At 70.7% G+C, this 115,343-nt stretch carries 91 protein-coding genes, 3 tRNA genes and 2 pseudogenes (2 of these 96 only partly in view); 39 read left to right on the plus strand and 57 right to left on the minus strand.

The genetic code is table 11. The features are described from left to right. The 7 genes from ACWGIH_RS03185 to ehuB form a co-directional block, all read right to left on the minus strand. Positions 1-1,126: the 5' portion of a sensor histidine kinase gene (locus ACWGIH_RS03185; RefSeq protein WP_453444323.1), read on the minus strand. It extends 146 nt beyond the left edge of the window; the window shows 1,126 of its 1,272 coding nt (coding positions 1-1,126); its start codon is at positions 1,124-1,126; the stop codon falls past the left edge of the window. A 136-nt stretch (positions 1,127-1,262) separates the two neighbouring features. Then, a tRNA-Lys gene (locus ACWGIH_RS03190) sits at positions 1,263-1,336 on the minus strand. A gap of 72 nt (positions 1,337-1,408) precedes the next feature. Continuing rightward, positions 1,409-2,167, minus strand: a complete 759-nt coding sequence (locus ACWGIH_RS03195; protein ID WP_453444324.1) for an IclR family transcriptional regulator — start codon at positions 2,165-2,167, stop codon at positions 1,409-1,411. Between the two features lie 187 nt (positions 2,168-2,354). Further along, positions 2,355-3,167: an ectoine/hydroxyectoine ABC transporter ATP-binding protein EhuA gene (ehuA, locus tag ACWGIH_RS03200; RefSeq protein ID WP_453444325.1), complete on the minus strand. Its 813-nt coding sequence runs from the start codon at positions 3,165-3,167 to the stop codon at positions 2,355-2,357. Beyond that, entirely contained in the window at positions 3,157-3,822 is a 666-nt protein-coding gene (gene ehuD, locus ACWGIH_RS03205; protein ID WP_453444326.1) for an ectoine/hydroxyectoine ABC transporter permease subunit EhuD, read from the minus strand. The genes ehuA and ehuD overlap by 11 nt, the downstream gene beginning before the upstream one ends. After that, positions 3,819-4,568: an ectoine/hydroxyectoine ABC transporter permease subunit EhuC gene (gene ehuC / locus ACWGIH_RS03210; RefSeq protein ID WP_453444328.1), complete on the minus strand. Its 750-nt coding sequence runs from the start codon at positions 4,566-4,568 to the stop codon at positions 3,819-3,821. The genes ehuD and ehuC overlap by 4 nt, the downstream gene beginning before the upstream one ends. Continuing rightward, positions 4,565-5,515 carry an ectoine/hydroxyectoine ABC transporter substrate-binding protein EhuB gene (gene ehuB / locus ACWGIH_RS03215; protein ID WP_453444329.1) on the minus strand — a complete coding sequence of 317 codons (951 nt, stop codon included), beginning with the start codon at positions 5,513-5,515 and terminating at the stop codon, positions 4,565-4,567. Before ehuB ends, ehuC begins: the two co-directional genes overlap by 4 nt. Before the next feature lie 97 nt (positions 5,516-5,612). Between ehuB and ACWGIH_RS03220 the strand changes: the two genes are divergently transcribed. Further along, positions 5,613-6,113, plus strand: coding sequence for a DUF3830 family protein (locus tag ACWGIH_RS03220; protein ID WP_363211366.1), 501 nt, complete (start codon positions 5,613-5,615; stop codon positions 6,111-6,113). Positions 6,114-6,137: 24 nt separating this feature from the next. On the opposite strand, the gene ACWGIH_RS03225 is transcribed toward ACWGIH_RS03220, so the two are convergent. Together ACWGIH_RS03225 and ACWGIH_RS03230 are read right to left on the minus strand one after the other, a co-directional pair. Beyond that, positions 6,138-7,541 (minus strand): amidase, encoded by a 1,404-nt coding sequence (locus ACWGIH_RS03225; RefSeq protein ID WP_453444331.1) that lies wholly within the window; start codon positions 7,539-7,541, stop codon positions 6,138-6,140. An 82-nt stretch (positions 7,542-7,623) separates the two neighbouring features. After that, positions 7,624-8,580 (minus strand): D-2-hydroxyacid dehydrogenase, encoded by a 957-nt coding sequence (locus ACWGIH_RS03230; protein ID WP_453444332.1) that lies wholly within the window; start codon positions 8,578-8,580, stop codon positions 7,624-7,626. 319 nt (positions 8,581-8,899) lie between these two features. Here ACWGIH_RS03230 and ACWGIH_RS03235 point away from each other — a divergent pair, with 319 nt between their 5' ends. The 3 genes from ACWGIH_RS03235 to ACWGIH_RS03245 all read left to right on the plus strand — a co-directional run bounded on the left by ACWGIH_RS03235 (position 8,900) and on the right by ACWGIH_RS03245 (position 11,793). Further along, complete coding sequence (locus ACWGIH_RS03235; RefSeq protein ID WP_453444334.1) at positions 8,900-9,736, plus strand: maleate cis-trans isomerase family protein; 837 nt, start codon at positions 8,900-8,902, stop codon at positions 9,734-9,736. Positions 9,737-9,748: 12 nt separating this feature from the next. Beyond that, the gene (locus ACWGIH_RS03240; protein WP_453444336.1) at positions 9,749-10,486 is read left to right on the plus strand and encodes a maleate cis-trans isomerase family protein; all 738 of its coding nucleotides are present in this window, start codon (positions 9,749-9,751) and stop codon (positions 10,484-10,486) included. Between the two features lie 209 nt (positions 10,487-10,695). Next, on the plus strand, positions 10,696-11,793 hold the full coding sequence (locus ACWGIH_RS03245) for an LLM class flavin-dependent oxidoreductase (RefSeq protein WP_453444337.1): 1,098 nt from the start codon (positions 10,696-10,698) through the stop codon (positions 11,791-11,793). Here ACWGIH_RS03245 and ACWGIH_RS03250 read toward each other — a convergent pair. Next, on the minus strand, positions 11,772-13,601 hold the full coding sequence (locus ACWGIH_RS03250) for a putative bifunctional diguanylate cyclase/phosphodiesterase (RefSeq protein ID WP_453444339.1): 1,830 nt from the start codon (positions 13,599-13,601) through the stop codon (positions 11,772-11,774). The two genes, ACWGIH_RS03245 and ACWGIH_RS03250, sit on opposite strands and share 22 nt — an antisense overlap. A 327-nt stretch (positions 13,602-13,928) precedes the next feature. Between ACWGIH_RS03250 and ACWGIH_RS03255 the strand changes: the two genes are divergently transcribed. Further along, on the plus strand, positions 13,929-15,209 hold the full coding sequence (locus tag ACWGIH_RS03255) for a M6 family metalloprotease domain-containing protein (RefSeq protein ID WP_453444341.1): 1,281 nt from the start codon (positions 13,929-13,931) through the stop codon (positions 15,207-15,209). Positions 15,210-15,283: 74 nt separating this feature from the next. On the opposite strand, the gene ACWGIH_RS03260 is transcribed toward ACWGIH_RS03255, so the two are convergent. From ACWGIH_RS03260 to ACWGIH_RS03290, 7 genes are all read right to left on the minus strand, one after another. After that, positions 15,284-15,357: transfer RNA gene (locus tag ACWGIH_RS03260), tRNA-Lys, on the minus strand. Further along, positions 15,348-15,980 carry a bifunctional DNA primase/polymerase gene (locus ACWGIH_RS03265; protein WP_453444342.1) on the minus strand — a complete coding sequence of 211 codons (633 nt, stop codon included), beginning with the start codon at positions 15,978-15,980 and terminating at the stop codon, positions 15,348-15,350. Before ACWGIH_RS03265 ends, ACWGIH_RS03260 begins: the two co-directional genes overlap by 10 nt. Positions 15,981-16,105: 125 nt before the next feature. Further along, on the minus strand, positions 16,106-16,471 hold the full coding sequence (locus ACWGIH_RS03270; protein WP_453444343.1) for a hypothetical protein: 366 nt from the start codon (positions 16,469-16,471) through the stop codon (positions 16,106-16,108). Positions 16,472-16,602: 131 nt separating this feature from the next. After that, positions 16,603-17,958 (minus strand): AAA domain-containing protein, encoded by a 1,356-nt coding sequence (locus ACWGIH_RS03275; protein ID WP_453444345.1) that lies wholly within the window; start codon positions 17,956-17,958, stop codon positions 16,603-16,605. After that, positions 17,955-19,550 (minus strand): hypothetical protein, encoded by a 1,596-nt coding sequence (locus ACWGIH_RS03280; RefSeq protein ID WP_453444346.1) that lies wholly within the window; start codon positions 19,548-19,550, stop codon positions 17,955-17,957. Before ACWGIH_RS03280 ends, ACWGIH_RS03275 begins: the two co-directional genes overlap by 4 nt. A 124-nt stretch (positions 19,551-19,674) precedes the next feature. Next, positions 19,675-20,829: a hypothetical protein gene (locus tag ACWGIH_RS03285; RefSeq protein ID WP_453444525.1), complete on the minus strand. Its 1,155-nt coding sequence runs from the start codon at positions 20,827-20,829 to the stop codon at positions 19,675-19,677. Beyond that, entirely contained in the window at positions 20,780-21,787 is a 1,008-nt protein-coding gene (locus tag ACWGIH_RS03290) for a phosphatase PAP2 family protein (protein ID WP_453444348.1), read from the minus strand. The genes ACWGIH_RS03285 and ACWGIH_RS03290 overlap by 50 nt, the downstream gene beginning before the upstream one ends. Before the next feature lie 259 nt (positions 21,788-22,046). Between ACWGIH_RS03290 and ACWGIH_RS03295 the strand changes: the two genes are divergently transcribed. Then, positions 22,047-22,640 (plus strand): histidine phosphatase family protein, encoded by a 594-nt coding sequence (locus ACWGIH_RS03295; RefSeq protein WP_453444349.1) that lies wholly within the window; start codon positions 22,047-22,049, stop codon positions 22,638-22,640. Positions 22,641-22,680: 40 nt separating this feature from the next. Here the strand turns inward: ACWGIH_RS03295 and ACWGIH_RS03300 are convergent, their stop codons facing one another. Next, entirely contained in the window at positions 22,681-24,126 is a 1,446-nt protein-coding gene (locus ACWGIH_RS03300; RefSeq protein ID WP_453444351.1) for a tetratricopeptide repeat protein, read from the minus strand. Between the two features lie 267 nt (positions 24,127-24,393). On the opposite strand from ACWGIH_RS03300, the gene ACWGIH_RS03305 reads away from it, so the two are divergent. Both ACWGIH_RS03305 and ACWGIH_RS03310 read left to right on the plus strand, forming a co-directional pair. Continuing rightward, a complete protein-coding gene (locus tag ACWGIH_RS03305; protein ID WP_453444353.1) occupies positions 24,394-24,897 on the plus strand; it encodes a hypothetical protein in 504 nt (167 codons plus the stop codon). Between the two features lie 66 nt (positions 24,898-24,963). Next, the gene (locus ACWGIH_RS03310; protein ID WP_453444354.1) at positions 24,964-25,824 is read left to right on the plus strand and encodes a spermidine synthase; all 861 of its coding nucleotides are present in this window, start codon (positions 24,964-24,966) and stop codon (positions 25,822-25,824) included. A gap of 14 nt (positions 25,825-25,838) precedes the next feature. Here ACWGIH_RS03310 and ACWGIH_RS03315 read toward each other — a convergent pair whose 3' ends face one another. Beyond that, the gene (locus ACWGIH_RS03315; RefSeq protein WP_453444356.1) at positions 25,839-26,378 is read right to left on the minus strand and encodes a hypothetical protein; all 540 of its coding nucleotides are present in this window, start codon (positions 26,376-26,378) and stop codon (positions 25,839-25,841) included. 78 nt (positions 26,379-26,456) lie between these two features. On the opposite strand from ACWGIH_RS03315, the gene ACWGIH_RS03320 reads away from it, so the two are divergent. The 3 genes and pseudogenes from ACWGIH_RS03320 to ACWGIH_RS03330 form a co-directional block, all read left to right on the plus strand. Continuing rightward, positions 26,457-27,146 (plus strand): response regulator transcription factor, encoded by a 690-nt coding sequence (locus ACWGIH_RS03320; RefSeq protein WP_453444357.1) that lies wholly within the window; start codon positions 26,457-26,459, stop codon positions 27,144-27,146. Beyond that, on the plus strand, positions 27,143-28,531 hold the full coding sequence (locus tag ACWGIH_RS03325) for a sensor histidine kinase (RefSeq protein WP_453444358.1): 1,389 nt from the start codon (positions 27,143-27,145) through the stop codon (positions 28,529-28,531). Before ACWGIH_RS03320 ends, ACWGIH_RS03325 begins: the two co-directional genes overlap by 4 nt. Positions 28,532-28,963: 432 nt before the next feature. Then, positions 28,964-29,908 (plus strand): annotated as a pseudogene (locus ACWGIH_RS03330) (chitinase); the annotation flags it as partial. Between the two features lie 86 nt (positions 29,909-29,994). Here ACWGIH_RS03330 and ACWGIH_RS03335 read toward each other — a convergent pair. The 7 genes from ACWGIH_RS03335 to ACWGIH_RS03365 form a co-directional block, all read right to left on the minus strand. Further along, positions 29,995-31,644: a bifunctional aspartate transaminase/aspartate 4-decarboxylase gene (locus ACWGIH_RS03335; RefSeq protein ID WP_453444360.1), complete on the minus strand. Its 1,650-nt coding sequence runs from the start codon at positions 31,642-31,644 to the stop codon at positions 29,995-29,997. Positions 31,645-31,674: 30 nt separating this feature from the next. After that, a complete protein-coding gene (gene aspT / locus ACWGIH_RS03340; RefSeq protein ID WP_453444362.1) occupies positions 31,675-33,378 on the minus strand; it encodes an aspartate-alanine antiporter in 1,704 nt (567 codons plus the stop codon). Positions 33,379-33,402: 24 nt separating this feature from the next. Then, positions 33,403-35,082 carry an aspartate-alanine antiporter gene (aspT, locus tag ACWGIH_RS03345; RefSeq protein ID WP_453444363.1) on the minus strand — a complete coding sequence of 560 codons (1,680 nt, stop codon included), beginning with the start codon at positions 35,080-35,082 and terminating at the stop codon, positions 33,403-33,405. Between the two features lie 104 nt (positions 35,083-35,186). Beyond that, positions 35,187-36,608, minus strand: coding sequence for a GH1 family beta-glucosidase (locus tag ACWGIH_RS03350; RefSeq protein WP_453444365.1), 1,422 nt, complete (start codon positions 36,606-36,608; stop codon positions 35,187-35,189). A 136-nt stretch (positions 36,609-36,744) separates the two neighbouring features. Continuing rightward, the gene (locus ACWGIH_RS03355) at positions 36,745-37,557 is read right to left on the minus strand and encodes a carbohydrate ABC transporter permease (RefSeq protein ID WP_363309594.1); all 813 of its coding nucleotides are present in this window, start codon (positions 37,555-37,557) and stop codon (positions 36,745-36,747) included. 131 nt (positions 37,558-37,688) lie between these two features. After that, on the minus strand, positions 37,689-38,693 hold the full coding sequence (locus tag ACWGIH_RS03360; RefSeq protein ID WP_453444367.1) for a carbohydrate ABC transporter permease: 1,005 nt from the start codon (positions 38,691-38,693) through the stop codon (positions 37,689-37,691). A gap of 5 nt (positions 38,694-38,698) precedes the next feature. Then, positions 38,699-40,012 carry an ABC transporter substrate-binding protein gene (locus ACWGIH_RS03365; protein WP_453444369.1) on the minus strand — a complete coding sequence of 438 codons (1,314 nt, stop codon included), beginning with the start codon at positions 40,010-40,012 and terminating at the stop codon, positions 38,699-38,701. A 314-nt stretch (positions 40,013-40,326) separates the two neighbouring features. Between ACWGIH_RS03365 and ACWGIH_RS03370 the strand changes: the two genes are divergently transcribed. Then, positions 40,327-41,382 (plus strand): LacI family DNA-binding transcriptional regulator, encoded by a 1,056-nt coding sequence (locus tag ACWGIH_RS03370; protein ID WP_453444370.1) that lies wholly within the window; start codon positions 40,327-40,329, stop codon positions 41,380-41,382. Between the two features lie 64 nt (positions 41,383-41,446). Here ACWGIH_RS03370 and ACWGIH_RS03375 read toward each other — a convergent pair. The 4 genes from ACWGIH_RS03375 to ACWGIH_RS03390 form a co-directional block, all read right to left on the minus strand. Next, positions 41,447-41,519 (minus strand) — tRNA-His (locus tag ACWGIH_RS03375). A gap of 111 nt (positions 41,520-41,630) precedes the next feature. After that, a complete protein-coding gene (gene orn / locus ACWGIH_RS03380; RefSeq protein ID WP_453444372.1) occupies positions 41,631-42,233 on the minus strand; it encodes an oligoribonuclease in 603 nt (200 codons plus the stop codon). 10 nt (positions 42,234-42,243) lie between these two features. Beyond that, positions 42,244-43,482, minus strand: coding sequence for a GlxA family transcriptional regulator (locus tag ACWGIH_RS03385; RefSeq protein WP_453444373.1), 1,239 nt, complete (start codon positions 43,480-43,482; stop codon positions 42,244-42,246). Between the two features lie 438 nt (positions 43,483-43,920). After that, entirely contained in the window at positions 43,921-44,220 is a 300-nt protein-coding gene (locus ACWGIH_RS03390) for a hypothetical protein (protein WP_453444375.1), read from the minus strand. A 568-nt stretch (positions 44,221-44,788) separates the two neighbouring features. On the opposite strand from ACWGIH_RS03390, the gene ACWGIH_RS03395 reads away from it, so the two are divergent. Further along, entirely contained in the window at positions 44,789-45,313 is a 525-nt protein-coding gene (locus tag ACWGIH_RS03395; RefSeq protein ID WP_361836208.1) for a universal stress protein, read from the plus strand. Positions 45,314-45,585: 272 nt separating this feature from the next. Here ACWGIH_RS03395 and glmS read toward each other — a convergent pair whose 3' ends face one another. From glmS to ACWGIH_RS03410, 3 genes are all read right to left on the minus strand, one after another. Further along, the gene (glmS, locus tag ACWGIH_RS03400) at positions 45,586-47,403 is read right to left on the minus strand and encodes a glutamine--fructose-6-phosphate transaminase (isomerizing) (protein ID WP_453444376.1); all 1,818 of its coding nucleotides are present in this window, start codon (positions 47,401-47,403) and stop codon (positions 45,586-45,588) included. A 10-nt stretch (positions 47,404-47,413) separates the two neighbouring features. Continuing rightward, positions 47,414-47,671, minus strand: a complete 258-nt coding sequence (locus tag ACWGIH_RS03405; protein ID WP_453444378.1) for a hypothetical protein — start codon at positions 47,669-47,671, stop codon at positions 47,414-47,416. 86 nt (positions 47,672-47,757) lie between these two features. Beyond that, the gene (locus tag ACWGIH_RS03410; RefSeq protein ID WP_453444380.1) at positions 47,758-48,648 is read right to left on the minus strand and encodes a DUF4429 domain-containing protein; all 891 of its coding nucleotides are present in this window, start codon (positions 48,646-48,648) and stop codon (positions 47,758-47,760) included. Between the two features lie 129 nt (positions 48,649-48,777). On the opposite strand from ACWGIH_RS03410, the gene ACWGIH_RS03415 reads away from it, so the two are divergent. Further along, positions 48,778-50,400 carry a beta-N-acetylhexosaminidase gene (locus tag ACWGIH_RS03415; protein WP_453444381.1) on the plus strand — a complete coding sequence of 541 codons (1,623 nt, stop codon included), beginning with the start codon at positions 48,778-48,780 and terminating at the stop codon, positions 50,398-50,400. Between the two features lie 84 nt (positions 50,401-50,484). On the opposite strand, the gene ACWGIH_RS03420 is transcribed toward ACWGIH_RS03415, so the two are convergent. The 9 genes from ACWGIH_RS03420 to ACWGIH_RS03460 form a co-directional block, all read right to left on the minus strand. Then, positions 50,485-52,251, minus strand: a complete 1,767-nt coding sequence (locus ACWGIH_RS03420) for an IucA/IucC family protein (protein ID WP_453444382.1) — start codon at positions 52,249-52,251, stop codon at positions 50,485-50,487. Further along, positions 52,248-52,823: a GNAT family N-acetyltransferase gene (locus ACWGIH_RS03425; RefSeq protein ID WP_453444383.1), complete on the minus strand. Its 576-nt coding sequence runs from the start codon at positions 52,821-52,823 to the stop codon at positions 52,248-52,250. The genes ACWGIH_RS03420 and ACWGIH_RS03425 overlap by 4 nt, the downstream gene beginning before the upstream one ends. Next, positions 52,820-54,112 (minus strand): lysine N(6)-hydroxylase/L-ornithine N(5)-oxygenase family protein, encoded by a 1,293-nt coding sequence (locus ACWGIH_RS03430; protein ID WP_453444385.1) that lies wholly within the window; start codon positions 54,110-54,112, stop codon positions 52,820-52,822. Before ACWGIH_RS03430 ends, ACWGIH_RS03425 begins: the two co-directional genes overlap by 4 nt. Then, entirely contained in the window at positions 54,096-55,544 is a 1,449-nt protein-coding gene (locus tag ACWGIH_RS03435) for a pyridoxal phosphate-dependent decarboxylase family protein (protein WP_453444386.1), read from the minus strand. The genes ACWGIH_RS03430 and ACWGIH_RS03435 overlap by 17 nt, the downstream gene beginning before the upstream one ends. Positions 55,545-55,767: 223 nt before the next feature. Then, positions 55,768-56,805 carry an ABC transporter substrate-binding protein gene (locus ACWGIH_RS03440; RefSeq protein ID WP_453444388.1) on the minus strand — a complete coding sequence of 346 codons (1,038 nt, stop codon included), beginning with the start codon at positions 56,803-56,805 and terminating at the stop codon, positions 55,768-55,770. Between the two features lie 126 nt (positions 56,806-56,931). Further along, entirely contained in the window at positions 56,932-58,086 is a 1,155-nt protein-coding gene (locus ACWGIH_RS03445) for an acyl-CoA dehydrogenase family protein (RefSeq protein ID WP_453444390.1), read from the minus strand. A 6-nt stretch (positions 58,087-58,092) separates the two neighbouring features. After that, the gene (locus ACWGIH_RS03450) at positions 58,093-59,034 is read right to left on the minus strand and encodes a hydroxymethylglutaryl-CoA lyase (protein ID WP_453444527.1); all 942 of its coding nucleotides are present in this window, start codon (positions 59,032-59,034) and stop codon (positions 58,093-58,095) included. A gap of 20 nt (positions 59,035-59,054) precedes the next feature. Beyond that, positions 59,055-61,001 (minus strand): ATP-binding protein, encoded by a 1,947-nt coding sequence (locus tag ACWGIH_RS03455; RefSeq protein WP_453444392.1) that lies wholly within the window; start codon positions 60,999-61,001, stop codon positions 59,055-59,057. 52 nt (positions 61,002-61,053) lie between these two features. After that, a complete protein-coding gene (locus ACWGIH_RS03460; RefSeq protein WP_453444393.1) occupies positions 61,054-62,670 on the minus strand; it encodes a carboxyl transferase domain-containing protein in 1,617 nt (538 codons plus the stop codon). Between the two features lie 87 nt (positions 62,671-62,757). On the opposite strand from ACWGIH_RS03460, the gene ACWGIH_RS03465 reads away from it, so the two are divergent. From ACWGIH_RS03465 to ACWGIH_RS03480, 4 genes are all read left to right on the plus strand, one after another. Beyond that, positions 62,758-63,348, plus strand: coding sequence for an SACE_7040 family transcriptional regulator (locus ACWGIH_RS03465; RefSeq protein ID WP_453444394.1), 591 nt, complete (start codon positions 62,758-62,760; stop codon positions 63,346-63,348). Positions 63,349-63,477: 129 nt separating this feature from the next. Next, on the plus strand, positions 63,478-64,635 hold the full coding sequence (locus tag ACWGIH_RS03470; RefSeq protein ID WP_453444395.1) for an acyl-CoA dehydrogenase family protein: 1,158 nt from the start codon (positions 63,478-63,480) through the stop codon (positions 64,633-64,635). A gap of 24 nt (positions 64,636-64,659) precedes the next feature. Then, positions 64,660-65,538 carry an acyl-CoA thioesterase gene (locus tag ACWGIH_RS03475; RefSeq protein ID WP_453444396.1) on the plus strand — a complete coding sequence of 293 codons (879 nt, stop codon included), beginning with the start codon at positions 64,660-64,662 and terminating at the stop codon, positions 65,536-65,538. A 52-nt stretch (positions 65,539-65,590) separates the two neighbouring features. Next, positions 65,591-66,580: a cation diffusion facilitator family transporter gene (locus ACWGIH_RS03480; RefSeq protein WP_453444397.1), complete on the plus strand. Its 990-nt coding sequence runs from the start codon at positions 65,591-65,593 to the stop codon at positions 66,578-66,580. Here ACWGIH_RS03480 and ACWGIH_RS03485 read toward each other — a convergent pair. Further along, positions 66,564-67,361, minus strand: a complete 798-nt coding sequence (locus ACWGIH_RS03485) for a phosphatase (RefSeq protein ID WP_453444398.1) — start codon at positions 67,359-67,361, stop codon at positions 66,564-66,566. The genes ACWGIH_RS03480 and ACWGIH_RS03485 overlap by 17 nt on opposite strands. Before the next feature lie 77 nt (positions 67,362-67,438). Next, positions 67,439-68,968, minus strand: a complete 1,530-nt coding sequence (locus ACWGIH_RS03490) for a PucR family transcriptional regulator (RefSeq protein ID WP_453444399.1) — start codon at positions 68,966-68,968, stop codon at positions 67,439-67,441. Positions 68,969-69,135: 167 nt separating this feature from the next. Here ACWGIH_RS03490 and ACWGIH_RS03495 point away from each other — a divergent pair, with 167 nt between their 5' ends. The 7 genes from ACWGIH_RS03495 (at position 69,136) to ACWGIH_RS03525 (ending at position 80,437) form a co-directional block, all read left to right on the plus strand. After that, positions 69,136-70,605: a sodium:solute symporter gene (locus ACWGIH_RS03495; protein ID WP_453444401.1), complete on the plus strand. Its 1,470-nt coding sequence runs from the start codon at positions 69,136-69,138 to the stop codon at positions 70,603-70,605. 86 nt (positions 70,606-70,691) lie between these two features. After that, positions 70,692-71,690 carry an agmatinase gene (gene speB, locus ACWGIH_RS03500; RefSeq protein WP_249589806.1) on the plus strand — a complete coding sequence of 333 codons (999 nt, stop codon included), beginning with the start codon at positions 70,692-70,694 and terminating at the stop codon, positions 71,688-71,690. Then, on the plus strand, positions 71,687-73,372 hold the full coding sequence (locus tag ACWGIH_RS03505; protein WP_453444402.1) for a thiamine pyrophosphate-binding protein: 1,686 nt from the start codon (positions 71,687-71,689) through the stop codon (positions 73,370-73,372). The genes speB and ACWGIH_RS03505 overlap by 4 nt, the downstream gene beginning before the upstream one ends. 197 nt (positions 73,373-73,569) lie before the next feature. Then, entirely contained in the window at positions 73,570-74,505 is a 936-nt protein-coding gene (locus ACWGIH_RS03510; protein ID WP_453444404.1) for a serine hydrolase, read from the plus strand. Between the two features lie 131 nt (positions 74,506-74,636). Continuing rightward, on the plus strand, positions 74,637-78,398 hold the full coding sequence (locus ACWGIH_RS03515; RefSeq protein ID WP_453444529.1) for an ABC transporter ATP-binding protein: 3,762 nt from the start codon (positions 74,637-74,639) through the stop codon (positions 78,396-78,398). Positions 78,399-78,494: 96 nt separating this feature from the next. Continuing rightward, positions 78,495-78,890, plus strand: a complete 396-nt coding sequence (locus tag ACWGIH_RS03520; RefSeq protein ID WP_453444406.1) for a hypothetical protein — start codon at positions 78,495-78,497, stop codon at positions 78,888-78,890. Between the two features lie 128 nt (positions 78,891-79,018). Further along, on the plus strand, positions 79,019-80,437 hold the full coding sequence (locus ACWGIH_RS03525; protein WP_453444407.1) for a S28 family serine protease: 1,419 nt from the start codon (positions 79,019-79,021) through the stop codon (positions 80,435-80,437). A gap of 55 nt (positions 80,438-80,492) precedes the next feature. Here ACWGIH_RS03525 and ACWGIH_RS03530 read toward each other — a convergent pair whose 3' ends face one another. From ACWGIH_RS03530 to ACWGIH_RS03540, 3 genes are all read right to left on the minus strand, one after another. After that, positions 80,493-81,113 carry a hypothetical protein gene (locus ACWGIH_RS03530; protein WP_453444408.1) on the minus strand — a complete coding sequence of 207 codons (621 nt, stop codon included), beginning with the start codon at positions 81,111-81,113 and terminating at the stop codon, positions 80,493-80,495. Between the two features lie 113 nt (positions 81,114-81,226). Further along, complete coding sequence (locus tag ACWGIH_RS03535) at positions 81,227-83,065, minus strand: glycoside hydrolase family 3 protein (protein WP_453444410.1); 1,839 nt, start codon at positions 83,063-83,065, stop codon at positions 81,227-81,229. A 374-nt stretch (positions 83,066-83,439) separates the two neighbouring features. Continuing rightward, complete coding sequence (locus ACWGIH_RS03540; RefSeq protein ID WP_453444412.1) at positions 83,440-84,360, minus strand: LysR family transcriptional regulator; 921 nt, start codon at positions 84,358-84,360, stop codon at positions 83,440-83,442. A 212-nt stretch (positions 84,361-84,572) separates the two neighbouring features. Between ACWGIH_RS03540 and ACWGIH_RS03545 the strand changes: the two genes are divergently transcribed. Next, a complete protein-coding gene (locus ACWGIH_RS03545) occupies positions 84,573-85,580 on the plus strand; it encodes an EamA family transporter (RefSeq protein WP_453444413.1) in 1,008 nt (335 codons plus the stop codon). Here ACWGIH_RS03545 and ACWGIH_RS03550 read toward each other — a convergent pair. From ACWGIH_RS03550 to ACWGIH_RS03560, 3 genes and pseudogenes are all read right to left on the minus strand, one after another. Next, positions 85,528-86,250: pseudogene (locus tag ACWGIH_RS03550) on the minus strand (sugar phosphate isomerase/epimerase family protein); the annotation flags it as partial. The gene ACWGIH_RS03545 and the pseudogene ACWGIH_RS03550 overlap by 53 nt on opposite strands. 10 nt (positions 86,251-86,260) lie before the next feature. Next, positions 86,261-87,208: a bifunctional helix-turn-helix transcriptional regulator/GNAT family N-acetyltransferase gene (locus ACWGIH_RS03555; RefSeq protein WP_453444415.1), complete on the minus strand. Its 948-nt coding sequence runs from the start codon at positions 87,206-87,208 to the stop codon at positions 86,261-86,263. 211 nt (positions 87,209-87,419) lie between these two features. After that, a complete protein-coding gene (locus ACWGIH_RS03560; protein ID WP_453444417.1) occupies positions 87,420-88,478 on the minus strand; it encodes a LacI family DNA-binding transcriptional regulator in 1,059 nt (352 codons plus the stop codon). A 121-nt stretch (positions 88,479-88,599) separates the two neighbouring features. On the opposite strand from ACWGIH_RS03560, the gene ACWGIH_RS03565 reads away from it, so the two are divergent. The 3 genes from ACWGIH_RS03565 to ACWGIH_RS03575 are packed head-to-tail and all read left to right on the plus strand — an operon-like array spanning position 88,600 to position 91,762. Next, positions 88,600-89,766 (plus strand): Gfo/Idh/MocA family protein, encoded by a 1,167-nt coding sequence (locus ACWGIH_RS03565; protein WP_453444418.1) that lies wholly within the window; start codon positions 88,600-88,602, stop codon positions 89,764-89,766. Continuing rightward, the gene (locus ACWGIH_RS03570; protein WP_453444420.1) at positions 89,763-90,920 is read left to right on the plus strand and encodes a dihydrodipicolinate synthase family protein; all 1,158 of its coding nucleotides are present in this window, start codon (positions 89,763-89,765) and stop codon (positions 90,918-90,920) included. Before ACWGIH_RS03565 ends, ACWGIH_RS03570 begins: the two co-directional genes overlap by 4 nt. Further along, positions 90,917-91,762, plus strand: coding sequence for a sugar phosphate isomerase/epimerase family protein (locus tag ACWGIH_RS03575; RefSeq protein ID WP_453444421.1), 846 nt, complete (start codon positions 90,917-90,919; stop codon positions 91,760-91,762). The genes ACWGIH_RS03570 and ACWGIH_RS03575 overlap by 4 nt, the downstream gene beginning before the upstream one ends. Before the next feature lie 38 nt (positions 91,763-91,800). Here the strand turns inward: ACWGIH_RS03575 and ACWGIH_RS03580 are convergent, their stop codons facing one another. Further along, a complete protein-coding gene (locus ACWGIH_RS03580; RefSeq protein WP_453444423.1) occupies positions 91,801-92,355 on the minus strand; it encodes a DUF937 domain-containing protein in 555 nt (184 codons plus the stop codon). Between the two features lie 292 nt (positions 92,356-92,647). Between ACWGIH_RS03580 and recD2 the strand changes: the two genes are divergently transcribed. Both recD2 and ACWGIH_RS03590 read left to right on the plus strand, forming a co-directional pair. After that, positions 92,648-94,909, plus strand: coding sequence for an SF1B family DNA helicase RecD2 (gene recD2 / locus ACWGIH_RS03585; protein WP_453444425.1), 2,262 nt, complete (start codon positions 92,648-92,650; stop codon positions 94,907-94,909). Between the two features lie 216 nt (positions 94,910-95,125). Next, a complete protein-coding gene (locus tag ACWGIH_RS03590) occupies positions 95,126-96,415 on the plus strand; it encodes a citrate synthase (RefSeq protein ID WP_453444427.1) in 1,290 nt (429 codons plus the stop codon). Between the two features lie 444 nt (positions 96,416-96,859). Here the strand turns inward: ACWGIH_RS03590 and ACWGIH_RS03595 are convergent, their stop codons facing one another. The 4 genes from ACWGIH_RS03595 to ACWGIH_RS03610 all read right to left on the minus strand — a co-directional run bounded on the left by ACWGIH_RS03595 (position 96,860) and on the right by ACWGIH_RS03610 (position 101,007). Beyond that, positions 96,860-99,097, minus strand: a complete 2,238-nt coding sequence (locus ACWGIH_RS03595; protein ID WP_453444428.1) for a heavy metal translocating P-type ATPase — start codon at positions 99,095-99,097, stop codon at positions 96,860-96,862. Between the two features lie 82 nt (positions 99,098-99,179). Then, complete coding sequence (locus ACWGIH_RS03600; protein WP_453444430.1) at positions 99,180-99,500, minus strand: heavy-metal-associated domain-containing protein; 321 nt, start codon at positions 99,498-99,500, stop codon at positions 99,180-99,182. A gap of 176 nt (positions 99,501-99,676) precedes the next feature. Then, entirely contained in the window at positions 99,677-99,874 is a 198-nt protein-coding gene (locus ACWGIH_RS03605) for a MarR family transcriptional regulator (RefSeq protein ID WP_451203820.1), read from the minus strand. A 233-nt stretch (positions 99,875-100,107) separates the two neighbouring features. Next, positions 100,108-101,007, minus strand: coding sequence for a sugar phosphate isomerase/epimerase family protein (locus tag ACWGIH_RS03610; RefSeq protein ID WP_453444432.1), 900 nt, complete (start codon positions 101,005-101,007; stop codon positions 100,108-100,110). 136 nt (positions 101,008-101,143) lie between these two features. On the opposite strand from ACWGIH_RS03610, the gene iolC reads away from it, so the two are divergent. The 8 genes from iolC to ACWGIH_RS03650 all read left to right on the plus strand — a co-directional run bounded on the left by iolC (position 101,144) and on the right by ACWGIH_RS03650 (position 112,851). Continuing rightward, entirely contained in the window at positions 101,144-102,124 is a 981-nt protein-coding gene (gene iolC / locus ACWGIH_RS03615; protein ID WP_453444434.1) for a 5-dehydro-2-deoxygluconokinase, read from the plus strand. Further along, entirely contained in the window at positions 102,117-102,998 is an 882-nt protein-coding gene (locus tag ACWGIH_RS03620; RefSeq protein WP_453444435.1) for a Cgl0159 family (beta/alpha)8-fold protein, read from the plus strand. Before iolC ends, ACWGIH_RS03620 begins: the two co-directional genes overlap by 8 nt. 9 nt (positions 102,999-103,007) lie before the next feature. After that, a complete protein-coding gene (gene iolB / locus ACWGIH_RS03625; protein ID WP_453444437.1) occupies positions 103,008-103,823 on the plus strand; it encodes a 5-deoxy-glucuronate isomerase in 816 nt (271 codons plus the stop codon). 36 nt (positions 103,824-103,859) lie between these two features. Next, positions 103,860-105,737 carry a 3D-(3,5/4)-trihydroxycyclohexane-1,2-dione acylhydrolase (decyclizing) gene (gene iolD, locus ACWGIH_RS03630; RefSeq protein ID WP_453444439.1) on the plus strand — a complete coding sequence of 626 codons (1,878 nt, stop codon included), beginning with the start codon at positions 103,860-103,862 and terminating at the stop codon, positions 105,735-105,737. Positions 105,738-105,761: 24 nt separating this feature from the next. Next, positions 105,762-107,264, plus strand: coding sequence for a CoA-acylating methylmalonate-semialdehyde dehydrogenase (gene mmsA / locus ACWGIH_RS03635; protein ID WP_453444440.1), 1,503 nt, complete (start codon positions 105,762-105,764; stop codon positions 107,262-107,264). Between the two features lie 125 nt (positions 107,265-107,389). After that, complete coding sequence (locus tag ACWGIH_RS03640) at positions 107,390-110,083, plus strand: alpha/beta fold hydrolase (RefSeq protein ID WP_453444442.1); 2,694 nt, start codon at positions 107,390-107,392, stop codon at positions 110,081-110,083. After that, complete coding sequence (locus ACWGIH_RS03645) at positions 110,080-110,955, plus strand: ABC transporter permease (protein ID WP_453444444.1); 876 nt, start codon at positions 110,080-110,082, stop codon at positions 110,953-110,955. Before ACWGIH_RS03640 ends, ACWGIH_RS03645 begins: the two co-directional genes overlap by 4 nt. 228 nt (positions 110,956-111,183) lie before the next feature. Next, the gene (locus ACWGIH_RS03650) at positions 111,184-112,851 is read left to right on the plus strand and encodes a YfbK domain-containing protein (protein ID WP_453444445.1); all 1,668 of its coding nucleotides are present in this window, start codon (positions 111,184-111,186) and stop codon (positions 112,849-112,851) included. Here ACWGIH_RS03650 and ACWGIH_RS03655 read toward each other — a convergent pair. Both ACWGIH_RS03655 and ACWGIH_RS03660 read right to left on the minus strand, forming a co-directional pair. Continuing rightward, complete coding sequence (locus tag ACWGIH_RS03655; protein WP_453444447.1) at positions 112,848-114,542, minus strand: hypothetical protein; 1,695 nt, start codon at positions 114,540-114,542, stop codon at positions 112,848-112,850. The two genes, ACWGIH_RS03650 and ACWGIH_RS03655, sit on opposite strands and share 4 nt — an antisense overlap. A gap of 411 nt (positions 114,543-114,953) precedes the next feature. Next, positions 114,954-115,343 carry the 3' end of an acyl-CoA dehydrogenase family protein gene (locus ACWGIH_RS03660; RefSeq protein WP_453444449.1) on the minus strand. It continues 858 nt past the right edge of the window, so 390 of the gene's 1,248 nt are visible here — the last part of the coding sequence; the start codon falls outside the window, past its right edge; the stop codon is at positions 114,954-114,956.

Here is a 115,343-nt window from a genome sequence, read left to right on the forward strand (position 1 = left end):
ATCCACCATCGGGCCCGTCCCCGGCATCGGCCGAGCCACCGCAGGCGGCGGCCCGTTCCCGGACGCCGACAAGTCCGTGCCCCGCGCCCTCCGAAGCGCCGAGCCCGCCCCCGTCGTCCTGGACGCACAACCCCAACTCGCTTTCGATCCAAGCAAGTTCTATGCGCACAGCGGTCGCTCCCGCGTGCTTCACGCAGTTGGTCAGGGCCTCCTGGACGATGCGGTACGCGGCCACCTCCACGTCGGGTGCCAGCGGGCGGGGCCGGCCGGTCTCGGTCAACTCGACGCGCAGGCCGGTGTGTTCCACCAGCTCGGCCAGCTCCGGGAGCGCCGCGAGCGTCGGCTGCGGGACGCGCGCGTCACCGGGGTCCGACGTCTCTCTCAGTACGCCCAGGATCCGGCGCAACTGCACCATCGCGTCGCGCCCCGCGCCCGCGATCGCATCGAACGCCCCCACCGCGCGGTCCGGGTCGCTGCGGACCACCACCGGTCCCGCCTCCGCCTGGACCACCATCAGGCTCACCGCGTGGGCGAGGATGTCGTGCATGTCGCGGGCGATCCTGGACCGCTCCTGGCCGACCGCACGCGCCGTCTCGGCGGCACGCTCCCGCTCCAGGCGCCTGGCACGCTCCTCCAGGGCCGCGGTGTACGCGCGCTGTACACGGGCGAAGGAACCGAGGGCGTACGCGCTGATGAGGCTGAGCAGGTGGAAGGGGTACTCGTACGGCTCGGCGTGTTCCTTGAAGGTCATCGTGACGGCGGCCCCCGCCAGCCACCCGGCGAGCATGACGCGCCGCTGCAGCGGTGTGCTCAGGACGGCCACGGTGTAGAGGGCGACCATGCCGCCGATGCACACGTCGGGCGGCGGCCGGTGGTACAGCGCCATGGCGGGCGTGAAGACGGAGATCACGCTCGCGCAGATCATGGGTGCGCGACGCCGCCAGATCAGCGGCAGCGCGGTGCCCGCGCCGAGCGCGAACCCGGCCGCGCTGAGCCGATCGCCGCCCTCGTCCGGGAAGAGGAACTGGAGCGAGACGGCGAAGAGCACCAGTGCGGCGAGCGCGGCGTCCACGACGTACGGGTGTGCGGTGCGCAGCCGGGACAGCGCGAGGAAGGAACGGGGCATGGGGCGGCTCCTCGGGGCAGGAGGGCCGTGCCAGTATCGCGGGGCCCTGAGGGCGCTGTCCTCACCGGTGCGAGGGATATGTCAGCGGCGGAACGAGAGAAGCCCCTCGCTTCCGCGAGGGGCTTCCTTCTGTCTGTGCGCCGCCAGGGACTCGAACCCCGGACCCGCTGATTAAGAGTCAGCTGCTCTAACCAACTGAGCTAGCGGCGCCTGCTGACTCAAAAATAATACCTGGTTCGGAAGGGTGCTCAGAACCGCCCGCGATCGACCGGGCGCCCGCCCCTAGATCGCCAGCGAGAGCAGCACCGGCGCCGCCCTGCGATTGAGCGTCCGGGCCGCGTCCCGCAGCCGGTGCGCGTGCTCCACGGGGAGGGAGAGCGCCAGGCAGCCGACCGCGGAGCCCGCGGTGATGGGGACGGCGGCGCAGACCGTGCCGACCGCGTACTCCTGGAGGTCGAGGACCGGAACCGTGGCGGGCTGGGCGGCGAGGCGGTTCAGGAGAACCCGTTCGTTCGTGATCGTCCGCGAGGTGAGGCGGGCCATCTTGTGGCGGGAGAGGTGGTCCCTGCGGCCGTTCAGGTCGAGCTGGGTCAGCAGGCTCTTGCCGACCGCGCTGGCGTGCGCGGAGGAGCGGAAGTCCACCCACTCGTTGACCTTGGGGGTGCGGGGGCCGTCAGCGAAGTCGGTGATCTTGATTTCGCCGTCCTCGTACCGGCTGATGTAGACGGCCGCGCCGATCGAGTCGCGCAGCTCGTCGAGGGTGTCCTTGAGCTTGTCCCGCAAGGCCTGCTCGCGGCGGTGGGCCGAACCGAGGCGGGCGAGGGACGCACCGGTGACGTACGCACCGTCGGCGACCTGCTTGACGTACGCCTCGCGGCGCAGCATCCGCAGGAGGGCGGCGAGCTGGGGCGCGGGCAGTTTGGTCTGGCGGGCGAGCTCGGCGTCGGTGACGCCGGCGTTGTGCCGGGCGACGATTTCGAGCACGCGCAGCGCGCTCTGCACCGAGTGCTGCGGCGTGGTCCGCTCGTGCTTCAGCGCCACGGCTTCCCCCTGCGTGCAACGGTTCCGGACAGCTGGGCTCCGTCCACGATAGCCGCCAAGAGCGGTATGGGGAGCGGCTGTTGGGGAGATTGGTGGCGCATTCCGGCACTCTCAGCAGGAACGCGCCACCCTGGCATATGCCAGCGTCATCACCCAAGGCCATGGCCTGCGCACTTGGCGTACGCGGTCACAGGACCGCGCTGAGGAACTCCCGGGTCCGCTCGTGTTCGGGCTCGGTGAAGATCTTCTCCGGCGTCCCGGACTCGATGACCCGGCCCGAGTCGAACATCAGGACCTGGTCGGAGATGTCACGGGCGAAGTTCATCTCGTGCGTCACACAGAGCATCGTGATGTCCGTGGTGTGCGCGATGTCCCGCAGGACGTCGAGCACACCCGCCACCAGCTCCGGGTCGAGTGCGGAGGTGACCTCGTCCAGGAGCAGCACCTGCGGGCGCATCGCCAGGGCGCGCGCGATGGCCACGCGCTGCTGCTGGCCGCCGGAGAGCTGGTTGGGGTACTTGTCGATGTGCTCGGTGAGTCCGACCAGTTCGAGCAGGCCGCGGGCGCGCTCCTCGGCCTCGTCCTTGGACAGGCCGAGCACCTGGACCGGCGCCTCGGTGATGTTCCGCAGGACCTTCATGTTCGGGAAGAGGTTGAACTGCTGGAAGACCATCCCGATGTTCTTGCGGACCTCGCGGATGTACTTCTCGCCCGCGGGCACGAGCTTGCCGTTCTTCTCCTCGTGGGTGAGGTAGCGCCCGCCGACCTTGATGGTGCCCTCCTCGGGCTTCATCAGGGTCATCAGCAGCCGCAGGATCGTGGTCTTGCCGGATCCGGAGGGGCCGATCAGCGTGACGTGCTTGCCCGAGTCCACGGAGAAGTCGAGCTCGTCCAGGACGGTGTTCGTGCCGAACCTCTTGGTGACCTTGTCGAAGCGGATCAGCTCGCTGCCGTCGACCGCCGGGTTGACCGTTTCCTTGGGGGTGGTTTCAGACGACAAGACGACGCTCCAGGGCTCGGAGGAGGAGGGAGGACGGGTAGGCGATGACGATGAAGGCGATGCCGACGACGGTCAGGGCCTCGGTGTACTGGAAGGTCTCCGCAGCCTGGAGCCGCGAGCGCTGCAGCAGCTCCAGGACGCCGATGCTGGCGAGCAGCGGGGTGTCCTTCAGCATCGCGATGACGTAGTTGCCGAGCGCGGGGATCACGCGGCGGATGGCCTGCGGCAGGATCACCGCGGTCCACGTGTGGCGATAGGGCAGGCTCAGCGCGGTGGCCGCCTCCCACTGGCCGACGGGTACGGCCTCGATGCCCGCGCGGTAGACCTGCGCGGTGTACGTCGAGTAGTGCAGGCCGATCGCGATGGTGCCGGTCGTCAGCGCGGAGAACTGGACGCCCCAGTCCGGCAGCACGAAGAAGAAGAAGAACAGCTGCACGAGCAGCGGGGTGTTGCGGATGAACTCGGTGACGATGCCGACCGGCCAGCGCACGAAGCGGCTCGGCGCGCGGAACAGCAGCGCCCACACCAGGCCGAGCGAGAACGAGATCAGCGAGCCGAGTGCCAGGACCTGCAGGGTGACCAGGACGCCGTCCCAGAAGTGCGGCATGAAGTCGGAGACCGCACCCCAGTCCCACTTGTCAGTTTCGTTGTTCATGCACCAACACCCCCGCCGGAGCCCTTTGGAATCTGTGAAGTCGCCGTCTGCTGGCGGAGATTGAGCTTGCCCATCAGGCCGCCCCGCGGCTCGGGCCTCTGTCCGATACCGGCCTTGGTCTTACGCTCCAGCGAGCGCATTCCCCGGGTCAGCAGGAACGCGATCACGAAGTAGATGACCAGGGTGATCGTGTAGATCTCGGCGCTCTCCGTGGTCGCCAGGCGCACCAGGTTGGCGGCGAAGGACACGTCGCCGATGCCGAGCAGCGAGACCAGGGCGGTGCCCTTGAGGAGCTCGATCAGCAGGTTCGAGAACGGCGGGATCATCTCCGGGATGGCCTGCGGCAGCAGGATCAACCGCATCCGCTGTGCCGGACTGAAGCTCAACGCGACCCCCGCCTCGCGCTGTGCCGGTGTCACCGAGTTGAGCGAGCCACGCACGATCTCGGCGCCGTACGCACCGTAGGAGAGTCCGAGTGCGAGCACGGCCGCCCACATCGGGACCAGCGCCCAGCCGACCAGCTGCGGCAGGACGAAGAAGATCCAGAACATCAGCACCAGCGATGAGGTGCCGCGGAAGACCTCGGTGTAGAACCCGGCGAGGAAGCGCACGGTGCGCAGCCGGTGGGTGCGGGCCATGCCGATGCCGAAGGCGACGACGGTCGCGAGGGCCGCGCTGTAGATCGTCAGCTGGATGGTGATCCAGATACCGGGCAGAACCCAGTGTTCCCACAGTCCCGCTGTCATTTGCACAGCTCCTCTGCGGTCAGCTCGGTCATCTCGTCCTTGGTGAAGCCGAACGGCTTCAGGATGCGGAAGAGCTCGCCGCTCTTCTTCATCTTGTGGATCTCCACGTTGAAGGCGTCGCGCAGCTTCGTGTCGGTGGGCCGGAAGGTGAAGCCTCCGCCGTCGATCTGCTCCTCGCCGTCGACGATGGGTGCGAAGGCCTCGGTGGCCTCCGCCTTCGTGCTCTTGCGGACCACTTCACGGCCGGTCAGGGCGGTGCCGGCGAAGAAGTCGATGCGACCGGACTCGACGGCGTTCATGCCCGCGACCGGGTCGGGGAAGATCGAGATGTCCCCCCGCTTGTAGCCCGCGGCGATGCCGTAGTCGATCTCCGCGTACGCGGGACCCGTGCCCATCTTCGCCTTGATCTTGAAGGCGTCCTGGTAGTTCTTGATCTTCTTCGGGTTGCCCTTGGGGACGATGAAGGAGTCCAGCATCTGGTATTCGGGGTCGGAGAAGATGACCTGCTGACAGCGGTCCTTGTTGATGTACATCCCGGCCGAGACCACGTCGAACTGCTGCGTGTTCAGGCCAGGGATGAGCGAGCCGAACTCGGTCGCCACCGGCTGCACCTTGGGGACACCCAGGCGCTCGAAAATCGTTTTCGCGAGCTTCACCGCCTCACCAGTGAAGGCCCCGTCCTCGTCGATGTACCCGTACGGCGCCTCACCCGCGATCCCGAGCCGTACGGTCCCCTGCGACTTCAGCCGCTCCAGCGTGTCCCCCGTGGGCACCTTGCTGCAGCCCGCGGCGCCGAGCGTCGCCACGGCACCGGCCGCGCCCGCGCCGAACAGGAGTGATCGTCGGCGGATCCCGATGTTCCTGGGTGCCGCACTCGGTCCCGGGCCGTCGGCGCGGGAACTCTCTGTCTCATTGCTCTCTGGGTTGTTCCAAAGTGGTGGAGCCATGGGCGCGCGGCTACCCGACTCGACGCGGAATATGCGGGCCAATTTCGGCCCCTGATGCAATCGTTGTGGTCTTGACCCAGGGAGGAGCATGGGACACATGGCAGACCGATTCATCGAAGTCTCCCTCGCCAAGCGGGGAGTTCAGTGCACGGCAAAGCTGCTCGACGACCGGGCCCCGTTGACCTGTGAGGCGGTGTGGGAGGCGCTTCCGCTCAGCGAGGACGTCTATCACGCGAAGTACGCCCGCAATGAGATCTACGCCCTCTTTCCGGCTTTCGCGGACCGCGAGCCGCCCCTGGAGAACCCGACAGTCACTCCCATTCCCGGCGACCTCTGCTATTTCTCGTTCAACGGGACACAGTTGGGCACGCAGGCCTATGGGTACGAACCGGCCGCGGACGTCAAGGCGGGCGCCACGGTCGTGGACCTCGCCCTCTTCTACGAACGCAACAACCTGCTGCTCAACGGCGACGTCGGCTGGGTCCCCGGCATCGTGTGGGGTCAGGTGGTGGACGGCCTCGACCGGATGGCCGAGGCCTGCAACGACCTGTGGCGCGCGGGCGCGCAGGGCGAGACGCTGAATTTCCGCAGAGCGTAGGCGCCCCGGCCCCCGTCCGTAGGTTCAGCCCAGAGCGGGCGGCGCGATCCCCGCGCCGCCCGCTTCGTACAACGCGTGCGCGGCCCGCAGGACGAGCGTGTCCGCGTGGCGCGCCCCCACGATCTGGACGCCGACGGGCAGTCCCTCCCGGTCCACCCCGCACGGGACGGTCGCGGCGGGCTGCTGCGTCAAGTTGAAGGGGTACGTGAAAGGGGTCCATCCGGTCCATCGGCGATGGCCGGAACCTTTCGGTACCTCAGCCCCCGCCTCGAACGCGGTGATCGGCAACGTCGGAGTGACCAGCAGGTCGTACGTCTGGTGGAAGCGGCCCATGCGACGGCCGAGCTCCATGCGTACGTCGACTGCGGCAAGGTAGTCGAGCGCGCTGTACCGGGCGCCCTGCGCACAGATCTCGCGCAGCCCCGGATCGAGCAACTCCCGCCGGTCGGGCGGCAGATGCTGCGTCACCCGCGCGGCGCCGCTGAACCACAGCGTGTGGAAGGCCTCCACCGGGTCCGTGAAGTCGGGATCCGTCTCCTCGACGTACGCACCCAGCGCGGCGAGGGACTCCACCGCCTGCCGCACCGCGGCGGCGACCGCGGGCCGCACCGCGACCTGACCGCCGAGCGAGGGCGAGTACGCGATGCGCAGGCCGCGTACGCCGCCTTCGATACCCGCGCTGAAGCTGTCCGCCACCGGACCGAGCTGCGACCAGTCACGGGGGTCGGGGCCGCTGATGACGTCCATCAGGAGCGCCGCGTCCGCCGCGTCCCGCGTCATGGGGCCGACGTGCGCGAGCGTGCCGAAGGCGGACGCGGGGTACAGCGGCACCCGTCCGTACGTCGGCTTCAGCGCGAAGATGCCGCAGAAGGCGCCCGGGATCCGCACCGACCCGCCGCCGTCCGTGCCCAGCGACAAGGGCGCCGCGCCCAGCGCGACGGCCGCCGCGCTGCCGCCGCTCGAACCGCCCGCGGTGCGCGAGGTGTCGTACGGGTTGCGCGTGATCCCGCTCTGCGGGCTGTCCGTGACGCCCTTCCAGCCGAACTCGGGTGTCGTCGTCTTCCCGATGAACACCGCGCCGTGCTCGCGCAGCCGCGCCACCGAGGGCGCGTCCTCGTCCCAGGCCCCGTCCGTACGCGTGGTCCTGGAGCCCCGCAGCGTCGGTCCGCCGCGCTGCAGCAGGATGTCCTTGACGGTGACCGGAACCCCGTCGAGGAGGCCCCGCGGCTCACCTCGCCGCCACCGCCCCGCACTCTCCTCGGCCTGTGCGAGGGCCTCCTCGCCGTCCACGCGCACGAAGGCGTTCACCGCGGGCTGCACTTCCTCGGCCCTGCGCAGCGTCGCCCGTGTCGCGTCGACCGGACTGAATTCGCCCTTGCGGTAGGCCTCGACGAGTTGTACCGCGGTGAGATCCGTGAGCTCGGTCATGCACGCTCCTCAGGGGGAGGGAAGTGGCTCGGGGTGAGGGAAGTCGCTCGGGGCGAGGGGTGGGGCGTGGCGCCGGGAGTGATCAATTCCCGGGTACATACCCGCGTTTCTTGTCCACCACGTTCGAGAGGGGCCGCCCGGCCGCCCACTCCTCGTACAACTCCACGAACTGCGTGCCCAGTTCATCGCGCCAGCCCACCGTGTCGCCGCTCATGTGCGGGGACACGATGAGCCCCGGCGCCGTCCACAGGGGGCTGTCCGCGGGCAGCGGCTCGTGCTCGAAGACGTCGAGCGCCGCGCCCGCGATCCACCGCTTCGACAGCGCGGCCGCGAGATCGTCCTCGACGACGAGCGCGCCGCGCCCGATGTTGATGAAGCGTGCCGACGGCTGCATCATCCCGAAGCGCCGCTCGTCGAACATGCCGCGCGTGTCGTCCGTGAGCGGCGCCGCGCACACCACCCAGTCGGCGCGCGCCATCAGCCGGTCGAGCTCGTCGGGACCGTGCACGCCGTTCCGCGCGCTGCGCCCCACCAGGGCGGTGATGATCCCGAGGCCCTTGAGCATCCGGACGATGGCGTGCCCGATCGGCCCCGATCCCACGACGCACGCGCGCGTACGCGCGACACGCTGGGTCTCGCGGTGCTGCCAGGTGCGTTCGTCCTGGAGCTGGAGGGTGCGCGGCAGGTCCTTGGCCATGGCGAGGACGAGGGCCGCCACGTACTCGGCGATGGGCTGGTCGAAGACGCCGCGGGCGTTGGTGACCAGCGTGTCGGACTCGGCGAGCTCCGGGCACATGAGGCGGTCCACGCCGGCGCTCGCGGTGTGCACCCAGCGCGGCCGCGGGCCCGCGCCCGGCCACGCGAGCCGTACCGCGTCCGAGAGGAAGTCCCACACCAGCAGCACGTCGGCGTGGGGGAGTTGCTCCGCCAGGGTGCCGGCGTCCGCGTGCAGGATGCGGGCGCGACCGGTGAGGCTGCCGAGACGGGGCGGCGGGGCGGGAGATGGGGCGTCAAGGACCAGAACGGTTGTTTCGGACATCGGATCAGGCGTTGATTCGGACATCGAGGAGAAACCGTTTCGCAATGAGAGTCCGCTTCCCTGGGATTCGTGTCGGCCAGAGCCGTCTGAGATGCGCGGATTGACCACGCTCGCACCTGAAACTACCTTCGTCAACAGAGGTGCTCTATCACAAGCACCCCACGACTGAGTACTCTCCGTACGAGGCCGTAGCACTCTCTGTAGCGCTTTCTTGGCGCCTTCTGCCCCGTCCCGACGTCCCGGCGCGTCGCCGGCTACGCATCTCCCGGCCCCCGGCCGGTCCCTCCATTGCACGCACGCACGAACTTGGGGCCTGCTCATGGACGTCTCCTTCCTCGGCGGACCACACCCTCAACGCGGTGTAGGTGTCGTCGCCCCTTTCGACTTCGCCCTCGACCGGGAGCTCTGGCGCTGGGTGCCGGACGAGGTCTCCCTGCATCTGACCCGCACTCCCTATGTGCCCGTCGAGGTAAGCCTTGACCTGGCACGACTCGTCAGCGAGCACGAAACGCTCGGCGAGGCGGTGCGCGCCCTGAGCGCCGCCGAACCCGAAGTCCTCGCGTACGCCTGCACGTCGGGCAGCTTCGTCGGCGGCATCGCGGGCGAGCGTGCGATGTGCGAGGCCATGCACCGCGAGGGCGCGGTCTCAGCCGTCACCACATCGGGCGCGCTGCTCGAGGCGCTCGAGGATCTGGGCGCGCGGCGCATCGCGCTCGTCACGCCCTACACCTGGTCGGTGACGCAGTCGCTCGAGGAGTATCTGGCCGAATCCGGTGTGTCCGTCACCGGTCGCGCCTATCTGGGCCTGACCCGGCACATCTGGAAGGTGCCGTACAAGGACGTGGCGGACATGGCGCGGCGGGCGGTGCTCGGCGGGGCCGACGCGCTCTTCATCAGCTGCACCAACCTCGCCACGTACGACGTCATCCCGCAGCTGGAGGCCGAGCTGCGGATGCCGGTGATCTCAGCGAACCAGGTGACGATGTGGTCCGCCCTGCGCCGTCTGGGTACCCATGCCGTAGGGCCCTACCAGGCACTGATCAATCCGAGCGCGAGGCCGGGCGCGGGTCCGGTCTCCGCGCCGGGCGAACTGCCAGGTGTACTGCCGCTCGATCCGGGTCAGGGTCTGCCCGAAGGACCACCAACGCTGCCTTGAAGGAGGCTGGAAGTGACCGCACTTGGTTTCCTCTATCCGGGTCACTCGGCTGAGGACGACTACCCCCGCATGGAGCAGATGCTGGGGAGCGATGTCCGGCTGCAGGTCGTCCACACCGACATCGGCGAGGACGCGCACCGGGTCGACGCTCTCCTGGAGATGGGGTCGCCGGAGCGACTCGCCGCCGGTGTCGAGGAGTTGCGCCTCTCCGGGGCGGAGGCGGTGGTGTGGGCCTGCACCAGCGCCAGCTTCGTCTTCGGCTGGGAGGGCGCGCACGACCAGGTCCGCGCCTTGGCCCGGTCGGCGGGTCTGCCGGCGTCCAGCACGTCCTTCGCGTTCGCCCACGCGGTACGTGAGGTGGGGGCGGGCAGGGTCGCTGTCGCGGCGACGTACCCCGAGGACGTGGCGGGGCTCTTCGCCTCGTTCCTGAAGGCGTCCGGCGTGGAGGTCGTGGCCACGCGGGGGAGCGGCATCATCACCGCGGCGGAGGTGGGCACGTGGGGCTGGGACGAGGTGAGAGCCATGGCCCACGCGGGCGACCACCCCGACGCGGAGGCGCTCCTCCTGCCCGACACGGCGCTGCACACGGCGGCGTACATCCACGACCTGGAGCGGGACCTCGGCAAACCGGTCCTGACGGCGAACCAGGTGACGGTCTGGGAGGCCCTGCGCCTTGCCACCCGCCGGGTGAACGCGCCGAGCCTCGGCGCCCTGTTCACGAAGGAGCCGGTGGTGCAGGTGAAGGGGTAGTGGCAGCGGTCGGGTGACCGGGTCGGTGGGCGGGGCGGAGGCGCCGCGAAGGGCGGACACGACCCGCCCGCCTGCCCGGGAGGCCCAGCCTCACCGGCCCGGAGGAACCCCGCCCCACCGGCCCCGGGAATAAAGCGGAGTCCACCTCCTGTTAGGTCTGCGAAGCAGTACGCACCGCACCAGCACGCGCAGCAGGAGGCAGGACCCCCGTGACAGTGGACCCGAGCGACGACATCCGCGGCGAGCGGCACGGCAGCGCGCCGGTACCCCTCTCCGTGCTTGACCTGGTGACCGTGGGGGCGGGCCGGACCGCCACCGACGCCCTGCGCAAGAGCGTGGAGATCGCCGAGCTGGCGGAGGGGCGCGGATACCACCGCTACTGGGTGGCCGAGCACCACTCCATGCCGGGAGTGGCCTCCTCGTCCCCGGCGGTCATCCTCGCCCACCTCGCCGCCCGCACCGAGCGCATCCGCCTGGGATCGGGTGGCGTCATGCTGCCCAACCACGCCCCCCTCGTCATCGCGGAGCAGTTCGGCACCCTGGAGGCCATGGCCCCCGGACGGATCGACCTGGGTCTGGGCCGCGCCCCGGGCACGGACGGCGCGACCGCCGCCGCGCTGCGCAGGACGGACCGGCTGAACGAAGGCGCCGACGACTTCCCGCAGCAGCTCGCCGAACTCACCCGCTTCCTGGACGACGACTTCCCCGACGGCCACCCGTACAGCCGCATCCACGCCGTCCCCGGCCCCGTCCAGGCCACCTCACCCGGCGGCGTCCAGTCCCCGCACCGCCCGCCCCTGTGGCTGCTCGGCTCCTCCGGGTTCAGTGCCCGCCTCGCCGGGGTCCTCGGCCTGCCCTTCGCCTTCGCGCACCACTTCTCCGCGCAGAACACCATCCCGGCGCTCGACCTCTACCGGGAGTCGTTCAAGCCGTCCGCGGTCCTCGACGCCCCGTACGCCCTGATCGGCGTATCGGCGCTCGCGACCGACGACGAGAAGGAGGCCCGGCGGCAGGTCATGGCCGCCGCGCTGAACATGGTCCGCCTCCGCACCGGGAAGCCGGGGCTCGTGCCGACCCCCGAGGAGGCCGAGGCGTACGAGTTCAACGAGATGGAGCGGGACTTCATCAACAGCTGGAACTCCAACGTCATCCACGGCACCGCCGACCAGGTCCGTACCGGCCTCGACGACCTCGCCAAGCGCACCGGCGCCGACGAGTTGATGATCACCGCCAACGCGCACAGCGGCGACGTGCGGCTGCGTTCGTACGAGTTGATCGCGGACGCCTACGGGCTGCCCGCGGCCTGACCGCCACAGCACGCCAGCAAGGCGGAGATACGATCCGGCGCCACCGGGCGGGAGTACAGCCACCCCTGCCCGGTGTCGCAGCCGATCCGCCGCAGCCGCGCCGCCTGCGACGTGGTCTCCACGCACTCCGCGGTGACGGTCAGGCCGAGCCGGTGCGCGAGTTGCACCAGGGCCTCGACGATCACCTCGTCCGCGGGGTTGATGTGCCCCTCGCCCGCGTCGGCGTCGTACTGGAAGCCGCGCACGAAGGAGCCGTCCAGTTTGAGGACGGACACCGGGAGCCGGCTCAGGTACGCCAGGTTCGAGTACCCGGTGCCGAAGTCGTCGATGGCGATCCGCACCCCCATGTCGCTGAGCGACTGGAGAGCCTGCAGCGGCCGGCCCGTCGAGCCCATCACCGCCGACTCGGTGAGCTCCAGCTGGAGCAGTTCGGGGGCGAGCCCCGTCTCGGCGAGGATCTCCGCGACATCGGCCACCAGATCCGAGTCCCACACCTGGCGCACCGCGACATTGACGCTCACGAAGACCGGCGGCCGCTCCGGGTGGTCCAGCTGCCACTGCCGGGCCTGACGGCACGCCGTCCGCAACACCCAGCGGCCCAGCTGCACGATCGAACCGTCCTCTTCGGCCAGTCCGATGAACCGATTCGGCGTGAGCAGCCCGAAGTGCGGGTGCTGCCACCGCACCAGCGCCTCGACCCCGCGCACACCGCCGTCCTCCAGGCGCACCAACGGCTGGTAGTCGAGCAGGAATTCACCGCGCTCGACCGCCGGGCGCAGTGAGCTCGACAGTGTCTGGCGGGTCATGCGGTGCGCGTTGCGCTCGGGGTCGAAGAGCGTCCAGCGTGCCTTGCCGTCCGACTTCGCCCAGTAGAGCGTCGTGTCGGCCGCCTGCATCAGGCAGGTCGTCGTGGTCCCCGCGGCGCGCCGCTCCACGACCCCGATCGACGCCGAGACGGAGAGCCGCTGGCCCGCCAGGTCGAAGGGTTCCTGCAGCGCCTTGAGCGCTGTCTCGGCGAGGTCGGCCAGCTGGTCCGTGCCCGTCGAGTCCTCCACGAGCAGGGCGAACTCGTCACCGCCGAGCCGCGCCACCAGGGGCGGCGCCGTTCTGCCCTGGCCCGCCTCGTCGGCGCACCGTGTGAGCCGCTCCGCGACGGCCGCGAGCAGCCGGTCGCCGACCCGGTGGCCGAGCGTGTCGTTGACCGCCTTGAATCCGTCGAGGTCCAGGTAGCAGAGGCCGATCCGGCCGGTGCCCGTGTCGTCGTACGCACCCGCTTCGAGCGCGCCGGCGAGCCGTTCGAAGAACAGGCTGCGGTTGGGCAGCCGGGTCACCGGGTCGTGCATCTGGAGATGGCGCAGCCGGGCCTGGAGCTCGCGGCGCGCGCTGATGTCGGTGGCGGCGAGCAGCACCGTACGCCCGCCGGGCATCGGCGAGACCGTGACCTGGACCCACAGCGAGTGCCCGTCGGGGTGTTTCAGGCGCCGGGTGCAGCGCAGCTTGGCCTGGCGGCCGCGGAGCACCTCGCGGTACGCGTGCCAGGTGCGCGCGTCCGACGCCAGGTCCACCAGATCGGCGGCCAGACGTCCCGCGAGCTCGTCCGGGGTCGCGCCGAGCAGCTCGGCGAGCGCGTCGTTGGCGTCGATGACGAGACCGTCGCCGTCCACGACGCCGAGAGCCAGCGGGGCGGCGGCGAAAGCGGCTCGGTGGTCGGGCCGCTGCCCCCGATGGCGACGCTCCGTGATGGGCGCCCTGGCGAGGTCGGGTGCTGTGACCGCTGTGGGCGCTTGGCCTTCAGACGTTCCGTTCACCACTTGCTCCCGCAGTGCAGTTGTTCGGCGAGGCCGGGCCCGCGCAGGAAAGTGTGCCGATCATAGGGGCTGGCCCGAGGGCGCATCCAGCCACAGAGCGGTGCCGCGTGGCGGTCACGCAGGGCATAGGACAGGCGCATGCCCGGCGCGGATGTGGCACCTGCCCGGCGACAGATCGTTTCTGCTCGCCCTTGTACTGCTTCCTTTACGCCTCCATCAGGCCGACGACAACTTGTGACGTTCCGTGAGCGCTCCGGGAGTGGCGCGTCACCCGGGTGGCCCAGACAAACAGGGCACATCAGAAAAAAGCTGCACAGGGTGGGTGGGATGCCCCGTAACCCGCACCCGGAGGTGGACGTGCCGCGTCAGCTACCCCCCTGGGGACTCACCCGTGGAGGGGGGAGACCCCGGTTGCGCAGCACGGCCGCCGTCCTCACGTCCCTGACCGCACTTGCCGCCACGGGGCTTGTCGCGGGCCCCGCGAGCGCCCGGACCTCGGCGGTCCCCTGTGCGCTGCAGCGCACACCGGCGCATCACTCGGAGGGCCTCGACACCTGGAACGGCGCCTATACGCGCCCCGACCGGGCGCTCGACGCCGTGATGATCTTCCTCTCCTTCCCCGACTCCCCGCCCCAGATCGCCACCGAGGACCTGACGGCCGACTATTTCCCCGCCACCAGCCAGTTCTTCGAGCGCGCCTCCTACGGCAAGTTCACGCTGCGCCCGCATCCGCGGCGCGAGTGGGTGGAGATGCCGGACGACTCCACCTCGTACGCCATACAGCGCGACTGGGACGCCTCCCGGCGCAGCGCCTATCTGCGGGACGCGGTGGCCGCGGCCGATCCGCACGTCGACTTCTCGCGGCACGACGTCGTCTACTTCGTCGCCGACCCGGACGCCCCGGGCGTCGACTCGGACGCGACGAAGGTCGTCAACTTCGACCGGCCGATGCGGGCCGACGGCGCCGACATCAAGCGCATCGTCACGGTCTTCGAGCGCCATCCGCCGGACCGCAACGTCCTCGCCCACGAGACCGGCCACGTCTTCGACCTGCCCGACCTCTACCACCGGCCGACGGACGGCGACGGCGACTGGGACACGCACGTCGGCGACTGGGACGTCATGGGCAGCCAGTTCGGGCTCTCCCCCGACCTCTTCGGCTGGCACAAGTGGAAGCTCGGCTGGCTGGACCGACGGCAGGTGGCGTGTGTGGAGGGCGAGGGCGGGCGGCTGACCCTGGAACCGCTGTCGACGCGGCCCACGCGCGGAGGCATCGGGGGCACCAAGCTGGCGGTCGTCCGCACGGGCCGGGGTAGCGCGATCGCCTTCGAGGCACGCGACGCGGCGGGCAACGACCGCGCCACGTGCAGCGAGGGGGTGCTGGTCTACCGCGTACGCAACGAGGCGCCGTCCGGCGGCGGGCCGGTCGAGGTGCTCGACGCCCACCCGGACTCGGAGGCGTGCTGGACCGACTCGGTGTATCCGCCGCTCGCGGACGCGCCGGTGGCGACGGGGGAGAGCTTCACGGTGCCGGACGAGGGCGTGCGCATCGAGGTGGAGGGGCGTACGGCGTCGGGGGCCTGGAACGTGAACGTGTCGGTGGGCTGAGTAGCGCCCCCACCGGGCGCCGAGCGGGGCATGAAAGAAGCCCCCCGCTTGCGCGAGGGGCTTCTTTCTGTCTGTGCGCCGCCAGGGACTCGAACCCCGGACCCGCTGATTAAGAGTCAGCTGCTCTAACCAACTGAGCTAGCGGCGCCTGCTGACGTCGTAGACCTTAGCACCCTGATCGCCGCCAGGAAAAATCGATATACGGACCGCGGAGCCGGCCGCCGCGCGCGCCGCGCGGACGCACGCCCAGAGCATGACCTCGGGCCCGGGGAGCCAGGGGTGACGTGCGTCGGGAGCCACCAGCCAGCGCGATTCGAGGTGCCCCGCAAGGCGGTCGGGGGACGCCGTGCCCCGCGTTTCCGGGGTGACCGGCGGGACCGTCACGGCGTCGCCCATGCCGTGGCAGAGGATGCCGGGCACGGCACGGCCCCACTCCTCCCACTCCAGGAGCGAGGGCAGCCGCTGGGCGGTCCCGGGGGCGGCGAAGAGCAGCACGCGGCCGCGGTGCGCGGCGACGGGGCCCGAGCCGGGGCCGTCTTCCCATAAACGGTCGAGCATCCGCCGGCCGAAGACCGCGGGGACGCTCACCACGTCGAAGACGGCGCCGCAGGGGAGGACGGCGGGGGCGGTGGGGCGGCTGCGCCAGTGGGCGAGCGCGCTGCGCGGATACGTTTCCGCGGAGGCGAGCCAGGCGGCTCCCTCGGCCGTGACGTCGGAGATGTCCTGGACACGGGCGGGGTCGGGGCCCGGGTGGAGACGTGTGCTGCTCATGGCAACTACATCTACCGGTGGTGAGCGTTCCATTTCTGAGAGTTGTCAGAAATGGGGACAGCGGCGGGTGCGGGGGAGTACCTTGCCCTCCTTGGCATATGCCCGTGATCCTTTCGGCGTCACCCTCAGGCCTCCGGGCCGCCGCCTCCCGGACCGGCCGCGCGCAACAGATCCCGGCCGAACTCGACCATCTTCTTCGCGTAGTCCTCGGTCCACTGGGCGCGCTCGGCGATCGCGGCGGGCGTCAGCCGGTCGAAGCGCCGGGGGTCGGCGAGCTGGGCCGCGGCGATGGCCTGGAACTCGACCGAGCGATCCGTGGCGGCACGGAAGGCGTGCGTCAGCTCGGTGGCGCGGGCCAGCAGCTCCCGGGGGTCCTCCATCGACTCCAGGTCGAAGAAGTGCTCCGGGTCGGCGGCGGCTTCCGCGGGCTCGAAGAGCAGGGGCGCGGGTCGAAGGCGCTGCTCGGTCCGGGGCCGCTCGGGCTCCGCCATGGTTCTCCTCCTCGTACGGTTTCCGGCCGTGGGGCCGTCTTCCATTCTCCCTTGCCGCGCAAGGGGGCCATAGGCCCTGCGGTCACGGCTGCCGCCATGCCACGGGGTGGGGTGTGGTGCCGGGGGCGTGTTCATGGGCGCCATGCCACGCGGTGTTCCGCGAGGCGGGCCAGTACCGCGTGGTTCGCCTCCCAGCCGTCCGGGAACTTCACCGTGACGCCCAGTTGGACCGGTTCCGTGGACGGGTGGTCGTCGAGCAGTTCGCTGACGCCCGCGCGGCAGATCACGATGCAGGCGTGGCGGTGGCGGGAGGTCAGGACGCAGAGGCGGCCCGTCTCCAGGTGGAACGCGGTGGCGTCCGGGCGGCCGGAGAGCGGGTGCAGGACCACCGTCACGTCGAACTCGCGGCCCTGCAGCCGGTTGGCCGTGTCCACCGTCACGTCCGCGACGCCGAGCTCCGCGAGGGCCGCGCGCACCGCCGCCGCCTGGTCCCGGTGGGCGGTGCCGACGGCGATGCGGTCTGCGGTGAGGGGTGTGGGGTCCGGGTCGCGCTCCGATGCCGCGGCGCCGCCGCGGTCCAGGAGGCGTCGGACCACCTGAGCCACCGCGCGTACCGCCTCGGGGTCGGTCCGCGGCGTGTTCCGCGCGGGCAGTTCGAGCAGGCCCCAGCCCGACTCGGCGGCCTCATCGATCACCCGGTCGGGGCCCGAACCGTCCGACGGCACACCGAAGCCGAGCTTCCGGTCGCCGTGGTCCGTGCCGCTGCGAAAGGGCGTGTACGGATAGAACGCGGCCGAGACCAGCGGGGCCGCCGACGCCGGGAGCCGCCAGGAGACCGGGAGGCGGTGCTGGGGCAGCTCGGGGTTGTGCGCCAGCAGCGTCGTCACCGCGCTCGCCGAAGGGTCGTACGCGAGACCGGCCCACTGCTCGGCGCCCACGATCGAGAACGGGTCGAGCTGCCCGGGGTCGCCCACGAACAGGGCCCGCTCGAAGAGCCCGGCCACCGCGAGCAGCGCGTCCGACCGCATTTGGTACGCCTCGTCCACGATCGCGTGCCGCCAGGGCTCCACATCCTTGACGTGCGCCCACTTCGCGGCGGTCGACACCACGACGTCGAGACCGGCGAGGTCGGCGGCCTTCGTGGACGTACGGACGAAGGACAGGTCGTCGAGCGCCTTGTCGTACGCGTCCGGGTCGCTGCTGTGCAGCCGGCCGACCGGCAGCTCCGGGTCCTTCTCGGCGAGGCGCAGGACCAGGTCGTCGACCTGCGCGTTCGTCTGCGCGATCACCATCAACGGGCGCCCCGCCGCAGCCAGTTCGCGGGCCGCGCGCACGACCAGGGTCGACTTGCCCGCGCCGGGCGGTGAGTCGACGACGACGCCGCGGTGCGCGCCGTGCAGCGTGTCGTGCAGGATCGCGTCCGTGGCGCGGCCGGCCGCCGCGCCGGGGTCGAAGGAGGCACGGTCGAAGGGGGCGGTCGGACTCACAGGGTGTCCTCCGGCGTCACGGGGTCAGGGCGCTCGGCGGCGTCGCCCGGCGGGCCGCCGTGGGTCCAGGGAGTCGCCTCGGGGTCGGGGAGCTTGGGTCCGCCGCGCTGCTCGTGCTCGAAGAGCGTCCAGCAGATCCGGTCGCCCTTCTCGGGCACGGAGCCGGGCTCGGGCTCCTTGCCGCGGCCCATCTTGTCGGTGATGCGCAGTACGACGGAAGCGGCGCCGCCCTCGGCCTCGTACGTCACGAACTCGGCCGACTGCGGCTTGCCCTGGAGCGAGCGGTACACCTTCGCGCGCTCGGCCAGGTGCGGGTCGTCGTCCGTGCGGACGGTGACCAGCGGGCGGGGGCTCGGGCGCTTGCTCTCGCTGTACGCCATGACCACCTCGGTCACCTCACCGGCGAACGCCTCGCCCGCGAGCCGGCGGCCCGCCATCACCAGGGGGTCGTCCAGCGCTTCCTGCGCTTCGAGCCTGGCCTGCTCGCGCTCGCGGGTCGCGAGCTTGTTCGCCGCCGTCACCGCGTCGTCGACGCGCGGCTGCGGGGGTTCGCCCGCCGTCACGCGGTCCCGGTGGCCGGTGAACGACCAGCGGTCGCGGGTCCAGCGGTCCGTGGCGTGCGGGGCCTCGGGAAGCGTGCAGAGCGCGTCGAGGCCGCGCCACACCGCGTCCCAGGTGGGGCGGGTCCTGCTCTCGATCAGGGAGCGGATCTCCCGCTCGGCGGCGGCCAGTTCGGCGAGGCGGGCGTCCGCCTGGATGCCGTCCTCCGCGGTGGCGAGGACGCCACGCGCGCGGTCGTACCGCTCGATGGCCGGGGCGAGCAGGCGGTTGTCGAACGCCGGGTCCGTGGCGGGGCCCGCGGGCGGGCAGAGCAGCTGGCCGTCCTTGTCCCGCGCCAGCTCGGCGCGGAGCGCGGCGTCGGCGCCCGAGGTGCCTTCCGGCGCCTCGATCCAGGCGAGCAGGGCGCCCAGATGCTGGTCCTCCAGGCTGGACTGGCCGGTGGCCCAGTGCCGGGAGAGCAGGTCCGTCATGGCGAGAAGGAGGGAGGAGCCCGGAACGCGGGCGCGCTCCCCGAAGTGGGTCAGCCAGCGGCCCAGGAGGGGGACGCGGGGCGGGGCGGGATACGGGGTCTCCGGGTCCTGCTCGGCGGTGCGGCGGAAGCGCGTGGAGCGGCCGATGAGCCGTACGAAGTCGATCCCCGCGCGGCTCGGGACGATCAACTGCGGTGCGTCTGAGCAGAGTTCGACCTCCACCTTGACGCGCTTGCCGGTCTCGGGGTCCGTCTCGCTGCGCTCCGCCGCTTCGACGTCGTCCGTGAACGAGTCGACGTACTCCAGGACGGTGTCTGCGAGTTGGGCCAGGAAGGTGAAGCGCAGGTCGCGGTCGCGGGGCTGGGGTACGACGAGGACGCGGGGCGAGGTGCGCTCCGTCCCGACGAGCGCGCCGAGCGGGGCGCCCGCCTCGCCGGCGGTGATGAGGGGGACGAGGACGAGGGGGCGCTGGGTGAGGTGGCGGTGTCGTACGGTCGCGCGTGGCTGGGCGCGGCCGGTGGTGACCGCCTCCAGACGGGCGAGGTTGTCGATCAACGACATACGGCTGTCCTCCCCTGCGGGTCGTGGGCGATGGTCCCGCCGCTCCGCGACGGATTCTCCCCACCCACCGGCCGGATCACGCCGCACCGGGCCGACAGCGAGGAGCTCGGGAAACCCCCTCGCCTCAGCACCTCTCGCTCCCTGCTGAAGCTTCGCCCGAGGGGGCCGCGGCGGACAGCGCTTCCGCCCTCAGTGCCGCCGCCCTCCGCAGCGCCGCCACCGTCGGGTCGTCCGGGTCGCCCGAGGCCCCGGTGGCCGCGGACAGTACGGCCCCGATGGTCGTCAGGCCGCCAAGCTCACCCCGCACCGACCTGCCCAGAGCCGTCACCACGCCCTGTGCGCGGGAGCGCTCGCGGCAGTGGAAGGCCAGTTCGCAGGCGGCCAGGCACTCGGGGGCGTACGTCGCGGGGACCGATTCGACCGCCGCCGTCAGGTCGGCAGGGGGACGGTTCACGTCGAAGGTGGTGCCCTCCGGGAGCGCGTCCGCGATGTCCTCGATGCGGGTCAGGCGCGCCAACTGGCGCCTGGTCACGGAGATCTGCTTGCGCACGTCGATCGCCGACGCCGTGGGGAGGTTCGAGAAGTCCTTGGGGCAGACCAGGAGCACGTGGTGGCGGATGCGGGGCGCGGGGTCCATGTGGGCCGCCACCCGCTCGAGCGCCAAGGCGTACACCGCGGACTGGCGGGCCGCCGCGCCCACCTTCGCGGCGTCCGCCGAGCCGTCGATCATCGGGAAGGACTTGATCTCGACGACCGTCCAGGTGCCGTCCGGATGGACCACCACCGCGTCCGGTTCGAGGAAGGCGGGCGTCCCCGCGACGTCGAGGGCCAGCATGGGGTGGTCCAGAAGGGTCCAGCCCTCCGTCGCCGTGGCCTCGCGCAGCGCGAGCGAGGTGCGGGCCGCGCGGCCTTCGGGACCCACCGCGGCGAGGTCGGGAACGGACGACTCACCCGGCACCGGCTCCGGGCCGCCCCCGAGCCTGCCGTGCACCAGACGCAGCAGCTCCGCGCCGCCGTCGGCCTTGACCTTCGCCTCGAAGGCGTTGCCCCGCATGAACGCGAACTGCGACTGGCCGAAGGGCGCCGGGGAGCCGAGAGACTGCGCCAGCGTCGCCTTGTTCACACCCGCGCCGTCCAGCAGCGCGCGCCGTCGGCAGCCCGGATTCGCGGCGAGGGCCGCGAGCGCGCGAGCGTCGAGCGGTGACGCGGGGACGTCCGGTCCGCGCAGCTCAGCGAGCCGCTGTCGGAGTGCTGTCCCCCGCTTCGGCGGGGCGGGCACTGGGCTCGGCGCCTGGCTCGGCAGGCCGCTTGCGCGGCCGGGGAATTCGCTCACCCACGGAAGTCTGGCACCCGGCACTGACAATTGAGGACTCCGGGGCGGACGAGACGGACGACGAGCCCGCGTGCGACGCCGGGCCCACCCCGCCCGCGACCCCCGCAGAAGGCCGCGCGGCATCGAACGGCAGTTTGATCCTGGCTTTTACGCGGTCCGCGACCCGCAGCACCGGCTGCGCGAGGAGCAGTCCGAGACCCATCACCGCGGCACCCGCGACCGCGTCGAGGAAGTAGTGGTTGGCGGTGCCCATCACGACGATCGTGGTGATCAGGGGGTAGGCCACCGCCGCCGTCTTGACCAGCGGCGAACGGCTCTGCCGCCACAGCACGACCCCGCACCACAGCGCCCATCCCACGTGCAGGCTGGGCATCGCCGCGTACTGGTTGGTCATGCCGCCGAGCCCGCGCGGCGCACTCGCCTCGCCGCCCCACCAGCCGAAGTCGCTGTACTGCGCCATGGTGTCGACGAAGCCGTACCCCTCGCTCAGCAGGCGGGGCGGGCAGGTCGGCAGGAGCGTGAAGCCGACCAGGCCGATCATGGTGGAGGTCATCAGCCACGCGCGCGCCGCGCGGTAGTGGACCGCGCGGCTGCGGAACAGCCAGACGAGGACCAAGGGCGTGACCAGGTAGTGCAGGGACGCGTACCAGAAGTCGGCGGGGACACCTATCCAGGAATGGTCGGTGAAGAGACGGTTCAGCGGGTGCTCGGCGTTGAGCCGCAGGAACTTCTCGACGCGCAGGATGCTCAGGCCGTTGTCGACCGCGCCCGCCACATCGCCGCGGGCCAGCAGGCGTCCCGCCGAGTACGCGGCGTACACCAGCACGATCAGCGGCAGCTCCGTCCACCAGCGGAGCCGAAGCCCGCTGATGCCCCCGGTGCCCGGAGCGTCAGTCTGCGGCATCCGGTAGGTCCCCCATCTGTCTTTGGTCATGCGGTGTTCAACGGCGCCTCACCTTACGGCGTACGCGAAAGGACGCTGAGCGGGTCCCCGGTCGTCTTAGACGCAGAGATCGACGAGCGGGTTGCTCCTCGCGGGCAGGAGTGATCGCGACATGGCACGTGAGTGATGATGGAGGGTACGGACAGCTGTCTGTCCACAGAATTCGCTCGATGACAGCTGATGGTCTCCACCGATGGCTGTCGGCTCGGAAAGGCTCGACATGGCACCGCGCATCCTGCTGGCCCGCCACGGACAGACGGAGTGGTCCCTCTCCGGGAAGCACACCGGCAGGACGGACGTCCCGCTCCTGGAAGAGGGCCGCAACGGCGCGAAGCTCCTGGGCGAGCGCCTGCACCGCGCCCCCTTCGACGGCCTCGAGGACGTCGAGGTGCGCACCAGCCCCCTCGCGCGTGCGCGCGAGACCTGCGAGATCGCCGGCTTCGGGGACCGCGCCACCACCTGGGACACGCTCATGGAGTGGGACTACGGCTCCTACGAGGGGATGACCCCGGCCGACATCCAGGGCGTGCGCCCCGGCTGGTTCATCTGGCGGGACGGCGTCCCCCGGGGCGAGACCCTGGAGCAGATCACCGCCCGCGCGGACGAGGTGGTGGCCTGGGCGCGCGGCGCGGACCGTGACGTCCTGGTCTTCGCGCACGGGCACATCCTGCGCTCGATCGGCGCGCGCTGGCTCGGCCTCGGCGTCGACTTCGCCGCCCGCATCCGCCTCAACCCGACCTCGATCTCCACCCTGGGCTGGGCCTACGGCGAACCGGCCATCGAGTCGTGGAACGACACCGGACACCTGGCGTAGCCACCGGAGACGTACGACCGTCCCGGACGCGTACGGCCGCCTACACGGCCCGCGGCAGCGATGCGTGCCGCTCCAGGAAGCCGCACACCCCCGAGGCCCGCCGGTGCGGAAGCAGCACCCGGGCCGTCGTGGCGAGCATCCCCTGGATACGCGACGACTGCACCTCGTCGAGCAGCCCGAGCACGCGCATGCCCGCCGTCGCGGCCTCGTCAGGACGGCCCGCGCGGGCCAGGTCGTCGGCGAGCTCCGCGGTGTAGAGGGCGATGTTGCGGGTGAACTGCGGGGTCTGCGCCGAGGCGATGCCCGCCGCGCGCCGTGCGTGCCGGGCCGCGCGCTCCCAGTCGCCGAGCGCCGACCAGCACTGCGCCTCGAGGACTTCCAGCTCGGCCGGTCCGTAGAAGGTCATCCACTCCGGGTCGGAGTCCGAGGGGCCCCGGTCGAACAGGGCGTGGGCGCGGACCAGCGACCGCTCGCAGCCGGACCGGTCCCCGAGCCCCGCCCAGCCGCCGGCCTCCCGCAGCGCGAGGAGCGAGAGCAGCCGCGGCGACGCGAGGTGCCGGGCGGCCCGCGTCGCCGCCTGGGCCGCCCGCACCGCCTCCCTGGGCCGCCCGGCATCGCGCGCGAGGAAGGCCGTGTTGCAGAAGGCGTGCGCCTCCAGGGCAGGGTCGCCGGCCATGCGGGCCGTCGCGAGCGCCTCCGCGTAGTGCGAGCGGGCGTCGTCGAAGCGGCCCGAGTCGTGCGCCAACCACCCCACGGAGATGGACAGTTCCCCCGCGCCCGTGTAGAGCCGGTCCGCCATCGGCTGGCGGGTCGTGCCCGCGTCAAGCAGGGCGTAGGCGGTCCGCAGCGGGGCGGACGCGCGTCGGTAGAGGCCGTCGGCGCCGTGCCGGTCGTCGAGCAGCCGGATCCTGCGCACGGCCTCCTCGACCGCGGTCGCCTCGGCCTCGCCCGACCGGCCGCCGCGCTGTGCGGTGGCCTGGGCCGGACTCGGGTCGGTGAGCCCGAAAGGGCCCAGAGAGGCGGCGGCCACCGTGGCCGTACCGCTCATGAATGCGCGACGCCGCACGTCGATCTCCTCGTGACTCTGGATCTCGTACGGGTCGCACTCGTGCAGTTCGGGGCCCAGCGGCCCGGACGGGGGAGACTCATACAGCTGGATCGTGGTGTGTGGTGCGGGCGCCCCGGACTTGGCGCGCGCCCCCCGCCCGCGCACTGTGGAGCGGGGCGCGAACCCCAGATCCGTCAGTGTCCGGCCGGGGAACATGTGCAGGAACACTCGCTCGTAGGCGTAGTTGGGACAGCGGATCTCGCCCGCCTCGACGCGTCCGATGTAACGGGCGTCGCAGCTGACTCGCTCACCGATGTCGCGGGCGGACCGCCGGATCAACGCGGCGAACTCGCCCGGAGAGCGCTGTCCGCGCAGCTGCCTGAAGCGAAGATTCGGTCGTGGGGACGGAGTTGACGATGCCATCGGTGACGACGCCATGGCCTGACCCTCTCGTACGGATCGTGCCGGATCGCGCCGAATCCTGCGGATTCGGCGATACTGCCCCTGTTCCGGCGGAGCACGAACGTACCCGCTGTCATGGGCCCGGCACGCGGAGTTTGGCTACAAACCGGATATCTCACCCGTGATCCGCCATGAAGTGCCATCCTTTGCGGCGGTATTGCGCCGTAGCTGTTGACGCCCTCCCGCGTTGAACCATGCGGAGAGGGAGCGACGCGGCTTCCGCCCGTGCGAGGAGGGGTCCCCTTGTCGGAGATCGGCTTGTCGGAGATCGGCGTGCAGAACGGCGAATCGCGGGCGTCGCTGACCACGGCACGGCACCTGCCGTCCCAGGAGCGCAGCGCACCACCACAGCAGGGCGCCAGGCCCCCCGAGGCCGCCGACTTCTGCGATCTCGTCACCGTGCCGGCCCGCCAGGGCCTCGAAGCGGTCGACATCCTGCGCCGCGGGGCGGGTGACGACGCGGTCGGCCCCGTCCTGCACGACGGGAGCTGCGACACCCTCGGCTTCCTGGTGCCCCCCGGCACCGCCGAGGGCTGGGACCTGCCGGGCAGCGCGTGTACGCAGACCTTCGGCCGCGGCATCCGCGCGCACGCCGAGCCGGCGCCCGTCCCCCCGCCGACCCCGGTCGCGGGCACCGGCTGGCTGCTGCCCCCCGACGAGACCGACCCGGTCACCGACCCCGCCGTGCTGCGCGAGGCACTCGGCAAGGCGGCGCGCACGATCGAAGCCGCCGACAACTGTCGCTGAGCCCCGGCAGAAGCGGTTCTCCAAGGTCATCGGGCCGCGCACGGCGCGTACGCCGATAATGGTCCGATGGCAAGGAACAGGCGGTCCCGGGAAGAGGCGCAAGCCGTCGTCGAGGAGGTGGACGGGGGGCTCGCCGAGCTCATGCCCGACCGGGACAGGCCGCGCGCGTGGACGCTGCTCGTGGACGGCGCCCCGCAGTCCCATGTCGACCTCGACGACCCGGCGTATCTCGACTTCGAGTACCAGCGCAGGCTCGGTCACGTCGCCGACCTGGTCGCGCCGCCCGGCAAGCCGATCCAGGCCCTGCACCTCGGTGGCGGCGCCTTCACCCTCGCCCGCTACATAGCCGCGACCCGCCCTCGCTCCACCCAGCAGGTCATCGAGCGCGACACGGCCCTCATCCAACTCGTGCGCCGCGAACTGCCCTTGGACCCGCAGGCCCGGGTCAGGGTGCGCGGCACCGACGCCCGCGAAGGGCTCGCGAAGATCGCGGACGGCTGGGCGGACCTCGTCATCGCCGACGTCTTCAGCGGCGCCCGCACCCCCGCCCACCTCACCAGCGCCGAGTTCCTCGGTGACGTACGCAGGGTCCTGAAGCCCGGCGGGTGCTACGCCGCGAATCTCGCCGACGGGCCGCCGCTCGCACATCTGCGCGGCCAGCTCGCCACCGCCGCCACGCTCTTCCCGGAACTCGCGCTCATCGCCGACCCCGCGGTCCTTCGCGGCAAGCGCTTCGGCAACGCGGTGCTCGTCGCCTCCGACCTGCCGCTGCCGATCACCGAGCTGACCCGGCGCAGCGCGGGGGACTCGCATCCGGCCCGGGTCGAGCACGGCAGGGCGCTCATCGACTTCAGCGGGGGAGCGGCGGCGGTCACGGACGTGAGCGCGGTGGCGTCACCGGCGCCGCCGCCCTCGGTGTTCCGCTGAACCGACCCGACCGGTCAGTACTCGTTGATCTCGACCGCCGGGGCGTGGTCGTGCCACGTGCAGAACACCGAGACCTTGTCGGCGCCCGACGTGAACTCCACCCGGATCCAGGTGTCCTGCTTCCACACCTGCACCGACCACCCCGCCGCCGGGGTGGCCGACACCAGCGTCGCGGAGTCCTTGCCGAGGTCGAAGACGACCCGGCCGCCCTCGGAGGAGTAGCTCTTCACGCTGCCCGGTGTGGCGGCGGGGGCGGAGGGGGTGCTCGGCTTGCTCGACCTGGTCTTCGACGGCTCGCTCGCGGGGGGTTTCGAGGATTTCGAGGACTTCTCGGGCTTCGTCGACTTCGAGGGCGACGGGGTCGGCGTCGGGTCCGGCCGGTGGGTGGAGGAGGAGAGCGGCTCGGCACGGTCGCCGTCGGCGGCCAGCGGCACGGCACGCGGCGGGTCGTAGGCGGTGCCCGCCATGACCGTGTGGACACCCCACCAGGAGAGCGTGACCGCCGCGCCCGTGGCGAGCGACCAAGCCATTGCGTGTATGAGTCCTCTGCGCATCGCGAGCCATACTGCACCACCGGGCCCCTCGGCGTCCCAGGAGGACCGGGGTCACTCATATGGCGTACGGTGCCGCCCATGGCAAGTGTGCTCGTCGTCGAGGATGACCAGTTCGTACGCTCCGCTCTCATCCGGCATCTGACCGAGGCCTCGCACACCGTGCGCAGCGTCGGTACGGCCCTCGAGGCGCTGCGTGAGGTGGCCCATCTGCGGTTCGACGTGGTGATCCTGGACCTCGGACTGCCCGATCTGGACGGTTCCGAAGCGCTGAAGATGCTGCGCGGGATCACCGACGTCCCCGTGATCATCGCCACCGCGCGCGACGACGAGACCGAGATCGTCAGGCTCCTGAACGACGGCGCCGACGACTACCTGACCAAGCCGTTCTCCGTCGAGCACCTCTCGGCGCGGATGGCCGCCGTCCTGCGCCGCTCGCGCGTCCCGGCGGGCGAGGCCCCGCCGAGCCGGGAGATACGCGTCGGCGGGCTCGCCATCGACCCGCTGCGCCGCCAGGCCGAGCTGGACGGGGCGCGCCTGGACCTGACCCGGCGCGAGTTCGACCTGCTCGCCTTCCTCGCGGGGCGGCCCGGTGTCGTCGTACCGCGCAAGGAGCTGCTCGCCGAGGTGTGGCAGCAGAGCTACGGGGACGACCAGACCATCGACGTACATCTGTCGTGGCTGCGCAGGAAGCTGGGCGAAACGGCCGCAAGGCCGCGTTATCTGCACACGCTGCGGGGCGTCGGCGTCAAGCTGGAGCCACCGCTGTGAGGTGGGCGCTCGTCAAGGTGTGCCTGGCCGTCACGACGATGGTCGTGGTCGCCTTCGCGGTACCGCTCGGCCTGGTCATCCAGGAGATGGCGCGGGACAGGGCCTTCTCGAACGCGGAGCGGCACGCGGCCGGCATGGGCCCCACGCTCTCCATCACCACCGACCGCGATCAGCTGACGAAGGCCGTCGCCACCTCCGAGGCGGGCGGCGAGGGCCGCATGGCCGTGCACGTACCGCCCATCGACAAGGCGCCCGCCCTGGAGATCGGCGACCGGCGGGCTGACGCGCACGCGGTGGAGACCACCCGCAAGGAGGGCCGGGCGCGGACCGCGACGGTCGACGGCGGCTTCGCGCTGCTCCAGCCGACGGCGCTGAGCTCCGGAGAGATCGCCGTGGTCGAGATCTTCGTGCCCGAGGGCGCGGTCAGCAATGGCGTGACCACGGCCTGGCTGGTCCTGGCGGGTGTCGGCGTCGCGCTGATCATCGGGTCCGTGGCGGTGGCCGACCGGCTCGGCGTACGCATGGTGCAGCCCGCCAAGCGGCTCGTGGGCGCCACGCAGTCCCTCGGGGAGGGGAAGCTGGGGGCGAGGGTCCCGGAGGAGGGGCCGACGGAGCTGCGCCTGGCCGCCGTGGCGTTCAACTCGATGGCCGACCAGGTGGTCCAACTCCTGGCGAACGAGCGGGAACTGGCGGCGGATCTGTCGCACCGGCTGCGTACCCCGCTGACGGTGCTTCGGCTCAACGCGGCCTCGCTGGGCGACGGTCCCGCGGCCGAGCAGACCCGGATCGCGGTGGAGAAGCTGGAGCGCGAGGTCGACACGATCATCCGCACCGCACGCGACGCCAAGCCGCAGACGGCGGCGGTCGGGCCCGGCGCGGGCTGCGACGCGTCCGAGGTGATCCAGGATCGCATGGCCTTCTGGTCGGCGCTCGCGGAGGACGAGGGGCGCGAGGTGCGGGTCGCGGGGGTGGAGCGGCCGGTGTGGATCCCGGTGGCGCGCCCCGAACTGGTCGCCTCCCTGGACGCGTTGCTCGGCAACGTCTTCCGGCACACGCGGGAGGGGGCGGCGTTCGCGGTGGACGTGCACAGCGGCGAGGACGCGGTGATCGTCCTGGTGTCGGACGCGGGGGCCGGGATCGCCGACCCCGAGGCCGCGCTGGCGCGGGGCGCGGGGTCGGGGGCCGATGGCTCGACGGGGCTCGGCCTGGACATCGTGCGGCAGTTGGCGGAGTCCACCGGTGGTGACGTCCGCATCGGGCGGTCCGTGCTGGGCGGGACCGAGGTCCGGATCTGGATTCAGCTGGACGGGCGCCGGCCGGTCGCCGGGGGGCGTGGGCACGGGGGTTCCGTACGTCGGCGTAAGCGTGCCCCGAGCGTCCGCTAGGCCCTGAACCGCCGTCTCGCGGCGGATATTTTCCCGCCCTCCCACCCGATCACCCCGCGTCCGACTGTGAACGGAGCGCAGGTAGTTTCCGTCCAGGGGCTGACTCCGGGTGTCGGGTGGGTGGGTGGGAGAAGATCCGCGCGAAGCGCGGGAAGGTGTCCGCGGCTCGCACCCGGGAGCACCCGGAGCCCACCATTAAACGCTTCCGATCGCTTCCTTAAGCGCACCCTAAGATCCAGTGCAGAGCCCAGATTGCCCGCTATGTCGCGCCCCCGCGGGGCTAAGTTGCTGACGCACCCCCACCCCCCGCACAGCTAAGGCAGGCAAGCGATGAGCAGCACGCATCGGCGCACGGTGAGCACCAAGTCCAAGGTCATAGGCGGCATCGTGGCCGCGGGCCTCGTCGGCGGCGGCGCTTTCCTCTTCTCCGGGACGGCCCTCGCTACCAAGGCGCCCGCGGAGAAGGCCCCCGCCAAGGCCGCCGCTCAGGCCAAGTTCGCCCCGTTCGTGGACACTTCGCTCGCTCCCGCGTACGACCTCGTCGACACCGCGGAGAAGACCGGCGTCAAGGAGTTCACTCTCGCCTTCATCACCTCCGGCGGCAGCTGCGAGCCCCTCTGGGGCGGCACCACCGGGCTCGCCGACGACAAGGTCGCCTCGCAGATCGAGGCCCTGCGGGCCAAGGGCGGCGACGTCCGCGTGTCCTTCGGTGGCGCGGCCGGCTCCGAACTGGGCCTCAAGTGCGACAGCGCCGACGAGCTCGCCAAGGCGTACGGCAAGGTCATCGACACGTACAAGCTGACCAAGGTCGACTTCGACATCGAGGGCGCGGCCCTTCCGGAGACCGCGGCCAACACCCGCCGTGCGCAGGCCATCGCGCAGCTGCAGAAGGACCACGAGGGCCTGGACGTCTCGTTCACGCTGCCCGTCATGCCCGAGGGGCTGACCCAGCCGGGCGTCGACCTCGTCGCCGACGCCAAGAAGAACGGCGTCAAGGTCTCCGCCGTCAACATCATGGCGATGGACTACGGGCCGTCCTACAGCGGCGACATGGGCCAGTACGCCATCGATGCGGCGACCGCCACGCAGAAGCAGATCAAGGGCGCCCTCGACCTGTCCGACGAGGCGGCCTGGAAGGCCGTCGCGGTCACCCCGATGATCGGCGTCAACGACGTCACCACCGAGATCTTCAAGGTCGACGACGCCACGGAGCTGGTGAAGTTCGCCGAGGAGAAGGGTCTCGGTTGGCTGGCCATGTGGTCCTCGACGCGCGACAAGGCTTGCGAGGGCGGCGCCAACAACGGTGCGCAGCCGACCTGTTCGTCGATCGAGCAGGAGCCGCTCGCCTTCACGAAGGCGTTCGCCGCCGACAAGTAGGACCGAAGCACCCGACCCCGCAGCTGCCACCCCCCCCACGGCGCCTCGACCGGCATCCCCCCACCCGGTCGGGGCGCCACTCGTGCTCAGGTCTTGCTCGCCTGCCACTCCGCCGCGTAGTCGTGGAAGATCGCCCGCAGGTGGTGGCCGATCTTCAGGTAGTCGAGGTCGTCCAGGTTCGCCAGGGACACCCGCACCGACCACTCGGGGCCCTCGAAGCCGCCCCCGTTCAGCAGGACGACGTGGGTCTGCTCGGCGAGCCGGAACAGCGGGTCGACCGGCTCGTAGTTCTTCTCCAGGAAGTCGGCGAAGTCCTTGCCGTGGACGCGTTCCGCCTCGGCGAGCAGATCGAGTTCGATGTAGTAGCCGGCCCGGTGCGGATCGTCCGAGATCTTCATCTCGGCTCCCTCAAGGAGGAGTTCGAGCCGCTGCTGCACGATCGCGCGGATGCGCCGCTTGTACGCCTGCCCCTCCTCCAGCATGTCGAAGAGGGAGAACAGGACCATGATCATCTGCTGCGGGAGTGAGAGCCCCGAGGTGTGGTTCAGCGCCACCTGGCGCGAGTCGGCGACCAGACGGTCGATGAACTTGATCTCCTCCGGATTCAGCGTCAGCGTCCCGTACCGCTTGGCGAGCCGGTCCTTCTCGGCCTGCGGCAGCGCCGCGATCAGCTCGTCGACGACGTTGTCGTCGTGCAGTCCGATGACCCCGAGCCGCCAGCCGGTGGCGCCGTAGTGCTTGGAGTACGAGTAGACGAGCAGCGTGTTGCGCGGCAGGTCGGCGGCGATGGAGCGGAAGCCCTCGACGAACGTCCCGTACACGTCGTCCGTCACGATCAGGAGGTTCGGGTTCGTCGTGGCGACGATTCCCTTGATCTGGTCCGCGACCCGCTGACTCAGCGCGAGCGAGGGCGGGTTGGAGGGATTGACCAGGCAGACCATCTTGATGTCGGGGTCGGCGAGCTTCGCGACCTCCTCCTCCGGATAGCGCCACTCCCGCACGCCCTCCTCGGCGAACATGCTGGCCTGGACGTACGTCACCTCGAACTCGTACGTGTCGAGCTCGGGAATCTCGACGTACGGCGTGAACACCGGCACCATCAGGGCGATCTTGTCGCCCTTGTGCAGGATGCCGTTCTTCATGAGCGAGTCGAAGATGTAGCACATCGCGGCCGTGCCGCCCTCGGTGGCGAAGAGCGAGAGGTTGTCGGCGGGCGGCCGCTTGTCGAACATCTCGTCGGCGAGATAGCCGCGCACGATCTGCTCCGCGTGCTTCAGCATCCGGTCCGGCACGGGGTAGTTGTCGCCGACCGAGCTGTCCGTCAGCTCGTGCACGAAGTCGTCCTTGTCGAAGCCGAACCGCTCGATGGCGTGCTCCACGCACTTCTGGAGCAGCTCGATGCCGGGCAGGTCCGGGTGCTGCCGCACGAAGGTGTCGAAGCGGGCGCCCGACCCCGCCTTCTCCGGCATGCCGCCGAGGTCGTCGGCCGTCCAGACGCGGCGGGACTCGGAGAGGGCGAAATAGCCGAGCGCGTAGAAGGCCTCGCGGGGGCTCGTGGCGATCCAGTTGGGATTGCCGCGTCCCGCGTTGAGCATCTGAACGCTGGAGGTCTCCTTCTGCCCCGGCTTGTCGGCCTGCACCGTCTGGGCGATCTCGATGAACTTGTCCTTCAGCTCGAACGGGCTGAGCTGGGCGAACGACTGGATTTCCGCGCGGGTGAAGGTGGTCTTGGGCACGGCTCGTTCCTCACGTGGGGGAGCGGGGGGTCAGTGGTGGAGCAGGACGATGACGGCGCCCCAGATGGTCAGGAGCACGTTGCCGACGGCGTACGGGATCGTGTAGCCGAGCGTCGGGATCTGGGACCGCGACGATTCGTTGATCGCGCCGATCGCCGCGGTGGTGGTCTGGCCGCCCGCGAGGACGCCCATCAGGATCGGGAAGCGGATCTTCTGGACGTAGTGGCCGAAGAGGAAGCCGACGATCAGCGGGATCACCGTGGCGATCGCACCGAACAGGAGCAGCCCCCAGCCCGCCGTCGACAGGCCGGAGGTGAAGCTGGGTCCGGCGTTGATGCCGACGACGGCGACGAAGAGGCAGAGCCCGAGGGTGTCCATGAACCACTGGGCACCGGGCGGGACATTGCCGTACGTCGGGTACTTGCCGCGGATCCACCCGAAGACGAGCCCCATGATCAGCGCGCCGCCCGACGTGGAGAGCGAGATCGGCACACCGCCCGCGGTGAGCGCCGGGATGCCGATGCAGCCGCCGAGGAAGATGCCGAGCCCCACCCAGATCATGTCGGTGGCGAAGGACGTCGGCACGGGCTTGCCGAGTTCCCTGCCCGCGGGGTCCACCAGGCGTTTGGGGCCGGTGAGGATCAGGGTGTCGCCACGCTCCAGCTGCGTGGTCAGGCGGTAGGGGAACTCGGCGCCGGAGCGGTACAGCTTGTCGACGTAGACCCCGACCATGAACGGTTCGCGCCGCAGGTCGCCGATGCTCTTGCCCAGTTGTTCCTTCTCGGAGACGACCACGTGCAATGACTCGGTCTGGTAGCCGAGGAGTTCGACGTCGTCGGTCTCGGCGCCGATGTGCGTACGGGGGTCGAACTCGACGAGGGAGCCGCGCAGCGCGCTCAGCGCGACGACGTCGCCCTCGTGCAAGGCGGTCCGCTGGTCATGGTCGAGGATGTTGCCCTCTCTGCGTACGCGGGTGATGTAGACCCGGCGGCCCAGCTCGCGCTGTTGGTTCTCGAAGTCCTCGATGGTGCGTCCCGCGAGGTCGGGGCGCTGGATGGTGTAGGCGCGCAGGACGACCTCGTAGTAGCCCTCGGCCAGGTCGGGGTTGTCGCCGGGGGCGTCCAACTCGCGTGCCAGGGCCGCCGATTCGGCTGCCAGGTCACGCCGGTAGAGCTTGGGCAGCACGTTGGCGAGCAGCATCGCGCAGAGGATCGTGCCGAGCGGATAGGTCACGGCGTACCCGATGGCGACCAGGTTCGACTCGCTCTTGACCTGCGCGGAGCTGAGCCCCGGCAGATTGGAGATCGCGTCGCCCGCGACACCGATGACGGCGGACTGGGTGAGCGCCCCGCCGAGCAGACCCGCCGAGAGTCCGGGCCCGTAGCCGAGCATCGCGGCGAAGGCCCAGCAGACGAGGAGGCCGGTCACGCAGACGACGACCGCGTTGAGGACCTGCGGAAGGCCGTCCTTCTTCAGGCCGCGGAAGAACTGCGGGCCGACCTTGTAGCCGAGGGCGAAGAGGAACATCGTGAAGAAGAGGTTCTTCACCGTCCCGTCGATCTCGACCTTGAACTGCGCCCCGAGCAGCAGCCCCGCGATGAGACAGCCGGTGACCGCGCCGAGGCCGATGGCCTTGTAGCGCAGCTTCCCGAAGAGGAAGCCGATCGCCACGGTGATGAAGACGAGCAGCTCGGGATGGGGCTGGAAGATGTTCCGGTTGAGGAAGTCGATCATTTTCTACCCTCCGGAAGCGCCGCTTCAGGCGCCGAGTACGCCGACGAGGATCGGCCCGGTCAGGGGGAGCAGGAAGTTCGAGAGGGCGTACGTGATCGTGTAGCCGAGCAGCGGGACCGAGCTCTGGGCCACTTGGGTGACGGAGGTGATCGCCGGGGTCGAGCACTGCTGACCCGCGATGGCGCCGATCAGGAGCGGTTTCTCGATCTTCAGGAGCTTGCGGCCCACGAAGAGCGAGATCGTCGCGGGCACGAGGACCATCGCGATCCCGGCGAACGGCAGCAGCGCCCCGTACTGCTTGAGCAGCGGCCAGGCCTGCGGCCCCGAGACGAGTCCCGTACAGGCGATGAAGATCGCCAGGCCCATGTCCTTGAGGGTGTTCGCGGCCTGCGGCGGGAACGCCCCGAAGGTCTGCTTGCGGGAGCGGAACCAGCCGAAGAGCAGCCCGGAGATCAGGCAGCCGCCGCCGGTGCCGAGCGACATGGGCACGTCGCCGAAGTGCACGACGACCTGGCCGAGCAGGGAGCCTGCCGCGATGCCGAGACCCAGATAGATGAAGTCGGTGGCGTCGTTCTTGACGACGGCGCCGATCCTCGCGGTCAGCTTGTTCAGGCCCGAGCGCGCGCCCACCAGGGTGAGCACGTCACCGCGGCGCACGGTGGTGGAGCCGGCCGCGGGCAGGTGCTGATCGCCGCGCAGTACGTCGGTGACGTACACGCCGTCCTTGATGAACTCCGGATGGGCGCGCTGGAGGTCGTCCACGCTCAGGCCGTCCGACGACTTCTCGGTGACGGCGACCTGGGCGGTGGCCAGCGGGGTGTCGACGCCGGGGATGCCGGGGGTCTCGGGGCCGATGAGGTGCCCGGACTCGATCACGTTGGCACGGCGGCCGACCACCAGGACCAGGTCGGAGAGGGTCAGCGCCAGGCCGGGGGCGGGCGTGAGCTGCTTGCTGCCGCGCTTGACGGCCTCGACGGTGCCCCGTCCGTCGAGCTCCGCCTCCAGGTCGCCCACGGTCCTGCCGTCGCCCGAGGTCACCAGGTAGGTGCGGCCGACCATGCCGGGCAGCGCCTGGCGCTCGTCGGACTCCAGGCCGCCGCCCGCGCCGCGCATCTTCTCCCACAGCTCGCGCGAGGCGTCCCGCAGGTTGATCCGCAGCATCATCGGCATGATCTGGCTGGTGTAGAGCACGATGGTGATCAGGCCGAAGAGGTAGCAGACCGTGTACGCGGTGGCGACGTGCCCCTGGTACTGGGTGATCTGGTCCGGGGTGAGGCCGTCCAGCTTGCCGATGGCCTCGGTCGCCGTGCCGACGACGGCCGACTCGGTGGCCGCGCCCGCCAGGATGCCCGACGCGGTGCCGACGTCCAGGTCGAAGGCCTTGGCGAGGCCGAGCGCGATGCCCAGGACGCAGACAAGCTCGATCCCGCAGAGCGCGAAGAAGCGCAGGCTCTCGCGGTTGAGGTTGGAGAAGAACTGAGGGCCCGCGAGATAGCCGAGGGCGAAGATGAAGAGCGCGAAGAAGATCGTCTTGACGTCGTCGGAGACGACGACCTTGGCCCAGGCGCCGAGCAGCAGCGAAACGATCAAGGTGCCGCAGATGCCGCCCAGCGTGATGGGACCGACGCGCACCTTGCCCACGAGGTAGCCGAGGGCGAGGCAGACGAACAGCGCCAGCTCGGGGTGGTCACGGAGTACGCCCATCGGCGCTCACCGTGCCTGTTCTCTTGCGTTATGTGGCATATCGGCAACTTAAGGAGCCGAGTGGCGCACTGCCACTCGGCCCCTCGGGCTCCCGGTCCCGCGGGTCAGCCCGCGACGTACTCCCGCGGCAGCTCACCGCTGGACGCGACACCCGCGTACCAGTGGGCGCTGGACTTGGGGGTGCGGGCCTGCGTCTCGTAGTCGACGTACACCGCGCCGAAGCGCTTGCTGTAGCCGTACGACCATTCGAAGTTGTCCAGCAGGGACCACAGGTAGTAGCCGCGGACGTCGGCGCCGTCCGTGATGGCGCGGCGTACGGCGGCCAGGTGCCCGTGCAGGTAGGCGATGCGCTCGGGGTCGTGGACGCGGCCCTCCGGGTCGGGCTTGTCGTCGTAGGCCGCGCCGTTCTCGGTGACGTACAGCGGCAGGCCGGGCGCCTCCCGGGTGTAGCGCATGATCAGGTCGTGCAGCCCCGTCGGGTCGATGGTCCAGCCCATCTCGGTGCGGTCGCCAGGGGTCTGGTGGAAGGCCACGTCGTCGGAGCCGGGCCACGGCGAGTGGTCGCTGGCGCCGTGTCCGTCGTTGCGCGCGTTCGCCGTGTCGTTCCGGGCGGCCGAGACCAGCGCGGGCGTGTAGTAGTTCAGGCCGAGCGCGTCCAGCGGCTGGTGGGCGGTGGCCAGGTCGCCGTCCTGCACGAAGGACCAGTCGGTGATCCTGGCCGTGTCCCGGAGCAGATCCGCGGGGTAGGCGCCGTGCAGCATCGGGCCGTGGAAGACGCCGTTGGCGAGGTTGTCGATGCGGCGGCGGGCGTCCTGGTCCTCCGGGCTGTCCGAAACCGCCCTGACCACCGAGGAGTTGAGGCTTACCGCCACCCGGGCGCGGGCCGGGAGCGCGGCACGCAGCGCCTGGGTGCCCAGGCCGTGCGCGAGGTTGAGGTGGTGCGCGGCCTGCAGCGCGGCCGCCGGGTCGGTGCGGCCGGGCGCGTGCACGCCGGAGCCGTAGCCGAGGAAGGCGCTGCACCACGGCTCGTTGAGCGTGATCCAGGACTCGACGCGGTCGCCGAGCGCCTCGGCGACGAAGCCCGCGTACTCGGCGAACCGGTAGGCGGTCTCGCGTGCCGGCCAGCCGCCCGCGTCCTCCAACTCCTGCGGCAGGTCCCAGTGGTAGAGGGTCAGGGCCGGCTTGATGCCCTTGGCGAGCAGCTCGTCGACGAGCCGCCGGTAGAAGTCGAGGCCGCGCTGGACGGCGGGGCCGCGTCCGGTGGGCTGCACCCGCGACCAGGACACGGAGAACCGGTAGGCGTTCAGACCGAGGTCCGCCATGAGCGCCACGTCGTCGCGGTAGCGGTGGTAGTGCTCGACGGCGACATCACCGGTGTCGCCGTCGACCGTTTTGCCGGGCGTGTGGCTGAAGGTGTCCCAGATGGAGGGGGTGCGGCCGTCTTCACGTACGGCGCCCTCGATCTGGTACGAGGACGTGGCGGCACCCCAGAGGAAGTCGGCCGGAAAGGCAAGGGATTCAGGCATGGAAGCGCTCCCATGGGAAGGGGAAAAGGGCAAGAGGGACAAGAGGGGAAGCGGACAAGAGAGATGGGCGGATGGCCAGGACCGAGGTGGCGGCGGCTCGGCCCTGGCGGGGGAGGACTCGGCGGGCGGTCGGGCCTCAGCCCTTGACGGCGCCCTGCATGATGCCGCTCACGATCTGCTTGCCGAAGAGGATGAACGCCAGGAGCAGCGGCAGGGTGCCGAGCAGAGCGCCCGCCATGATCACCGCCCGGTCCGGGATGTAGCCCGTACCGAGGGAGTTGAGCGCCACCTGCACGGTGGGGTTCGACTGGTTCAGCGCGATGATCGGCCAGAGGAAGTCGTTCCAGGCCATCACGAACGTGAGCAGGCCGAGCACCGCCATCGCGGGCCGTGCCGCGGGGAACACCACGTGCCAGATGATCCGCAGACTGCTCGCCCCGTCCATCCGCGCCGCCTCGATGAGCTCGCTCGGCAGCGCCTGCAGCAGGTACTGCCGCATGAAGAACACCCCGAAGGCGCTCACGAACGTCGGCAGGATCACCGCCTGCAGCTGATTGGTCCACTGCAGGTCGGCGACCCACAGATAGAGCGGTACGACACTCAGCTGCGGCGGCACCATCATCGTGCCGATCGTCAGGAGGAGCAGCAGCCCGCTGAACTTGAACTTCAGCTTGGCGAAGGCGAATCCGGCGATCGTGGAGAACAGGACGGTGCCGATGGTGATGCTGCCCGCCACGATCGTGGTGTTCAGCATCGCGTCGCCCAGGCTCGCCTCGGTCCAGGCCCGCTCCAGGTTCTTGAAGAGGTTCCCGCCGAACCACAGGGGCGGCGGTGTCTGGGCGAGCCGCCCGCTCGTACGGGACGCCGCGATCGCCGTCCAGATCAGCGGGGCCAGCGAAACGGCCGTGAACAGCGTGAGCACGACGTAGGTCCACGGGCCCGCGTGCATCGTGCGCCCGGCCTTGAGCCCCAGCGAACGGCCCGACTTCGGGCGCGGCGCGGGAGCGGACTTCGGGCTCGTGATCACGTCGGTCGGCGGGTCCGACGCGAGGTCCGTCGTCGGGCCCGAGGTGCGGGACTTCATTGGGCCTTCCTCAGACGTCGGGCGATCAGCAGATTGACCGCGGCGATGAGCAGCAGGATCGCGAGCATCAGCCAGGCGACGGCCGAGGCCCGGCCCAGATGGCCGTTGATCCAGCCCTGGTCGTACAGATAGAGACCAAGCGTCTGGAACTGGTGGTCCGCGCCGCCCTTGGACCCGGCCGTGCCGCCGAACAGCAGCGGCTCACCGAAGAGCTGGGTCGCCCCGATGGTCGAGACGACCACCGTGAACAGGATCGTCGGACGCAGCATCGGGATCGTCACGTGCCGGAACTGCTGCCAGCGCGAGGCACCGTCCAGCGACGCCGACTCGTACAGGTCGTGCGGCACGGCCTGCATCGCCGCCAGATAGATGAGCGCGTTGTAGCCGGTCCACCGCCAGATGACGATCGACGACACCGCGAACTGCGAACCCCACGACGACTCACGCCAGTTGACGGGGTCGATGCCGACGGACCCGATGATCCAGTTGACCATGCCGCCGTCCCACGCGAACAGCAGCGTGAAGACCAGCGAGGCGCTCGCCACCGACGTGGCGTACGGAGCGAGCATCGCGACGCGCCACAGGGTGGAGCCGCGCAGCTTGTAGTTGAGCAGGTGCGCGATGCCGAGCGCGACGGCGAGCTGGGGGACCGTGGCGATGACGCCGATGGTGAAGGTGTTGCCGAGCGCGTTCCAGAAGTACTCGCTCTGCAGCAGGTTGCTGTAGTTCTCCAGGCCGATCCAGGTGCTGCCGTCGAGGTCGGTGAGCGACAGGCGGTGCAGCGAGGCCCACCCGGTGTAGAGCAGCGGGAACAGCCCGAAGGCACCGAAGAAGAGGAAGAAGGGGGCGACGAAGACGTACGGCGACGCCTTTATGTCCCAGCGGTACAGGCGACTGCGCCACGAGGACGTGGGGGAGGACGTGCGCCTCCCGGACGCGGCCGGGGCCGCGCCCCCCTCTTCGGGGGACGCGGTCTCGGCGTACTCAGCGGTCTCGGACATGCGCGTCACTGTCCCAGAACATCCTTGATCTCCTTCTGCGCGGCCTCCCAGCCCTCAGCCGGAGACTTGCCCTGTTGCTCCACCTGGAGCACACCGATGTCCGTGATGGACTGGCCGATCTGGGCGTCCTTCAGGCCGTAGATGGCCGAAGGGGTGTTCTTCGCGATGTCGGCGAAGATCTCCGTGATGGGCGCGTCACTGAAGTACGCCTTGGTCGCCGGGGACGGCTTCAGCGTGTCGTACGCCGACGGGGTGGAGGGGAAGCTGGCCTGCTTGGCGAAGACCTTGGCGAGCTGCTCGGGCTGCGTCAGCCAGACGGCGAGCTCGGTCGCCTCCTTCTTGTGCTTGCCCGCGCTCGGCACGCCGAGGAAGGTGCCGCCCCAGTTGCCGTCGGTGGGCGCCTTGGCCATGTCCCACTGGCCCTTGCCCTCCGGTCCTGTCTTCTCCTGGATGTAGCCGGCCATCCACGCGGGGCAGGCGACGGTGGCGAACTTGGCGTTGGCGAAGCCCTGGTCCCACGTCGGGTCGAACTGCTTGAGCTTGGACGACATGTCGCCCTTCGCGACCTTCATCGCCGCGTCCCAGGCGTCCTTGCGGCCCTGGCTCTTCTCGTAGATCTCCTTGCCGCTCTTGTCGTAGTACCGCTCGGTGGCACCGGCGAAGACCGCGTTGTAGACACTGGAGGCGGAGTCGACGAACTTGGTCTCGCCGGGGGCCTTCTTCATGTACTTCTCGCCGAGCGCGACGTACTTGTCCCAGTCGCCGGCCCACTCCTTGGCGAGCTCCTCGCGGTCGGTGGGCAGACCGGCCTTCTTGAAGAGGTCCTTGCGGTAACACAGCGCCGTCGGGCCGATGTCGACGCCGAGGCCGACCGTCTTGCCGTCCTCGGTGGTGGCCTGCTTCCACTTCCAGTCGAGGTAGGTGGACTTGTCGACGCCCTCGGCCTTGCTCAGGTCCTCGAACTTGGCGCCCTGGGTCTGTACGACCTCGGTGATGTTGCTGACCTCGATGGCGGCGACGTCATTCACGCCGGCGCCCGACTGGAGCTGGGTGAGCAGCTTCGGATAGTAGGCGTCGTTCCGCTCGATGACGTTCTCTTTGATCTTGATGTTCGGGTGCGACTTCTCGTACTCCTCGTAGAGACCGGCCTGCTTGAGGCCCAGCACACCGAACGTGCCCACATTGAGCGTGACCTTGCCGTCGCCGCCCTCCGCGCTGCTGTCGTCATCGCTGGAACAACCGGCCAGCAGGCTGCCGGCCAGCGCGGTCACGGCCGCGAAGGCCACCAGCCGACCGGGTCGGCGGGAACTCGTTCGCATTACGTCCTCCTGTTGCCTGACGTGCCGACCCCCCGGCCAACTGCACTTCTTGCCCCGTTGCTTGACTCTTCGGCTCGGGCGGGGAACGTGCGGGATGTGTACGTGTCAGGTACTGTGGGAGCGCTCCCACAAGTGATGAGTTGAAGAGTCGTGGCTGGGAGCGGGGGTGTCAAGGGACCGGACATAGAGATATGTCTTCAGTTATCGGGCTGTTACGAGGAGGCCCGCGCGGACGGTCCATCCGATCGGCGAAGATCAGGCTGTTACATTCCTCTACATTCCTCGCCCGGGGGAAGTGCGACGGGAGGCGGACAATGCCAGCTCACGGACCGCGCGGCCGCAGCGGCGGACGACCGACCCTCGAGGAGGTCGCCGCGAGGGCGGGAGTGGGCCGCGGGACGGTCTCCCGGGTGATCAACGGCTCGCCGCGGGTGAGCGAGGCGACCCGGACGGCCGTCGAGGCCGCCGTCGCCGAACTGGGTTACGTACCGAACACGGCGGCCCGCGCCCTGGCCGCCAACCGCACCGACGCCATCGCCCTGGTCGTGCCCGAGCCCGAGACCCGCTTCTTCGCCGAGCCGTACTTCTCCGACGTCCTGCGCGGGGTCGGCGCGGAGCTCGGCGAGACGGAGATGCAGCTCCTCCTGATCTTCGCCGGGAACGACCGCAGGCGCCAACGCCTGGCCCAGTACCTCGCGGCCCACCGCGTCGACGGCGTCCTGCTCGTCTCGGTGCACGCCGACGACCCGCTGCCGGACCTCCTGGCCCAGCTGGAGATCCCCGCGGTGATCAGCGGCCGCCGCTCGGCCGACGAGCAGCTGCCCTCGGTCGACTCGGACAACTTCGCCGGGGCCCACTGTGCGGTCGAGCACCTCCTGTCGCGCGGCCGCACACGGATAGCCACCATCACGGGCCGCCTGGACGTCTACGGCGCCCAGCGCCGTCTGGACGGCTACCGCGCGGCGCTGTCGGACGCGGGCCGGCCCGTGGACGAGCGGCTGATCGCGCCGGGCGACTTCACGGAGGAGGGCGGCCGCAGGGCGATGACGGAGCTGCTCGCGGCCTTCCCGGACGTGGACGCGGTGTTCGCGGGCTCCGACGTGATGGCGGCCGGCGCCCGCCAGGTCCTGCGCGAGGCCGGGCGCCGGATACCCGACGACGTGGCGCTGGTCGGCTTCGACGACTCGGCGATCGCCCGCCACATGGACCCGCCCCTGACGAGCGTGCGCCAGCCGATCGAGGAGATGGGCCGCGCGATGATCGATCTCCTGCTCGCCGAGATCGCCGACGACCGCCCGGCATCGGCCCGCCGCCTGGAGCACCGCCAGCTGGTCCTGCCCACGGAACTCGTGGAGCGGGCGTCGTCCTGAGCGCCCCGGGCGAGGAACGAAGAAGGCCCGGTCCGCTTTCGCGGACCGGGCCTTGATCATTCAGGGTGAGTGACGGGACTTGAACCCGCGGCCACCTGGACCACAACCAGGTGCTCTACCAACTGAGCTACACCCACCATGTCCGGTCGTTCTGCGTTCTTCTGACCGGCCGAGAAAAAGTGTACAGGGTCCGAAGGGGTGCTCGCGCACGCGTTTTCCGGACCCCGTACGAGGGGCGGTCGCGGAGGTTACTCCGCGGGCAGCACATGCTTGGCCGCGATCGTTTTCGCGGTGTCCGAGTCCGGTCCGGGCTGCGGAACGAAGATCGCCTCGCGGTAGTAACGCAGCTCGGCGATGGACTCGCGGATGTCGGCGAGTGCCCGGTGGTTGCCGTTCTTGTCCGGGCTGTTGAAGTAGGCCCGGGGGTACCACCGCCGGGCGAGCTCCTTGATGGAGGACACGTCGACGATGCGGTAGTGGAGGAACTCCTCAAGCGTCCGCATGTCACGCAGCAGGAAACCGCGGTCGGTGCCGACCGAGTTGCCGCAGAGCGGCGCCTTCCGCGGCTCCTTGACGTGCTCACGTACGTACGTCAGAACCTGCTCCTCGGCGTCGGCCAGGGTCGTGCCCGAGGCCAGTTCGTCGAGGAGCCCCGAGGTGGTGTGCATCTTGCGCACCACCTCGGGCATGGTCTCCAGCGCCGCGTCCGGCGGGCGGATCACGATGTCCACACCTTCGCCGAGCACGTTCAGTTCCGAGTCGGTGACCAGTGCGGCCACCTCGATAAGTGCGTCATCCGTCAACGAGAGCCCGGTCATCTCGCAGTCGATCCACACCATGCGATCGTTCATGCGTCTTACCCTACGGCGCGCTCCTCTGGCCGGGCAGTGGCGGACGTCCTGGCGCGTACACATCCGAGTTCGGCTTTCCCGGCTCCGCGGTCAGCGAGGCCGACGGGCCGATGGCACTCGCGGCCGCCGTACGCCGTGTCTGCGAGGGCACGGGTCCCGTGCCCTCCGCGTTCACCGTCGCCGTGGCGGGCACGGACGCCGCCGATTCGAGCAGTGCCCGCTCACCCCCCTGCGGCCTGCGGGCGCGGTAAGCGGCCCGGTAGGCGGCCGGCGACGAGCCGAGCTGGCGCCGGAAGTGGCCGCGCAGGGCCACGGGCGAGCGGAAGCCGCAGCGGCCCGCGACCTCGTCGACGGAGTAGTCGGAGGTCTCGAGCAGCCGCTGTGCCTGCAGCACGCGCTGAGTGATCAGCCACTGCAGGGGAGCGCTCCCGGTCAGCGAGCGGAACCTGCGGTCGAAGGTCCGCCTGCTCATGTACGCGCGCGCGGCCAGGGTCTCCACGTCGAACTGCTCGTGGAGATGTTCCAGGGCCCAGGCGACGACCTCGGCGAGCGGGTCGGCGCCGATCTCCTCAGGTAAAGACCTGTCGAGATAGCGCTCCTGGCCGCCGGCCCGGCGCGGAGGCACGACGAGCCTGCGGGCGAGCGCGCCCGCCGCCTCGTTGCCATGATCCGTGCGCACGATGTGCAGGCACAGATCAATTCCGGCCGCTGTCCCCGCGCTGGTGAGCACGTCGCCGTCGTCGACGAAGAGCTCACGCGGATCCACATGGACGGACGGATACCGCTTGGCCAGCGTCGGTGCGTACATCCAGTGCGTGGTCGCCGGACGGCCGTCGAGCAGACCGGCCGCGGCGAGCACGAACGCCCCGGTGCAAAGCCCCACGATGCGGGCGCCCTCTTCGTGCGCGCGGCGCAGCGCGTCGAGTGCCTCCGGCGGTGGCGGTGATGTGATCGACCGCCAGGCCGGCACCACGACGGTGCCCGCACGCCCTATCGCCTCCAGGCCATGGGGCGCGGTGAGTTCGAGCCCTCCGGTCGTACGCAGCGGTCCCTCTTCACCGGCGCAGACCAGCAGCCGGTAGCGGGGAACCCCGGCGTCCTGCCGGTCGATCCCGAACACGGAGAGCGGTATGGAACTCTCGAAGATGGGGCCACCGCTGAACAGCAGCACCGCGACAATCTCCCTGCGGCGGCGTCCGGAGAGTTTCCGCGACGCGGCTTCTTGCACGGCAGTGGAGTCGTGGCTCATGGTGCTAAGCCCCCCTCGGTCGTCGCGGCTCCCTGTTCTTGGCGTGCTCTGTCTCTGCGTGTCCTGCGTTCTCGGCGCTCTTGGCGTTCCTGTCGGACCTGTCGCTCCTGCACGTTTCCCCTCGGTCCTCCACCAGTCCCCCGCCGTAATACAGTCATGATCGAATCTACTGCGTCCCGTGCTGCCGGGGTGACCAGTTAAGGACCCGGCACTATGTCGACATGGCAACTTGGCGTGAAGCAGTCGATCACGAAGCGTTGCACTCACGGGCGTTGCTGGGAAGTGCGCCTCAGCTCCGTGGCCGGTCCCCGTAGGGTTCAGGCGCCCTCCACATGCCTTTCAGCCCTGGTGGGACCGGGGTTGAGTACCCCTTCGGCCAAGGAATGCATGGCCATAGGAAGTTGGCTGAAAAGTTACGGGTAGGTGCGCGTGAATCGGTCAGTCCACCGGCGCTGACCCACCAGCATGCCGACCGCCCCTGTGCGCCCCCGCGGCCGTCCGTCCGTGCCGCCCGCGGCGCTCCTGGCCCTGCTCCTCGACCAGCCGCGCCGCCCCCCGCTCGGACTGTCGCAGAAGCAGCCGGCAGACGCCCGTCACGGCCAGCAGCCCGAGGGCCGAACCCGCGGCTCCCGCCAGCGAGGTCCCGTACCCCACGAGGACGACGGGAACCAGGAAGCAGCTGAAGGCCGCCCAGCGCACGACATCGCTCGCGGAGTCCTGCAGGGGGGTAGGGGGCATCTCCTCGGCGCGTGGCGCGGGGACGCCCCCGCGCGGGCGTTCACGCGCCCCCTCGGGTGGGCGCCGGTGGCCCTGCGTCGTCACGCGTGAGGGTGTCGTGGCTCGTGAGGTCGTCGTGACTCGTGAGGACACTGGCGGCGGTCCAGGCACGGCGGGCTCCCTGTGGCGGTGGGGTACCGAGGTTCAACGCGTGGTCACGCGGCCGGTCACTGGCGTGAACCGGGTGGCCGACGACAGCCCCACGAGTGGGTGCGCAAACCGCCTGTACGGGGCAGCAACCATTGCCATACGGGCGACGCTCATGCATGCTCCGGTGAACGCCGTGAGGCTCCCGCAGGGCCGGTAGCAAGCTCTGGGCAGGAGAGGAGTGTCGCCGTACCCTTGGGGGTATGGGGTTGGGAAGATGATTCCCGGACACAGCTCCGGTGGTCGCCGCTCCACCCAGTCCCTGCCCGATCCTGTCCGCACTTGCCCGATCTGCTCCATACTGCTCTTTACCGACCACACTGCGCCGTACGACCCGAACAGAGCCGACCCTCCCACAGAGGACTCCTTCGCCGAGACACCCATGGCCGGTCACGAATTCTCCGAACCAGCGGACCGCAAGCGGCAGGTCGCCGATCCCACGGCGACCCCCCAGGCGGCGGAACAACCACGTCATTCCTGCGATCCGGCCTTCCGGCACGGAGTCGTCGTCGGATTCGACGGCTCGACCTCCAGTGAGCGCGCTCTCTCGTACGCGATCGGGATGGCCCATCGCTCGGGCTCGGGCCTGATCATCGTGCACGTCGCCAACCGGCTCCCCACCACGGTGTGGGCGGGCTGCGAGCCACCGGTCTTCGTCGACGTCCCCGATCACCGCACCGAAGTGCTCGGTCTGGAACTCGCCTGTGCGGACTATCTGGCCGAGGTGCCGTGGATCCTGGTCGAGCGCGGCGGCGACATCTGCCACGAGCTCGAAGAGGTCGGCCGGGAGTACTCCGCGGACGCCATCGTCGTCGGATCGACGCACGGGATCGTGGGGCGCATCTTCGGCTCGGTCGCGGGCCGGCTCGCGCGCCGTGCGCAACGCCCCGTCGTGGTCATTCCGTAACGGCCCTCCGTCCCAGGTGGGATGAGGGTGGCGAGGCGTCAACTTCCCTTGTGTGTAGATAAATCTACTCGTGCGTAGAGGTGCTTTGTGTCCTTGTGAAGGGTACGTACAGGGGCACGACCACCTGCCGACCGGGCAGTGACGGCTTCCGGCCAAGGCAGGCGCGGGTCGGGGGAATGGGCGCCCCTGGCCCCTGAAGAACGACCCCTCGCACGCTTGGTGGCACGCGCGAGGGGTCGTTCATTTCCGGATGTCCGATGTCCGTGGCGGGACTACTCGACCGTGACCGACTTGGCCAGGTTGCGCGGCTTGTCGATGTCGCGGCCCAGGGCCAACGCCGTGTGGTAGGCGAGGAGTTGGAGCGGGATGCCCATCAGGATCGGGTCGAGCTCGTCCTCGTTCTTCGGGACGAGGATGGTCTGGTCGGCCTTCTCCTGCTCCTGGTGCGCGACCGCGAGGATCTTGCCGCTGCGGGCCTTGATCTCCTCCAGGGCGGCGCGGTTCTTCTCCAGGAGGTCGTCGTCCGGGACGATCGCGACCGTGGGGAGCGCGGGCTCGATGAGCGCGAGGGGGCCGTGCTTGAGCTCGGAGGCGGGGTAGGCCTCGGCGTGGATGTACGAGACCTCCTTGAGCTTGAGGGAGGCCTCGCGGGCGACGGGGTAGCCCCGTACGCGCCCGATGAAGAGCATCGAACGGGCGTCCGCGTACTGCTTGGCGATCTTCTTGATCTCCTCTTCCTGCTTGAGGATCTCCGAGATCTGGCCGGGCAGCTTGCGCAGGCCCTCGATGATCCGCTTGCCGTCGGAGACCGACAGGTCACGGATGCGGCCCAGGTGCAGGGCGAGCAGGCCGAAGGCGACCGTGGTGTTGGTGAAGCACTTGGTGGAGACGACGCAGACCTCCGGGCCCGCGTGGACGTAGACGCCCGCGTCGGCCTCACGGGCGATCGCGGAGCCGACGACGTTCACGACGCCGAGGACGCGGGCGCCCTTGCGCTTCAGCTCCTGGACGGCGGCCAGCACGTCGTAGGTCTCGCCGGACTGGGAGACCGCGATGTAGAGGGTGTCGGGGTCCACGACCGCGTTGCGGTAGCGGAACTCGGACGCGGGCTCCGCGTCGGCGGGGATGCGGGCCAGCTCCTCGATCATCTGGGCGCCGATCATGCCCGCGTGGTACGAGGTGCCGCAGCCGAGGATCTTGACGCGGCGCACCTTGCGGGCGTCGTGCGCGTCCAGGTTCAGGCCGCCGAGGTGCACGGTGGAGAAGCGGTCGTCGATGCGGCCGCGCAGGACGCGGTCCACGGCGTCGGGCTGCTCGAAGATCTCCTTGTGCATGTACGTGTCGTGGCCGCCCATGTCGTACGACTCGGCCTCCCACTCCACGGTGGTCGGCGAGGCGGTCGTGCGGGAGCCCTCGGTCGTGTACGTGCGGTAGTCGTCGGCCTTGATGGTGGCCATCTCGCCGTCGTCGAGCGTGACGACCTGGCGGGTGTGCGAGACGAGCGCGGCGACGTCCGAGGCGACGAACATCTCCTTCTCGCCGATGCCGAGGACCACGGGCGAGCCGTTGCGGGCGACGACGATGCGGTCGTTGAAGTCGGCGTGCAGGACGGCGATGCCGTACGTGCCCTCGACGTGGCGCAGGGCCTCGCGGACCTTGTCCTCCAGCTTGTCCGCCTGGGCGCGGGCGATGAGGTGGGTGAGGACCTCGGTGTCCGTCTCGGAGAGGAACTCGACACCGTCGGCGCTGAGCTTGGCGCGCAGCTCGGAGGCGTTGTCGATGATGCCGTTGTGGACGACGGCGACCTTGTTGTCACCCGACATGTGCGGGTGGGCGTTCTCGTCGGACGGGGCGCCGTGGGTGGCCCAGCGGGTGTGGGCGATGCCGGTGGTGCCCTTGAAGCGGGCGGGCACCTTCGCCTCCAGGTCGCGGACGCGTCCCTTCGCCTTGACCATCTTCAGGCCGGTGGCCTTGGGGCTGGTGATGACGACGCCCGCGGAGTCGTAGCCGCGGTACTCCAGGCGCTGGAGGCCTTCGAGGAGGAGGGGGGCCACGTCACGCTTGCCGATATAACCGACGATTCCGCACATAGAGGGTGTCCTAGCCGTAGATGATGCGACGCAGCTGCCGGAGGGTGAGCTCGGGCGGCGCGACCGCGCGGTATGTGAGATCCGCCGAGACCTGTTCGAAGATCGCCGCGTTCAGCAGGCCCTGACCTTGCAGTTCGCGGTGGCGGCGACGGACGAATTCTTCGGTCGTCTCGTCGAAGTAGGCGAGCACGTCCTGGATGACCCGCAGCGCTTCGCCCCGCTGGAGCGGGGTGCTGCGGGTCAAGTGGTCCACCAGGTCGTCGTGCATTCGTTGATCCTGAAGGAAGAGCCCTCTACGTGCAACAATCCTGCCCGGAATCGGGCACGGGTGCGTCAAAAACTGGCCCCGACGGCTTACATCCGCTTCAGGATCGCCTGCTTGGCGGCGGCGAACTCCTCATCGGTGAGTATCCCGGACTGGTGAAGCTCCCCGAGCTCCCGCAGTCGCCGCAGCAACGCGTCATGATCGTCCTCCGCCGGGGCGGGCGCGACAGCCGCAGGCAGGGGGCCCGCAGTCCGCGGGGACTCCGCGAGGCCCGGCGCCCCCGCCGGATGAGGCAACCGCACCTGTACGGCGGCGGCGACCAGCGCCATCAGCGGGTCCTTCTTGAAGCCCCACAGCTCGACCGAGTTCGGGTCGTACTTCGGCGGGGCCTTGGTGGGCGCGTGCCGGACGCTGAAGCGGAGGTAGCCGTTCTCCAGGCCCACCGCGGGCTGCCACTCCACCGCCGCGACCTCGGAGAGGGACAGCGTGCGCGTACCGGACGCCGACTTCGCCTCCTCCGTCTTCCAGTTCCACTCCAGGCGGATGGTCTCGCCGTCGAAGCCGGCCGTGCCGTCCCCCGCCGAGACCGAGAGCGGCACCGACGGGCCCGGCAGCAGATAGCTGTCGCAGGGCGCGGCCGGCACCTGCTCGAGCAGCAGCGCGTTGCGGACCTCGTCCACGACGTACTCCGCGACCCCATAGCGGTCCGCGTCCACCGTGAGCTGATACGGATCGGCGGCATCCCCGAGCTTGCCCCCCGCGGCCTGCAGCAACGGGTCGGCGCCGTCCCGCAGCCGCAGCCTCAGACGCCCCGACTTCTTGCCCTGTTCGAACGCGATGCCCGCCAACGCGCCCAGCGGCACGGCCAGTTCCCCCAGCGCCTTGCGCAGCAGAGACACGTTCTTGTCGCGTCCCGGCACCAGGCGCAGCGTCTCGCCGTCGAAGGTCCAGGTCCCGTCGCGCTGGATGATTTCCGCCATGGGAGGATTCTTCCACTGGCAGGCGGCCGAAGTGGTCTACACCCTTGACCCACCCCGGGGCGCAAGGTACCCATGGTGACCGTTCGATTGCGATGCACCACAGTGATGGCCCGTCGAAGGGACCCGCTCGTGAGACAGCACCAAAGATCGACCCGCCTGTTCGGCTCGTTGCTGCTCGTCGCCGCGGCAGGCTTCTCGTCCGTGGCCGCCGCGCCCGTCGGTGACGGCGGAGCACCGGAGGCGGCCGCTGCCACCACACCGACCCCGCTCGGCCAGGTCGTTCCGGCCCCCGCGTCCGCCGACCCGGGCGGATCCCCGTACGCGATCAACTCCAAGACGCGCATCAGGGTCGACGACTCGCGCGACGCCCGCCGGATCGGCGGCTATCTGGCGGACGTCCTGCGCCCCTCCACCGGCTACCCCCTGAAGGTCACCGACGACGAGGGCCGCGACGGCATCCGGCTCCGGCTCGACGCCAAGGACAAGTCCCTGGGCAACGAGGGCTACCGCCTCGAATCGAGGCGCGGTTCCGTCACCATCACGGCCCGCAAGCCCGCCGGGCTCTTCTACGGCGTGCAGACGCTGCGGCAGCAACTGCCCGCCGCCGCCGAGAAGAAGACGAAGCAGAAGGGCCCCTGGCTGGTCGCGGGCGGCACCATCAAGGACGCGCCCCGCTACGCGCACCGCAGCGCGATGCTCGACGTGTCGCGGCACTTCTTCTCGGTCGACAAGGTCAAGCGCTACATCGACCAGATGTCGCTCTACAAGGTGAACAAGCTGCATCTGCACCTGAGCGACGACCAGGGCTGGCGCATCGCCATCGACTCCTGGCCCAGGCTCGCGACGTACGGCGGCTCCACACAGGTCGGCGGCGGCAAGGGCGGTCACTACACGAAGGCCCAGTACAAGGACATCGTCCGGTACGCGGCATCCCGCCAGCTCGAAGTGGTCCCCGAGATCGACATGCCGGGCCACACGAACGCGGCGCTCGCCTCGTACGCCGAGCTGAACTGCGACGGCGTCGCGCCGCCGCTCTACACCGGCACCGAGGTCGGCTTCAGCTCGCTCTGCGCCAAGAAGGCGGTCACGTACGACTTCGTGGACGACGTCATCCGCGAGATCGCCGCCCTGACGCCCGGCAAGTACATCCACATCGGCGGCGACGAGGCGCACTCCACGAGCCACGAGGACTATGTGGAGTTCATGAACAAGGTGCAGCCCGTGGTCGCCAAGTACGGCAAGACCGTCATGGGCTGGCACCAGCTGACCGGCGCCACGCCCGCCAAGGGTGCCGTCGCGCAGTACTGGGGCTACGACGCCACCGGCGCCGCCGAGCGCGAGCAGGTCGTGAACGCCGCGAAGAACGGCACCAAGCTGCTCCTCTCGCCGGCCGACCGCTCCTACCTCGACATGAAGTACAACAAGGACACCCCGCTCGGCCTCTCCTGGGCGGGCCTGGTCTCGGTGCAGCGCAGCTACGACTGGGACCCGGGGACGTACCTGAAGGGCGCGCCCGCGGACTCGGTCCTGGGTGTCGAGGCGCCGCTGTGGTCGGAGACGCTCTCGACCTCGCAGCACATCGAGTTCATGGCGTTCCCGCGGCTGCCCGGCATCGCCGAGCTCGGCTGGTCGCCCGCCTCGACGCACGACTGGGACACGTACAAGGTGCGGCTCGCCCGGCAGGGACCGCGCTGGGACGCGATGGGCATGGACTACTACAAGGCCTCCGAGGTGCCCTGGCCCTCGAAGTGACGCACGCCTGAGCACCTGAGCACGAGAGCGGGGCTCCCGGGGACCGTCCCGGGAGCCCCGCTCGGCTCATGAGGTGACCGCCTCCTACGCGATCGGGTTCTTCAGCGTCCCGACCAGCTGGAGCGCGCCCGCCGGGTCGGCGAGGTCCACCATCTGCTCGTTGTCCCGCAGCTGGAGCCGGTTCAGGCAGGACCGTGCGAACTCCGGGGCGAACATGTCGTACTGCTTGAACTTGTCGGACAGCTGGGGTGTGGCCTCCTGGTACGTCGTCACGCACTCGGCGACGGCGCCCCAGAACGTCTCCTCGTCCACCAGGCCCTCGGTGACGAGGTTCGCGGACAGGAAGCGGAAGAAGCAGTCGAAGACGTCCGTGAAGATCGACAGGAGTTTCTGGTCGTCGGGGACCTCGACCCGCAGCCGCTCGACCGCGGGCGGAAGGACCGCGTCCGGGTCCATGACCGCGATCTCCTCGGCGATGTCCTTGAAGATCGCCCGCTGTACGACGCCGTCCTTCAAAACCAGGATGACGTTCTCGCCGTGCGGCATGTAGACGAGGTCGTACATGTAGAAGCTGTGAAGCAGCGGCGTCAGGTAGGCGTGCAGATAGCCGCGCAGCCACTCGGCGGGGGTGAGCCCGGAGCGCTCGATGAGGGCGCCCGCGAAGGACGCGCCCTCCATGTCCGTGTGCAACAGGGAGGCCATGGTGGCCAGTTGCTCGCCCTCGGCCAGCGAGGGGACGGGGCTCTCGCGCCACAGCGCCGCGAGCATCTTGCGGTACGGGGAGTAGCGGTCGGTCGCGGCCTCGTACTCCAGGTGGCGATAGCCGACGGCCGCGCGCTCGCGGATGATCGTCAGGCCGGTCGACTTCAGGGTCTCGTCGGTGTCGATGAGGCCCGCGAGCCAGTCGTTGATCGCCGGGGTCGCCTCCATGTACGCGGCCGAGAGCCCGCGCATGAAGCCCATGTTGATGACCGAGAGGGCCGTTTTGACGTAGTGCTTGGCCGGTTCGCTCTTGTTGAAGAAGGTACGGATCGACTGCTGGGCGAGGTACTCGTCGTCGCCCTCGCCGAGGCACACCAGGTGCCGCTGCGCGACCTCGGCCGCGAAGGTCACGGAGAGTTTGTTCCACCACTGCCAGGGGTGCGCCGGGATGAGGAGGTAGTCGTCCGGGTCCAGGCCCTGGTCACGGAGTGTGCGGTCGAAGCGGTCCAGGGTCTCCTGGCCGAGCTCGGCCCGCAGGAACGACTCGTAGTCGATGCCGGCGCCCGCGGTGAACGCGGCCCGCTGCTTGCTCGCGGCCAGCCACACGAGCCGTACGGGGCTCGCGGTCTCGGGGGCGTACGAGAGGTACTCGTGCACGCCGAAGCCGAGCCGGCCGTTGTTGGCGACGAAGCAGGGGTGGCCCTCGGTCATGCCCGTCTCGATCTCCTGGAAGCCGGAGCGGGAGAGCTCGGCGGCCGGGATCGCGGGCTTGGTCAGTTTGTAGCAGGTGCCGGAGAGGGTGGAGGAGATCTCCTCCAGGTAGACGGGCAGGATCTCGTCGCTCAGGCCCAGTGCCGTACGCAGCTCGATGAAGAAGTCGAGCGCGTTCAGCGGGAGTTCGGTGCCGTCGCGGTGCCGGGAGATCGAGTCGGCGTCCACCTGCCAGTGGTCGAGCCGCAGCCGCTTGGCGGTGAAGCGGTAGCGGGTCAGGGCGTCGTCGCTGCGGATGACGTATTTGTCCTCGCCCAGGGGCTCCGGGGTGAAGAGCCTCTCGTGGGAGAACTCGGCGATGGCTTTGCGGATGAGGAGGCGGTTGGCCTGCTCCCAGCGCTCGGGGGAGAGGTGCGCCGTTGCGTCGGACAGGGTCATATCGCCGATTCCCTTTCGCGTACTGCTTGTTCGCTGCGACTTTCGAAGAACTGCTCGCGGGTGCAGAAGCTCAGCAGAGCCTTCTTCTCCGGCTTCTGGATGACTTCGGCGGCGCGGAAGCCGACGGCCTCGTTGAGGGCGTGCACGGCCGTGTTGTCGACGTCCGGCTCGACCACGACACGCGCGGTCGCCGGGTCCTCGAAGAGCGTCGCCATGACCTTGGTGATCACGTCACGGGTGAAGCCGGGGATGCGGACGTCGGAGGGCGCGGTGAGGAAGTGCATGCCCACGTCGCCGGGCTCGGGGTCGTAGAGCCCGACCAGCTCGACGTATCTGGGGTCGTAGCGCTCCATCAGGAAGGCGGGGACGCCTTTGTGCAGGCCGATGAACGCGTCGTGGTGCTCATGGGCGGCGATCGCCATGTACTCGCGCTCGACGTCCGGCAGCGTCGCGTCCTGCATCATCCAGAACGAGGCCTTGGGGTGGGTGACCCAGCCGTGCAGGAGCTCGGCGTCCTTCAGGGGGTCGAGGGGGCGGAGGGTCAGCTCCGGATCCGTGGTCGGGTTGCTCATACGGCGAACTCCTGGAACGCGATGGACTTCTCGACGGGGTAGTACTCGGCGCCGAGCAGCTCACCGATGATGTACGCGTTGCGGTACGGGCCCATGCCCAGGTCGGGGCTGGTCAGCGAGTGGGTGTGCACGGCGCCGTTCTGCAGGAAGATGCCGCGCCCGGTGGTGTCGATGGAGTAGTTGCGGGCGACCTCGAAACGGCCGCGGCCGTCCCAGCGGATCCGGTCGCGCACGGGCTCCAGGAAGTCGGGCGTGACGTACTGGTAGCCGGTGGCCAGGATCAGGCCCTCGGACTCCAGCTCGAAGTCCTTGCCCTGCTCGTCCTGGTGGAGGCCCAGGGTGTAAGTGCCGTTCTCGTGACGGGCGCTCTGCAGCGAGGAGTTGGTGAGGAGGCGCGTCGGCACCGGGCCGCCGAGGTTCTTCTGGTAGAGGAGATCGAATATCTCGTTGATCAGGTCGCCGTCGATGCCCTTGAAGAGCGTCTTCTGCTGATCCTGGAGGCGGTAGCGGGTCGCTTCCGGCAGCGCGTGGAAGTAGTCGACGTACTCCGGGGAGGTCATCTCCAGCGTCAGCTTGGTGTACTCCAGGGGGAAGAAGCGCGGGGAGCGCGTCACCCAGTTGAGCTTGTAGCCGTGGACGTCGATCTCGCTCAGGAGGTCGTAGTAGATCTCGGCGGCGGACTGGCCGCTGCCGACGAGCGTGATCGACTGCTTCTTCTGGAGCTCCTGCTTGGACTGCAGATAGCGGGAGTTGTGGATGAAGTCGCCGCCGAGACCCGCGCACGACTCGGGGATGTGCGGCGGGGTGCCGGTCCCGAGGACGAGGTGGCGGGCGCGCAGGGTGTCACCGGTGGAGGTGTGCACGACGTACAGGTCATCCGCGTACGTCACCTCCGTCACCGTCGTGCCGAAGCGGACCGAGGAGAGCTTCGCCGCCGCCCAGCGGCAGTAGTCGTTGTACTCGGTGCGCAGCGGATAGAAGTTCTCGCGGATGTAGAAGGAGTACAACCGCCCCGCTTCCTTCAGGTAGTTGAGGAAGGAGTAGGGGGACGTCGGGTCCGCGAGGGTGACGAGGTCCGACATGAACGGGGTCTGGAGGTGAGCGCCCTCCAGGAACATGCCCGAGTGCCACTCGAAGTCCGGCTTGGACTCCAGGAAGAGTCCGTTCAGCTCGTCGATGGGTTCGGTCAGACAGGCGAGGCCGAGGTTGAAGGGGCCGAGGCCGATACCGATGAAGTCCAGCGGTTCCACTGATTCCAGTGGTTCTCGGTGGTCAGGAAGCGCGGTCAAGGGTCTCTCCCAGGTACTGCTCGGCGTGGCCGGCGATCAGATCGAGGACGGCCGTGATGTCGGCGACCGTGGTCTCGGGGTTGAGCAGGGTGAACTTGAGGTACTGACGCTCGCCGACCTTGGTGCCCGCGACGACCGCGTCACCGGAGGCGAACAGGGCCTTGCGGGCGTACAGGTTGGCGCGGTCGATGGCGGACGGGTCGCAGATCGACTCGGGGATGTAGCGGAAGACGAGCGTGGAGAGCTGGGGCTCCACGACGACGTCGTAGCGGGGGTCGGCGGCGAGCAGCTGCCAGCCCTCGTCCGCCATGTCGCAGACGGAGTCGAAGAGCTCGCCGATGGCGTCGGCGCCCATCACGCGCAGCGTCATCCACAGCTTGAGGGCGTCGAAGCGGCGCGTGGTCTGCAGGGACTTGTCGACCTGGTTGGGGATGCGCTCCTGCACCATGCGGCGCGGGTTGAGGTACTCCGCGTGGTACGTCGCGTGGCTCAGCGTCGACCTGTCCCGCACCAGGACGGCGGAGGAACTCACCGGCTGGAAGAAGGACTTGTGGTAGTCGACGGTCACGGAGTCGGCGCGCTCGATGCCGTCGATGAGGTGACGGTTCTTGCGCGAGGCGAGCAGACCGCAGCCGTACGCCGCGTCGACGTGCATCCAGGTGCCGTACTGCTCGCAGAGCTCGGCGATCTCGGGGAGCGGATCGATGGAGCCGAAGTCGGTGGTGCCCGCGGTGGCGACGACCGCCATGGGGGTGAGGTCGTTCTCGCGGCAGCGTTCCAGCTCGCGGGCGAGCGCGACGGTCTGCATGCGCTTGTTGTGATCGGTGGGGATGACGATCACGGCGTCCTCGCCGAGGCCGAGCAGGGTCGCGGCTTTCTGGATGCTGAAGTGGCCGACCTCGGAAGCGAAGATGCGCAGCTCGGTGGCCGGCTTTCCGGCCTTGGCGGCTTCCTCGCGGGCGAGCAGCATGGCCTGGAGGTTGGACTGCGAGCCACCGCTGGTGAACACGCCGTCGGCGGCCGGGCCGAGCCCGATGCGTTCGGCGGTCCAGTCGATGAGGCGGCGCTCGATCAGGGTGCCGCCGGCGGATTGATCCCAGGTGTCGAGGGAAGAGTTGACCGCGGAGAGCACCGCCTCGCCGAGCACGGCCGGGATGACGACCGGGCAGTTGAGGTGCGCGAGGTAGCGGGGATGGTGGAAGTACACGGCGTCGCGCAGGTAGAGCTCGTCGAGCTCGTCCAGGGCGGCGATGGTGTCGTGCAGGGGCTCGTCCAGGTCGACGGCCTCGATGCGGGGCGCGAGGTCTTCGACGGAGACGCCGGTAAAGGGGCGTGAGGTGGTGGCGATTCTGGCCGCCACCCGCTCGACTCCTTCGGTCACGGAGCTGCGGTAACGCTCCGCGGTGGTGTCGTTGAGCAGGTGCGAGCGCATGAACTTCCTCTGGGTGAGGGGACTTGGGGGAAGTGAGGTAAGCCTAACCTAACTACCCCGGTGGTTAAACCCAGGGGGTCCCTGCGGTCACAAAGAGGCAGGAAAACGGAACAGCCCTCTCCGGAATGCGGAGAGGGCTGTGGTGCGTGGCGTCCGGGAAGGCGGGTCAGCGGGTCGGTTGGTGGTCAGTTGGGCCCGTGGAGGGTCAGCTGACCGCGGAGGGTCAGCTGACCTTCTTCGCCTTCTCGATCGCGTCGGCGAGGTCCTCGAGGATCGGGGCGCACTTGTCGTACGAGTAAATGGGCTCGGTGACGCGGGGGATGATCTGGCCGGCCTTGACCGCGGGCAGCTTCGCCCAGGTCGGCTTCTCGATGTCGGCGGGCTGGATGGTGGCGGTGCGGTTGTCCATCATGATGATGTCCGCGTCGTGCTTGTTGACGTTCTCCCAGCTCAGGTTCTCGAACCAGCCGCCGCTCGCCTTCTTGGCGGCCTCGGACGGCTCGACGAAGTTGACGCCCAGGGACTTGAAGTACTCCAGGTCCGCGGAGAGGTTCGTCCCGGAGACGTAGAAGATGTCCTGGCTCGCCGAGCCGACGAGGACCTTGATGTCCTTGTTCGCCTTGGCGACCTTGCGCAGCCGCTCGGCCGCGGCCTCGAAGCGCTTTTTCGCCTTGACGACCTTCTCGGCCTTCACGTCCGCGCCGAGCGACTCGGCGAGCGCGAGCAGGCGCTGGAGGGGCTCGGTCATCTTGCGGTCGTAGACGCTGACGCCGACGCTCGGGGCGAGCTTGAGGATCTTGTCCTTGCTCTCCTCGGGAACGGACCAGAGCGTGCCCGCGTCGTCGAACATCGTGGAGACGAGGAGGTCGGGAGCGAGGCCCGCGTACTTCTCGATGTTGAACTTGCCCCACTCGTTGCCGAGGATCGTCACCTTGCTGACGTCCATGTCGCCGGCCTGGACATCGGCCTTGCCGTCCTTGGTCTTCGTGGGGCCGAAGACGCCCTTGACCTCGATGCCGTAGTCGAAGAGGGCGGCGGCGACGCCGGTGAAGGCGACGATGTTCTTCGGGGTGCCCTTGGCCTTGGCGGTCGTGCCGCGGTCGTCCTTGAAGCTCCAGGGACCGGAGTCACCGGAGTCCGCAGCGCCCGAGTTGTCCTTCTTCTCGTCTCCGCAGGCTGCCAGCAGGGCCGTCAGGCCGAGGGCTCCGCCTGCGGCGAGAATGCCGCGGCGGGAGGGCTGGGGGAGGCGGGAGTGGGGCATGAGGGTCTCTGCTTTCGTGAGGACGGCGACACGGTGGGGCCACTGGCCGGAACTAGCGCTTAGGTTAACCTAACCTAAGGTGCTGTCCAGTGGCCCCCGCGGGCGCCTTCCCCGACGCGGACGTGGTTATCCCGCGAATCCCAGTTCCCTGGCGATCAGCATGCGCTGCACCTCGCTGGTGCCCTCGCCGATCTCCAGGATCTTGGAGTCCCGCCACATCCGGGCCACCGGATACTCGTTCATGAAGCCGTACCCGCCGTGGATCTGGGTGGCCTCGCGCGCGTTGTCGACGGCGACCGTGGAGGAGTAGAGCTTCGCGATCGCTGCCTCCTTCTTGAAGGACTCGCCGCCGACCAGCCGCGATGCCGCGTCCCGCCAGCCGGCCCGGGCCATGTGCGCCCGCATCTCCATGTCGGCGATCTTGAACTGGATCGCTTGGTTCGCCCCGATCGGCTTGCCGAAGGCGTGCCGCTCCTTGGCGTACTTCACGGACTCGTCGACGCAGCCCTGCGCGAGGCCCGTCGCGAGCGCGGAGATGGCGACCCGGCCCTCGTCGAGGATGCGCAGGAACTGGGCATAGCCGCGGCCCTGTTCACCGAGGAGGTTCGCCGCGGGCACTCGGACGTCCGCGAAGGACAGCTCGCGGGTGTCCGAGGCGTTCCAGCCGACCTTCGAGTACGGAGCCGCAACCGTGAACCCGGGGGTCCCGGACGGCACGATGATCGAGGAGATGAGCGGACGGCCGTCCGGCTTGCGGCCGGTGACGGCGGTGACCGTGACCAGGCCCGTGATGTCGGTGCCGGAGTTGGTGATGAAGCACTTGGAGCCGTTGATCACCCACTCGTCGCCGTCGAGCACCGCGGTCGTGCGGGTGCCGCCCGCGTCCGAGCCGCCGTCCGGCTCGGTCAGGCCGAAGGCGCCCAGGAGTTCACCGGAGCAGAGCCGCGGCAGCCACTCCTGCTTCTGCTCGTCCGTGCCGAAGAGGTGGATCGGCATGGCGCCGAGCGAGACGCCCGCCTCCAGGGTGATCGCCACGGAGGAGTCCACCCGCGCCAGCTCTTCGAGCGCGATGCCCAGGGCGAGGTAGTCGCCGCCCATGCCGCCGTACTCCTCGGGGAAGGGCAGGCCGAACAGGCCCATGCGGCCCATCTCGCGGACGATCTCGTACGGAAACTCGTGGCGCTCGTACAGGTCGCCGATCTTCGGGGCGACCACCTCGTGCGCGAACTCCTCGACGGTGCGCCGGAGTTCCTCGTGCTCAGGGGACAGACGGTGGTCCATCGTTCTTCACTGCTCCTGGTGGGAGGTGCCCGACAGGGCACGGACGGTGCGGGAGGGGCTGGGTCGGCCCAGTTGTTCGGCCATCCACGCGCTGGTGGCGGTGAGCTTGCCGAGATCGACGCCGGTCTCGATGCCGAGGCCGTCGAGCATCCATACGAGGTCTTCGGTGGCCAGGTTGCCCGTGGCGCTCTTCGCGTACGGGCAGCCGCCGAGGCCGCCCGCGGAGGAGTCGACCGTGCGCACGCCGTGCTGCAGGGCGGCGAGGGTGTTGGAGAGTGCCTGGCCGTACGTGTCGTGGAAGTGCACGCCGATGCGGTCCGTCGGCACGCCCTGCTCGTTCAACTCGGCAAGCAGGGCGAGGACATGGCCCGGGGTGGCCACGCCGATGGTGTCGCCGAGGCTCAGCTCGTCGCAGTCCATGTCGAGAAGGGCCTTCGCGGTGCGGACGACCTGGGCGATGGGCACCGGGCCCTCCCACGGGTCGCCGAAGCACATGGAGAGATAGCCGCGCACCCGCACGTCCTGCTCGCGGGCACGGGCCACGACCGGCTCCGACATGGCGAGCGCCTCGGCCATCGTGCGGTTGAGGTTGGCCTTGGCGAAGGACTCCGTGGCGCTGACGAAGACGGCGATGCCGCGGACGCCGAGCGCCAGCGCGCGGTCGAGGCCCCGGTCGTTCGGCACCAGGACGGGGAGCTGCGCCACCGCGTCCTGTTCGAGGTCCCGCACCAGGGGGAACAGCTGCTCGGAATCGGCCAGTTGGGGAACCCACTTGGGGTGCACGAAGCTGGTCGCCTCGACGGTCGTGAGGCCCGCGGCGGCGAGGCGGCGGATGAACTCCGCCTTAATCTCGGTGGGGACGACCGCCTTCTCGTTCTGCAGGCCGTCCCGTGCGCCCACCTCGTAGATCCGGACGCGGGGCGGGAGGCCCGGGGCGGGGACGGCCATCGGGAGCGCCGTGGGGAGCGTCACTTCTCCTCCTGCGGGGTCTCGTCGGGGATCACCACGGCCAGGACCTGGTCCATGGCGACGGTCGAGCCCGGTGTGACGTCGAGCTCGCTGACGGTGCCCGCGTGCGGGGCGGAGATGACGTGCTCCATCTTCATCGCCTCCACCACCACGAGGCTCTGCCCCTGGGTCACGTGATCGCCGGTGGACACCTTGACGACCGTGACCGTGCCGGGCATGGGGGCCGTGAGGGCGTCGGCCCCGCTGTGGGCGGCTCCGGTGAGGCTCGCCTCCACGGGGTCGTGGTCCTGGACGTGCCAGGCGTCGCCGTCCCTGCCGAGCCAGTCGGCGGCGCGGTGGAAGGTGTGGGCGACGCCGTCCACGTGGACCGTGACGCGGCCGGGCTCCACGGTGCGCGGGCCCTCGCCCGCGATGTGCGCCACGGGTTCGTGTCCCGGCACGCGCAGGCTGTGCGCCAGGGGGGCGGGGGTGCCGCCGAGGCGCCAGCTGGTCGGGGCCGAGAAGGGGTCGCGCCAGCCGTCACCGGTCGGTTCGAGGGCGGCGGTGCGGACGGCTGCCGCCGCTTCGTACACCTCGTCGGGCACCCCTTCGGGGACGAGGCCGTCCGCTTCGCGTTCCACCAGGCCGGTGTCCAGCTCCCCGGACACGACCGCCGGATGGGCGAGGAGGCGCCGCAGGAACCCCGCGTTGGTCGGAACGCCCAGGGTGACCGTCTCCGCGAGCGCGGCCCGCAGCTTGCGCAGGGCGGTCGGGCGGTCGGGGCCGTACGCGATGACCTTCGACAGCATCGGGTCGTACAGACTCCCGACCTCCGTGCCCTCGCTCAGGCCGGAGTCGGTCCGCACCCCGTCGCCCTGGGGCTCGTGCAGGGCGAGGACGGTCCCGCCCGACGGCAGGAAGCCACGGGAGGGGTCTTCCGCGCAGACGCGGGCCTCGATGGCGTGGCCCGTCAACGTGATGTCCTGCTGTCCGTACGGCAGTTCCTCGCCGGCTGCGACCCGCAGCTGCCACTCCACCAGGTCGAGGCCGGTGATCAGCTCCGTCACCGGGTGCTCCACCTGGAGGCGGGTGTTCATCTCCATGAAGTAGTACGACGCCGGGTCCTTGCCCGGCACGATGAACTCCACGGTGCCCGCGCCCGCATAGCCGCAGGAGCGCGCCGCCTGGACCGCCGCCTCGCCCATCGACGCGCGCGTGGCCTCGTCGAGCAGGACGCTGGGGGCCTCCTCGATGATCTTCTGGTGGCGTCGTTGGAGCGAGCACTCGCGCTCGCCGAGGTGGATCACGTTCCCGTGGCCGTCCGCGAGGACCTGGATCTCGATGTGCCGGGGGCGGTCGATCCAGCGCTCCACGAGCAGCGTGTCGTCACCGAAGGAGGACCGCGCCTCGCGACGGGCGGCGGCGATCTCGTCCGCGAGCAGCGAGGCGTCCCGCACGAGCCGCATGCCCTTGCCGCCGCCGCCCGCCGACGGCTTGAGCAGTACCGGCATGCCGATCTCCCGCGCGGCGTCTGCCAGTTGGCCGTCGGTCAGACCGCTGCCCGAGGAGCCGGGGACCACCGGGACCCCGGCAGCCTTGACCGTCTCCTTGGCGCGGATCTTGTCGCCCATCAGGTCGATCGCCGAGGCGGGCGGACCGATGAAGACCAGGCCGGCGTCCGCGCAGGCCTGCGCGAAACCGGCGTTCTCCGCCAGGAAGCCGTACCCCGGATGGACCGCCTGGGCGCCGCTGCGGGCCGCCGCTTCGAGCAGCCGCTCGGCCGAGAGATAGCTCTCCGAGGCCGGGGCCGGGCCCAGGCGCACGGCCGTGTCCGCCTCCCGCACATGCCGGGCGTTCGCGTCCGCGTCGCTGAAGACGGCGACCGAGCGCACGCCGAGGGCGCGCAGCGTCCGGATGACGCGGACGGCGATCTCGCCCCTGTTGGCGACCAGAACCGTGTCGAACATCGTCCCTCTCCCCGGGGTGGTCCCTTGCTGGAAGTCGCTCATCGTCCGCCCCTCACATCCGGAAGACGCCGAAGCCGGGTTCACCCAGCGGGGCCTCGGCGCAGGCGGTCAGGGCGAGGCCGAGGACCTGCCGGGTCTCCATGGGGTCGATGACGCCGTCGTCCCACAGCCGGGCCGTGGCGTAGTAGGCGTTGCCCTGCGCCTCGTACTGGGCGCGGACCGGGTCCTTGAAGGCCTCCTCGTCCTGCGCCGACCACTCCTCGCCCCGCGCCTCCAACTGGTCGCGCTTGACGGTCGCCAGGACCGAGGCGGCCTGCTCGCCGCCCATCACGGAGATCTTGGCGTTCGGCCACATCCACAGGAAGCGGGGGGAGTACGCCCGGCCGCACATCGAGTAGTTCCCCGCGCCGTACGAACCGCCGATCACGACGGTCAGCTTCGGCACGCGCGTGCAGGCCACCGCCGTCACCATCTTGGCGCCGTGCTTGGCGATGCCGCCCGCCTCGTAGTCCCGGCCGACCATGAATCCGGAGATGTTCTGCAGGAAGACGAGGGGGATGCCGCGCTGGTCGCACAGCTCGATGAAGTGGGCGCCCTTCTGGGCGGACTCGGAGAACAGGATGCCGTTGTTCGCGATGATGCCGACCGGGTGGCCGTGCAGGTGGGCGAAGCCGGTCACGAGCGTCTGGCCGTACTCCGCCTTGAACTCGGCGAAGCGCGAGCCGTCGACCACGCGCGCGATGACCTCGCGCACGTCGTAGGGGGTGCGGGAGTCCGTGGGCACCGCTCCGTACAGCCCGAGGGGGTCGACCTTGGGCTCCTCGACCGTCCGGACCGACCAGGGGAGTTCGCCGCGCCCGGGGAGCGTGGAGACGATCGTGCGCACGATCCGCAGCGCGTGCGCGTCGTCCTCGGCGAGGTGGTCCGTCACACCGGAGACTCGGGAGTGGACCTCGCCGCCGCCCAGTTCCTCGGCCGTCACGACCTCGCCGGTCGCGGCCTTCACCAGGGGCGGGCCGCCGAGGAAGATCGTCCCCTGATTGCGGACGATCACCGCCTCGTCGCTCATCGCGGGGACATACGCGCCGCCCGCCGTGCACGAGCCGAGCACGGCCGCGATCTGCGGGACGCCCGCACCGGACATCCGCGCCTGGTTGTAGAAGATCCGCCCGAAGTGCTCGCGGTCCGGGAAGACGTCGTCCTGCATGGGCAGGAAGGCGCCGCCCGAGTCCACCAGATACAGGCAGGGGAGGCGGTTCTCCAGCGCGACCTCCTGGGCGCGCAGATGCTTCTTCACCGTCATGGGGTAATACGTGCCGCCCTTGACGGTGGCGTCGTTGGCGACGATCACGCAGGTGCGTCCGGAGACCCGGCCGATGCCGGCGATGACTCCGGCGGCCGGGGCGTCCCCGCCGTACAACCCGTCGGCCGCGAGCGGTGCCAGCTCCAGGAAGGGCGAGCCGGGGTCGAGCAGGGCGTCCACGCGGTCGCGGGGCAGCAGCTTGCCGCGCGCGACATGGCGGGCCCGGGCCCGCTCGCCACCGCCGAGCCGTGCCGCCGCGAGCTTGGCCCGCAGGTCGTCGACGAGGGCGGTGTGCGCCGCCTCGTTCGTCCGCCATGCTTCGGACGCGGGATCAGCCGCGCTCGTCAGCACCGGTGCCTGCAGCATCAGTCGAGCCCCCTTGCTCGGTTAATGAGCGTTAACGCGTTTCCATCAGGTTAACGACCGCTAACCGCCCTGTCTAGAATTGATTCCATGGCCACCAGAACCGACGCCCCCACCCGTCGCGAGCAGATCCTCAGGGAAGCCGCCCGGCTCTTCGCCGAGCGCGGCTTCCACGGAGTCGGAGTGGACGAGATAGGGGCTGCCGTCGGCATCAGCGGGCCCGGTCTCTACCGCCACTTCGCGGGCAAGGACGCGATGCTCGCCGAGCTGCTCGTCGGCATCAGCGGGCAGCTCCTGACCGGCGGCAAGCGGTGTGTGGCCGACGTGGACGGACCGCCGGAGCGGGTGCTCGACGCGCTCATCGAGGGGCACATCGACTTCGCCCTCGACGACCGCTCCCTGATCACGCTGCACGACCGCGAGCTCGACCGCCTGCGCGACACCGACCGCAAGCTGGTCCGCCAGCTCCAGCGGCAGTACGTGGAGATCTGGGTCGACGTCGTGCGCAAGGTCTATCCGGACCTCGCGGAGAACGCCGCCCGCGTCTGCGTGCACGCGGTCTTCGGCCTGCTCAACTCCACACCGCACCTGAGCCGCCGTGACGCGCTGCCCAGCCGCGGTGCCATGGCCCAGTTGCTGCACGGCCTGGCGCGCGGGGCCTTCGCGTCGGCGGTGGCGTGACGGGAGCGACAGGACTTCTCTCTGGACGGTCCGGTGACCGGCGGGTAACGTTTATCTGAGCAAGCGCTTAGTCGTGTTGTGTCCGCTTGCGTCCGCCCGAGCCTGGTGTCGTTCCGAAGGAGTCCCCCCGTGCGCCGTACCGTTTTCAATGAGGACCACGAGGCGTTCCGGGAGACCCTGCGCGCCTTCATCGAGGCCGAGGTCGTCCCGGTCCACGAGGAGTGGTTCGCCGCGGGTCAGGTGCCGCGCGAGTTCTACTACAAGCTCGCCGAGCTCGGCCTGTTCGGCATCAACGTCCCCGAGGAGTTCGGCGGCGCGGGCCTGGACACCCACAAGTTCGAGGCCATCCAGTACGAGGAGACCTCCCGTGCGGGCGTCACCTTCGGCGGCTCCGGCGTCCACGTGCTGCTCGCCCTGCCGTACATCAAGGCGCTCGCCACCGACGAGCAGAAGAAGCGCTACCTGGAGAAGTTCGTCTCCGCCGAGGAGATGTGGGCCCTCGCGATGACCGAGCCGGGCACCGGCTCCGACCTCGCGGGCATGAAGAGCACGGCCAAGCTCTCCGAGGACGGCACGCACTACGTCCTCAACGGCTCCAAGACCTTCATCACCGGAGGCGTGCACGCCGACCGCGTGATCGTCTGCGCCCGTACGTCGGCGCCCACCGCCGAGGACCGCCGCTACGGCATCTCCCTCTTCGCCGTGGACACCAAGTCCGAGGGCTACTCCATCGGCCGCAAGCTCGACAAGCTCGGCCTGAAGACCTCCGACACCGCCGAACTCGCGTTCGTCGACGTCAAGGTCCCCGTCGAGGACCTCCTCGGCGAGGAGAACAAGGGCTTCTACTACCTCGGCAGCAACCTCCCCTCGGAGCGCTGGGGCATCGCCTACGGCGCGTACGCGCAGGCCAAGGCCGCCGTCCGGTTCGCCAAGGAGTACGTCCAGGACCGCACGGTCTTCGGCAAGACGGTCGCCTCCTTCCAGAACACCAAGTTCGAGCTGGCCGCCTGCCAGGCCGAGGTGGACGCCGCCGAGGCCGTCGCCGACCGCGCCCTGGAGGCCCTGGACGCGGGCGAGCTGACCGCCGCCGAGGCCGCCTCCGCGAAGCTGTTCAACACCGAGGTCGCGCACCGCGTCATCGACAAGTGCCTCCAGCTGCACGGCGGCTACGGCTTCATGAACGAGTACCCCATCGCCCGCCTGTACGCGGACAACCGCGTCAACCGCATCTACGGCGGCACCAGCGAGGTCATGAAGATGATCATCGCCAAGAACATGGGCCTGTAAAGACCGCCCTGTAGAACTGGATTCATGAACAAGGCACTTGAGTCACTCCTCGATCTGCTCGACCTGGAGCAGATCGAGGAGGACATATTCCGGGGCGAGAGCCGCTCGGCGCTCGTCCCGCGCGTCTTCGGCGGCCAGGTGGCCGCCCAGGCGCTGGTGGCGGCGGGACGCACCGTCCCCACGGACCGGCCCGCCCACTCCCTGCACGCGTACTTCCTGCGTGCCGGTGACCCGGGCGCGCCGATCGTCTACACCGTCGACCGGATCCGCGACGGTCGCTCCTTCACCACGCGCCGGGTCGTCGCCGTCCAGCACGGGCAGCCCATATTCCACCTCTCCGCGTCCTTCCAGACGTACGAGGAGGGCCTGGAGCACCAGACGGGCATGCCGTCCGCCCCGGACCCGGAGACACTCCCCACCGCCGCGGAGATGCTGCCGCGCCATCTGCCGTCACACGTCGCCGAGCGGCTGATCGAAGCCCGCGCGGCCGTCGATCTGCGCTACGTGGACGCGCCGCCCTGGGCCACGGTCGGGCAGCCGCGCGAACCGCGCTCCCAGGTGTGGTTCCGCACGAACGGCAAGCTCGACGACTATGCCAACCACACCGTCGACTCCCTGCTGCACGTCTGTCTCGCCACCTACGTCTCCGACATGACGCTGCTCGACTCGGTGCTGCTCGCGCACGGCCGCGGCGGCTGGGCGGTCGGTGACGTCGTCGGTGCCTCGCTCGACCACGCGATGTGGTTCCACCGCCCCTTCAAGGCCGACGAATGGCTTCTGTACGACCAGGAGTCGCCCTCGGCGTCCGGCGGGCGCGGACTCGGCCAGGCGCGGATCTGGACGCAGGACGGGCAGCTCGCGGTGACGGTGATCCAGGAAGGCGTCGTTCGCGTTCCGCGCTGATTCAGGAGGGCGTCGTTCGCGTTCCGCGCTGATCGGACATACCGTCCGATACATGAGTGAGCCGGTCGACAGCAGCAAGCCCGAGCCGCCCGAGGGCGGCGGCGAGAGCACCTTCACCGTCATCGTCGCCGCTGTCGCCAACCTCGGGATCGCCGTCGCCAAAGCCGTCGCCGGTGTCATCAGCGGGTCGAGCGCGATGCTCTCCGAGGCGGCGCACTCACTGGCCGACACCGTCACCGAGGTGCTCCTCCTCACCGCCCTGAAGCGGAGCGAGAAGCCCGCCGACGAGGACCACCCGCTGGGATACGGACCCGAGCGCTACATCTGGGCGATGCTCGCGGCCGTCGCCACCTTCGTCGGTGGCGCCGTCTTCTCGATCTACGACGGCATCCACACCCTGGTGGCGGGCGAGGAACTCGGCGACCCGCTCGTCTCGTACGTCGTGCTCGCCATCGCCTTCCTCCTGGAGGGCTATTCGCTGCGCACCGGCGTCAAGCAGGCCCGCGGTGAGGCGGCGCGCTTCGGGGCGTCCTTCGGCCGCTACCTGCGCCACACGCCCGACACCGCCGTGAAGGCCGTCGTCCTTGAGGACGCGGCCGCCCTGGCCGGGCTCGTGCTCGCCGCGGGCGGACTGCTCGGCGGGCAGCTCACCGGGTCCGGCGTGTGGGACGGCGTGGCCTCGCTCTGCATCGGCGCGCTGCTCCTGTACGTCGCCTGGGTGCTCGGACGCAGCAACGCCCAGCTCCTCATCGGGCGCCCCCTGCCGAAGCCGATGCGCAAGGAGATCCGCGAGGTGCTGCTCGCCTCCGAGCACATCGAGGCCGTCCTCGAGCTGACGACACTGCTCCAGGGGCCGCGGGAGGCACTGGTCGCCGCCAAGGTCGACTTCCGGGACGCCTCCTCGGCGGCACAGATCGAGTGGGCCTGCGAACAGGCCGAGCGACGGCTCCGGGAGCGCTTTCCCGGCGTACGACGGGTCTATCTGGACCCCACGCCGGGGTTCGCCCAGCGGCGGACCGAAGGGCTCAGCCCGTGGCCGTGAGGCCGGCGGCGTCCAGCAGGTAGGCCGTCATGGGGTCGTAGAAGCGCGGGCTTGTGACGTGGTCGTCCAGCGGGACCGTCACCTGGACGGTGCCCTCGGCCTCGCCGATGAACAGCGCCGGGTCGTTGCAGTCCGCGTACCCGACGGAGTCGATGCCGCGCTGGCCCGCCCGTCCGGCCCACCCGTGGTCGGCGACGACCAGGTCGGGCAGCGGGCGTCCCGCGCGCTCCAGGCCGTCCAGGATCGCGTTCATCGGCTCGGGGGAGTGCGTGTGCCAGAGAGTCGCGCCGCGCTCCAGCATCGCCACGTCCGCGAACTGGAAGACCATGCCCTCGTCGGCGGTGAGGCCCTCCGGGATGACGACGATCTCGCAGCCCGCCGAACGCAGGGCGGCCGCCGTCGCGCGGTGCACGTCGAGCAGGCCCCCGGGGTGGCCGGTGGCGAAAAGGACCCTCTCCTTGCCGGCCGCCGCCTTGCGCAGGCGCGCCGCCATCCGCTCCAGGGCGTCGACCGTCAGCTCGGGGTCGATGGTGTCCTGGCCGTGCCGGTACTCGGCGTCGTCGATCACACCGCACCGCTCGGCCATCACCGCGAGGACGTCCTGCTCGTCGGTCCAGCGGTCGCCGAGCTCCAGGCCGAGCCAGTAGTGACGGTCGCCGTTCGCGAGCTTCCTGTAGTGGCTGAGGTTGTTCTCGCGTGGCGTGGCGACATCGCCCGCGATGCGGGAGCGTACGAGGTGATCGACGAGCGCGGCACGGCTGGGTATCGGCATGGGGTCCATTCTGCCGTCGGTGACCGCGCGGTGGCGGGCTGTCCCGGTGCTTGGACCTGTGAGTTGCGCCCCTCCGCAGGCCCGCGTCACCTCTCGCGGCCCAGCGCGAACCACAGCTCCATGCGGACGTCGGGGTCGTCCAGGTCCGCCTCGAGGAGCGCCCCGCACCGCGTGATGCGCTGTCTGACCGTGTTGCGGTGGACCCCCAGTGCCGTGGCCGTGCGGTCCCAACTGCCGTGCAGGGAGAGCCAGGTGCGCAAGGTCTCCCTGAGCGCCCCTCCGTCGCCGAGCGGGGCGAGCAGCACGCGCGCGTGGGCCGCGGCCTCGGCGGGCGACACCAGCGCCGCGATGCCCGCCTCCCGGTGCCGGACGAGCGGCGCGCGGGTGGCCTCGGCGCGGCGCAGGGCGCGGTCCGCCTGGGCGTCGGCGGCGGGCAGGTTCCCGGGGGCGGCGGGGGCGGAGGCGCCCAGGGTCCAGCCCGGCTCCCCGGTGAGCTCGCGGTCGGCGGGGAGCAGCAGCCGTACGAGGCCCTGCCCCGCGTCCGCGTCCAGCAGGCCGCTGCCCAGCGCGGCGGCCAGCGCGGAGGCGGCGACGGAGTGCGCCACCGGGTCGTCGCCGGTGTCCCCGCGCGCGTGCACCACGGTCCACTCGCCGGCCCCCAGGAGAGGCGCGACCTCGTCCACCGCGGAGCCGAGCAGCAGCCGTACGAGAGCCGCCGACCGCGCGGAGTCCGCGGCGCCCTGGTGCTTCCCGGTCAGGAGCGAGAGCAGCACGACGGCCACCCCGGTGATGGTGTGGTCCCCCGGCTCGCGCTGCTCGGCGGCGACCCCGAGCGCGAACCCCTGCCCGCCGCCCAGCGCGTACGCGGCGAGGTGGGCGCCGCCCACGGAGTCGGTGGCGGAGGCGGGGGCGGGGCCGGGCCGCCCCGAGGGGCGTACGACTTCGGAGAGCTCGCGCACCGCCTGCCGCGCCCCTGCTCCCGGCGCTGTTCCCGCCGTGTGGAGCACCGTGCCGTCCGGGGCGTAGAGCGCCGCCCAGCCGCCGAGGCGCACCGCCAGCTGGCGCAGCACCGCGGGCACCGGGTCGGGGCGCGCGGCGGCCGTGGCAAGACCCTGCTGGGCGTCCGTCACGCGGCGCAGCTCGGCGTGCCTGGCCTCCGCCACCAGCCGCCACACCGCGCGGGCGACCCCGCTGAACGTGGTGCGCGGCGGTACTTCGAGGAGCGGCAGGCCGTAGTGGTCGCAGGCCGTCACCAGGGCGCGCGGCACCGTGTCGTGCACGGGCGCTACGCCGAAGCCGAGGGCCGCGCCGCCCGCCTCGACGATCCGCGCCACGTAGTCGTCGAGGTAGACGCCCGCGCCCACCGGGTCGGTGATGTGCACGCCCGCCGTCAACAGCAGTTCGCCGCCCAGAAGGTACGGATACGGGTCCGACATCTCCGAGGTGTGCACCCACTGGACGGCCGCCCCGCTCTCCCCGGCGTCGGGGCCCGCGATCTGGCGCAGGCCCAGATCCTCCCGGGCCAGGAGCGCCGTCAGGGGAACGGGCGGGGTCGGGGGAGCCGGGGAGGGGGCTGACGGGGCGAGTGGGTCCGGCACGGTGGATGTTCCATCCATATCGATCACGGGGAGTGGATGAAACGTACACTTCAGCGTTGCTTTCCGGCCACCTAAGGTCGTGCCGACCCCAGGCCGCGGGTACGGGCGGATGTCCCCGCGGCAGGTAGCCACCCCCCCACCCCCATCTGCACGACACGCCACCGAGGTGCGCGAAGGAGGGCCCTATGGCCGTCGACTACACAGTGATCGTCGTCTATCTCGCCGGCATGCTCGCCATGGGCTGGTGGGGCATGCGCCGCGCCAAGTCCAAGAGCGAGTTCCTGGTCGCCGGACGCCGCCTCGGACCGTGGATGTACTCCGGGACCATGGCCGCCATCGTCCTCGGCGGCGCGTCCACCATCGGCGGCGTCGGCCTCGGCTACCAGTACGGGCTCTCCGGCGCCTGGATGGTCTTCACGATCGGCCTCGGCCTGCTCGCGCTGAGCGTCTTCTTCTCGGCGCGCATCGCCCGCCTGAAGGTCTACACCGTCTCCGAGATGCTGGACCTGCGCTACGGAGGGCGCGCGGGCGTCATCTCCGGGGTCGTCATGTGGGCGTACACGCTGATGCTCGCGGTCACCTCGACCATCGCGTACGCCACGATCTTCGACGTCCTGTTCGACATGAACCGCACGATCGCGATCATCCTCGGCGGCTCGATCGTCGTCGCCTACTCGACGCTCGGCGGCATGTGGTCCATCACGCTCACCGACATGGTGCAGTTCGTGGTGAAGACCATCGGCGTGCTGCTCCTGCTGCTGCCCATCGCGGTCGTCAAGGCCGGCGGCTTCAGCGAGATGAAGGCCAAGCTGCCCACCGAGTACTTCGACCCGCTGGGCATCGGCGGCGAGACGATCTTCACGTACGTCCTGATCTACACATTCGGCATGCTCATCGGGCAGGACATCTGGCAGCGCGTCTTCACCGCGCGCAGCGACAAGGTCGCCCGCTACGGCGGCACCGTCGCCGGTACCTACTGTCTCGTCTACGCGATCGCGGGCGCCGTCATCGGCACCGCCGCCAAGGTCATGTACCCGAAGCTGCCGAGCGCGGACGCGGCCTTCGCGACCATCGTCAAGGACGAACTGCCCATGGGCGTACGCGGTCTGGTGCTCGCCGCGGCCCTCGCCGCCGTGATGTCCACGTCCTCCGGAGCGCTCATCGCGTGCGCGACCGTGGCCAACAACGACATCTGGTCGCGGCTGAGGGGCGTCGTCGCCTCCAAGGAGGGCGACGAGCCGCACGACGAGGTGAAGGGCAACCGCCTCTTCATCCTGATCATGGGCATCGCCGTCGTCTGCATCGCCATCGCCCTCAACGACGTCGTGCAGGCGCTCACCGTCGCCTACAACCTGCTCGTGGCCGGTCTGCTCGTGCCGATCCTCGGCGGGCTGCTGTGGAAGCGCGGCACCGCGCCCGGCGCCCTCGCGGCTGTCGCCGCCGGTGGGCTCTCGGTCATCGGGCTCATGTGGGGGTACGGAATCCTCGCCAACGAGCCGGTCTACTACGGCCTGTTGATCTCGCTCGGCGTGTACGTCGTCGTCTCCCTCGCCACGAAGCCGACCGACGCCCAGGTCCTCGCGGCCTGGCGCGAGCGGCTCGCGGGCCGGGGGTCCGAAGAAGAAGCGGAACCGGAAACCCCGGTAGCCGTCTAGCCATGCGCGCGGCCCACTGTCAGTGGGCCGCGCGACACTTGTCCCAGCAGCACAGCAACACTCGTATCAGCAGGAGGAAACCGACCATGAGCAGCGCCGAGACCCCGACCCCCCGCGGCCCGGTCGACTCCTCCCGCGTCCCGAGGTACGCGGGCCCGGCGACCTACGCCCGGCTGCCCCGTCTCGACGAGGTGGGCGGCAAGACGGACATCGCCGTGGTCGGCGTGCCCTTCGACACCGGTGTGTCGTACCGCCCCGGCGCCCGCTTCGGCGGCAACGCGATCCGTGAGGCCTCGCGCCTCCTGCGTCCGTACAACCCCGCGCAGGACGCCTCGCCCTTCGCGCTCGCCCAGGTCGCCGACGCCGGTGACATAGCCGCGAACCCGTTCAACATCAACGAGGCGGTCGAGACGATCGAGGCCGCCGCGGACGACCTCCTCGGCTCGGGCGCCCGCATGATGACGCTCGGCGGCGACCACACCATCGCCCTGCCGCTCCTTCGTTCGGTCGCCAAGAAGCACGGCCCGGTCGCCCTGCTGCACTTCGACGCGCACCTGGACACCTGGGACACGTACTTCGGCGCCGAGTACACCCACGGCACGCCGTTCCGCCGCGCCGTCGAGGAGGGCATCCTCGACACCGAGGCGCTCAGCCACGTCGGCACGCGCGGCCCGCTGTACGGCAAGCAGGACCTCACGGATGACGAGAAGATGGGCTTCGGCATCGTCACCTCGGCGGACATCTACCGCCGCGGCGCCGACGAGGTCGCCGACCAGCTGCGCCAGCGCATCGGCGACCGCCCGCTGTACATATCCATCGACATCGACTGCCTGGACCCGGCCCACGCGCCCGGCACGGGCACCCCGGAGGCGGGTGGCATGACGTCGCGCGAACTCCTGGAGATCCTGCGGGGGCTCTCCTCCTGCAACCTCGTCTCGGCGGACGTCGTCGAGGTCGCCCCCGCCTACGACCACGCGGAGATCACGGCCGTCGCCGCCTCGCACACCGCGTACGAGCTGACGACGATCATGTCCCGCCAGATCGCGGAGGCCCGCCGGACCACCGAGGGGAGCGCGGCCAAGTGACGCACGACCACGACGTAGTACTGCGGCCCACGGAGGCCCAGACGGAGGCGGCCCTGAACCCGCCCCCGGGGCGCAACGGCGGCGACCTCGTCGTGGAGACCCTCCAGGGCCTCGGCGCGACGACGGTCTTCGGGCTCCCCGGCCAGCACGCGCTCGGCATGTTCGACGCCCTGCGGCGCTCGTCCCTGTCGTACGTCGGCCTGCGCGTGGAGAACAACACGGGCTTCGCGGCGGACGCGTACGGCCGGATCACCGGTGAGGTGGCCCCGCTGCTGCTCTCCACCGGGCCCGGCGCGCTGACCTCGCTCGCCGCGCTCCAGGAGGCGGCGGCCGGTTCCTCGCCCGTGCTCGCGATCGGCAGCCAGATCCCGGTGGCGGGCCTCGGCGGCGGCCGGCACGGCTACCTCCACGAGCTGCGCGACCAGCAGGCGTCCTTCCGCGACATCGTGAAGTCCGTGCACACGGTGCGCACCGCCTCGCAGATCCCCTCCGCGATCGCGGCGGCCTGGGAGTCGGCGCTCACCGCCCCGCACGGCCCGGTGTGGGTGGAGATCCCGCAGGACGTCCTGCTCGCGGAGACCACCCTGCCCGTCGTCACGGCCATGGACGCGACCCCGGACGAGGTCGTCCCGCGCCCCGAGCTGACGGCGGTCGCCGCCGATCTGCTCTCGCGCGCCGAGCGCCCGGCGATCATCGCGGGCGGCGGAGTCGTGCGCTCGGACGCGAGCGGCAAGCTCCTCGCCCTCGCGGAGCTGGTGAACGCGCCCGTCGTCACGACCTTCGGCGGCAAGGGCGCCTTCCCCTGGGAGCACCCACTGTCGCTCCAGTCCTGGCTGGAGGACCGCTACACCACCGACTTCCTTGAGGAAGCGGACGTCCTTCTGGTGGTCGGCTCGGGCCTAGGCGAGCTCTCCTCGAACTACCACACGTTCAAGCCGCGCGGCCGGGTCATCCAGATCGAGGCCGACGCCGGGAAGCTGGAGTCCAACCATCCGGCGCTCGGCATCCACGCGGACGCGCGGCTCGCGCTCTCCGCGCTCCTGGAGACGATCGACGCGCCCAGGGAGGACCCCACGGCCCCGGAGCGGGTCCGGACGGTCCTGGCCAAGGTCAAGGAGCGGATCGCCGCCCAGGAGCTCACCCTGGAGCAGGAGGTGCTCGCGTCGGTGCGCGAGGCCCTGCCGGACGCCTCGCCGTCCTTCTGGGACATGACGATCCTCGCCTACTGGGCCTGGTCCGCCTTCGACGCGCGGCGTCCGAACACGATGCATTCGGCGCAGGGCGCGGGCGGCCTCGGCTACGGCTTCCCGGCCGCCATCGGAGCGGCGGCCGCCGACCCCTCGACGCCGGTGCTCGCCGTCTCGGGCGACGGCGGCGCGATGTACTCCATCGCCGAGCTGGCCTCGGCCAAGCAGCACGGCCTGCCGGTCACCTGGCTGATCGTGGACGACGGGGGCTACGGAATCCTCCGGGAGTACATGTCCGACGCGTTCGGTGAGCCCACGGCCACGGAGCTCTCCCGCCCCGACTTCGTCGCACTCGCGGAGTCCTTCGGGGTGCCGGGCGTCCGTACGACCCCGGAGACCCTCCGCGAGGACCTGACGAAGGCGCTCGCGGAGCCCGGCCCCTCGGTGGTCGTGCTCCCGGCGGTGCTGAGGATGTTCGAGCCGACGCACCTCTGAGGCGACGCACGTCTGAGCTGACGCACGTCGGAGCCGACGGCCGCCATGACACGGGCTGATTACAGATCGGTCATCTGTTCCCAAACTCGTGCATCCATATACCGGTGCCGGTGAGTCATGTGAGGTGAGTGCGCCGGGGGGCGCGCTTGTACGGGCCCCGAGGGTCTTGTACGGACCCAAGGGGATGGGGAAACTCCATGACTCACCCGGTATCCGGGACATCCAGGCGTGCCCGCGTGCTCTCGGCGGGACTCGCCGCCGGGGTGCTCCTGCCGCTCGGCGCGGTCGCGACAGCCGCGCCCGCCGCCGCGGCCGCACCGCAGGTGACCTGCACCTCCGCGCAGGCCGGCCTGGCCGCCAAGCTCACGAAGGACATCACGGCGGCGCTGAAGAACCGCAAGGGCACGGTCGCGGTCGGCCTGCACGACCGCACCACCAAGACCACCTGCACCCTGCGCGCGACCACCTCGTTCGACTCGGCCAGCGTCGTCAAGACGACCGTCCTCGCGGCGCTCCTGTGGGACGCCAAGAAGACCGACCGGAAGCTCTCGGCCCGTGAGTCGGACCTCGCGTACGCCATGATCACCAAGTCGGACAACGCGGCGACGAGCAAGCTCTGGCGTCAGCTCGGCACGGGGAAGATCAAGGCGTTCCTCGCGGCCGCCAAGATGACGAAGACCGTGCCCGGCTCCGGCGGCTACTGGGGCCTGACCCGGATCAACGCGGCCGACGAGCAGAAGCTCCTCGCCCTGATCACCGCCAAGAACTCCGTCCTCAGCGACAACGCGCGCGCCTACATCCTCAAGCTCATGAACAAGGTCGTCGCGTCGCAGCGCTGGGGCACCCCCGCGGGCGCGCCGGCCGGCGTCAAGATCCATGTCAAGAACGGCTGGCTGCAGCGGTCGACCCACGGCTGGCGGGTGCACAGCATCGGCGCGTTCAAGGGCGGCGGCCACGACTACACGCTCTCCGTGCTCACCCACGGCAACAGCACCATGAACTACGGCGTCGCCACCATTCAGGGCGTGGCCAAGGCCATCCACAAGGACCTGGCGCCCACCGCATCCTCGGCCGGGCGCTACGCCCCGACGGCCACACCGCGGGAGGCGTTCGTGGCGGCCCCCGCCGGGTGATCGCACGTTCGAGGCCGGTCACCTCCGGGTGGTCCTAGGACCTCCGACCCGTCTTTGTTGCGGTGGGATGAAATTCTCGTCCCACCGTGTTGGGCCTCTCGGCAGGTCAGGTCGACGGGAGGCAGCACGTGGTGGAGCAACGGGGTGGGGCCGAGCCGGAGAAATCCGGCGGGGCCGAGCGGCAGAAGTCCGGCTGGGGCAAACGCCTGACCGGATACGCGTGGCGGTACCCCAAGGACGTTGTGCTCGCGCTCGGCTCCTCGCTCGGCGGCATGGCCGTCATGGCGCTCGTCCCGCTGATCACCAAGGTGATCATCGACGACGTCATCGGGGACAAGTCCCGCGACATGGGCCCCTGGGTCGGCGCCCTCATCGGTGCCGCCGTCCTCGTCTACGTCTTCACCTACATCCGCCGCTATTACGGCGGCCGTCTCGCCCTCGACGTCCAGCACGACCTGCGGACCGAGATGTACGGGACGATCACGCGGCTCGACGGGCGGCGGCAGGACGAGCTGTCCACCGGTCAGGTCGTCGGGCGCGCGACCAGCGACCTCCAGCTCATCCAGGGCCTGCTCTTCATGCTGCCGATGACCATCGGCAACATCCTGCTCTTCGTGATGTCCCTCGTGATCATGGCGTGGCTCTCCGTCCCGCTGACCCTCGTCGCGCTCGCCGTCGCCCCCGCCCTCTGGTTCATCGCCAAGCGCAGCCGGGGCCGCCTGCACCCCTCCACCTGGTACGCGCAGGCCCAGGCCGCCGCCGTCGCCGGAGTCGTGGACGGCTCCGTCTCCGGCGTACGCGTCGTGAAGGGGTTCGGCCAGGAGGAGCAGGAGACCGGGAAGATCAGGGAGGTCAGCCGCAAGCTCTTCGCGGGGCGGCTGCGGACCATCCGCCTGAACTCCAAGTACACGCCCGCCCTGCAGGCCGTGCCCGCGCTCGGGCAGGTCGCGATGCTCGCGCTCGGCGGCTGGCTCGCGGTGCGCGGACAGATCACGCTCGGTACGTTCGTCGCCTTCTCCAGCTATCTCGCCCAGCTCGTCGGACCCGTGCGGATGCTCGCCATGGTCCTCACCGTCGGCCAGCAGGCCCGCGCGGGCGCCGAGCGCGTCCTGGAGCTCATCGACACCGAGCCGACGCTGAAGGACGGCACGAAGGAACTGCCGGCCGACGCCCCGGCCACCGTCGAGTTCGACGACGTCTCCTTCGCCTACGAGGACAGCCGCCCCGTCCTCGACGGCCTCTCCTTCGAGATCAGGCCCGGCGAGACCCTCGCCGTCGTCGGCACCTCCGGCAGCGGCAAGTCCACCGTCTCGCTGCTGCTGCCCCGCTTCTACGACGTGACGCACGGCGCCGTCCTCATCGGCGGCCACGACGTGCGCGAGCTGACCACCGATTCGCTGCGGGCCGCCATCGGCCTCGTGCCCGAGGACTCCTTCCTCTTCTCCGACACCATCCGCGCCAACATCGCGTACGGAAAGCCGGACGCCACCCAGGAGGAGATCGAGACCGCGGCCCGCGCCGCCCAGGCCGACCGCTTCATCGCCGAGCTGCCCGACGGTTACGACACCACGGTCGGCGAGCACGGTCTGACCCTCTCCGGCGGCCAGCGCCAGCGCGTCGCCCTCGCCCGCGCCATCCTCACCGATCCCCGCCTTCTCGTCCTGGACGACGCGACGTCCGCGGTGGACGCGCGGGTCGAGCACGAGATCCACGAGGCCCTGCGCGGCGTCATGGCGGGCCGCACCACCCTCCTCATCGCCCACCGCCGGTCCACCCTGAACCTCGCCGACCGCATCGCCGTACTGGACGGCGGACGCCTCGCGGCCATCGGCACGCACGAGGAGCTGACCGAGCAATCAGCGCTCTACCGGCGCCTGTTGACCGACCCGGACGAGCTCGGCGGCGTCTCGCCGGGCCGCACGGTCCCGGTCGAGATCCCCGAGGACACCTCCGTACGCGACGAGCTCGACGCCGAGTTCGACGCCGAGCGCGGCATCACCCCGCCGCTCTGGGTCGGCGATCGCGAGCCCAAGGACACCGCGATGTCCGGGATGCCCGCCACACCCGAACTCCTCGCGCAGGTCGACGCGTTGCCCCCGGCCACCGACACCCCCGACATCGACGAGGCGCGCGCGGTGAGCACGGAGGAGTCGTACGGGCTCCGCCGTCTCCTCGCCGGGTTCGGCAAACCCCTGCTGCTCTCGCTCCTCCTGGTCGTCGTCGACGCGGGCATGGGCCTGCTGCTCCCCGTCCTGATCCGGCACGGCATCGACGAGGGTGTGTCGCAGCTCGCGCTCGGCGCCGTGTGGGCGGCCTCCGGCCTCGCGCTGCTCGCCGTGCTCGTCCAATGGACGGCGCAGACCGCCGAGACGCGGATGACGGGACGGACGGGCGAGCGGATGCTCTACTCGCTCCGGCTGAAGATCTTCGCCCAGCTCCAGCGGCTCGGACTCGACTACTACGAGCGGGAGTTGACCGGGCGCATCATGACCCGGATGACCACGGACGTGGACGCGCTCTCCACCTTCCTGCAGACCGGACTCGTCACCGCCTTCGTCTCTGTCGTCACCTTCTTCGGCATCATGGTCGCGCTCGTCGTGATCGACGTGGAGCTCGCGCTCGTCGTCTTCGCGACGCTGCCACCGCTGATCATCGGCACGATCTTCTTCCGCCGCTCCAGCGTCAAGGCGTACGAGCTGGCGCGTGAGCGCGTCTCGGTGGTCAACGCCGACCTCCAGGAATCCGTCGCCGGTCTCCGCATCGTGCAGGCCTTCCGGCGCGAGCGCTCCGGCGGCAAGAAGTTCGCCCAGGCCAGCGCCGACTACCGCAGCGCCCGCATCCGCGGGCAGTGGCTGATCTCGATCTACTTCCCGTTCGTTCAGCTGCTCTCGGCGGTCGCGGCCGCCGCGGTCCTGATGGTGGGCGCGGGGCGCGTGGAGGCGGGGACCCTGACGACCGGCGCCCTGGTCGCCTACCTCCTCTACATCGATCTCTTCTTCGCCCCCGTCCAGCAGCTCTCCCAGGTCTTCGACGGCTACCAGCAGGCCACCGTCTCGCTCGGCCGCATCCAGGAGCTGCTCCGGGAGCCGACCTCCACCGAGGCCGCGGACGAGCCGCTCGACGTGCTCTCCCTGCGCGGCGAGATCGTCTTCGAGGGCGTCGACTTCGCGTACGGCTCGGCGGACGACGAACCGGAGGAGGCGCTGAGCGACGTACGCCTCCACATCCCCGCGGGCCAGACCGTGGCCTTCGTGGGCGAGACCGGCGCGGGCAAGTCGACGCTGGTCAAGCTCGTCGCCCGGTTCTACGACCCGACCGGCGGCCGGGTGACGGTGGACGGCACGGATCTGAGGTCCCTCGACCTGACCTCGTACCGCCACCGGCTCGGCGTCGTCCCGCAGGAGGCCTACCTCTTCGCGGGCACGGTGCGCGACGCGATCGCCTACGGGCGGCCCGAGGCCACCGACGCGCAGGTGGAGGCCGCGGCCCGCGCGGTCGGCGCGCACGACATGATCGCCACCCTGGACGGCGGGTACCTCCACGAGGTCTCCGAGCGCGGCCGCAACCTCTCGGCGGGCCAGCGCCAGCTCATCGCCCTGGCCCGCGCGGAGCTCGTCGACCCGGACATCCTGCTCCTCGACGAGGCGACCGCGGCCCTCGACCTCGCCACGGAAGCGCAGGTCAACCAGGCCACCGACCGCATCGCGGGCAAGCGCACCACCCTGGTCGTCGCCCACCGCCTCACCACGGCGGCCCGCGCGGACCGCGTGATCCTGATGGACCACGGCCGGGTCGCGGAGGACGGCACGCACGAGGAGCTGCTCGCGCTCGACGGGCGGTACGCGACGCTGTGGCGGACGTTCGTGGGCGAGGCGGAGCCGACGGCCGCCTGACCCGGCGAACAAATGGGCGAGGGCGCGCAACCAGGCGCCCCACGGTCCGCGTCCGTACATCAGTACGCTGATGCGGAAGTGTCGGGAGGGAATCTGGTGAGCAGTGGTCGAATACGGCGGAGCCTTGCGCTCGGCGCCGTCGTCCTTGCGGCTGCCGTCCTGCTCGGTGTCGCGGGCGCGGGCGCCGCGCAGGCGCAGGCGTCGGCCGGGCGCTGCGCCGGACACAAGGTGCGCACCCTCTCCTTCAGCACCGGCAAGGTCGTCGTCTACAAGAGCCGCGGTTACGTCTGCGCCGTCACCGTCGCCAGGCGCCCCGGTGCCCGCAAGGCGATGTCCGTGAGCGTCCAGGCCCGGGGCAACCGCCCGGCCAGGGACAAGGGCCGCTACACGCATCACGCGGGGCCGGTGACGGTGCACGCGGGGCAGCGCTGTGTGTGGGTGAAGGGAAGGGTCGGCAGGGGGAGCACCAGCTCGGGCTGGATCCTGTGCTGATCGCATGATGCACGTTGTGCGCCCGTTTGTGACGTACTGCGTCCTGACGTGACGCAAGAGCCCCTAGTGGTGAGCGAGTTGCTCCGATAAGTTCCGGCGGACGCAATCGCGAACTTAGGGGAGAGTGCATGCGCAAGGCGCTCAGATGGCTGCTGTCGCTCGTCGTGCTGATAGGCATCGGCACCGCGGGCACGGCGAGTGCGGCAGGGGCGGCCACCGCCGCGAAGCCGCAGGCCACCGACATCAAGGACAGGCTCCTCGCGATACCGGGCATGAGCCTGATCGAGGAGAAGCCGTACACCGGCTACCGCTACTTCGTCCTCAACTACACCCAGCCGATTGACCACCGGCACCCCTCCAAGGGCACCTTCAAGCAGCGCCTGACGGTCCTGCACAAGGACACCGCCCGCCCCACGGCGTTCTTCACCAGCGGCTACAACGTCTCGACGAATCCCAGCCGCAGCGAGCCGACGCGGATCATCGACGGCAACCAGGTCTCCATGGAGTACCGCTTCTTCACGCCGTCCCGCCCCGAGCCCGCCGACTGGTCCAAGCTCGACATCTGGCAGGCCGCGAGCGACCAGCACCGCATCTTCAAGGCGCTCAAGCCCGTCTACGACAAGAAGTGGGTGGCGACCGGCGGCTCGAAGGGCGGCATGACCGCCACGTACTACGAGCGCTTCTACCCGCGTGACATGGACGGCGTCGTCGCGTACGTCGCCCCGAACGACGTGGTGAACAAGGAGGACTCGCGTTACGACGAGTTCTTCGAGACGGTCGGCACCAAGGAGTGCCGCGCCAAGCTGGAGGCCGTGCAGCGCGAGGCGCTCGTGCGCCGCGAGCCGCTGGAGAAGAAGTACGCGGAGTTCGCCGCGGCCGGCAACCACACCTTCAAGACGGTCGGCAACCTGGACAAGGCCTACGAGGCCGTCGTCCTGGACCTGGTGTGGGGCTTCTGGCAGTACCAGCCGGAGTCCGCGTGCGCGGACGTCCCCGACGCCAAGTCCGCCACGGACCAGGCGATCTTCGACTACGTCGACGCGGTGGGCGGCTGGGCCTCCTACACGGACCAGGGCCTGACCCCGTACACGCCGTACTACTACCAGGCCGGTACGCAGCTCGGCTCGCCCGACATCAAGCAGCCCTGGCTCGGCGACCTGAGCCGCTACGGCTACCAGCCGCCGCGGAACTTCGTGCCGCGCGAGATCCCGATGACGTTCCAGTCGGGCGCCATGAAGGACGTCGACCGCTGGGTGCGCCACAACTCGCAGCGGATGATGTACGTCTACGGCGAGAACGACCCGTGGGGCGCCGAGCCGTTCCGTCCCGCCAGGGGCGCGAAGCACGACTCCCACGTCTTCACCGCGCCGGGCGCCAACCACGGAGCGAACGTGGCCGGCCTCGTCGCGGCGGACAAGGCCAAGGCGACGGAGCGGATCCAGGCCTGGGCCGGGGTGTCCACGGCGGCCTCCCCGAAGCCGCTGGCCCCGTACGACGCGAAGCTCGACCGCAAGGACGCGCGCAAGCAGCTGACGCTGCGGCCGTAGTCCTCAGGCGCCGGACGGGCCGACCGCCTCAGCCCGTCCGGCGTCCGCGGGCCGCTCAGAACCGCACCGCGCACCCCACCGGCTTCCCGCCCCCCAGCGACACGTACAGCTGCGTCGCCGCGGGGCACAGGGCCCGCTCCGAGACGGCCGCCGTCACCCGGTACTCGGGAGCCTTCGCGCCGGAGCCGTCGCAGGCCGTCTCCCGCACCTCGCCCCGCCCCGCGCCGTGGACGCAGTCCCCGACGACGGTCCGGGGCCCGCCGCCACCCCCGGGATCTCCGGGATGCGGCTCCTCCAGGTTCCGCATGCAGGCGTAGCCCCGCGGCACCTCACCGTTCCCGTCCTCGTCCACCGTGGGGCGGTTCTCGCTGATGTGGAGCACGAAGTCCGTGCGGGCGGGGCACGAGGGGCCCTGGGCGACCTCGGCGTCGTGCCGGGCGATGACCCGCGCCGCCGCACGCTCACTCGTGCACGACACCTCCGTGAAGGTCTCGCGCCCCCGCGAACTGCACTCGTCCACCGCGAGGAAGACCGCACCGTGCCCGGAAGAATCCGACGAGGACGACTGCCGGTCCGGTAGATCCGATCCGGAGGACGAGCCCTTCTGGCAGCCGGTCACGCCGGCGAACACCGCGAGGAGCACCCCCGCACACCGCAAGCCCAGCATGGCAACCATGGCGAACCCCCCGATATGTGCACCCAGCGTGACCCGCTGGAGCGGGCGCACGCCAGGTGCGTGGGGGGCTTTGGGACAGGTGGAGGTGGCGCGCCGCCGGTCCGGCGTACGGATCAGTACGCCAGGCCGTGCCCGACCGGGTACAGCACCTGCGCCGGATCATCCGCGCGCTGCACCGGCACGGGCAGTTTCCCGCGCGGCTCGGCGCGCCCCGCGATCACCCGTACCGCGGCGCGCAGCTCGACGTCCGTCCAGCAGTACGCGGCGAGGGACGCGCCCACGCCCCCAAGGCGCGCCACGTCGTACGGGTTGCGGATCGCGAGGGCGACGACCGGGACGCCGGTCGCCACCAGCGCCTCCACCAGGGCGATCTGAGCGCTTCCCGCCCCCACGTTGTACGTGCCCACGAGCACCGCGTCCTTGCCCCCGGCTGCCGCCACCGCCTCGGCGATCTTGGCGGCGGAGGGGGCCGTGCCCGTCGGCAGCACCGTCGGCGTGAAGCCGACATCCGTCAGCTCGCGCCCGATGACGGTCGTCGGCGGCCCCGTCGTCCCCGACGGCGACGCCGGGTCCGCGCCCACGACGAGCACGTTCCGCTGTGTGCGCCGTGAGAGCGGAAGCAGTCCGTCCGTGTTGCGCAGCAGCGTCGTCGTCTCCTCCGCGATCCGGTCGGCGGCGGCGAGGTGCGCGCGTGTGCCGACCGCCCTGTCGACGCCGCGCGCGGTGACGTACGGGTCGGAGAAGAGGTCCAGCTTCGCCTTGAGGCGCAGGATCCGAAGGATCGATTCGTCGAGCCGCGCCTCCGTCAACTCGCCGTCCCGCACCGCCTGGAGCACCGCATTCCAGGCGATCTCCGGCTTCGGCGGGTTCAGGAGCTGGTCGACGCCCGCCTTCAGCGCGAGCACCGGTACGCGGTCGTCGCCGTACTTCGTGCGGACGCCCTGCATGCCGAGCGAGTCCGTCACCACGACCCCGTCGTAGCCGAGTTCCTCGCGCAGGATGCCGGTGAGGATGGGGCGGGAGAGAGTGGCCGGGTCCTCCGCCGGGTCCAGGGCGGGGACCACGATGTGCGCGGTCATGATCGAGTCGATGCCCGCGGCCACCGCCGCCCGGAACGGCGGGGCGTCCAGGGTCTCCCACTGCTCACGCGTGTGGTGGATGTACGGCAGCTTGGAGTGGCTGTCGTCCTTGGTGTCGCCGTGCCCGGGGAAGTGCTTGGACGTCGAGGCGATGTCCGTGCCCTGGTAGCCCTTGACCTGCGCGGCGACCAGCTCGGCGACTGCTTCGGGGTCCGAGCCGAAGGACCGTACGCCGATGACGGGGTTGGCGGGATTGACGTTCACGTCGGCCACCGGGGCGTAGTTCTGCCGGATGCCGAGCGCGCGCAGTTCGGTGCCCGCGATGCGGGCCGCCTTGCGCGCGGTGGAGCGCGAACCCGCGGCGCCCAGGGCCATCGCGCCCGGCAGCAGAGTGGCCGGGACGCCGACGCGGGCGACGGCTCCGTGCTCCTGGTCGGTGGAGATGAGCAGCGGGATGCGGGCGGTGGGGGACTGCTCCGGGGCGTCCGGGGTGAGTGCGGCGCGCTGGATGCCGTTCGAGAGGTCGGCGATCTGGTGCGGGGCGCGGGTGTTGTGGGCCCAGCCGAAGTAGATGATGCCGCCGAGGTGGTACCTGGCGACCGCCTCCGCGGCGGTGCGCACGCCGAGCTCCTTCAGGTTGGCGTCGATGTCGGCCTGGTCGGGCGCGGTGGCGGAGTGGCCGTACACATGCATCACGAAGAGCTGGCCGACCTTCTCCTCGAGGCTCATGCGGGAGATGAGCTCCCGCAGCTTCCGGTCGCGACCGCGGTCGCCGCTGCCGGCCGCGTGGGCGGCGGAGGGCGCGGCCAGGGCCGTCGCCGCGACGGCTGTGGCGGTGAGCAGGGTGCGTCTGGAGGCGTTGCGGTGGGTCATGTGCGCTCCTTCGGGGACGGAAACCGGACCGGAGCCGGGCTGGGGAAACCGGCTGAAGGAAACTTTCCGAGAGTCACGGATATCCCGAAGATTTCTGCCGGTCAAGGGAGTCGGCAGCCACTGTGGAGGCGAATCGGCGGTCACCGTGGAGGAGAGGGGCCGTCACCGGTGCTGGTGGAGGGGGGCGCACCGGTGACGGCATGCTGCCGGCCACGGGCGGCAGAGAGGGTGGTCAGCGTTCGCAGCCAGCAGCGATGCCGACACCGCCTCGCGGAGACTCACCCGGCAGCACACCGGTTGGACGGCGGCCGGTCCGAGCGGGTTCCCCGCAGCGGGCGTTTTCCGGAAAGTGGTGCGAAGGGGAATCCTGAGCCTCAGGAGGCCTTCCTTCCGGGCGCCGCGTCGGCCCAGTGCTCCTGCAGGGTCCGCACCGTCTCCGCGATCGCGGGACGCCGCGACGCCCCGGTCCGCCACAGTGCGTACAGCCGCCGCACCGGCAGCGGATCGAGCCGCACGGTGACCGCGCCGTCCGGGACCGGTCCGCGGCCGAGGCGCGGGATGAGCGCGATCCCGAGCCCTGCCGCGACGAGCGCGACCAGGGTGGGATTCTCCTCCGCCGTGTGCGCGATGTCCGGCTCGCAGCCCGCCTCGCGCAGGGTGCGGACCAGCCACTCGTGGCAGACGAGCCCCGGCGGCTGGGTGATCCACCGTTCGCCCTTGAGGTCTTCGCGGCGCACGGAGACCTGACCCGCGAGCGGGTGCGCCGCGGGCACCACGAGATCGCAGAAGTCGTCCCCGATGACGGCCTGTTCGACGCCGGGCGGCGTCGGCAACGGCGCGATGTCCCAGTCGTGCACGACCGCCATGTCCACCGCGCCCTTGGCCACCAGGTCGATGGAGAGATGCGGGTCGATCTCCGACATACGGGCGTCGAGCGCGGGATGCCGCCGGGCCAGATCCGCGAGGACCCCGGGCAGCAGACCGCGCGCCGCGGAGGCGAACGCGGCGACGGTCAGCCGCCCCGCGGGCAGCCCCCGCCGCTCCTCGAGCTCCGTCTCCGCGCGCTCCACGATGGCCATCAACTCCTGCGCGGTGGAGGCGAGATGGCGGGCCTCCTCGGTGAGCGCCACACCCCTGCCCTGCCGTTCGAGGAGGGTGGTGCGGGTCTCGCGCTCCAGCTTGGCTATCTGCTGGGACACGGCGGACGGGGTGTAGCCGAGTGCGGTGGCTGCGGCCCCGACGGTGCCGTGCACGGAGACGGCGTGCAGGGCGCGGAGCCGGGCGAGATCGAGCACGGGAAGCCCTTTCCTTCGTCGGCGACGCGTGGCGGTGACGCGCATCGGTGTGTGCGCATCCGTGGTGCTTCGGCGGTGCTTCGGTGGTGCGCTTCGGTGATCAGGGGCGGCGTCGCCTGATCCGTCGCCGTCTGATGCGTAAGCGTTGCTTCATCCCATCATGCAGAGATCCGCGCTGGTCCTACATGGTCGGAGCGGGTGATCCTCGACGCATGCGCCCCGCTCACGTCTTCCTCGCCGTCCTCGTCGCCGCCGTCTGGGGCGTCAACTTCGTCGTCATCGAGGTGGGCCTCGACCACTTCCCGCCGCTGCTGTTCTCCGCCCTGCGGTTCCTGGTGGCGGCGCTGCCCGCGGTGTTCTTCGTGGGGCCGCCCAAGGTCGCGTGGAAGTGGATCGTCGGGGTCGGTCTCGTCCTCGGGGTGGCCAAGTTCGGGCTGTTGTTCATCGGCATGGACGCGGGGATGCCGGCCGGGATGTCCTCCCTCGTCCTGCAGATCCAGGCGGTGTTCACAGCCCTCTTCGCCTTCGTGGCCCTCGGCGAACGGCCCGGCCGCGTACGCGTCCTTGGCATGGTCATCGCACTCGCCGGCATCGGCGTCGCCGCGGTCGACGAGGGCGAGGCGGGCCCGCTCACGGCCTTCGCGCTGCTGATCGGCGCCGCGGCCTGCTGGGGCGCGTCGAACGTCCTGACCCGCAAGGCGTCACCGCCGGACGCGCTGAACTTCATGGTGTGGGTGAGCACGGTCCCGGTCCTGCCGCTGCTCGGGCTCTCGCTGCTGTTCGAGGGCCCGACCGCGGACCTCGACGCCCTGGCCGCACTGGACTGGCAGGGCGTCGGCATCATCGTCTACGTCGCGTGGATCACGACGGTCTTCGGCTTCGGCGCCTGGGGCTACCTGCTGCGCCGCCACCCCGCGTCGACCGTCGCGCCCTTCTCGCTCCTGGTCCCGGTGTTCGGGATGTCCGCCGCCGGCCTCGTCCTCGGCGAGTCGGTGAGCGGGCTCGGGTGGTGCGCGGCGGCGCTCCTGGTCGGCGGGGTGAGTCTGACGTCCCTGGCGGGGGTCGGGCGTGGTTCCGGCGGCCCTACCGCCCCTGCCGGTTCAGGAGCCGTGACAGGAAGTCCCGTCCCTGGCCAAGGAGTTCGGGGAGAGGCCGCGCCTCCTCGTACCACCGCTTCTCGTACTCCCAGCACAGCCAGCCGTCCCGGTGCTCCCCGCTGAGCAGCACGTCCACGCACTCGGCGAGCGGCAGGACACCCTCGCCGAGGCCGAGCGGCGTCGTGTCGTCGGCCGACGCGATGTCCTTCACCTGTACGTAGCCGAGGTACGGGGAGAGCGCCGCATGGCTTTCGGCGGGGGACTCGCCGCCGAGCCAGGTGTGCATCACGTCCCACAGGGCGCCCGCGTGCCGGTGGCCGACCGCGCCGAGCACACGGGTCGCCGCCGCGCCGGTGCGGTGCGAGTCGTGCGTCTCCAGAAGGATGCGTACGCCGAAGTCCGCCGCGGACTCGGCCGCGGTGCCGAGCCTTCGGGCCGCCGTCGCGTCGGCCTCCTCGGTGCTCTGCTCGGTGCCGCCGCCGGGGAAGACGCGGACGAAGGGGGCGCCCAGGTCGCGGGCGAGGGTGAGCAGTGAACGTATCTCTTCGAGTACGGGCCCGTCGTCGCCCGGCTCGGCCACGCGCGCGTACCCGGAGATGCCGAGGATCTCGATGCCCGCGGCCTTGAACTGCGCGGCCACGTCGGCCCGTTCGGCGAGGTCGATCCCCGGGTGGACCGGCTCCTCGGGGTGCGCGCGCAGTTCGATGCCGTGATAGCCGTGGGTGGTGGCCAGGTTCAGCACCTCGGCGAGGGGGAGCCCGGGCACGCCGAGGGTGGAGAAGGCGAGTTTCATGTCGCAGACCCTAGGGGGTCTCCGTCAGGCGCAGTTGCCAGTCCTGCCCCACCAGGTCGACGCCGAAGGAGCGGTGCGGCTTCTCGTCGACGAGGACGAAACCGTGCTTCTGGTAGATGGTGCGGGCGGCGCCGAGGATGTCATTGGTCCACAGGGTCATCTCGCGATAGCCCACGCCGCGCGCGAACTCGACGCAGGCGCCGACCAGTTGGTCCCCGATGCCGTGCCCCCGCGCGTCGGGCTCGACGAGCAGGAGCCGCAGCCGGGCGGTGCCGGGCGCGTCGTCGCGCACGCACATCACGCACCCCACGGGCCGCCCGTCGAGCTCGGCGATCCACGTCCGCTCCAGGTGGGGGTCGTGATCCTCGGCGTAGTCGGCGATGATCCGGGCGACCAGGCCCTCGTAGTCGGCGTTGAAGCCGTACTCCGCCGCGTACAGGGCGGCGTTGCGCTGCACGATCCACCCGAGGTCACCGGCCCCGGGCTCGCGCAGGAAAGGGCGCGACGGCTCCTTGCCGTCGCGGTCGGCCAGGATCTCCCGGACGGTGCGCAGGGCCTCCGCGAGGCGGGGCCGCTCGCGGGCCGGGACGGTGGAAAGCAGCGAGCCCATGGCCTCGTTGGACCGCTCGTCAAGGAGCCCCGCGGTCTCGCGCCCCCGCGCGGTGAGCGTGATGCGCTGACGCCGCGGATCACGCTCGGAGGGAGCACGCTCGATGAGCCCCGCCTTCTCGAACTTGCCGAGCAGGCGGCTCAAGTACCCCGCGTCGAGAGTGAGTTCGGCCCGCAGGTCGGCGGCGTCGGGGCGGGACGAGTGGGCGATCTCGTAGAGGACCCGTGACTCGGTGAGGGTGTACGGGACGTACAGCTGACGGCTGTAGTCGAGGGCGCCGATGAGGTTCGTGTAGAAGCGGTTGAAGGCGCGGATCTCTTGGACGGGCGCGGCGGAGGCATGCGACATGACGGTTCCCTCCCGGGGCGACGAGACAAGCCACCCTTGACTGAGTCAACGGTACGCCGCCCTGTCCATGACCGCCATGCCTCACCGAGGGCGAACTCCGCTCAGCCCAGCTGGTTGACCCCGTCCAGTACGTCCCAGGCGCTGGGTGCATTCATGACCACGACTGCCACATGAGCCTCCTTTTCCCGACGATGCCAACGACATCGGGAGCTCACCGACACGGCGGCGCCGTCGACCCCCGCACCATCAGCTCCGCCCCGATCGTCGCCACGCCACCGGGCGGCGCCTCCTCCGCGCCCGTGGCCAGGCGGCCCGCCCGGGCGCCCGCCTCGTGCAGCGGCAGTCGTACGGTCGTCAGCGCGGGGACGGCGTCGATCGCGAAGGGCAGGTCGTCGAAGCCCGCCACCGAGATGTCCTCGGGGATGCGCAGGCCCTGGTCGCGCAGGGCGGCCGACGCGCCCAGGGCGACTGTGTCGTTGGCGGCGACGATAGCCGTCAAGTCCGGGTCGCGGCGCAGGAGTTCGAGGGTGGCCTCGTAGCCGGACCGGCGGGTGTAGGGGCCGTGGACGGTCAGCTCGTCCTGGTCGGTGCCCCCGTCCCCCGAGGCCGCCAGCGCGTCCCGGTGGCCCTCGAGCCGGTGCCGGGTGGTCGTCCGCTCCATCGGGCCCGCCACGTACCCGATCCTGCGGTGCCCCAGCGTGAGCAGATGCTCCGTGAGCCGCCGCCCGCCGCTGCGGTTGTCGAAGGTGAGCGTGGCCGCCACCGCGTCCGAGTCGTCGAGGGGCGGCCGTCCGCAGAGCACGATCCGGGTGCCCGCGTCCGCGAGGCGTGCCAGCTTCGCGGACATCGCGGCGGCGTGAGCGGGGTCCTCCAGGGCGCCGCCGGTCAGGACGACCGCGGCGGCGCGCTGCCGTTGCAGCAGGGTCAGATACGTCAGCTCGCGCTCCGGGGAGCCCCCGGTGTTGCACACCACGGCCATCCGCTCACCGCCGGCGCGCCCGCCGGGACCGCCGATCTCGGACTGGACGGCGCCCGCCATGATCCCGAAGAAGGGGTCGGCGATGTCGTTCACCAGGATGCCGACGAGGTCGGACGTGGCGGCGGCCAGCGAGCTCGCGGGCCCGTTGAGGACGTAGTCGAGGTCGTTCACGGCCCGCAGGACACGCTCCCGGGTGGCCGCGGCCACCGGGTAGTTGCCGTTCAGCACGCGGGAGACGGTGGCGGGGGAGACCTGGGCGCGGGCCGCCACATCGGCCAGGGTCACGGTCATCTCGGCGTCCTCCGGTCACGGCTCTGGTCCGAAGCCCTTGTCCGAACCTTGTGCGGCAGGCTAGCTTCTTCTCGTATAGAAAGCGCTTGCTATACGCTTACCTGCGTACGGAGGGACCCCTGTGACTCGCAAGACGGTGCGCATCGCCATGAACGGTGTGACGGGACGGATGGGCTACCGCCAGCACCTCGTCCGCTCGCTGCTCGCCCTGCGCGAGCAGGGCGGACTCGCCCTCGGCGACGCCGACAACACGGTGCTGTGGCCCGAGCCGGTCCTGGTGGGCCGCAGGGAACACGCCCTGCGGGAGATCGCGGAGCGCCACGGACTTGACGCCGAGAAGGCCGTCTCGACCGACCTGGACGCGGTCCTCGCCGACCCCACCATCGACATCTACTTCGACGCGCAGGTCACCTCCGCGCGCGAGGAAGCCATCAAACGGGCCATCGCCGCGGGCAAGCACGTCTACACCGAGAAGCCGTCCGCGACGGGCCTCGCCGGAGCCCTCGAACTGGCCCGGCTTGCCCAGTCCGCCGGCATCAAGCACGGCGTGGTCCAGGACAAGCTCTTTCTGCCGGGGCTGCTCAAGCTGAAGCGCCTCATCGACGGCGGCTTCTTCGGCAAGATCCTGTCCATCCGGGGCGAGTTCGGCTACTGGGTCTTCGAGGGCGACTGGCAGAGCGCCCAGCGCCCCTCCTGGAACTACCGCGCGGAGGACGGCGGCGGCATCGTCGTCGACATGTTCCCGCACTGGGAGTACGTCCTGCACGAGCTGTTCGGCCGCGTACGCAGCGTCCAGGCCCTGGCCGCGACCCACGTGCCGCAGCGCTGGGACGAGCGGGACAAGCCGTACGACGCGACGGCGGACGACGCCGCGTACGGCATCTTCGAGCTCGAAGGCGGCGCGATCGCGCAGATCAACTCCTCCTGGACGGTCCGCGTGAACCGCGACGAGCTCGTCGAGTTCCAGGTGGACGGCACGGAGGGCTCGGCCGTCGCGGGCCTGCGCAACTGCCGCGTACAGCACCGGAGCAACACCCCCAAACCGGTCTGGAACCCGGACCTGCCCGTCACCCACTCCTTCCGCGACCAGTGGCAGGAGGTCCCCGACAACCAGGAGTTCGACAACGGCTTCAAGGCGCAGTGGGAACTGTTCCTGCGGCACGTGTACGCGGACGCGCCCTACCACTGGGACCTGCACGCGGGCGCGCGCGGCGTACAGCTCGCCGAACTGGGCCTGCGGTCCTCGGCCGAGGGCCGCCGCATCGAGGTGCCGGAGATCGCACAGTGACGCTTCTGCTGCCGCGGCCGGACGGCACGACGTACGCGTACGAGCCGAACCGCACCCCGCTGCCCGCCACCGCCGCAACCTCCCCCCTCACCTCCCGCACGGTCTTCTCGGCGGCACACGTGGTCGGGGACCCCCGCGCCGACGTGTCCCCGGACTCTCCGGCGGCCGTCGACTGGGACGCGACCCTCGCCTTCCGCCACCACCTGTGGGCGCAGGGCCTGGGCGTGGCCGAGGCGATGGACACGGCGCAGCGGGGGATGGGCCTGGACTGGAAGGGCGCGGCGGAACTGATCACGCGTTCCGCGGCGGAGGCGAAGTCGGTGGGCGGCGCGATCGCCTGCGGCGCGGGCACGGATCAACTGGCCGGTCCAGCGGACCTGTTGACGGTCCGTGCCGCGTACGAGGAACAACTGACCCTGGTCGAGTCGAGCGGCGCCCAGGTGATCCTGATGGCGTCCCGGGCGCTGGCGGCGGCCGCCACGTCACCGGACGACTATCTGGAGACGTACGGCCACCTCCTGCGCCAGGCGAGCGAGCCCGTCATCCTGCACTGGCTCGGCCCGATGTTCGACCCGGCGCTCACCGGCTACTGGGGCAGCGAGGACCTGGACGCGGCGACCGACACCTTCCTCGAGGTCATCACCGCGCACCCCGACAAGGTCGACGGCATCAAGATCTCGCTCCTCGACCCGGGGCGCGAGATCGCCCTGCGCCGCCGCCTCCCGGACGGCGTCCGCTGCTACACGGGCGACGACTTCAACTACCCCGAACTGATCGCGGGCGACGAGCAGGGCTTCAGCCACGCCCTGCTCGGCATCTTCGACCCGCTCGGGCCGCTGGCCGCGAGGGCGGTGCGGCTCCTGGACACCGGTGACACGAAGGGGTTCCGCGCCTGTCTCGACCCGACGGTCGAACTGTCCCGCCACCTCTTCCAGACACCCACCCGCTTCTACAAGACGGGGGTGGTCTTCCTGGCGTGGCTGGCGGGCCACCAGAGCCACTTCACGATGGTGGGCGGCCTGCAGTCGGCACGTTCGCTGCCGCACCTGACCCGCGCCTACGAACTGGCCGACGGGCTCGGCCTGTTCCCGGACCCGGCGCTGGCCGAGGCTCGCATGAAGTCCCTGCTCACCACGTACGGAGTCCAGCAATGAGCGTGTTCGGGAGCGGGGACCTGGCGCGGTTCTCCATCAACCAGATGACCGTCAAGCAGCTGTCCTTGCCGGACCTGGTCGCGGCCTGCGCGGACCTGGGTGTCCCTGGGGTCGGCCTCTGGCGGGAGCCGGTCCAGGCCTACGGTCTGGAGGCGACCGCCAAGCTGATGCGCGACGCGGGCCTGACGGTGACCACGCTCTGCCGTGGTGGTTTCCTGACGGCCATCGATCCGCACGCGCGCGTGGCGGCCGTCGACGACAACAAGGCGGCGATCGACGAGGCGGCCGTCCTCGGCACGGACACGCTGGTCCTGGTCTCCGGCGGCCTGCCCGCCGGCAGCAAGGATCTGCAGGGGGCGCGTTCGCGGATCGCCGACGCGCTGGCGGAGCTCGCTCCGTACGCGGCGGCACGGGGCATCCGCCTGGCCATCGAGCCCTTGCACCCCATGTTCGCGTCGGACCGGTGCGTGGTCTCCACGCTGGGCCAGGCGCTCGATCTGGCCGAGCGGTTTCCCGCCGCGCAGGTGGGGGTCTGCGTCGACACCTACCACGTGTGGTGGGACGACCGGGCGCCCGCGCAGATCGCCCGTGCGGGGCGGGGCGGGCGGCTGCACGCCTTCCAACTGGCGGACTGGGTGACTCCGTTGCCGGAGGGCGTCCTGAACGGCCGGGGTCAGCTGGGTGAGGGGTCGGTCGATCTGCGGTCGTGGCGCGCCCTGGTGGAGGAGGCGGGTTACGGGGGCCCGATCGAGGTCGAACTCTTCAACGACGCCCTGTGGGCACGGTCCGGCAAGGAGCTCCTGGCGGAAACGGCCACGGCATACACCGACCACGCCTGCTGACACCCGCGCTCTCCCGGGGCCCCTGCCAACCGCCCGGGCTACCTCTTCTTGCCGCCCAGGATCTGGTTCAGGAGGTCGCCGATGCCGCCGCCTCCGGGGGAGCCCGTGGCGCCCGGCTTCGACGGCGACGTCCGGGCCCGCTTCGTCAGCACCGTCAGGAGCACCGGGATCAGGAGTTCGATCACCCGGGTCACGGAAGCCGTCGGCAGGCCCGTCTTCTTCGCCACCGCGTTCGCCACGGGCCTGCTCATCTTCGAGAGCACCCCCGAGAGCATCCCGCCGGCGGCGAGCCCGCCGAACCCGCCGAACCCGGCGATCCCCTGCGGAGGAGGTTCAGCAGGCGCCGCCTCGGCGATCGCCTGCTCCACCTCCGCCGCCTCCGCGGGGTCGTCCGCCTTCTCCTGTAGATTCCCCGAAAGCGCGGTCACCGTGGTGCCCACCACGTCCTGCGCCCCCGCGGCATCCGTACCGAGCAGCCCCGCGATCTCCTGGAGCTTGTCGTCGCCGAGTTCGGCCAGGACGTCCTTCTCCAGAGACGTGTCGGGCGGGGCGCCAGGCGTCCCGGGAGGGGTTTCGGGAGATTCTTCGCTCATGCGTTAAAAGTTACTTCTGCCCCACTTCATCGGCACCCCGAAAACTCGTGGCCTTGCCCGTGCAACCCTTCCCGCCCGACGAGGGTCGTACTGTGCGTCGGGACTTCCGTGGGGGGAGATCTGGGGGGATCAGCGGAGTTCTGACAGGGGAGGGGAGACCCGAGGGGGCCCGGCCGAGAGACCGGGCCCCCTCGAAGCTGTCACTGCCCCGCACGCGCCAAGTCCCGGGCGCCGAGCGCCGATTTGTCCACAGGCTTCCCGCGCTGTCGGCGCCGGGCGATAGCGTCGCCCCATGTCGAGTCCAGCAAGAGCGACAGCCGCGACAGCCAACGCGGTGGTCGAGGGTGTCCTGGAACGGATCACGTACGCCAACGAGGAGAACGGCTACACGGTCGCCCGCGTGGACACCGGCCGTGGCGGCGGTGACCTCCTCACCGTCGTGGGTTCGCTGCTGGGCGCCCAGGTGGGGGAGTCCCTCCGCATGGAGGGCCGCTGGGGCTCCCACGCGCAGTACGGCAAGCAGTTCACGGTGGAGAACTACACCACCGTCCTCCCCGCCACCATCCAAGGCATCCGCCGCTACCTCGGCTCGGGCCTCATCAAGGGCATCGGCCCCGTCATGGCCGACCGCATCACCACCCACTTCGGCGTGGACACCCTCGACATCATCGAGCAGGAGCCGGGGCGCCTCGTCGAGGTCCCGGGCCTCGGCCCCAAACGGACCAAGATGATCGCGGCGGCCTGGGAGGAACAGAAGGCCATCAAGGAAGTCATGGTCTTCCTGCAGGGCGTGGGCGTGTCCACCTCCATCGCCGTCCGCATCTACAAGAAGTACGCGGACGCCTCCATCTCCGTGGTGCGGAACGAGCCCTACCGCCTCGCCGCCGACGTCTGGGGCATCGGCTTCCTCACCGCGGACCGCATCGCCCAGTCGGTCGGCATCCCGCACGACAGCCCGGAACGCGTCAAGGCGGGTCTGCAGTACGCGCTCTCCCAGTCCACCGACCAGGGCAACTGCTATCTCCCGGAGGAGCGCCTCATCGCCGACGCGGTGAAGCTGCTCCAGGTGGACACGGGCCTGGTGATCGACTGCCTGGCGGAGCTGGCGAAGGAAGAGGAAGGCGTCGTACGCGAGACGGTCCCTGGCCCCGAAGGGGAGGGGGACGTCACCGCCGTCTACCTCGTCCCCTTCCACCGCGCGGAACTCTCCCTCTCCGCCCAGCTCCTGCGCCTCCTGAGGGCCCCGGAGGACCGCATGCCGGCCTTCCGGGACGTGGCCTGGGACAAGGCCCTGTCCTGGCTGGCCACCCGTACGGGCGCCGACCTCGCCCCCGAGCAGAAGGCGGCGGTCAGGCTCGCGCTGACGCAGAAGGCGGCCGTCCTCACCGGAGGCCCGGGCTGCGGCAAGTCCTTCACGGTCCGGTCCATCGTGGAGCTGGCCCGCGCCAAGAAGGCCAAGGTCGTCCTCGCCGCCCCCACGGGCCGTGCCGCCAAACGCCTCGCCGAGCTCACCGGCGCCGAGGCCTCCACCGTCCACCGCCTCCTGGAGCTGAAGCCGGGAGGGGACGCCGCCTACGACAAGGACCGCCCGCTCGACGCCGACCTCGTCGTGGTCGACGAGGCATCGATGCTGGACCTGCTCCTGGCCAACAAGCTGGTCAAGGCCGTCGCCCCCGGCGCCCACCTGCTGTTCGTCGGAGACGTGGACCAGCTGCCGAGCGTCGGCGCCGGCGAGGTGCTGCGGGACATGCTCAGCGAGCGGAGCCCCATCCCCGCGGTCCGCCTCACCCACATCTTCCGCCAGGCCAAGCAGTCCGGCGTCGTCACGAACGCCCACCGCATCAACTCCGGGGTGCCGCCCATCACCCAGGGGCTCTCGGACTTCTTCCTCTTCGTGGAGGACGAGACCGAGGACGCGGGCCGCGTCACGGTGGACGTGGCCGCGCGCCGCATCCCGGCCAAGTTCGGCCTGGACCCGCGCCGCGACGTCCAGGTGCTCGCGCCCATGCACCGCGGCCCCGCGGGCGCGGGCAACCTGAACGGCCTGCTCCAGCAGGCCATCACCCCCAGCAGGCCCGACGTACCGGAGAAGCGCTTCGGCGGCCGGGTCTTCCGCGTCGGCGACAAGGTCACCCAGATCCGCAACAACTACGAGAAGGGGCAGAACGGCGTCTTCAATGGCACCGTCGGAGTAGTCACCTCGCTCGACTCCGACGAGCAGCGGCTCACGGTCCTGACGGACGAGGACGAGGAGATTGCGTACGACTTCGACGAACTGGACGAACTGGCGCACGCGTACGCGGTCACGATCCACCGCTCCCAGGGCAGCGAGTATCCGGCGGTGGTGATTCCCGTGACCACGGGAGCATGGATGATGCTCCAGCGGAACCTGCTCTACACGGCGGTCACGCGCGCCAAGAAGCTGGTCGTCCTGGTCGGTTCGCGCAAGGCTCTGGGGCAGGCGGTGCGCACGGTCTCCGCGGGCAGACGCTGTACGGCCCTGGATTTCCGGCTCGCCGGAGGCCGTGGTTCCACCCCCGGGACCACCCCCTGATCCACCCCCGAAATTTTGATCGATCAAACGAGTAGGAAAGGTCACACACCACTTCCGCAACCGGGGCACAGGGGGCAGGATGAGTAAGTTGGCGGCACTCAGTGCCGCCAATAGGCCCAATGGTCGACCCCGAGTGCACTCTCCAGGGCCAAATGGGGGATGGTAGAGACAGTCAGGGCACCTCGAAGAAGAGGCACAACGTCGGTGAGGGATGACGTGAGCGACAACTCTGTAGTACTGCGGTACGGCGATGGCGAGTACACCTACCCGGTGATCGATTCGACCGTCGGCGACAAGGGCTTCGACATCGGGAAGCTCCGCGCCCAGACCGGTCTGGTGACCCTGGACAGCGGCTATGGCAACACCGCCGCCTATAAATCCGCCATCACCTATCTCGACGGTGAAGAGGGCATCCTCCGGTACCGCGGCTACCCGATCGAGCAGCTGGCCGAGCGCTCCACCTTCACCGAGGTGGCGTACCTGCTGATCAACGGCGAACTGCCGAAGGTCGACGAGCTCGCCAGCTTCAAGAACGACATCACGCAGCACACCCTGCTGCACGAGGACGTCAAGCGGTTCTACGACGGCTTCCCGCGTGACGCCCACCCGATGGCGATGCTGTCGTCCGTGGTCAGCGCGCTGTCGACGTTCTACCAGGACAGCCACAACCCGTTCGACGAGGAGCAGCGCGACCTCTCGACGATCCGCCTGCTCGCCAAGCTTCCGACGATCGCGGCCTACGCGTACAAGAAGTCGCAGGGCCACCCGGTCGTCTACCCGCGCAACGACCTCGGCTACGTCGAGAACTTCCTGCGCATGACCTTCTCGGTGCCGGCCGCCGAGTACGACCTGGACCCGGTCGTCGTCTCCGCCCTTGACAAGCTCCTGATCCTGCACGCGGACCACGAGCAGAACTGTTCGACCTCCACCGTGCGTCTGGTGGGCTCGTCGCAGGCGAACATGTTCGCCTCGATCTCCGCCGGCATCTCGGCCCTGTGGGGCCCGCTGCACGGTGGCGCCAACCAGTCCGTCCTGGAGATGCTCGAGGGCATCAAGCAGGACGGCGGCGACGTCGACACCTTCATCCGCAAGGTGAAGAACAAGGAAGACGGCGTGAAGCTCATGGGCTTCGGGCACCGCGTCTACAAGAACTTCGACCCCCGGGCGAAGATCATCAAGGCGGCGGCGCACGACGTCCTCTCGGCGCTCGGCAAGTCCGACGAGCTGCTCGACATCGCGCTGAAGCTCGAAGAGCACGCGCTGGCCGACGACTACTTCGTCGAGCGCAAGCTCTACCCGAACGTGGACTTCTACACGGGCCTCATCTACCGCGCGATGGGCTTCCCGACCGAGATGTTCACCGTGCTGTTCGCGCTGGGCCGCCTTCCGGGCTGGATCGCGCAGTGGCACGAGATGATCAAGGAGCCGGGATCCCGCATCGGGCGCCCGCGCCAGATCTACACCGGCGAGGTTCTCCGGGACTTCGTCCCGGTCGAGGGCCGCTGATCCGCACGCCGTAGACGCGAGCGGACGCACCAAGCGAAAAGCGCCCCGCCGTCGATCCCCCCACGGGTCGACGGTCGGGGCGCTTTCCTGTTTCCCGGTGCGGATTCCCCCCACGGGATCCGGCCGGGCGTCTGTGGTGGCAGCGCGCCAGTCGTGCTGCGATCTGCCGGGACGCGTACGTATCGGGAGGGCCGCTCAAAGCTCCCCGGTGCACGTGTCCCGGCCAACGCATTCCTAGGAACATCCCCCAAGATGTCCCCGATGTCTAGAGACGTCCCCCAAGACGTCCCTGGCATCGTCCTCTTAGACTCACGAGCCCCCCGAATGGTTACGTTGGGATCGCTGTGATCTGCGTCTCCTGCATATGTCCTGTACATGCGCAAGAGGCCCGATATGCCGATCGAGACTCAGGCGTGAGAATGCTGCGACCAAGATGTGAAGAGCTTATGTGAAGTTTCTGAGGCGGAGGCTGTTGGTGACAACAAAGACCGAAGAAAATGCCATCGCGGCCCCGGCGATCATCGGATTCAGGAGCCCGGCGGCGGCGAGCGGCAGCGCGGCGACGTTGTAACCGAAGGCCCAGAAGAGATTGCCCTTGATCGTGGCGAGGGTCCTGCGGGAGAGCCTGATCGCGTCGGCGGCCCCGCGCAAGTCCCCGCGCACGAGCGTCAGATCACTCGCCTCGATGGCCGCGTCCGTGCCCGTGCCCATCGCGAGGCCCAGATCGGCGGTGGCGAGCGCGGCGGCGTCGTTGACCCCGTCCCCGACCATCGCGACCACCTTGCCCTCGTCCCGCAGCCGCCGCACGACGTCGACCTTGTCCTCGGGCAGCACCTCGGCGTACACGGCGTCCGCCCCGATGCCCACGGACTTGGCCACCGCCCGGGCGACGGCGTGGTTGTCGCCGGTGAGCAGCACCGGCGTCAGTCCCAGGGCACGCAGCTCGCGCACCGCTTCGGCGCTGGTGTCCCTGACGGTGTCGGCGACGGCGAGGACACCGCGGGCCACGCCGTCCCAGGCCACCAGGACGGCCGTACGGCCCGCCTCCTCGGCCTCCGCCCTGAGCGCGGCCACCGAAGCGAGTCCCTCGACTCCCGCGTCCGCCAGCAGGCGTTCACGGCCCGCGAGCACCGCGTGCCCTTCCACCGTGCCGCGCACGCCCGACCCCGCGACGTTCTCGAAGCCCTCCACGGCGGGCAGCGCGCCCACCGAGAGCCCCAACTCCGCGGCGGCGCCCGCGGCGACGGCCCGGGCCACGGGATGCTCGGAGGCGTGCTCCAGGGCCCCCGCGAGCCGCAGCAACTGCTTCTCCTCGGTCTCCCCGGTGGCGTACACGTCGAGCAGGGTCATGCGCCCCGTCGTCACCGTCCCGGTCTTGTCCAGGACGATCGTGTCCACCCGCCGCGTGGACTCCAGGACTTCGGGGCCCTTGATGAGGATGCCGAGCTGCGCGCCCCGCCCCGTGCCGACCATCAGGGCGGTCGGGGTCGCGAGGCCGAGGGCGCACGGGCAGGCGATGATCAGGACGGCGACGGCCGCGGTGAAGGCGGCGGTCACGTCGCCGGTGGCGCCGAGCCAGCCGCCGAGCGTCGCGGTGGCGATCATCAGGACGACCGGCACGAAGATCCCCGCTATCCGGTCGGCCAGTCGCTGCACCTGGGCCTTGCCGGTCTGCGCGTCCTCGACGAGCTCGGCCATCCTGGCCAGTTGGGTGTCGGAGCCGACGCGCGTCGCCTCGACGACGAGCCGCCCCGAGACGTTCGTGGTCGCTCCGGTCACCGCGTCGCCCGCGGTCACGTCCACCGGGACGGACTCGCCGGTCAGCATCGAGGCGTCGACCGCGGACGCGCCGTCGACGACGGTGCCGTCGGTCGCGACGGTCTCCCCGGGACGTACGACGAACCGGTCGCCGACCACCAGACGCGCGACCGGTGTGCGGACCTCCGTGCCGTCGCGCAGGACGGCCGCGTCCTTGGCGCCCAGTTCGAGCAGCGTGCGCAGGGCCGCGCCCGCCTTCCGCTTCGAGCGGGCCTCCAGCCAGCGGCCGAGCAGGATGAACGTGATGACGCCCGCGGCGACTTCGAGGTAGAGCGTCGACGCGGCGTCGGCGCGCGAGACGGTGAACGTGAAGCCGTGCCGCATCCCCGGCATCCCCGCGTCCCCGAGGAAGAGCGCCCACAGCGACCAGCCGAACGCGGCGAGGGTGCCCACCGACACCAGGGTGTCCATGGTCGCGGCGCCGTGCCGCAGGTTCGTGAACGCGGCGCGGTGGAAGGGGTATCCGCCCCAGACGACGACGGGCGCGGCCAGCGTCAGCGAGAGCCACTGCCAGTTGTCGAACTGGAGGGACGGGACCATCGCGAGCAGGACGACCGGCAGCGAGAGCAGTGCCGAGCCGATGAGCCGCTGACGCAGGGTGTCCGGCTCGGTGATGTCGGCAGTGGTCGCGGGGGCCGCCGGCTCGGGGGGAGCCGGGACGATCTCCGCCGCGCTGTAACCGAGTTTCTCGACTGTCGCGATCAGTTGCGCGACCTCGACCCCTTCCGCGTACGAGACCTTCGCCTTCTCCGTGGCGAGATTGACCGACGCGGTCACGCCCTCCACGCGGTTCAGCTTCTTCTCGATGCGGGCGGAACAGGAGGCGCAGGTCATTCCGCCGACGGCGAGTTCGACTTCGTTCATGGCTCTTTCATGCGGCTGGGGTGAAGCGGCTGCGGGCCCTGTGACGGCGTCACAGGGCCCGGGGTACCCGGCAGGGGGTGGGTCAGGCCTTGCTGACGCCGACGAGTTCGTAGCCGGCCTCGTCGACCGCGGCGCGGACCGCGGTCTCGTCGAGCGGGGCCTCGGAGACCACGGTCACCAGGCCGGTGGCGGCCACCGCCTTGACGGAGCCGACGCCGGCGATCTCCGAGATCTCCCCGCTGACGGCGCCCTCGCAGTGACCACAGGTCATGCCGGTCACCTCGTACACGGTCGTCACGGCGCCCTGCGCCGTCCCGGCGGCGCCGTCGGAGTGGCAGGAACCGCTGGGGGAGCAGCAGGAGCCGGTGGTCTCGGCCTGCGGTAGCTCGGTCTGGGCGCTCATGTCGTTCTCCTCGGTGAGGGTGCGGCGTGTGTGCGTGCCGGTATATGCGTCGTAATGTGCAGGAGTGGTCCCGGTGTTCCCGGAGACCCCCTGACACTCACCACTGTATACCCCTAGGGGGTACACCTCAATGAGGGGGTCGCCCGGGGATCGAGGGTGGTGTCCCGCCGGGGCGGTCAGTCTCTGCGCCCGCGGTTGCCGGGCCGCGCGGCGACCCAGGCGCGGATGGTGTCCGCGTACCAGTAGGGCTTTCCGGACTCCACGTGGTCGGGGTCGGGAAGCAAGCCGTGCTTGCGGTAGGAGCGCACGGTGTCGGGCTGCACCCGGATGTGTGCGGCGATGTCCTTGTACGACCAGAGCTTGCGGTCGGTCATCAGTGGCACCTCCCTGCGGTCGCCGCAGGGGCGGCTCGGGAGGAGCCGTCGGGGGAGCTGCGGCGTGACGCTGGCGATCAACTCAGCCTGTTCCCGGAGAACGACGCGGAGTGACCGCGGGAGGGCGGCTGTCGACCGGCTGTGACGAGGAGCCCGCGTATACGGGACATGTGTGACAGAAAGAGGTTCTTTGTGACGCGTGTGATGCGAAAGGCCGGTGGGGGCTGCGGGGGTCAGGCGCCGCAGGAACGCAGATACGAGCGGGTGCGGCGGGCGATCGGCAGCGGCTTGTCCGGCGGGCACGGGTACATGTCCTGCTCGACGATGGCGAACAGGTCGACGCCCAGCTTCTGGGCCGCCGCGAGGACCGGCTCGATCGCGGGCACCCCGGTCGGCGGCTCGCACATCACGCCGCGGGCCACGGCGGGACCGAACGGCATCTCCTGCGCGCGCACTTCGGCCAGGACGGCCGGGTCGACCTGCTTGAGGTGCAGATAGCCGATGCGCTCGCCGTACGTCTCGATCAGCTTGACGTTGTCGCCGCCGCAGTAGGCGTAATGGCCCGTGTCCAGGCAGAGCGAGACGAGGTCGGGGTCGGTCGCGTCGAGGAAGCGGGTGACGTTCGCCTCGTCGTCGATGTGCGTGTCGGCGTGGGGGTGCACGACCACGCGCAGGCCGTGACGCTCGCGCACCTCGTACGCCAACCGCTCGGTCTGGAGCGTGAGCTGACGCCACTGCTCCGGGGTGAGCGTGCGGTCCTCCAGGACCTCGCCGGTCTTGTCGTCGCGCCAGAAGGAGGGGATGACGACGAGGTGCTCGGCGCCCATCGCCTGGGTGAGCGCGGCGATGTCGGACACATGGGCCCAGGTCTTGTCCCAGACGGCGGGACCGTGGTGCAGGCCCGTGAAGACCGTTCCGGCCGACACCTTCAGGCCGCGCTTCTGGGTCTCGGCGGTCAGGACGGCCGGATCGCTCGGCAGGTAGCCGTACGGACCGAGCTCGATCCACTCGTACCCGGAGTCCGCCACCTCGTCGAGGAAGCGGCTCCAGGGGACCTGGCCCGGGTCCTCGGGGAACCACACCCCCCACGAGTCGGGTGCCGAACCGATCCGGATGCGTGACAGCGTCGTCATGCCGTCAAGCTTTCAGGCCGCCGCGGAACGGTGTCAAGGAGTGGTCCGAATGTAAGGACAATGTGTTGACAGGGGTCATGGGGCGGAATAGACCTAGGGGTGGCCTCAAGGGGGCGATGTCGAGAGGGAGTGCAGGGTGACCGATCCGTATGACGTCAGCGATCCGTACGACGTGATCACGATGGGCCGGATCGGGGTGGACCTGTATCCCCTGCAGGCCGGGGTGGCGCTCGCCGACGTCAGCACGTTCGGCAAGTTCCTGGGCGGCTCCGCGTCGAACGTCGCCGTCGCCGCGTCCCGGCTCGGCCGCCGCGTCGCGCTCGTCACCCGCACCGGCGACGACCCCTTCGGGGACTATCTGCACCGGGAGCTGCGGGAGTTCGGCGTCGACGACCGGTGGGTGAGTGCCGTCGGCGGCCTGCCGACCCCGGTGACTTTCTGCGAGGTCTTCCCGCCGGACGACTTCCCGCTCTACTTCTACCGGCAGCCGAAGGCACCCGACCTGGAGATGTACGAGAAGGAGCTCGACCTGGACGCGATCGCGGCCGCCCGGGTCTTCTGGATGACGGGTACGGGGCTCTGCGCGGAGCCCAGCAGATCGACGACACTGGCCGCGCTGCGCCACCGGGCGAAGGCGGGGCTCACCGTCTTCGACCTCGACTGGCGGCCGATGTTCTGGGACCGGGCCGACGAGGCGCGGGGCTTCTACGCCCAGGCCCTAGCGCAGGCCACCGTCGCGGTCGGCAACCTCGACGAGGTCGAGATCGCCACGGGCGTGCGCGAACCGGACGCCGCGGCCCGCGCGTTGCTGGACTCCGGCGTCGAACTCGCCGTCGTCAAGCAGGGCCCCAAGGGCGTCCTCGCGATGAACCGCGCGGGCGAGCGCGCGGAGGTGCCGCCGCTGCCCGTGACGGTGCTCAACGGCCTCGGCGCCGGGGACGCCTTCGGCGGGGCGCTCTGCCACGGGCTGCTCGCGGGCTGGGAGTTGGAGCGGATCATGCGGTACGCCAACGCGGCGGGGGCGATCGTCGCCTCCCGTCTCGAGTGCTCATCCGCGATGCCGTTCCCGGACGAGGTCGAGGCAGCGCTCGCGGCGGGAGCCGTGAAGCATGATTGACCTCGCCGAGCTCATCAGGATCAGGGCCTCGCACCCCGAAGCCATCGCCGAAGCGGCCGCCCGGCGCGTCCGGCGTCCCCTGCTCGGCGACGGCGGACGGCTGATGATCATCGCCGCCGACCACCCCGCCCGGGGGGCCCTCTCCGTCGGCGGGGACAAGCTGGCCATGGCCCACCGCGGAGACCTCCTCGAACGGCTCTGCCTCGCGCTCTCGCGGCCCCGCGTGGACGGAGTGCTCGCCACCGCCGACATCCTCGAGGACCTCCTGCTGCTCGGCGCCCTCGACGGCAAGGTCGTCATGGGGTCGATGAACCGGGGCGGCCTCGCGGGGGCCTCCTTCGAGCTGGACGACCGGTTCACGGGGTACCGGGCCGAGGACATCGACCGTCTCGCCTTCGACGCCGGGAAGCTGCTGCTGCGGGTCGACTACGACGACCCCGGCTCGCTCGACACGCTGCACTCCAGCGCCCGCGCCGTCGACGCCATGGCCGCCCGCAAACTGCCCGTCTTCGTCGAGCCGTTCCTCTGCCGCCGTGCCCCCGAGGGCGGGCCGCCGCGCAACGACCTGAGCGCCGAGGCCGTCACGACGTCCATCGCCATCGCCTCGGGGCTCGCCGGGACATCGGCGTACACCTGGCTGAAGGTCCCGGTGACCGAGAATCCGGACGACATGGCGCGCGTCATGGAGACCTCGACCCTGCCCGCCGTCCTCCTGGGAGGTGACCTCGGTGACGACAGTGACGCCGCGTACGAGAAGTGGCGCGGGGCGCTCCAACTGCCGACCGTGCACGGCCTCGTCGCGGGGCGCACGCTGCTCTACCCGGCGGACGGCGACGTGGCGGGCGCCGTCGACACCGCCGTCGGACTGCTGTAGGAGGGCCACATGACGTACGTACCGAAGGGCAGCGCGGCCGAAGGGCCGTACGCCGTCGAACTCGACCCGAAGCGGTCCGGCCTGGTCCATTCCGCGCTGCGCGTGGTCGACATCGAACCCGGCAGCACGCACTCCTTCGCCACCGGGGAGAGTGAATGGATCGTGCTCCCGCTGACCGGCGGCTGTACGGTGCACGCAGAAGGCCAGATCATCGAACTGCTGGGCCGTCACAGTGTGTTCAGCGGAGTGAGCGACTTCGCCTACGTGCCCCGTGACGCCCAGATCCAGATCGCCTCCGGCGCGGGAGGCCGCTTCGCCCTGGCAGGAGCGAAGTGCGAGCGTCGACTCCCCGCCCGCTACGGCTCCGCGCCGGAGGTTTCCGTCGAACACCGCGGCAGCGGCACCTGCGCCCGCGAGGTCCGCAACTTCGCTTCCGCCGACGCCTTCGAATGCGACCGCCTCATCGCCGTCGAGGTGATCACCCCCGGCGGCAACTGGTCCTCGTACCCGCCGCACAAGCACGACGAGCACCGCCCGGGTGTGGAGGCCGAACTCGAGGAGATCTACTACTTCGAGATCGAGGCCGGCCCGGACGGGCGAGAAGGCCTCGGCTATCAGCGCGTGTTCCCGTCCCGCCCCGGCGGCACCGACGTCCTGGCCGAGGTCCGGACGGGGGACGCCGTGCTCGTCCCCGACGGCTGGCACGGCCCGTCGATCGCCCAGCCGGGACACAGCATGTATTACCTGAACGTGATGGCAGGCCCCGGTGAGGAGCGGGAGTGGCGGATCTGCTTCCACCCCGACCACACGGAGGGGTACCGATGACCGTGGAGGAACAGCGATGACAGCGGAGGCAACACGATGACCTCGACGATCAGGCTGACCACCGCGCAGGCCCTCGTCCGCTTCCTGTCCCGGCAGTTCACCGAGCGCGACGGCGAGCGGCAGCGGCTCATCGACGCCACCTGGGGCATCTTCGGGCACGGCAACGTGGCGGGCATCGGCCAGGCCCTCGTCGAGTACGGCGAGGAGATGCCCTTCCACCAGGGGCGCAACGAACAGGCCATGGTGCACGCCGCCGTCGGGTACGCCCGCCAGTCGGGCCGCCTGTCCACGCACGCCGTCACCACCTCCATCGGGCCCGGCGCGACCAACCTAGTCACCGGCGCCGCGCTCGCGACGATCAACCACCTCCCGGTGCTCCTGCTGCCCGGTGACACCTTCGCGACCCGCCCCGCCGACCCCGTGCTCCAGCAGCTCGAAGTCCCGTACGCGGGCGATGTGTCGGTGAACGACTGCCTGCGCCCGGTGTCGAAGTACTTCGACCGGATCACCCGGCCCGAGGCCCTGATCCCGGCCGCGCTCGCCGCGATGCGCGTCCTGACCGACCCGGCGGACACCGGCGCCGTCACCCTCGCGCTCCCGCAGGACGTGCAGGCGGAAGGCTTCGACTGGCCGGAGGAGTTCTTCGCCGAGCGGGTGTGGGGCGTACGCCGTCAGGCTCCCGATCCGCGGGAACTGGACGCCGCCGTACGGGCCGTGCGCGCGGCACGGCGACCGCTGATCGTCGCGGGCGGCGGAGTCCACCACAGCGCCGCCGAGGAGGCGCTGCGGGATCTCGCGGACGCGACCGGCATCCCCGTCGCCTCCACCCAGGCCGGGAAGGGCTCCCTGCGGTTCGACCACCCCGCGGACGTCGGCGGCATCGGGCACACGGGTACGGCCACGGCCGACGAACTCGCCCGCGCCGCCGACCTGGTGATCGGCGTGGGCACCCGCTACAGCGACTTCACCACCGCGTCCGGCACCCTCTTCACCGAGCCCGCGGTCCGCTTCCTGAACCTCAACATCACCGCGTTCGACGGCCACAAGATGGCGGGCACGCCCCTGATCGCGGACGCGCGCGCCGGCCTGGAGGCGCTGACCGGAGCCCTGGAGGGGTGGCGCGTGCCGCCCGCCTACGTCGCCGAGTACACCGAGGACAAGGCGCGCTGGGAGCATCGCGTCGACGCGGCGTACGCGGCCGACGAACCCGACGTACGCCCCACACAACTCCAAGTGCTCGGTCTGCTCGACGAGTTGGTCACGGACGAGGATGTGCTCATCAACGCGGCGGGCTCGCTGCCCGGGGATCTCCACAAGCTGTGGAGGACGCGCTCACCCCGGCAGTACCACGTCGAGTACGGCTACTCCTGCATGGGATACGAGATCCCCGCGTCGATCGGCGTCGCGCTCGCGGCGCCGGGCCGCCCGGTCTGGGCCCTTGTGGGCGACGGGACGTATCTGATGATGCCCACCGAAATCGTCACCGCCGTCCAGGAGAACATCCCGGTCAAGGTCGTGATCCTGCAGAACCACGGGTACGCGTCCATCGGCGGGCTCTCCGAGTCCGTGGGCGCGGAGCGGTTCGGCACGGCCTACCGCTACCGGGAGGCGGACGGGACGTACACCGGGGCCCCGCTGCCCGTGGATCTCGCGGCCAACGCGGCCTCGCTCGGGATGCGGGTGATCCGCGCCAAAACAGTGGCTGACCTGCGGGATGCCCTGGCGCGGGCGCGTACGGCCGACGGTCCCACATGTGTCTACGTGGAGACGGAAACGGCAGACACAGTGTCGCCCCCGCCTCCGGCGCAGGCGTGGTGGGATGTGCCCGTGGCCGAGACCGCGGACCGACCGTCGGCGGTCAAGGCCAGGAAAGAGTACGACCGGCACGTCTCAGCCCGACGCCGCCACCTGTGAGATGTGAGAGTAGGGATGCTTGTCATGACGAAGACCGTCAACCACTGGATCGGTGGCAAGACTGTCGAGGGCGCGTCGGGTACGTACGGCCCGGTGACCGACCCCGCGACCGGCGCCGTCACCACGCAGGTCGCCTTCGCAAACGTGGACGAGGTGGACGCCGCCGTCGCCTCCGCGCGCGAGGCCTACGCCACGTGGGGCAAGTCGTCGCTCGCCAAGCGCACCTCGGTCCTCTTCGCCTTCCGCGCGCTGCTCGACGCCAACCGTGACGCGATCGCCGAGCTGATCACCGCCGAGCACGGCAAGGTGCATTCGGACGCGCTCGGCGAGGTCGCCCGCGGCCTGGAGATCGTGGACCTCGCCTGCGGGATCACGGTCCAGCTGAAGGGCGAGCTGTCGACGGAGGTGGCCTCGCGCGTGGACGTCTCGTCCATCCGCCAGCCGCTCGGTGTCGTCGCCGGCATCACGCCGTTCAACTTCCCGGCCATGGTGCCGATGTGGATGTTCCCGCTCGCCATCGCGTGCGGCAACACCTTCGTCCTGAAGCCGTCGGAGAAGGACCCCTCCGCCGCGATGAAGATCGCGGAGCTGCTGTCGGAGGCCGGGCTTCCGGACGGCGTCTTCAACGTCGTGCACGGCGACAAGGTGGCCGTCGACCGCCTCCTGGAGCACCCGGACGTGGCGGCCGTCTCCTTCGTCGGCTCCACGCCGATCGCGCGCTACATCCACACCACCGCGACCGCCAACGGCAAGCGCGTCCAGGCACTCGGCGGCGCCAAGAACCACATGCTGGTCCTGCCGGACGCGGACCTCGACGCGGCGGCCGACGCCGCCGTGTCGGCGGCGTACGGCTCGGCGGGCGAGCGCTGCATGGCCATCTCGGCCGTCGTCGCGGTCGGCTCGGTCGGCGACGAGCTCGTCGCCAAGATCAAGGAGCGGGCCGAGAAGATCAAGATCGGTCCCGGCAACGACCCGGCGTCGGAGATGGGCCCGCTGATCACCGCGGCCCACCGCGACAAGGTCGCCTCGTACGTCACCGGCGCCGCGGCCGAGGGCTGCGAGGTCGTCCTCGACGGGACCGGCCACACCGTGGACGGCTTCGAGGACGGCCACTGGATCGGCCTCTCGCTCCTGGACCGCGTGCCGGTGTCGGCCGCCGCGTACAAGGACGAGATCTTCGGCCCCGTCCTGTGCGTCCTTCGCGTCGACACCTACGAGGAAGGCGTGGCGCTGATGAACGCCTCGCCCTTCGGCAACGGCACCGCGATCTTCACGCGTGACGGCGGCGCCGCGCGGCGCTTCCAGCTGGAGATCGAGGCGGGCATGGTCGGCGTGAACGTCCCGATTCCGGTGCCGGTCGGCTACCACTCCTTCGGTGGCTGGAAGGACTCCCTGTTCGGAGATCACCACATCTACGGAAATGACGGGACGCACTTCTACACCCGGGGCAAGGTCGTCACGACCCGCTGGCCGGACCCGTCGGACGCCCCCGCGGGCGTGGACCTCGGGTTTCCGCGCAATCACTGAGGGCACACGGAGGCCCGCGTACCGCGACCGCGGTACGCGGGCCCTCTCGCCTACTCCCCAGGTAGGCAGCCGGGTTCAGACCACCGGCTGCCTCGGACGGCAGCCCTCACCCGTACGGTTGACGCATGGATCTACGACTGCCGAAGCTGCCCAAGCGCGGACTGCTCGCTGCGGCGGCCGCTCTCGCGGTGCTCGCGGGCGCAGGCACCTGGACGGCGGCGGCATCGGACGACGGACCCGCCGTGCACCGCTCGGACCGCATGATGCGGATGGCGGGCGCGGGCGGCGCGACGATCGACACGTCGTACTTCACCGCGGGCGACCCCTCCGTCAAGCGCCCCGCCGTCCTCATCGGCCACGGCTTCGGCGGCAGCAAGGACGACCTGCGCGCCCAGGCCGAGGACCTGGCCGAAAAGGGGTACGCGGTCCTGACCTGGTCCGCCCGCAGCTTCGGCAAGTCCACCGGCAAGATCGGCCTGAACGACCCGAAGGGCGAGGTCGCCGACGCCCGCCGGCTGATCGACTGGCTGGCGACCCGCCCCGAGGTGCAGCTGGACAAGAAGGGCGACCCCCGCGTCGGCATGACCGGCGCCTCGTACGGCGGCGCGGTCTCCCTCCTGGCCGCCGGGTACGACGACCGGGTGGACGCCATCGCCCCCCAGATCACGTACTGGAACCTCGGCGACGCGCTCTTCCCGAACGGCGTCTTCAAGAAACTCTGGGCCGGGCTCTTCATCAACACCGGCGGCGGCTGCGAGCGCTTCGAGAAGCAGCTGTGTGAGATGTACAACCGCGTCGCGGAGGCCGGGAAGCCGGACGCCGCGGCGCAAAAGCTCCTCGCGGCCCGCAGCCCCGAAGCCGTCGGCGACCGCATCAACGCACCCACCCTGCTCTTCCAGGGCCAGACCGACTCCCTCTTCCCGCTCGGCCAGGCCGACGCCATCTCCAAGGCGATCCGGGGCAACCACGCTCCCGTTTCCGTCGACTGGATCTCGGGCGGCCACGACGGCGGCGACCGCGAGACGGGACGGGTGAACGCCCGCATCGGCTCGTGGTTCGACCGCTATCTCAAGGACGACGAGGGCGCGGACACCGGCCCCGCGTTCCGGGTCACCCGCACCGGAGGCATCGACTCCACCGACGGCGCCGCGCAGCTGCGGGGCGCGAGCGGTGACCGGTACCCCGGCCTGGAGAGCGGGCAGCGGAAGATCGCGCTCAGCGGGCGCGACCCGCAGCGCGTCGAGAACCCCGCGGGCGCCGCGCCGCCCGCCATCTCCGCGCTCCCCGGCGCGGGCGGCGGCGGCCTCAACCAGCTCTCCTCGCTCGGCGTCGGCGTCTCCCTCGACTTCCCCGGCCAGCACGCCGCCTTCCAGTCGGCGCCGCTCGAGGACGACCTGCGGATCACCGGATCACCGAAGGTGCGGGTGCACGTCAAGTCCGACCGCGAGGACGCGGTGCTCTTCGGCAAGGTGTACGACGTCGGTCCCGGCGGCGGTCAGAAGGTGCTGCCCTCGCAGCTGGTCTCGCCGATCCGCGTGCAGGGCGCGCAGGCGGGCAAGGACGTCACCATCACCCTGCCCGCCGTCGACCACGACGTGCAGAAGGGCCACCGGCTGCGCCTCGTCCTCGCCTCGACGGACCTCGGCTATGCCTCCCCGGCGAAGCCCGCCACGTACACGGTGTCCGTGCGGGGCGACCTGTCGGTGCCCACCGCGCCGGGCGTGAAGACCGCGGCGGCCCCGCTGCCCGCCTGGGTGTGGTGGCTCCCCGCGGCCGGAGCGGTCATCGCCGTCCTGCTCCTGGTCACGGCCCGGCGCCGGACCTCGGCGCCCGCGCCCGACCCGGAGCTCGCGGAAGTGCCGCTGCGGATCACGGACTTGAGCAAGCGGTACGCCAAGTCGACCGACCGTTACGCGGTCCGTGACCTCTCCTTCGGCGTCGAGAAGGGCCAGGTGCTCGGCCTCCTCGGTCCGAACGGCGCGGGCAAGACGACGACCCTGCGCATGCTCATGGGCCTGATCCGGCCCGACGCGGGCGAGATCCGCGTCTTCGGCCAGGCGATCCGGCCCGGCGCCCCCGTCCTCTCCCGGGTCGGCGCGTTCGTCGAGGGCGCGGGCTTCCTGCCGCACCTCTCCGGAGCTGAGAACCTGGAGCTGTACTGGAAGGCCACCGGCCGCCCCGCCGAAGACGCCCGCATGGACGAGGCGTTGGAGATCGCCGGGCTCGGCGACGCTTCCCCAAGTTCTCGAAAACGCTCGAACAGGGGAGACCCCATCGCCCGCGCGGTGCGCACGTACTCGCAGGGCATGCGGCAGCGGCTCGCGATCGCCCAGGCGATGCTCGGCATGCCGGACCTGCTCATCCTCGACGAACCGACCAACGGCCTGGACCCGCCACAGATCCGCGAGATGCGCGAGGTGATGATCCGGTACGCGCGGGGCGGCCGCACGGTCATCGTCTCCAGCCATCTCCTCGCCGAGGTCGAGCAGTCCTGCACCCACCTGGTGGTCATGGACCGCGGCCGGCTCATCCAGGCGGGCCCGGTCGCCGAGATCGTCGGCTCCGGGGACACGCTCCTGGTGGGCCTCGCGGAGGACGTCTCCGACCCCATGGTCGACAAGGTGGCCGCCCTGCCCGGCGTCGCGTCGGCGGTGCGTGCGGACAGCGGCCTCCTGGTGCGCCTGGACGGCACGGACGGCGCCAGCGCCGCGCGGCTGCTGCCCGAACTGGTGAGCCTTGAGCTGCCGGTGGAGTCCATGGGCCCGCACCGCCGCCTCGAAGACGCGTTCCTGACCCTGATCGACGGAGGCACCGCATGAGCGTCACAGCCACCGGGCCGGGCACGGAACGCGCCACGGCCCCCGGGTACCGCCCCGGGCGCACGCTGCCGCTGCGGGTCGAGGCGGTCCGCCAGCTGAAGCGGCGCAGGACCCTGGTCATGGCCGGCGTGATGGGCCTGCTGCCCTTCGTGCTCGTCCTGGCGTTCGCCGTCGCCGGTTCGCCGGAGTCCCGCAGCGGCCGCGTGACGCTGATGGACACGGCCACGGCCTCCGGCGGGAACTTCGCCGCGACGTGCCTTTTCGTCTCCGCCGGCTTCCTCCTCGTCATCCCCGTCGCGCTGTTCTGCGGCGACACGGTCGCCTCGGAGGCGAGCTGGTCATCCCTGCGCTATCTGCTCGCCGCCCCGGTGCCGCGGGCCCGCCTGCTGTGGTCGAAGCTGGCCGTGGCGCTCGGGCTCAGCGCGGCGGCCATGGTGCTGCTCCCGCTGATCGCCCTCGCGGTCGGGACGGTGGCCTACGGCTGGGGCCCGCTGCAGATCCCGACCGGCGGCGCACTGCCCGCGGGCACGGCGGCGCAGCGCCTGGTCATCGTCGTGGCGTACATCTTCGTCTCCCAACTGGTCACGGCCGCGCTCGCCTTCTGGCTCTCGACCAAGACGGACGCGCCGCTGGGAGCGGTGGGCGGCGCGGTGGGCCTGACCATCGTCGGCAACGTCCTGGACGCGGTGACGGCACTCGGCAGTTGGCGCGACTTCCTGCCCGCGCACTGGCAGTTCGCGTGGGCGGACGCGATCCAGCCGAAGATGGAGTGGGGCGGAATGATCCAGGGCTCCGCCGTCTCGGTGACGTACGCACTGGTGCTGTTCGCGCTGGCGTTCCGGGGGTTCGCGCGGAAGGACGTCGTGTCGTAGGGGGCTGGTGCTCCTCGATCGTCGGCCGGACTGGAGAACTCCAGTCCGGCCGACGGCATTCCAGCCCGTCCGGCGTTCGAGGACGAACGCGGCGAAGCCGGTGACCGGCCCCGCTCAAGGCCCAGGGGCCCGTTCCCGCATCGAGACGCTTCCGCAACGGTTTCGAGCGAGCGTTCGTGGTGCCCCCCGCGTCACAGTCAGGTGAACCGACGACGTGAGGGGGCCGGGATGCGGACCTGGAAAGTACGGCGGGGGCTGCTCGCCGCGGCTGTGGCGGGCGGATTGCTGCTCACCGGGTGCAGTGGTGGCGGGGACACGGACCGGGCCGCCGACGGCAGCGCGAAGGAGCGGCGGGGCACGGCCCCGCTGCCCGCGCCGGGCCCCGCCTCACCCGGCACCGGCGACGCGGCCACCCCCGACGAGCAACAGGACGGCAAGAGGCGCGGCTTCACCCCGCGCCCGGACTACCTCTCCACGTTCGCCCTTGACGTGGACACCGCCTCCTACGGCTTCGCCCGCCGCACCCTCGCCGAAGGCCGCCTCCCGGACCCGGCGACCGTGCGCCCCGAGGAGTTCGTCAACAGCTTCCGCCAGGACTATCCGCGCCCCGAGGGCGACGGTTTCTCGGTGAACGTGGACGGCGCCCGCACCGATGACGACGACTGGTCCCTGATGCGGGTGGGCCTCGCCACCCACGGCGACACGTCGGACGGCGAACGCCCGCCCGCCGCCCTCACCTTCGTGATCGACGTCTCCGGTTCGATGGCGGAGCCCGGCCGGCTCGACCTGGTCAAGGAATCGCTCGCGATCATGACCGACGAGCTGCGCGACGACGACTCCGTCGCGCTCGTCACCTTCAGCGACAGCGCCGAGACCGTGCTGCCCATGACGCGCCTCGGCGACCACCGCGGCAAGGTGCACTCGGCCATCAGCGCCATGGAGCCCACCCAGTCCACCAACCTGGAGGCGGGCGTCCGCACGGGGTACGACACCGCGGTGGGCGGTCGGCGCGACGGCGCGACCAACCGCGTCGTGCTCCTCTCCGACGCCCTCGCCAACACCGGTGAGACCAGCGCCGACGGCATCCTGGAGCGCATCTCCGACGCCCGCCGCGCACACGGCATCACCCTCTTCGGGGTCGGCGTCGGCAGCGATTACGGCGACGCGCTGATGGAGCGCCTCGCCGACAAGGGCGACGGCCACACCACCTACGTGTCGGACACCGAGGAGGCCCGCAAGGTCTTCTGCGAGCAGCTCCCCGCCAACATCGAGCTGCGGGCCCGCGACGCGAAGGCGCAGGTCGCCTTCGACCCGCGGACCGTCAAGCAGTTCCGGCTCATCGGCTACGACAACCGCGCGGTCGCCGACGACGACTTCCGGGACGACAGCGTGGACGGCGGCGAGGTCGGTCCCGGACACACCGTCACCGCGCTCTATGCCGTACGGATGAGGCCCGGCGCGAGCGGCCACGTGGCGACGGCGAGCGTCCGCTGGCTCGACCCCGACAGCCGCGTCCCGCACGAGGAGTCGAACGAGATCGAGTCCGGGGACATGGAGGGCGGCCTGTGGGACGCCGACCGCGGCCTGCGCACCGCGGCGGTCGCCGCGTACTTCGCGGACGGGCTGCGGCACGGCACCGGCACGACGGACGGCGCCCCCGAGCCGATGTCGACCTTCTCCGGCTCCACTTCCTCTACCCCCTGGCAGCCGCTGCCCGGCGCGCCCACGTTCGCGGAACTGGCGCGGAGCGCCGACGCGTTGGCGTCGGACGCGGACGGCGACAGGCCCTTGCGCGACCTCGCGACCGCCGTCCGGCAGGCGGACCGCCTCACCGGCGGTTCCGGGTACGGCGGAGGCGGGGCAGAGGACGAGGGCGAGATCACCGGTGGGCGCTAACGCCCACCACAGAGCTGACGCTCGGCCCGCACCGGGTCGTTGGGGAAGCGGAACGAGGTGCGCTCCCAGACGCCGGTGACATTGCGCAGGAACCTGCCGGGCGTCATCGGATCCCGGGTCGCCGCCCGCAGCTCGGCCAGCGGACCGCAGTCGAGCGCACGCCGGGCGGCGGCGACACCCGCGGGGTCGAGGCCGTCGGGGAGGGGGCCACGGCCACGGTCGGCGAAGATCCAGGTGTCCGGCAGCCGCTTGTCGTGGCCCACCCTGCCGTCGATGCGCTCGGAGTGCGCGGCCAGCGGATAGGCGAGCCCGATCGGGTCGAGGGCGGCGCCGTCCAGGGGCACCACGGTGCCGCTGAAGCCGAGGGTGCTGTAGACGCCGGTGACCGTGGGGGAGTTGGCGGTGGCGGGAGTCCTGGCGAGGAACAGGCTCGGCGTGCCCGCACGGTCGGCCTCGCGTACGAGACGGGCGTACGCGACGTTGCTCGGGTAGCCCGCGAAGTCGTGGTGGAGGGGGTGGGCCGCCGCGTTCTGCTGGACGTACACACCGCGCTCGTCCGCGACGCCGCCGGGCCCGATCCGCCCCTCGTACGGAATCCGCAGCCAGCTCGCGCAGGCCACGGCCCAGATCCCGACGCCCACCGCCGCGATGGTCCACGCGCGCGTGCAGGGCACCAGGAAGACCGGCAGGAGCATGAGGAGCAGGCCCGGCAGGAACATCCGGCCGTGCATGAAGTCGCCGCCCACCTTGATGACGTAGGTCCAGCACAGGAGGCCCGCGACGACGGGCGCGAGCGCGGGGACGAGGGAAGCGGCGTCCCGCCGGACGGCCGTCGCGGGCAGCAGGGCGGCGAGCAGGAACAGCGCGGGCACCCAGAGGAGATAGGGCCCGGCGAAGTCCGCGAGGTAGTCGAACCCGCGCCCCCACAGGCTCTGCGAGGCCTCCTTGGTCACGCCGGGCAGCGGCATCAGCTGCCCGTAGTACCCGATCCGGAAGATCTCGTACGCGACCGGCAGCGCGAGGGCCGCTCCCAGGCCCCCGCAGGCGGCCCGCCGCGAGGGCCGCGCCATCAGCCACTGCGCACCGAGGAAGACGGCGGACACGAGCGCCAGGTCGGGTCGCACGAGGGGGCCGAGGCCCAGGACCACGCACGTGGTGAGCGAATCCGACCGGGTCACCAGGAGCAGCCAGGCGCCCGCGATCCAGCAGGTGGCGAGCCCGGTCTCCAGGCCCGAGGTGGCGAAGTCCCAGACGGGCGGCAGCGCGAGCAGGACGAGGCAGCCCAGGGGGAGGGCCGCTTTGTTCGCGTACAGGCGCAGCGCCCCGAGCGAGGCGAGCGCGAACCCGGCAGCGGTCAGCAGCAGCCCGCCGTACATCGCGGCCCTCGCGATGTCGAGACCCGGCAGCCCCGCGAGCACCAGCAGCCACTGCCAGAGGGTGCCGGTGGAGGACTCGGCGCGTTCGCCCGCGTTGAAGACGGGGCCGTTGCCGGCCAGGATCTGCCGGACCGTCCGGACGTAGATGTGCCCGTCGTCGGACATCCAGCGCCGCTGGAACCCGGCGAACGCGATGACGCAGGCCGGCAGCAGACAGAGGACGCCGCGCCGGAGCCTGTGCCCGGCGCCGCTTCGGCTGTTGACCAGCCCGAGGACGGCGTCGGGCTCACGGAGGGAGAGTTGCGTCGACGTCATGATCTTTTCATCGGCGCGGGCCGGCCACGGCTTGAGAGCGCCCCCTCCCACGACATCCCGAAGCAGCCCTACGTCAGCGATCCCGAGGCCCCACGCGAGCGAATCCGCGGCCCGACCCGCGTCTGCGGATCTGCCGTCCGCGCGTCAGCATTCCGCTGGCCCGCCTCTGCGCATGCGCCGTCGCGCGTGAGCGCATCCGTCGACCCGCGTCTGCGAATCCGCCGTCCCCACGTCAGCGCATCAGCCGTCCCGCGTGAACGATTCTGGTGGCCCGCCTCTGCGAATCCGCCGTCCCGCGTGAGCGAATCTGCTGGCCCGCCTCAGCGATTCTGCCGTCCCGCGCGAGCGAATCCGCGGCCCGACCCGCCTCTGCGAATCTGCCGCCCCACCCCAGCGCCCCCGCCGACCCCCTCAGCGAATCTGCCGCCCCGAGATGGCCCGGGCGATCACCAGGCGCTGGATCTCGCTCGTCCCCTCGAAGATCGTGTAGATCTTCGCGTCCCGGTACATCCGCTCGACCGGATGCTCCCTGCTGTAGCCCGCGCCGCCCAGCACCTGCACCGCCTTCTCCGTGGCCGCCACGGCAAGCTCCCCGGCGCGCAGCTTGGACATCGAGCCCTGGCCCGCGTCGAACGCCTTGTCGTTGCGGGCCATCCACGACGCCTGCCAGATCAGCAGCCGTACGGCCTCGATCTCGGTCCGCAGGTCGGCGAGCGCGAAGGCGATGGACTGGTTCTCGACGATGGGGCGGCCGAAGGCGACCCGGGAGCCCGCGTAGTCGAGGGCGTACTCGTACGCGGC

This window comes from Streptomyces sp. NPDC054872 (assembly GCF_053610705.1).

Coding starts and splice junctions, on each gene's coding strand:
- ehuD (WP_453444326.1), bottom strand. CDS start 3,822: ATGAACAACGAAACTGACAAGTGGGACTGGGGTGCGGTCTCCGACTTC.
- ehuC (WP_453444328.1), bottom strand. CDS start 4,568: ATGACAGCGGGACTGTGGGAACACTGGGTTCTGCCCGGTATCTGGATC.
- ehuB (WP_453444329.1), bottom strand. CDS start 5,515: ATGGCTCCACCACTTTGGAACAACCCAGAGAGCAATGAGACAGAGAGT.
- ACWGIH_RS03220 (WP_363211366.1), top strand. CDS start 5,613: ATGGCAGACCGATTCATCGAAGTCTCCCTCGCCAAGCGGGGAGTTCAG.
- ACWGIH_RS03225 (WP_453444331.1), bottom strand. CDS start 7,541: ATGACCGAGCTCACGGATCTCACCGCGGTACAACTCGTCGAGGCCTAC.
- ACWGIH_RS03230 (WP_453444332.1), bottom strand. CDS start 8,580: ATGTCCGAAACAACCGTTCTGGTCCTTGACGCCCCATCTCCCGCCCCG.
- ACWGIH_RS03235 (WP_453444334.1), top strand. CDS start 8,900: ATGGACGTCTCCTTCCTCGGCGGACCACACCCTCAACGCGGTGTAGGT.
- ACWGIH_RS03255 (WP_453444341.1), top strand. CDS start 13,929: ATGCCCCGTAACCCGCACCCGGAGGTGGACGTGCCGCGTCAGCTACCC.
- ACWGIH_RS03265 (WP_453444342.1), bottom strand. CDS start 15,980: ATGAGCAGCACACGTCTCCACCCGGGCCCCGACCCCGCCCGTGTCCAG.
- ACWGIH_RS03270 (WP_453444343.1), bottom strand. CDS start 16,471: ATGGCGGAGCCCGAGCGGCCCCGGACCGAGCAGCGCCTTCGACCCGCG.
- ACWGIH_RS03280 (WP_453444346.1), bottom strand. CDS start 19,550: ATGTCGTTGATCGACAACCTCGCCCGTCTGGAGGCGGTCACCACCGGC.
- ACWGIH_RS03290 (WP_453444348.1), bottom strand. CDS start 21,787: ATGCCGCAGACTGACGCTCCGGGCACCGGGGGCATCAGCGGGCTTCGG.
- ACWGIH_RS03295 (WP_453444349.1), top strand. CDS start 22,047: ATGGCACCGCGCATCCTGCTGGCCCGCCACGGACAGACGGAGTGGTCC.
- ACWGIH_RS03300 (WP_453444351.1), bottom strand. CDS start 24,126: ATGGCGTCGTCACCGATGGCATCGTCAACTCCGTCCCCACGACCGAAT.
- ACWGIH_RS03310 (WP_453444354.1), top strand. CDS start 24,964: ATGGCAAGGAACAGGCGGTCCCGGGAAGAGGCGCAAGCCGTCGTCGAG.
- ACWGIH_RS03315 (WP_453444356.1), bottom strand. CDS start 26,378: ATGCGCAGAGGACTCATACACGCAATGGCTTGGTCGCTCGCCACGGGC.
- ACWGIH_RS03320 (WP_453444357.1), top strand. CDS start 26,457: ATGGCAAGTGTGCTCGTCGTCGAGGATGACCAGTTCGTACGCTCCGCT.
- aspT (WP_453444362.1), bottom strand. CDS start 33,378: ATGATCGACTTCCTCAACCGGAACATCTTCCAGCCCCATCCCGAGCTG.
- aspT (WP_453444363.1), bottom strand. CDS start 35,082: ATGGGCGTACTCCGTGACCACCCCGAGCTGGCGCTGTTCGTCTGCCTC.
- ACWGIH_RS03350 (WP_453444365.1), bottom strand. CDS start 36,608: ATGCCTGAATCCCTTGCCTTTCCGGCCGACTTCCTCTGGGGTGCCGCC.
- ACWGIH_RS03355 (WP_363309594.1), bottom strand. CDS start 37,557: ATGCACGCGGGCCCGTGGACCTACGTCGTGCTCACGCTGTTCACGGCC.
- ACWGIH_RS03360 (WP_453444367.1), bottom strand. CDS start 38,693: ATGTCCGAGACCGCTGAGTACGCCGAGACCGCGTCCCCCGAAGAGGGG.
- ACWGIH_RS03365 (WP_453444369.1), bottom strand. CDS start 40,012: ATGCGAACGAGTTCCCGCCGACCCGGTCGGCTGGTGGCCTTCGCGGCC.
- ACWGIH_RS03370 (WP_453444370.1), top strand. CDS start 40,327: ATGCCAGCTCACGGACCGCGCGGCCGCAGCGGCGGACGACCGACCCTC.
- orn (WP_453444372.1), bottom strand. CDS start 42,233: ATGAACGATCGCATGGTGTGGATCGACTGCGAGATGACCGGGCTCTCG.
- ACWGIH_RS03385 (WP_453444373.1), bottom strand. CDS start 43,482: ATGAGCCACGACTCCACTGCCGTGCAAGAAGCCGCGTCGCGGAAACTC.
- ACWGIH_RS03390 (WP_453444375.1), bottom strand. CDS start 44,220: ATGCCCCCTACCCCCCTGCAGGACTCCGCGAGCGATGTCGTGCGCTGG.
- ACWGIH_RS03395 (WP_361836208.1), top strand. CDS start 44,789: ATGGCCGGTCACGAATTCTCCGAACCAGCGGACCGCAAGCGGCAGGTC.
- glmS (WP_453444376.1), bottom strand. CDS start 47,403: ATGTGCGGAATCGTCGGTTATATCGGCAAGCGTGACGTGGCCCCCCTC.
- ACWGIH_RS03405 (WP_453444378.1), bottom strand. CDS start 47,671: ATGCACGACGACCTGGTGGACCACTTGACCCGCAGCACCCCGCTCCAG.
- ACWGIH_RS03410 (WP_453444380.1), bottom strand. CDS start 48,648: ATGGCGGAAATCATCCAGCGCGACGGGACCTGGACCTTCGACGGCGAG.
- ACWGIH_RS03420 (WP_453444382.1), bottom strand. CDS start 52,251: ATGACCCTGTCCGACGCAACGGCGCACCTCTCCCCCGAGCGCTGGGAG.
- ACWGIH_RS03425 (WP_453444383.1), bottom strand. CDS start 52,823: ATGAGCAACCCGACCACGGATCCGGAGCTGACCCTCCGCCCCCTCGAC.
- ACWGIH_RS03435 (WP_453444386.1), bottom strand. CDS start 55,544: ATGCGCTCGCACCTGCTCAACGACACCACCGCGGAGCGTTACCGCAGC.
- ACWGIH_RS03440 (WP_453444388.1), bottom strand. CDS start 56,805: ATGCCCCACTCCCGCCTCCCCCAGCCCTCCCGCCGCGGCATTCTCGCC.
- ACWGIH_RS03445 (WP_453444390.1), bottom strand. CDS start 58,086: ATGGACCACCGTCTGTCCCCTGAGCACGAGGAACTCCGGCGCACCGTC.
- ACWGIH_RS03450 (WP_453444527.1), bottom strand. CDS start 59,034: ATGGCCGTCCCCGCCCCGGGCCTCCCGCCCCGCGTCCGGATCTACGAG.
- ACWGIH_RS03455 (WP_453444392.1), bottom strand. CDS start 61,001: ATGTTCGACACGGTTCTGGTCGCCAACAGGGGCGAGATCGCCGTCCGC.
- ACWGIH_RS03460 (WP_453444393.1), bottom strand. CDS start 62,670: ATGCTGCAGGCACCGGTGCTGACGAGCGCGGCTGATCCCGCGTCCGAA.
- ACWGIH_RS03465 (WP_453444394.1), top strand. CDS start 62,758: ATGGCCACCAGAACCGACGCCCCCACCCGTCGCGAGCAGATCCTCAGG.
- ACWGIH_RS03475 (WP_453444396.1), top strand. CDS start 64,660: ATGAACAAGGCACTTGAGTCACTCCTCGATCTGCTCGACCTGGAGCAG.
- ACWGIH_RS03480 (WP_453444397.1), top strand. CDS start 65,591: ATGAGTGAGCCGGTCGACAGCAGCAAGCCCGAGCCGCCCGAGGGCGGC.
- ACWGIH_RS03485 (WP_453444398.1), bottom strand. CDS start 67,361: ATGGACCCCATGCCGATACCCAGCCGTGCCGCGCTCGTCGATCACCTC.
- ACWGIH_RS03490 (WP_453444399.1), bottom strand. CDS start 68,968: ATGGATGGAACATCCACCGTGCCGGACCCACTCGCCCCGTCAGCCCCC.
- ACWGIH_RS03495 (WP_453444401.1), top strand. CDS start 69,136: ATGGCCGTCGACTACACAGTGATCGTCGTCTATCTCGCCGGCATGCTC.
- speB (WP_249589806.1), top strand. CDS start 70,692: ATGAGCAGCGCCGAGACCCCGACCCCCCGCGGCCCGGTCGACTCCTCC.
- ACWGIH_RS03510 (WP_453444404.1), top strand. CDS start 73,570: ATGACTCACCCGGTATCCGGGACATCCAGGCGTGCCCGCGTGCTCTCG.
- ACWGIH_RS03525 (WP_453444407.1), top strand. CDS start 79,019: ATGCGCAAGGCGCTCAGATGGCTGCTGTCGCTCGTCGTGCTGATAGGC.
- ACWGIH_RS03530 (WP_453444408.1), bottom strand. CDS start 81,113: ATGGTTGCCATGCTGGGCTTGCGGTGTGCGGGGGTGCTCCTCGCGGTG.
- ACWGIH_RS03535 (WP_453444410.1), bottom strand. CDS start 83,065: ATGACCCACCGCAACGCCTCCAGACGCACCCTGCTCACCGCCACAGCC.
- ACWGIH_RS03545 (WP_453444413.1), top strand. CDS start 84,573: ATGCGCCCCGCTCACGTCTTCCTCGCCGTCCTCGTCGCCGCCGTCTGG.
- ACWGIH_RS03555 (WP_453444415.1), bottom strand. CDS start 87,208: ATGTCGCATGCCTCCGCCGCGCCCGTCCAAGAGATCCGCGCCTTCAAC.
- ACWGIH_RS03560 (WP_453444417.1), bottom strand. CDS start 88,478: ATGACCGTGACCCTGGCCGATGTGGCGGCCCGCGCCCAGGTCTCCCCC.
- ACWGIH_RS03575 (WP_453444421.1), top strand. CDS start 90,917: ATGAGCGTGTTCGGGAGCGGGGACCTGGCGCGGTTCTCCATCAACCAG.
- ACWGIH_RS03580 (WP_453444423.1), bottom strand. CDS start 92,355: ATGAGCGAAGAATCTCCCGAAACCCCTCCCGGGACGCCTGGCGCCCCG.
- recD2 (WP_453444425.1), top strand. CDS start 92,648: ATGTCGAGTCCAGCAAGAGCGACAGCCGCGACAGCCAACGCGGTGGTC.
- ACWGIH_RS03595 (WP_453444428.1), bottom strand. CDS start 99,097: ATGAACGAAGTCGAACTCGCCGTCGGCGGAATGACCTGCGCCTCCTGT.
- ACWGIH_RS03600 (WP_453444430.1), bottom strand. CDS start 99,500: ATGAGCGCCCAGACCGAGCTACCGCAGGCCGAGACCACCGGCTCCTGC.
- ACWGIH_RS03605 (WP_451203820.1), bottom strand. CDS start 99,874: ATGACCGACCGCAAGCTCTGGTCGTACAAGGACATCGCCGCACACATC.
- ACWGIH_RS03610 (WP_453444432.1), bottom strand. CDS start 101,007: ATGACGACGCTGTCACGCATCCGGATCGGTTCGGCACCCGACTCGTGG.
- ACWGIH_RS03620 (WP_453444435.1), top strand. CDS start 102,117: ATGATTGACCTCGCCGAGCTCATCAGGATCAGGGCCTCGCACCCCGAA.
- iolB (WP_453444437.1), top strand. CDS start 103,008: ATGACGTACGTACCGAAGGGCAGCGCGGCCGAAGGGCCGTACGCCGTC.
- iolD (WP_453444439.1), top strand. CDS start 103,860: ATGACCTCGACGATCAGGCTGACCACCGCGCAGGCCCTCGTCCGCTTC.
- mmsA (WP_453444440.1), top strand. CDS start 105,762: ATGACGAAGACCGTCAACCACTGGATCGGTGGCAAGACTGTCGAGGGC.
- ACWGIH_RS03640 (WP_453444442.1), top strand. CDS start 107,390: ATGGATCTACGACTGCCGAAGCTGCCCAAGCGCGGACTGCTCGCTGCG.
- ACWGIH_RS03645 (WP_453444444.1), top strand. CDS start 110,080: ATGAGCGTCACAGCCACCGGGCCGGGCACGGAACGCGCCACGGCCCCC.
- ACWGIH_RS03650 (WP_453444445.1), top strand. CDS start 111,184: ATGCGGACCTGGAAAGTACGGCGGGGGCTGCTCGCCGCGGCTGTGGCG.
- ACWGIH_RS03655 (WP_453444447.1), bottom strand. CDS start 114,542: ATGACGTCGACGCAACTCTCCCTCCGTGAGCCCGACGCCGTCCTCGGG.